Consider the following 114,854-nt stretch of genomic DNA (forward strand, 5'->3'; position numbering starts at 1 on the left):
AGTGGCAAGCTTAAGTGCTTAGCGGAGGCGTAGGGAAACCGAGTCTTAAATGGGCGACATAGTCGCTGGGAATAGACCCGAAACCGAGTGATCTATCCATGGCCAGGTTGAAGGTTGAGTAACATCAACTGGAGGACCGAACCCACTTATGTTGAAAAATGAGGGGATGAGCTGTGGATCGGAGTGAAAGGCTAATCAAACTCGGAGATAGCTGGTTCTCCTCGAAATCTATTTAGGTAGAGCCTCTTGTATCACTGTTGGGGGTAGAGCACTGTTATGGCTAGGGGGCCATCCCGGCTTACCAACCCATTGCAAACTCCGAATACCAACAAGTGCAATCAAGGGAGACACACAGCGGGTGCTAACGTCCGTTGTGAAGAGGGAAACAACCCAGACCGTCAGCTAAGGTCCCTAAATATTGCTCAGTGGGAAACGATGTGAGAAGGCATAGACAGCCAGGAGGTTGGCTTAGAAGCAGCCATCCTTTAAAGAAAGCGTAATAGCTCACTGGTCTAGTCGGCTTGCGCGGAAGATTTATCGGGGCTCAAGCAATATACCGAAGCTACGGGAGCTTGGAATTTATTCCAGGCTCGGTAGAGGAGCGTTCTGTAAGCCTGCGAAGGTGTGCTGTGAGGCATGCTGGAGGTATCAGAAGTGCGAATGCTGACATAAGTAACGACAATGGGAGTGAGAAACTCCCACGCCGAAAACCCAAGGTTTCCTGCTCAACGTTAATCGGAGCAGGGTTAGTCGGATCCTAAGGCGAGGCCGAAAGGCGTAGTCGATGGAAAACAGGTTAATATTCCTGTACCACTTATAACTGCGATGGGGAGACGGAGAAGGCTAGGCCAGCCGGCAGTTGGTGTCCGGTTTAAGCGAGTAGGGTGTGACCTTAGGCAAATCCGGGGTCGCTTTACCTGAGACGTGATGACGAGCTCTTTAGTGAGCGAAGTGGTTGATGCCATGCTTCCAAGAAAATCCTCTAAGCTTCAGGTTATGAGTGTCCGTACCCCAAACCGACACAGGTGGGTAAGTTGAGAATACTAAGGCGCTTGAGAGAACTCGGGTGAAGGAACTAGGCAAAATAGCACCGTAACTTCGGGAGAAGGTGCGCCCTTGTGAGTGAGTGGATTTACTCTACGAAGCTTATGAGGGCCGCAGTGACCAGGTGGCTGCGACTGTTTACTAAAAACATAGCACTCTGCAAACACGCAAGTGGACGTATAGGGTGTGACGCCTGCCCGGTGCCGGAAGGTTAATTGATGGGGTTATCTTCGGAGAAGCTCTTGATCGAAGCCCCGGTAAACGGCGGCCGTAACTATAACGGTCCTAAGGTAGCGAAATTCCTTGTCGGGTAAGTTCCGACCTGCACGAATGGCGTAACGATGGCCACACTGTCTCCACCCGAGACTCAGTGAAATTGAATTCGCGGTTAAGATGCCGTGTACCCGCGGCTAGACGGAAAGACCCCGTGAACCTTTACTACAGCTTTGCACTGAACTTTGAACCTACTTGTGTAGGATAGGTGGGAGGCGTTGAAACGTGATCGCTAGATTGCGTGGAGCCGACCTTGAAATACCACCCTGGTATGTTTGGAGTTCTAACTTAGACCCGTTATCCGGGTTGAGGACAGTGTATGGTGGGTAGTTTGACTGGGGCGGTCTCCTCCCAAAGAGTAACGGAGGAGCGCGAAGGTACCCTAAACACGGTCGGAAATCGTGTGGTTTGTGCAAAGGCATAAGGGTGCTTGACTGCGAGACAGACACGTCGAGCAGGTGCGAAAGCAGGTCTTAGTGATCCGGTGGTTCTGCATGGAAGGGCCATCGCTCAACGGATAAAAGGTACTCCGGGGATAACAGGCTGATTCCTCCCAAGAGTCCATATCGACGGAGGAGTTTGGCACCTCGATGTCGGCTCATCACATCCTGGGGCTGTAGCAGGTCCCAAGGGTATGGCTGTTCGCCATTTAAAGTGGTACGCGAGCTGGGTTTAGAACGTCGTGAGACAGTTCGGTCCCTATCTGCCGTGGGCGTTTGAGAATTGAGGGAAGCTGCTCCTAGTACGAGAGGACCGGAGTGGACGATCCCCTGGTGTTCCGGTTGTCACGCCAGTGGCATTGCCGGGTAGCTACGATCGGACAGGATAACCGCTGAAAGCATCTAAGCGGGAAGCCCCTCCCAAGATGAGTTCTCACTGAATCCTTGAGATTCCTGAAGGGCCCTTGAAGACCACAAGGTTGATAGGCAGGGTGTGGAAGCGCAGTAATGTGTGAAGCTAACCTGTACTAATTGCCCGTGAGGCTTGACCATATAACACCCAAGCAGTTGTGATACCCCTTGAGGGTACACTCGTTAATAGCGAAGCTGTTCTTGGACTGTTGTGTGCGACATAAATAGCACGACAACGATTAAACCAAGTACAATCGACTCTCCAAATTTGTTGTTTAGTAGCTAATCCAGCAATGGATGGATGCTCGACGGCACACCAGTTCTCCCGGCGACCACAGCGTTTGGGTACCACCTGATCCCATCTCGAACTCAGAAGTGAAACCATTCCGCGCCAATGATAGTGTGGGGCTTCCCCATGTGAAAGTAGGTCATCGCCGGGTTTTATTTACGTCCATCAAGGCCGTCTCTCAGGAGACGGCCTTTTTGCATTCCGGATTTGAGAAACTATCCCTTGTTTTTGTCATGAATCCGGTACAAAAACACTCACAGTAGGGTAATCGAGTGCCTGCTTACGCCTGCAGAGTTTCAACACTTGCAGCGTGTTTTTCATTTCTTGTCGAAACGCCTGGTCGACGACACTTGTCCAGATGTGCAATATGATACGGTGGCGCAGTTGATACTAATCACATCTACTAAAGAACACGCTACATGACTTCGGCTATCGTTGGAATGGATCTGGGCACTACCAATAGTGCTTGTGCTGTCTGGAAAGACGGCAAGGTGCAAATGATTCCGAACCGACTTGGAGAGATGCTGACACCCTCTGTTGTGCATATCGATAATACCGATACCGCAAGTATCGGCAAGACAGCTCGAGAAAAGCTGATCCTGCAGCCCGATGCAACTACAGCCTTGTTCAAGCGCTACATGGGTACCGATCGGGTAATCAAGCTTAACCGGAAAAAATTCACAGCTCCTGAGCTATCTGCCTTTGTTCTGCGCAGTCTCAAGGAGGATGCGGAAAACTTTCTGGGCGAGTCCGTTGAAGAAGCCGTGGTCAGTGTGCCCGCCTATTTCAGCGACGCACAGCGCAAGGCAACTGTGCAGGCAGCTGGCATGGTAGGGCTGAAAGTGGAACGTCTGATCAATGAGCCTACCGCTGCTGCGATGGCCTACGGGCTGCATAACAAACCTGAACATACACAGTTCATGGTGATTGATCTTGGCGGTGGCACCTTCGACATCTCCATCATGGAATACTTTGATGGTGTACTGGAAGTACACGCCTCGGCGGGTGATAACTTTCTTGGCGGCGAGGACTTTCTCGATATCCTTGTGCAGGAATATCTTGCTCGGTTGAATATCAGTAAGTCATCACTGAACAAGTCAGATCTGAACAAGGTCTACCAGCAGCTGGAATTGGCCAAACGTCGCTTCAATTCAGCCGATCAAGTCATTGTAGAGCCGTTCCTTAGTGATCAACATGCTCCTGTGAGCTTGAGTTCAGAGGAATTCGAGAGGCTAGTGCAGCCGCTGATGCAACGCATAAAGCGCCCGATTGAAACAGCCCTCAGAGATGCTGATCTGATGCCGACAGATCTGGATGACGTGTTGCTGGTAGGTGGGGCCACTCGGATGAAAGTTTTGCGCACAACCGTTGCCAGAATGTTCCGGCGCATGCCATCGGCCAACCTCGATCCTGATCTCGTCATTGTCATGGGAGCGGCTATTCAGGGCGGGCTGAAAGCGCGTGACGCGGCACTGGATGATGTGGTGCTGACAGACGTCTGTCCGTATTCCCTAGGTACCGGTGTGCAGAATCCAGAAGATACCAAGGGGAAGCAGGGTCTGCTGTTCGATCCGATTATAGAGCGAAACAGTGTCATACCCATTAGCCGTGAAAAGCGCTATGTCAGTGCGCGGGATAATCAACGATCTATCAATATCGACGTTTATCAAGGTGAAAGCCGCCTGGTACAGAACAATATCAAGCTAGGCGAGCTCAAGGTCAATATACCCAGGGACAAGGCAGGTAATCAGGCTGTCGATGTCAGGTTCAGCTATGACATCAACGGTTTGTTGGAAGTGGATATCGTGGTTGAATCCACTGGCAGTCGAATGAACTCAGTCATCGAGAATGCCCCCGGAACGCTAAGTGCTGAGGAGCTGGATAGCAGTTTGAAAAAACTGGCAACCATGAAATTTCATCCGCGTGACCAAGAAGAGAATCGCGCATTGATTGCCCGTGCCGAGCGACTCTACGAAGGACGTCTTGGTGACGATCGAAGAGATGTCATTACATTTCTATCGCAATTCGAATCAGCCATTGAGACGCAGGATGAAAAAATCATCGAAATTGTGCGCAGCCGATTTGTCTTGCAGATAGAAGAATACGAGGAATCGTACTTTTAATGAGTTGTTGGCAAACACTGGGCGTAAATTCAGACGCCGATAAAAAAACCATCAAACTCGCCTACGCCAAAAAGCTTAAAGCGACCCGGCCCGATGATGATCCGGAAGGCTTCATTGCTCTACATCAGGCTTATAAAGCGGCTTTGCAGGAAGCTGCTCGTGGCACTGATAACACGGCTGAAACTGTTCAGACAACAGGACCAACGCATCAGCAATCTTCGTCTGCCAGCTCATTTCGCGATGATGGTCGATTGGCAAAATACGCTGAAAAAGCAACAATAGAAGCGTCACCACCAACCGATAATGTCACCGAGAATTCGGATGAGATATTGGTAGTCAGCAGGGTTGAAGCACCTGACAATAACGATCAACCTGACTATAACGATCAAGCAAAAATCCCAGTAACCAGTGCACCGCCTGATGAAGTGCCTAGTTACGAACTACCTGAATATCAGATAAGGCTGGGTGCGGATAAGGAGAACGCTCTAGCCCACGCACATGAGTTGATTGGCGATCCGCAACGTGTGAATTTGGTTGAGGAATGGCAATATGTTGAGTCCATACCTTCCATGATCGATCTTGATTTTAGCGCCGATCTTGGCGATCTGTTATTCGAACTAGTGGTGTAACCGCTTGATAAATTCCAGTTATAGTCTAACTTCATAATAGTACTTTGCAACCTGTTGAAGTGATTGAGAATGCCTAAGCGTCATGTGGTTAAGTTGTCCGAAGAAGAGCGCCATGCTCTGGAGCAGATCTGTAAAACGGGACGCATAGCGGCGCAGAAGCGACGACATGCACAGATTTTGTTACTGGTTGATCAAGGAGAGCATGGTCCTTCGATGACCGATGCCGAGGTTGCTGAGCGAATGGAACTGACCACCCGTTGCATCGCAAAGACACGCCAGCGATGTGTGGAAGAAGGATTGGAACTGGCGCTGCAGCGTAAGAGACGCAGTCGAGAGCGAACGGCAAGATTGGATGGCGATGCGGAGGCCAGGCTAGTAAGCCTGGCTTGCAGTGATGCGCCAGAAGGCCAGGTGCGTTGGACGTTGAAGCTGTTGAGCGAGCGTCTGATTGAGCTGGAAATTGTCGAAAGCGTGGCTTATGAAACGGTGCGTCAAGTTTTAAAAAAACATCATAAAACCTTGGCAGAAACGCATGTGGTGCATAGCGCCTAAAGAGGACGCGGGGTTTGTCTGCCAGATGGAGGCTGTACTGGATGTGTATAAAAGACCTTTTGATGCAGAGTATCCTGTGGTTTGTATGGACGAGACAACCAAACAATGCACGCGTGAGGTACAAAAACCGATCCCGGCATCGCCTGGCCAAAGTGAGCGCTACGACGGAGAGTACGAGCGCAATGGAGTTGCCCACCTGATGGTGTTCTATACGCCATTGGAGAGTCGACGCACGGTGCGTATTGCCGACAATCATGCGTCGGGCGAATGGGCCGAAGGCGTCCGTGACCTGGTGGAGAATCAATACCCCCACGCGAAAAAGATCACGCTGGTTATGGACAACCTGAGCACTCATAGCGGAGCCTCCCTATACAGAACGTTCGAACCCGCCGTGGCACATGCGCTTATGCAGAAGCTTGAGTTTGTCTTTACACCCAAGCATGGCAGTTGGTTGAATATGGCTGAATGTGAGTTCAGCGTTCTGGCCAGGCAATGTTTGGATCGACGCATTGCCGACGTGCCTACGCTGACCAAGGAGATAGCCGCATGGCAGACCCATCGCAACGAGAACGCCAAGCCTGCCGACTGGCGCTTTACAACCGACGATGCTCGTATCAAACTCAAAAGGCTTTACCCGAAAGTATCATGCAGTTAACCTACTAGTATCCAGAGCGAATGTCAGCACTTTGAAAGACAACAAGCCTTTTATCAAGGAGCCTGTGTTGAACTACCTCAATGTCTATTTTCACTGGGACAAGAACTGGAAGCATTATGAAAAGCGGCATGGATACAAACAGTCAAACGCTGTGTTCATGTTTACCGGTGACAAATCCAACATTAGGTCGAAGAGGCGAGAGGTTCACGCTGCTCGACGTGCTATGGCATTCGGTATTGATATAGCGTTGCTGTTTATGCTGATGTTTGCTTTGATGGTTATGGGTATGCAGAATTCAATATCGAACATGACTTTCTCTTTCATCGCACTTTACTGGTTGGTTGGCATCCCTGTACTTGAGGCATCCAAGTGGCAGGCTTCAGTTGGCAAACGCTTGTTTGGGCTGATAGTTGTAAATGGGAATAATGAAAGAATCGGATTTGGTAGGTCCTTTGGACGCTGCTATCTGAGTTATCTAAGCCTTGTTATTATACAACTCAGCGTATTTGCCAATGCGTATGCCTGGTTCAGGTACAACGCGTTAATACATGACACTCTAAGTAAGTCATACGTATCCAGACATCGGCGTTGATGGCAGCAAGATTGAACGACGTTTTCACCTCAACTGTCAGTGGCATTCAGTCAAGCCTTATGACTCGTGCGGGCAACCAGCTGCAGCGCGCCAATCAATGTTCAGAGGCCATCTCGATGCTGATTTTTTAAAATGAGTTCATGCTCAACAATAGAGGTGGGTCGGTAACGGCCCAGCCGTAAGGGTGAAATTCGCTCATGGATGGGTGCACGATTGTCTGTGGTGGATTACTGATAGCACTAAATCACCGCTCGACCTTTCGCAGTCGCTAATAAAAGCTTACCGATAGGCTATTGACGTGCAAGACTCTGGACAAAAATGTCCAGAGTTGAGGTAGTCAGCTGAACGTCTGTTGGGAGGGGTAGCCTGATACAGCTACCCTTTGGGTCCCATGAGAAACCACACGATCAGGCCAACCACTGGCAGGAACAGGATAAAGAGTATCCAGAGAATTTTTTTCCCGGTTGTGGTTCCGCTGTTTATGATCTTCGCGATTGCCCAGATGGCGATCACCAGAAAAATGATACCTAATAGTCCTGATACTTCTAATCCCATGATGGGTCTCCAGATGGTCAATGACTACATTTTAAGGGGTTGGATCGATCTTGTCGGATGAACGGCTGTTCTGTGTAATTTCTTCATATATTTAAATATAAAAGCAAGATTTATATTTGCAATTATTTTTGTTGCTGGCATAATTAGTACTCACATGCAGATTGCTTTGTCAAAAGCCTGTCAGGAGATGCTGGGAATGAACGCCAACAATCAATTAGTGAAGGAAGCAAAGGCCAGCTCTGGTGACAAAGTTGAGCTAAAAGATGACTGGGTTCAACAATACGAGCGTGATGGTTATCTCTTTCCGCTGAAAGCGATGGACCCGGCACAAGCCTTGGAATATAGAAAGCAGATGGAATGCTTTGAAGCTTCTGTTGCGGATAAGCCCGATATGCGAAAAATGGCGCTGCTGAATGGAGCCTATCTATTGCCTTTTGTTGATGAGATAACTCGGCTGGAGTCAATTCTTGAGCCTGTCAAACAGTTATTAGGCCCGAATATCATGGTCTGGAATGCTGGCTTTTTCATCAAGGAGCCGCGCACTGAGGACTTCATTAGCTGGCATCAGGATCTGACTTATTGGGGTCTGAGTGATAGTCATGAGGTGACTGCCTGGGTTGCATTATCGCCTTCGACGATTGCAAGTGGTTGTGTGAAATTTGTAGCTGGAACACACAAACAGGACATTGTCGAACACAAGGATACTTTCGAGAAGAACAACCTGCTATCGCGTGGACAGGAGATAGCGGTAGAAGTCAAAGAGGAGGAGGCTGTCAATATCCAGCTGCAGCCCGGGGAGATGTCACTCCATCATGGGAAGGTCTTCCATGGTTCACACGCGAATACTTCCGATGATCGACGTATTGGTCTGGCTATTCGTTATATATCTACCGATATGCGCCAGACGATAGAAGAAAAAACAACGGCTAAACTGGTAGCAGGTGTCGATGAGTTTGACAATTTCAGGCAGGTTGGCAAACCACGTGGTGTATTGGATCCCGAGGATATTGCGTCATTGGAAGAGAACATGCGTATTCAACAGCAATTTCTGTATGCCGGGAGTAAAAAGTAGGAGGGCGTACTTGATCACTGAGTTGCTGATTTCAGGTGATGACTGAGTCCTGCAATAACCAGAACAACTTCGTCGCTTTGTGCTGCGAGACTCTGATGAAGTAATCCCACTTCATCACAATAACGTCGGGACAGCTCACCCATGGGAACTATGCCCATATTGGTTTCATTGGAGACTATTATCAATCGGTTTTCACAATTATCAAGGGTCTCCAGCAATGCGTTTTTTTCCTTTGCAAGGCGCTGCGTGTCTGGGTGAAGCAATAAATTGGTGATCCATAAGGTCAGGCAGTCAACGAGTATGCATTGCCCGGTGCCGATACTGGATATAGCCGAGGCGAGTGCAAGAGGCTCTTCAACCACTTGCCAGTGTGAGTTGCGATCAGCTTGATGCCGGGCTATGCGAATCTGCATTTCCGGGTCGTCTGCTGTTGCTGTAGCAATGACAGTTACCGGTGTTTCTGAGGTGCTTGCCAATTGCTCGGCGTATCGGGATTTGCCCGATTTGACGCCTCCTAGTATCAGGGTTTTCATGTGGTCAACAGGTATGCAGCAGGAATTGTGATCAATTCTACGCCAGCCTGTGTATTTCCACGTGGTTGCGTCGCTAGTCTGGAAAGCTGTTTCTAATATAATGAGTTACCATTGTAGTTTGCCAAAACCGGATCAGAATCAATGTCAAACGTAGCATTTTTGGGCCTGGGTGTGATGGGATACCCTATGGCGGGATTTCTGCAGAAAGCAGGGCACTCGGTTACCGTTTACAACCGGACTGCTGAAAAGGCGCAGCGTTGGGTTGCCGAGTTTGGCGGTTCAGCTGCAGTAACTCCCAGGGAAGCGGCAGAGGGTGCAGAGTTTGTGCTTACCTGTGTGGGTAATGATGACGATCTGCGTTCTGTGGTTCTTGGCGAAAACGGTGTATTCGCTGGCATGGCCAGCGGTAGTGTTTTCATTGACCACACAACGGCATCGGCGCAGGTTGCACGTGAGTTGGCGATTGCAGGAAGCGAGAAGGGAATTGGCTTTGTTGACGCGCCGGTCTCAGGCGGTCAGGCTGGCGCTGAAAGTGGGCAATTGGCCATTATGTGTGGCGGCTCTCAGGCAGATTTTGATCGAGCGCAGCCCGTCATGGATGTCTATGCAAAAGCCATAGAGCTTTTTGGAGAGGCGGGTGCAGGCCAGATAACCAAAATGTGTAATCAGATTTGCATTGCGGGTCTGGTGCAGGGAATGTCGGAAGCCATTAATTTTGCTGAGAAATCAGGCCTGGATGCCAAACAGATGGCAAACCTGGTAGCTAAGGGGGCCGGTGGTTCATGGCAGCTGACGAATCGTGCCGAGACCATGGTTGACGACAAGTTTGACTACGGTTTTGCGGTCGACTGGATGCGCAAGGATCTGGGTATTGCCCTGGCTGAGGCCAAGCAGATTGGTGCTTCATTGCCTGTCACTGCAGTGGTCGACCAGTTCTATGCCGATGTTCAGCAAATGGGTGGTGGGCGTTGGGATACTTCCAGCCTCATCAAGCGTCTGCGACACTTTCAGAAGGACTGATTTACAAACAAGACGTGTAAGGCAACGTCTGCATACAAGCGTTCAAATCAAGCAAGCGAGTCTCTGGACATGAGTAAACAAGCGGTCGAACTACTATATGGGCGTGGAACGCTGGCGCTCGCCTTGCCTGACAATGCCGAGGCCACTGTTATCAGTAAGCCACCTTTTCCAGAGGCAGCTTCTGCGGCAGAGGTGTTCGCTCAGGCCATGGCCAATCCCGTTGATTGTGCCTCACTTGAGCAGCTGAGCAAGGGCTGCAAAAGTGCCTGCATTCTCATTTGCGACATTACGCGGCCGGTGCCCAATCACGTCTTTTTGCAACCGATGATCAGAACGATGATGGATAACGGCATAGCGGCCGACAACATTACCGTGCTGATTGCAACGGGACTGCACCGTCCGAATGAAGGGGACGAGCTGGCTGAGCTGGTTGGTGATCCCTGGGTGCTGGATACCGTCAAGGTGGTCAATCATTTCGCTCTGAACGAAGATGATCATGTCAATCTGGGCAAGACAGCTACCCGTGGAACGCCGGTCGGTATCGACCGGCGTTTCGTGGATGCCGACCTTAAAATTGCCACGGGTCTGGTTGAACCTCACTTCATGGCCGGGTACTCCGGAGGTCGTAAAGTCATCGCTCCGGGAATTGCCCACCACGAAACCATACGTACTTTTCACAGTGCTCGCTTCATGGAGGATCCAGCAGCGACTCAGTGCAACCTTGAACATAATCCTCTGCATGAAGAGCAGCTGGAAATCGTTGAAATGCTGGGTGATGTCTACGCATTGAATACCATCATCGACGAGGATCGTCGACTGGTCTATGCAACCTTTGGCGAAGTCATTGCCAGCCATCTCAAGGCCGTAGAGTTTGTACGCGGTTTTACTGAGATTGCCGTAGGACGAAAGTTTCATACGGTAGTCACCTCTTCGGCCGGCTACCCGCTGGACCAGACCTACTACCAAACGGTCAAGGGCATGGTCACGCCTCTGGATATTCTGGAGCCAGGCGGTACTCTGATCATAGCTTCAGAGTGTGCCGAAGGAATCGGTTCACAGCATTACCGAGAAGCTCAGGGGCGTCTGGTCTCAATGGGCCCGGATGCCTTTCTGGAGACCTTGCTGGCCAAGCAGCTGGCGGATGTGGACGAATGGCAGACTGAGATGCAATTGAAGCCGATGCGTACCGGCTCTGTGTGTTTGTACACCACAGGTCTGTCGGATGAAGATCACGCGTTGACAGGCGTGGAAAGAATCAATGACCTGACAGCGGCAATCGCAAGAAGCATGGCTGAGCATGGGGATACGGCTGTTGCCATTATCCCGGAAGGTCCATACGTCGTTCCTGTCGTCAGTACGGCCCGGGCGTAATTTTCTCTGATGAGTTTTAGACCTCGAATAGCTGGAGACGACCGGGTATGAGTGCATATGCCGAAGATGCTCGATCCGGGCATATACATATGGAACCCGTTGGTGGCGTGGCCGGAGACATGTTCGTGGCCGCCATGATGGACCTGTTTCCCGAGCATGCCGATGCTTGCTGGCAGGACCTTGTCGATTGTGGCGTAATGCAACACGTCAGTGTCACTCTGGAGTCCGGTTTGAGTAACGGGCTGGCGGTCAAACGCTTGCAGGTCAAGCTGCAGCAGAAACCGGCCAAACGCACTGGCAATTTCAAGGATTTGCGAGCCTGGCTGGAGGCGAGTGCTTTGCAAGCATCGGTTAAATTGCGTGCCCAGGCCATCTTGCATCTGCTTGCCGAAGCCGAGGCATTTGTGCATGGTGTCGATATAGAACGAGTGCACTTCCATGAAGTGGCGGACTGGGATTCAATTGTCGATGTAGTGGCTGCGGCCAGCATGATTGAGCGATCAGGTGTTGCCAGCTGGAGCTGTGCGCCTCTGCCGCTGGGTTCAGGACTGGTGCAAACAGAACATGGGAAGCTCCCTATACCTGCGCCAGCAACGGCCTGGTTGCTGAGAGAGCTACCGGTCTGGGATGATGGCGAGCCAGGAGAGCGAGTGACGCCAACCGGCGCTGCCATTGTTCGTCACGTGTTGAGTACCGCTAATGATCAACAGCCATTGCAGTCGCAAGCCAGGCCTCCAATTGGTACGCTGGTATCGATAGGTTGTGGGGCAGGACAAAGGGATCTGCAACAACGGCCGAACGTGGTGCGTTGCCTGCTCATCAGTACCGAAAAAGCAAATGCACCATCGTTGTCTGTTCAGGATTTGCCGCTTGCCGAGCTTGGTGCCGGACAGCTTATCGATGAAATAATGCAGCTGTCCTTCGATATTGATGACATGACACCCGAAGAATTGTCAGTCTCTCTGGAGTATCTGCGCCAGGAATCGGGTGTTCTGGATGCCAGCTTTCAATTGGGAATGGGCAAAAAGGGACGGGCAATGTTTGCCGTTACCATCTTGTGCCGGATTGCCGATGAACCTGCGGTCAGCGATCGCTGTCTGGAGGAAACCACAACACTGGGTATGCGTGTCCAGAAATTACAGCGACGCACCTTGCAGCGGCAACATCACACAGTTTCAGGAACACAGAACAAGGCTGGAATCAAGACAGCGAGGCGACCAGACGGTGTCGTAACAGCCAAGGTTGAGAGTGATGATCTTGTGCCTACCCGTGGACTTCAGGCGCGGCGACGACTCGCGCAAGAGCTTCGGGCGCCGTTCGAATCGTGAGTATGGAGACAGCACAGCAAGGGGCTGGCGAGGCAGCCATGCTGGCGGCAATGGCGCGTTTAGAAGCACAGCTGATCGATTATCCGCGCTTGGCTGTGGCGCTGAGTGGTGGTGTCGATAGCATGACTCTGGCTGCCGTTGCCTACCGTGTTCTGGGTGACAAGCTCATGCTGGTACATGCGGTGTCGCCTGCAGTGCCACTGGAGGCCAGCGATCGAGTACGGGAGCACTCGCAGCGGCTGGGTTGGCCTCTTACCATCGTCGATGCAGGTGAATTTTCCGATGAGCGCTATCGTAACAACCCGGTTAATCGCTGCTATTACTGCAAGACCAATCTTTATACACGCCTGCGACAGGTCTGGGATGGGCCGGTTGCCAGTGGTGCGAACCTTGATGATCTTGGCGACTATCGGCCTGGTCTGCTGGCGGCCAGTGAAAAAGCGGTGGTGCATCCCCTGGTCGAGGCCGCTATCGACAAGCAGATGGTACGAGCCATTGCACGCCATCTCCAGCTTGATGATGTTGCCGAACTTCCCGCTCAACCTTGTCTGTCGAGTCGAGTGGAGACTGGCCTGGTAATCAATGCCACTGATTTGCTGTTCGTGCATCGTATCGAACGCTATCTGACAGAGATGCTCGGCCCTGGCGATGTGCGCTGTAGAATAACGGCTGCCGGTGTGCGTATCGAAGTCCCCGAAGATATCAGAGAGCTTCATTCAGATCAGTGGAGCGCTGTGTGCGTCGAGCTGGAGCAACGCATTGCCAATGATGGTCGCAGCTTTGCAGGCTATGACAGCTATCGCAGGGGTAGTGCCTTTGTGCACAAGCCGGGTGATCTGTGAAGCTGTTCCACGAACTGCAGGGAGTCGAATTAGAGTGTCTGGACAATTTTCATGAGCGATGATGTGCGGTTTGACTGGCAACGAAAAACCAGGACCGGTGTGCCGGAGGTGGTACTTGCTCAGAACAAGACAGTTGAACAGCTTGTAGGGATCGCGCAGCAATGTATCGAGCGCAAGCATCGCGTCTTCATGACCCGCGTGAGTCCAGACAAAGCGGCTGCAATGGCCGGCTTGATTCCGCAACACATACAGTTTCATGCAGAATCCGGCACTGTGTACATTGGTGAAATACCGATAGGTGTTGATTTGATCGACGTTGGTGATCCGAACAGTGAGCCAGATACGGATGCAGTGTCAGTAGTGCCACGAACTCGTATTGCCATCGTTGCTGCCGGCACCTCCGACGTCCCGGTGGTGGCTGAAATCGAGCAGACCTTGCTGTACCTGGGGGAGCGTTCTACGCGCTATGTAGATGTTGGGGTTGCAGGTTTGTGGCGCTTGTGTGATCTGGCTGACGAGTTGTCTTCGTATCCGCTACTGATCGCGGTTGCGGGGATGGAAGGTGCACTTTTCAGTGTACTGGCAGGCTTGGTTCCTTCGCCTGTCATCGCTGTTCCGGTGTCGGTCGGTTATGGTGTTGGTGAAGGTGGGCATGTTGCCCTCAACTCTGCATTGAGCAGCTGCGTGCCGGGTATTGCTGTTGTCAATATCGACAATGGTTTTGGTGCTGCTGCCCTGGCGGTCAAGATGCTGGGCAGTGCCAGATGATTTGGATCACTCTGATCCAATTGTGCGAATAGCAGGCGCATGAGCGTTTTTGATCTCTTGGCGGAGCGTCGCTACGAGGAATGGCTAAAGAAGGTGCCGGCCAGCGATTACCAAGCTAAGAAGCTGGGCTCACCCCCATTTTGTAGCTCAGGATTTTCGAGACGCAGGACTGGAACGCGCTATCAGCACGCCTAGCAGGGCCATGGCAAATCCGACTATCTGCATGCTAACCAGCGCTTCATCGTACAGCCACCATGAAATGATTGCAGCGAGTGGAGGAACCAGTAATAGCAGGCTGCTGGCCCGAGTTGCACTACCACTTCTGATCAACCAGGTCAGCAGTGTGAACCCACCGATTGACAGCACAAGTACGGCATAGCCCAGGTAGCCCAGGGCAGGGGCCGTCAGTGGGAATTGCCAATGACCCAGCATGCTGTTCATGATGAGCATGACCATGGCGGCACCTAGTGTCTGGAACGTGATGGCGCTAAGTAGTGGTACGGATACGATCGAGGATTTTTGCAGCAGAGATCCCGCGGTTATGGCGCTCACACTAAGCAATGACGCAGCGATCACCCAGATACTGATAGAGGAGGACGGCATGGTATTGCTCAGACCCGGTGATATCGCCAGTGCAACCCCGGTGACTCCGATCAGCAAGCCGGTAATGGTACGTCGGCTGATCTTCTCGTTGAGAAAGTACCAGGCAAGTACCGCGGTCAGTGGAGGTTGTAGAGCTCCGATCAGGGACATGATGCCCGCTTCCAGACCCTGAGAGACGGCCCAGAAACCCGGACCGAGATAAAACCCTTGCATCAGGGCTCCTATGCCGATCAATCGCCAGCGATCCTGCCAGGTGGGCAGGGGTGTGCGCAAGATCAGCATGGCCAGGGCGAATATCAGCAAAACGCTGATAAAGCGTGCCAGCAGAAACAGATAGGGGTCGATCAGACCGCTGATGCCACGCGCAACCACGAACCCGGTGGCCCAGATAAGGACGAACAACCAGGCAGCAATGCCTGCAATGATGGATTGTTGCGGCACTAATGTTGTCCTGAGGAAGGTTGATCCAAGGTCAGCTCACGATGGATGGTAGTCGAGCAGCGGGTGGGGTGTTCCGGCTGCGGGTAGAGGTGACTTTGCCATCAATGATGGTCATACCGATGCCAGGCAGATTTCCCTGATGGATGCTTTCGAGCATATCGGCACCCGGTGAGTGCTGAGCTTGATCCAGAATGATGAAATCCGCCGCCATGCCGATTTCGATGATGCCGGTGTCGAGTTCCCGCATTCGGGCTGTATTGCCGGTAGCAAAGCAGAAAGCAATTTCCGCCGGTACATTGCCCAGGCTGGAGAGCATGGCAATCATTCGCAAAATGCCCAGCGGTTGGACACCGGATCCGGCGGGAGAATCTGTGCCGAGTATGACGCGTTCGGATTGCTCGATTTCAAAGGCGGTGCGCATGGCGAGCAGTCCAGCTCGTTCATTGCCATTGTGGACGATTTCTATACCACGACGGCAGCCCTCACACAGACAGATTATCTGATCGTCCGGTAGGGCTGTATGGCCACCGTTGATATGACCGATGATGTCGGCATCGGCTTCGAGCACGATATCCTTGTCGATCAGGCCAGAGCCAGGTATGGAAGGCCCGCCGGTATGAATGGTGGATTGCATACCGTACTTTCTGGCCCATTTGACCATCTGGGCAGCTGTTTCTCCGGCCTTTACCGAGCCCAGCCCGACTTCGCCAAGCAATTTGACCCCGGCTTCAGACAGTTCCTTGAAGTCGTGTTCTTCCATACCTTCTTCCAGTATGGGAGCTCCTGCGTGCATCTTTACACCCGATGGGCGAAAGTTCTCATACCAGCGTTGCGAGGCAATAGCCATGGCTTTCAGGCCGACAATATCTTTTGGCCTGCCTGGCAGGTGAACCTCGCCTGCGGAAATCATGGTAGTGACGCCCCCGTGCAGACAGGAGTCAATCCAGTTGATCTGTTGCTGGCGTGGTGTGTAGTCGCCGATAACCGGATGTACGTGGCTGTCTATCAGTCCAGGGGCTAACCATGTATCGGCAGCATCCACGACGATAGTCGCCTGCTCGGTGTCCATGTCACGTTCATAACCGATTTCACTGATTCTGCCATCAATGGCGATCACGCAATCTCCGTCCAGTAGCGGAGCCTCAAGCTTGCCAGAGAGGATGCGTCCGATATGACGGATGACCAGTTTGTGCTGAGTGTCAGTCATGGTGCTTGCTCTTTTATTACTTCAAATAAGGGGTGGATGAATTGATTTCAAGTTCTAAACGGTTGATCTATGAGTTTGTGAAGAGCTTATATTTTCTGCATTTTTTTCAATAACTGTATCAACTGGACAGTCTCACTGGTATCCAGTTGGCACAGTGTCTGACGGGTAGTTTCCCTGGCAATGGGTATTGCGGCAGCGACGGCAGAACGACCTGAAGAGCTGAGTGAGATGCGCAGTCGACGTTTGTCTTTGATGTCCGTACGCGTTTGTATCAGCTTCTTTCTGGCAAGTCTGTCGATTACCCCATTTGTAGTGGCAGCATCAATTCCGACACGACGGCCTAATTCATTTTGCGAAATATCGTCTTCTCTTTCAAGTCGAATAAGAACAGCAAACTGAGTAGGGGTCAGGTCTGGCATATTGTCGTTGAATATTTCCAGGTGCCGTTGGTTTGCCAGGCGCAAGAGGTAGCCGACTTGTTCATCAAGTAGATATTCTTCCACAGCTTCACTTGCCAGTAGAGGGGGGCTGGCAGGAACATCTGTGCTCTGGACGACTCGCTCAGAAGTCTCAGTCTCTGCGACTTCGGGTAGTGGTATTGTCAACTCTGGATTCATAAACAGGCTTGACCTTCTCCAAGGATGCGGTATAACTGTTCGCACACGAACAACCTGCCACCGAGAATACCTGCTGTCGGGCTGTTACGCAAAGCACGTTTTTATAAGATTTTTGATCGATATGACCTGTGGAGTGTTGCTGTAATGCCAGACGTCGTCATTCGCAAGTTCGGTTTGAGCGTGGAAGAGGTATTTCACGAAGGTGGTGAGCCCTCGCCAACGCCACTGGTGCGCGCTGCTGCCATGGCCGTTATCCAGAATCCCTTTGCAGGTCGCTATGAGCCTGATATAGAAGGTTTTATGGATGATCTGAAGCCACTTGGAATACAGTTGGCAGAACGCCTTGTTGCAACGCTTGGCGGTGTTGAAAATGTGCAGGGTTACGGCAAAGGCGCTATTGTCGGCGGAGCTGGAGAGCTGGAACATGGGGCCTTGTGGCATGTGCCGGGTGGCTACGCCATGCGTGAAGTTCTGGGTAATGCCATGGCTATTGTGCCTTCAACCAAGAAGGTAGGAGCTCCGGGAACCCGTCTGGACGTGCCTGTCACGCATATCAATGCCTCTTACGTCAGAAGCCATTTTGATGCCATGGAAGTGGGCATGAATGACTCCCCCCGTGCCAATGAATTGCTATTGGTTCTGGTCATGACATCGGGTCCTCGTATCCACGCTCGAGTCGGTGGTTTGAAGGCCGATGCGATCCTGGGAAAGGATGGTTTGCGCTAATATGGTGCATTCAACCGGGCCGCAAGCCTGGTTGCTGCCAGCAGGCTTGCGATCACACGATATTTCGTTGAAAGGTCCGGCCAGAGTCAACTCTGGCACCCCCCGTCTGCATTTGCAACATGGGCCTATCGATGTGATTATTGAGGCCGTTGGCAGAGCGGACGAAGTCGAAAAATCTTATCAACAAGCGGGTCAGGCTTTTTCTTCGGTACTGGATGTGCTTGTTGCACAATTGGCTCTGCTCAGGCAGACAATATCCGATGAGTATGAAACAGATCGATTCAGCGGTGATATTGCCAGGCGAATGTTCCGTGCCGCCGAACCGTTTCGTGACTATTGGGTAACGCCCATGATAGCCGTGGCGGGTGCCGTTGCTGATCACCTGCTTGCAGCAATGAGGACAGGTCGTGAGCTTGATCGGATACAAGTTAACAATGGCGGTGACATCGCTCTGTACTTGTCACCGGATTCTACTTGTCGCATTGGTATTTGCACATCGACAAGTTCAACGCAACATGCAGATGTCATCAGCCTGCATGCAGACTCTGGCATTGGCGGTGTTGCGACCAGCGGCTGGCAAGGGCGTAGTTATTCACTTGGCATTGCAGATGCTGTCACCGTGCTGGCTGACGACGCTGCCAGTGCCGATGCGGCGGCAACCTTGATAGCCAACGCCATTGACCTTCCTGATTCGAGCAAAGTTCGCCGGGTTGCCGCAAACTGTCTATCGCCCGATTCTGATCTGGGAGAACGTCTGGTAACCATCGCTGTCGAGCGCTTGTGTGCCGCAGAAAAGCAGAGCGCGTTGCAGACTGGCTGTACCTGCGCTCGACAGTTGCTGGAACGGGGTCTGATAGCCGGTGCCTACCTGAATTTGCAGGGAAGCTCTCGGGTAGTTGGCGCAACGTTTGATGACATCAATCTGACACTAGCGAGTACAGGAATATGAGTACAGTACGAATCCGCAAACTGGTCACTTTTCTGGATGAAACCCATAGTGAAATGGGTAAAGCCATCAATCCGCCAACACGTCGTGCAGCGGCGGTAGCTGTTATAGAAAATCCGTTTGCATCGCGTTATGTCGAAGACCTTGAAGCGTTGATGGTCATCGGTGAAGAGTTGGGTGAATTACTGGGTAAGCGCTGTGTCGAATTGCTTGGCATTGAGCCTGCCCAGGCTCAGAGTTATGGCAAGGCTGCCATGGTTGGAGAGCATGGAGAATTGGAGCACGCTGCGGCCATACTGCATCCGCGGCTGGGCAAACCATTACGAGCTGCTGTAGAAAAAGGTGCGGCTCTGGTTGCCTCAAGCAAGAAAATGGGTTCCATGGGCCAAGTGCTGGATGTGCCGCTTGGACACAAGGAAGCGGCTTATGTGCGATCACATTTTGATGGGATGGAAGTGCGAATCAACGATGCCCCCAGAGCTGATGAAATCATGGTGGCGGTGGCAGTGACAGATTTAGGCAGACCGCTGCCAAGGGTGGGCGGCTTGAGGCATGAAGAGGCTGAAGGCAAGGACGGCTTGCGCTGAACGATATATTTTTGCAACAGAGCCCGACACATTAGTTGGGCTGCGGAGAGAAGATGATGAAAAAAGTGAACAGGCGAGTAGCTGTGGCAACTTTGGCGAGTCTCGCCGTTACTGCAATACTGGGTACCAGTGGTACAGCGATGGCGGCTGATGCCATAAAGATTGGCGAGATCAACCATTACAAGCGTATGGCGGCCTTTGCAGAGCCTTACAAAAATGGAATCGAACTGGCCTTGTCAGAAATCAATGAGTCTGGTGGCGTCATCGATCGACCTCTGGAATTTATTTATCGGGATGATCAGGGTAAGCCGGGGGAGGCCATCAAGATCGCCGAAGAGCTGGTGAATCGTGAAGGCGTGGCGATGATCACAGGTTCGATTCTGAGTAATGTCGGGCTGGCACTGTCCTCATTTGCCGCAGAGAAGAAGGTGCTCTATCTGGCTGCAGAGCCATTGGCTGACGGTCTGGTCTGGGAGAACGGTAATGACTACACGTTCAGGTTGCGAACTTCAACCTTCATGCAGGCATCCATGCTGGCGGAAGAAGCAGCCAAGACAGACGCCATCAAATACGCAACCATTGCACCGAACTACGCTTATGGCAAAGATGCCGTTGCCGCCTTCAAGAAGGCCCTGCTGGCTCTGAAACCAGAAGTGGAGTTCGTGACCGAGCAATGGCCAGCGTTGTTCAAGATTGATGCAGGTGCCGAGGCTCAGGCAATTGAACGTGCCAAACCCGATGCGATCTATAACGTCACCTTCGGTAGTGATGTTGCCAAGTTTGTACGCGAAGGTACGACGCGTGGACTTTTTGATGGCCGTCAGGTCTATGGATTGTTGACCGGCGAGCCTGAGTATCTGGAGCCTATGGGTGATGAGGCGCCGGAGGGTTGGGTCGTGACCGGTTACCCCTGGTATGACTTTGAAGAGGGTCGTAACAAAGACTTCGTTGATGCGTATCAGGAAGAATACGGTGAGAGCCCCAAGCTGGGTTCACTGGTCGGATATCTGACTGTCCAGTCCATAGCTGCCGCCATTGATCGGGCAGGGTCTACCGACACTGAAGCATTGCGCGAGGCATTTCTGGGTCTGGAAGTGGATACACCGGTCGGCAAGATTGTCTACCGTGAGCAGGATCATCAATCCACCATGGGTGCCTTTATCGGAAAAACCACTGTACGTGATGGTGAGGGAGTCATGGTGGAGTGGAGCTATAAGGATGGCGCCAACTACCTGCCGTCTGATGAAGAGGTCGCCAAGCTGCGACCGGCTAGTCAGTAATTATATCGATCTGAACGACTCGCCTTCATTCAACGCATATAGATAGCTATTTCATGGGATTGTTCATTGCTCAATTGCTGACAGGGCTTGCCAATGCAGCAACGCTTTTTCTGGTTGCCTCCGGGCTGTCGCTGATTTTTGGCGTCACCCGGATTGTCAATTTCGCACATGGTTCCTTTTATATGCTTGGTGCATATATGGGCTATACGTTGATGCAGGTGTTACCCGGGGCCATCGGGTTCTGGGCGTCGGTTCTACTCAGTGGGGTGATTGTCGGCTTGATTGGTGTTGTGGTCGAGATGCTGGTGTTGCGTCCTGTCTATAAAGCACCGGAACTGTTTCAACTCGTAGCAACTTTTGGCGTGATACTGGTCATCCAGGATCTGGCGTTGATGGTCTGGGGCGCTGAGGACTTGTTGGGTCCTCGCGCTCCAGGGCTCAAGGGGATCATACGAGTCATGGGTGAGCCGGTGCCACTATATGACCTTGCTCTGATAGCCATCACACCATTCGTACTTTTTGCACTCTGGTACCTCATTTCCAGAACACGTGTGGGAATACTGGTGCGAGCTGCAACGCAGGATCGGGAAATGGTAGCGGCTCTGGGTGTTAATCAATCCTGGTTGTTCACCGGTGTGTTTTTCCTGGGGGCTGGACTTGCAGGGTTGGGTGGTGCCATTCAGTTACCCAAGGGCGGCGCGGACTTGCTCATGGACTTCAATATTCTTGCCGCCATTTTTGTCGTGGTTGTTATTGGCGGCATGGGTTCGTTGCCGGGCGCCTATATCGCCGCCGTGCTGATTTCCGTACTGAACGTGTTTGGTGTGTCCTACCTTCCGCAAAGCACGTTGGTACTGATGTATGTGGTCATGGCTATTGTCCTGACCGTTCGGCCCTATGGTTTGCTGGGACGAGAAGAGGTGGTGGGTGAGCATGGACAGGTAGGCGAACCGGAAAGGCCGATCAAACCGGCTGGTAATGGCATGCGGCTCTTGGTTGTTGCGTTATTGCTGGGATTAATGGCGTTGCCAATGGCTGGTTCGCATTTTCTGCTTATCCTGAGCACCGATATCATTATATTTTGCCTGTTTGCTGCAAGCCTGCACTTTTTGCTGGGGTTGGGCGGGCTGGTATCGTTCGGGCATGCCGCCTATTTTGGTGGGGGCGCCTATGTTGCCGGCTTGCTGGTTTCGCAAGCCAATGCACCGATGGAGCTGGCGTTTCTACTAGCCCCCATCGGGGCTGCAATGGGCGCGTTCATTATCGGCTGGCTGTGTCTGCGACTGACCGGTGTGTACTTTGCGATGCTGACGCTGGCAATGGCCCAGCTGCTCTGGTCACTGGTCTTTCAGTGGGATGAATTTACCGGTGGTGATGACGGATTGGTGGATATCTGGCCAGCAGCCTGGTTGTCTGAAACGAATAGCTATTTCTATTTCACGGTGGTTGTTGGTGTTGGTGGAATCATCCTGCTTCGACATATTGCTCATACACCGTTCGGCTACGCATTGCGCGCTTCTCGGGATTCACAGCGCCAGGCAGAAGCAACGGGTATCGACACCAAACGCATACAGTGGATGGCATTCACGCTGGCCGGCGGTATGGCCGGACTTGCAGGTGCGTTGTTCATATTCTCTAAAGGTAGCGTATTTCCTAATGAACTGGAGATTGCAAAATCATTTGATGGCCTGATTGTCGTCTTTCTGGGAGGTGTCAAAACCTTGTCCGGGGGTGTGGTTGGTGCTGCATCGCTCGAACTGGTCAAGGACTATCTGACTCGTTTCGAATACTGGCGACTGGCATTGGGTCTGCTGATCATCTTTGTGGTCGTCCTCGCACCTAATGGCATCGTGGGATCGTTACGCAAGCTCTATGAAAGAGTGCGAGGAGAGTCTGGTGATAGCGCAATGCCGGGGACAGACAATCTGGCTGCTGAGTCTGTAAGCACCGTCAACAAGGCGAAAAATTCATGAACAAGCCTGCTGCGACTCTGGCGGTACAGGGCCTGAGTAAATCCTTTGGTGGCGTGCATGCGGTCACTGATGTCAGTTTCGAGGTCGACAAGGGGGAATTGCTGGCCTTGATTGGTCCCAATGGTGCGGGCAAGACCACTTGCTTCAATATGCTGATGGGACAGCTCAAGCCGACCAGCGGTCTTGTTTATCTGAACGGCGAAAAGATAACCGGTATGCGGCCACGCAAGATCTGGCGCAAGGGGGTGGGGCGCACATTTCAGATTACGGGAACCTACCAGTCCATGACCGTGATCGAAAATATTCAGATGGCCTTGATTTCCCATCACAAACGATTGCTGTCCATCAAACCTTATGCGACACGTCTTTATCGTGATGAAGCCATGAGCCTGTTAGAGCTTGTAGGCATGCCTGAGCAGGCTGAGCGGGCTTGCGCGATTCTGGCTTACGGTGATCTGAAGCGACTTGAACTGGCCATCGCACTGTGCCACAACCCGACACTGCTACTAATGGATGAACCTACAGCCGGCATGGCGCCCCGAGAGCGAATCCGTCTGATGCAATTGACTGCGGATATTGTCAGCGAGCGCGGTATCAGTGTGTTGTTTACCGAACACGATATGGACGTTGTCTTTGCCCATGCGCACCGGATAATGGTACTCAATCGTGGTGAGCTGATTGCCAACGGTACAGTTGAGCAGATTCGCAATGACCCCATGGTGCAGGAAGTCTACCTGGGGGGCGGTAGTGTTTTCGCCAAGGGGGAGGCACATGCTTGAATTGAATGGCGTAAACAGCTTCTATGGCAAGGCTCACATTCTGCGCGATCTGAGTTTTTCCATTGATGCTGGCGAAGTGGTCTCCTTGTTGGGGCGTAATGGTGCGGGCAAGACAACGACCGTGAAATCGATCATGCAGCTGGTGCGGCCAGCCAGTGGTTCGATCAGGTTTCAGGGGGATGAACTGACCCGTTTACCGACTCATCGCGTTGCCAAACTGGGCATCGGTTATGTGCCGGAAGAGCGTCGGATATTCACCGATCTGACCATCAGTGAAAACCTTGAAGTCGGTCGTCAGCCGACACGTGCTGGTGTCTTTGAATGGACAGAGGAAATCCTGTTCGAGCTTTTTCCCAACCTGGCAGAGCGTCGGTCCAATCGTGGCAAGGCACTCTCGGGGGGGAGCAGCAGATGTTGTCGATTGCGCGAACGCTGATGGGTAATCCAAGGCTGCTGTTGCTGGATGAACCCAGTGAGGGTATTGCACCTGTCATTGTCGAGCAGATGGCGCATATGATTCTGAAATTGAAGGCAGAAGGGCTACCGGTTCTGTTGTCCGAACAAAATCTGCACTTTGCCAGGCTGGTTTCTGACAGAGCTGTGATCATTGAAGGCGGGTTGAAGAAGTTTGATGGCACATTTGCCGAGCTTGAGGCCCAGCCTGAAATTCGCGATGCCTATCTATCAGTCTGAAGCCATTGAGCTGGCTTCGATGCGGATGCCGGGAACGATACTGGGACGGATGCAGTGACTGATGATGCCGGGAGTATGCGCAGGGTCGCGCTGGTGTTTCTTGAAATGGCGATAAATCGTGGTAGCCGTTGTGGAGGTAGTGGTAAATGAGTACAGGTGAGCATCAGGATCTGTCGGTGGCCTTGGGTGCTCTTGCCCGATCCTGCATGCCGATTATGGCCGGGGGGACGGATTTTTATCCGGCCTTGCGTGATGCTCCGGCGCCATTGCAAGTTATTGACGTGACCCGTATTCACGGGCTTCGCGGAGTTGAAAAAACAACGTCAGGGTGGCGCATCGGCGCTGCTACAACATGGACCGATATCATCAGGGCACCTCTGCCCCCTGTGTTTGACGCGCTCAAGGCTGCCGCAAGTGAAATCGGCTCCATACAGATTCAGAATAGCGCAACGGTGGCCGGTAATCTGTGCAATGCCTCGCCAGCCGCTGATGGTGTACCTCCGTTGTTGACACTTGATGCGAGTGTGGAGCTGGCTTCAGTGCGTGGTGTTCGCATATTGCCCCTCAGCGAATTCATTCTCGGGCCCAGGTCGACGGCAAGAGTTGCGGATGAGCTGATGGTGGCGATTAATATTCCTGACATTGCTCCAGAGGCGCGAAGCGCTTTTATCAAACTGGGATCCAGGCGCTACCTGGTCATCTCCATCGTCATGGCCAGTATCGTACTGCGCGCAGATGAGAACGGGTTTTTACAGCAGGTTTGCATTGCTGCTGGGGCGTGTTCAGCCGTCGCCCAACGCCTGCATGAGCTGGAAAATGTCTTGAATGGAAAATCAATACAGGATGATCTGGTCTCGCTTGTCACGCCAGCCATGCTGACCGCACTGAGTCCGATAGATGATGTGCGGGGGAGTCGTGAATATCGAATGGAGGCCGTTCAGCAGTTGGTTCGTCGCCTGCTTGCTGACTGTTTGCATGATTTGCCTGGCAATCAGGTTTGTCTATCGCCAGGTAGTGGTCACGGAGCCCTGTCATGACACCTTCCGAAACTACGATGGTTGAGCAGACTGACAGCATCGCGGTACCGCAAAGTCTGCAGTTCCAGTGCAATGGCGAAAGAGTGGAGCTCCAGGGGGCTTCGACACAGCGACTATCATCGGTATTGCGTGAGCAGCTTGGACAGTACGATGTAAAGATCGGCTGCAATGCCGGGGACTGCGGCGCGTGCACCGTATTGCTTGATGGTGAACCAGTTTGTGCCTGTCTGACGGCTATAGGGCAGGTCAATGGCAGGAAGGTGGAGACCGTTCAGGGCTTGGGAGCCAGCGATTCGGTGATGCGATTACTGCAGGAGTCGTTCCTGAGTAAAGGGGCTGCACAATGTGGAATCTGCACGCCTGGGATGCTGGTGTCAGCGGTGTCGTTGCTACGGGAAAAGCCTGTGCCCACAGAACAGGAAGTCAAGAATGCCTTGGGTGGCGTGCTCTGCCGTTGTACCGGCTATCGCAAGATCATCGATGCGGTTATGTGTGCAACTCAACCCATCGAGCATGTGGACAGTGTTCAAGAAGGAAGAGGCGGGCAGGCTCGCCAGGAAGCCTTGTATTCTGTCGGTGTTCCCTTGCTGAAACTGGATGGTCAGGCCAAGGTTGAGGGCACCGATCGGTTTGGAGATGATGTCGCACCACCGGATGCACGGGTTTGCAGGCTGATACGTTCACCATTTCATCACGCAAGCTTCACCCTCGGAGACTTGGGGCAATTCGTGAGTCAACATGACGGAATCGACTGTGTGTTGAGTGCCGCTGATATACCGGGCATCAATCTGTTTGGAGTCATTCCACCGTTCATTGACCAACCTGTCTTTGCTGAGCAGCGTACGCGGTTCAAGGGTGAAGCTATTGCTGCGGTTATTGGCGAGGTCAGTTGTATCGAGTCACTGGACTTGCAGGAATTTCCCGTTAGCTGGCACGAAGAGGCGGCAATGCTGGATCCCCTGGCTGCCATGCAGGAGGACGCTCCGCAGTTACATTCGCAGACCACACGCAATGTGTTGTGTGAAGGGCTCGTACAATGCGGTGATGCCAACGCTGCTCTGGAGCGCTCCTACAAACGCGTCAAAGGCACTTTCACCACAGGCTTCATTGAGCACGCTTATATAGAGCCGGAAGCCGGCTTTGCTCGTAGAGTAGGGGATTCCATTGAGATTCACGGCTGCACCCAGGCGCCGTATATGAACAGGGACAGCCTTGCGCAGATCATGGCGCTGGATGAGGGCTGTATTCGGATTGTTCCAACGTCTGTGGGTGGCGGCTTCGGCTCCAAGCTGGATCTGTCTTACCAGCCTTATGTGGCACTGGCTGCCTGGAAGCTTGGTCAGCCGGTTCGTATGACATTCTCACGCCAGGAATCAATGCAGGCCAGCACCAAGAGACATCCTTCCCGATTGGAGGTTGAAATCGGTGTCGATAATCAGGGGCGTCTGTGTGGTTTCAGATTTGATGGCATTTTCAACACGGGAGCTTATGCTTCCTGGGGGCCAACGGTTGCCAATCGAGTACCGGTGCATGCGTCAGGGCCTTATTACATAGCTGATTATCGGGCACATACCTACGGTGTCTACACGCATTGTGCGCCTGCCGGTGCCTTTCGCGGATTTGGTGTGCCGCAGGCAGCCATTGCTCAGGAGTCGCTGTTCGATGAACTGGCATTGGCAATGGGCATGGACCGGTTGAAGTTTCGTGTGCTCAATGCGCTCGATAACAAGCAGCGCACTGTCACTGGGCAGGAGTTCAGTTCATCAGTGGGTATTGGTGAATGTTTGCAGGCACTGGATACGCCTTGGCGTGAGGGTCTGGCCGATGCAGAGGCATTCAACAAGCATGCAGTGGGGCAGGGTTCGCCATTGCGACGCGGTGTCGGCATTGCCAGCGGCTGGTATGGTTGTGGCAATACATCCTTGCCCAATCCCTCCACTATCAAGGCTGGGATCAGAGCCGATGGCAAGATCTGTCTGCATCAGGGGGCGGTGGATCTCGGGCAGGGATCCAACACGGTCATTGCACAGATATTTGCAGAGACACTGGGTATACCGATCGAGACGATCGAGCTGGTTGGTGCCGATTCCTATCTTACGCCGGACGCTGGCAAGACATCCGCATCGCGTCAGACTTTCGTATCGGGTAATGCCGCCAGGCTGACGGCATTGGCATTGCGTAAACAGATAGCTCGACAGGTCAATTGCCCGGTATTTCAACAGCTGCACATTCAGGGCGACACCTTGAGCGTTAACTCTGATGAAAAAGATGCTGCCTCCATTTCATTATCAGAACTGCCGGTGAATGATCAGGGCTATGTTCTCATGGCGGTGGAATCTTATGATCCACCTACCCAGCCCATGGATGAAAACGGGCAGGGTATACCGTACGCACAGTATGGCTATGCTGCCCAGATGGTCTCGCTGGATGTCGACATCCGCCTTGGGACTATCCGCTTGCATCGAATCAGTGCTGCGCATGATGTGGGTAGAGCCATTAACCCTTTGCTGGTAGAAGGGCAGATACATGGAGGGGTAGCTCAAGGTGTTGGACTTGCATTGATGGAAGAATTCATTCCGGGTCGTACCGAAAATCTGCACGATTATCTGGTGCCCACGATAGGCGATATTCCGGCGATTGACACCTTTATCGTGGAAGTAGAGGATGAGCATGGTCCTTACGGTGCCAAAGGGCTTGGTGAGCATGTGCTGATTCCAACAGCGCCAGCCATACTCAACGCGATCGCACATGCCTCTGGCGCTCGCATACGTGACTTACCTGCCACGCCGGAGAAAGTCTTGAACGCCATCAATGCAAATGGAGGCTCCGACTGACATGGTGAGATTTGCGGTAGACCAGGAAGAAAATGGCAAGATCCGTTGTGATGCCTGTCCAGTGCTCTGTTATATAAAGGATGGTCGGACGGGCGCTTGTGACCGGTATGCCAATGAGGGCGGTGAGCTGGTGCGAGTTGATGCCTTTACTATATTGCAGCGTGCAGACAAGTCTGAGGTCATGGCCGTGCCTTTCTTGTTGAGGCCGGAGACTGCGGGGGTGGTGGACGATGGTGAGGAGGCAGGAGGGATGGCAGCGCCTGTAGAGGTAGAGAGCCTCTCGGACGAAGAAACTGCTGAAAAGGGTTTGCCTGCCTGGAACGGTGATATTTTCGGTGAAAACCGGACATTTGTAACCGCGATTGGTGCCGGGACCACCTACCCGGATTATAAGCCAGCGCCTTTTATCGTCAGTCAACAATATGATGATGTAGATATGGTGACCGTGGTCACCGAAGGCATCTTCAGTTATTGCGGGGTCAAGGTCAAAATTGATACTGACCGTCATATTGGGCCAGAGCAGGCGACCGTCAGAGTGCAGGGTGAGGCGGTCGGGCATGTCATGACAGGCGAATATGGCTCACAGATGCTCTCTCTGGGTGGTGTCAATCACCTCACTGGAGGGTCAAAGAAAGAGGGGCGAATAACGTGTAACGCGCTTCTGCAGCTGTGTAACTGTGAAGCTGTCGATATGAGCATTGATGGTGGTGCGGAACTGACTGTGCAGGCAGGTGCTGCACCGATTGTCAACGGTGTGCGCGAAGCGTTGATGCGAGTAGGCTGTGGTTCCGCCACCATCGGTATGTTTGCGCGGCAATGGGAGCCTCATGTGGATGAGGTGGTGGTGGTGGACGATCATATAACCGGTGTACTGTCCGAGCATCAGGCAGGAAAACTATTGGGCATGAAACCCACGGGCCTGCGTATCAGAGGAAGGCGTTCGACACCTGGACGTTACTTCCAGGTCGCCGAACCGGGCTCGGGGTGGGGAGGTACGGATATTCAGGATCCGTTGAGTATCCTTGATGATTTCAAACCAGCCATTGCGTGGCCCGGAATGCGATTACTGATGGTCTCAACAACCGGTGAGCAATGGGCTTATTTTACCCTTGATGAAATGCTGCATCCGGTTGCGGCAGATTTGCCTGAACCATTGCGTCTGTCGGTTGAGCGTATCGCCGAGAATTGTGAGCCTTCATTGTGTTCCGTGCTATTCATGGGAGGGGCCGGTGGTTCATTGCGTGCTGGCGTCACGGAGAATCCGGTCGGATTAACACGCTCGGTGCGTGAGTCGCTGACCTATGTCTCCTGCGCGGGTGCACCAGCTTACGTCTGGCCCGGCGGCGGAATAACCATCATGGCGGATGTCACGCAGATGCCGCGCAATGCGTTCGGCTATGTGCCGACACCTGCGCTGGTTGCACCGATTGAATTTACAATGCGTCGAAGCGACTATGAGCGTTTGGGCGGGCATATGGAGCAGATACGTACACTGCAAGATATAGCACAGCAGGTAGAACGACGAGTCGTTGTGGGTGATTCACCTGGCTGGCCAGGCAATACACGACATTTTTCCTGGCGGTAGTAGATGATTCAGAAGCGTCTATACTGATTAACAGGAGTGGGATCATGAAGATCTGCACAACCGGTCAAACTACCTTGACTCTTGCAGGCGGTGTCCAGTAAATAGAAGATAACTACCTGAAAATCAGGCCTGAAAGGCCAACGTGTCCAAACATGGCAAAAAAACTTTCCATTCGCACTGGTATCCTGTGCGTACCCGCGGTACTGGCTCTGACGCTCGGTGCCTGTTCCTCAGATTCGAACTCCGGCACAGACGATGGTGGCACTACCACCACGATTGATGACGATCAAGATGGCAATACAACCGGGTCCGGGACCGGGTCCGGGACCGATTCCGGCGATGCGGGAGGGACCGGGGCTGGAACCGATACCGGAGCTGGCACTGATACCGGCACTGATGCCGGAACCGATACTGGAGGTACACCAGAGGACCTACCGCCGCCGAGTGTTCCGGTATTATCGGATCCTACCGCTGCACCGATTGCTTCACCTGACGCTGATGATCCGTTTGGATCAACTCTGGAGGTGGATGAGGAGCAACCTAGCGCGGGTGGTCCGCCGACTCAGCCGAAGAATCTACGATTGGATCTGGTGTCGAATAACTGGGCAGAGTTCAGTTGGGCTCCGGCCAACGATGATAGCGAAGTCGTTCAGTACAATATCTATCGTAGCGATGGTGTGGTCTATAACGTAAGAGGGGACCAGACTGATACTGCTGGAGGGACTCAGGAGGAGATCGACAAGATCTGGAATACAACGTCGTTTATCGATTGTAATTTCACCCGCTTTGCTGATCGTCTGCATAACTGTTCGATCAATCAGCCTGAGCCTGGCCGAACCTATATTTACGAAGTGACGGCCATCGATGATGAAGATAATGAATCAGCCGCCTCTGAGCCTCTGAGTATTACTTATCTGGCAGAAAGTAACGCTCCTGTGCCGCGCTATGCCGATTTGTACAAAGGTGAAAACGATACGTTCGCGCAAGACAACGATTTGTCGGCAGTGGGCTATTGGTTAGATGATTTCGATCTGGTATTTTCTGATGAATTCAACGGTGATGAAATCGATGGGGATAAATGGCAAACGGGGCTGACTTGGGGCGACAACCGTATTATCAACGGCGAGCAACAATACTTCGTTAACACTCAGACCAATCCGGATTTTGGCTACGATCCGTTCAGTTTTACCGGCGAGTCAATGATCATCAGCGCAATTCCCATTCCTGATGGGTTGCGTGAAAACCTGCCGCCGGTGTGTGATGAAGAAGATGCGTTGGGGCTGGATCGTTGTGAGTTTCTTTCCGGTGCTCTTTCATCGCATGACAAATTTCAGCACATCTATGGTTACACGGAGGGTCGGTTCAGGGTGAGTGGAGTGCCAGGTGCTCTTTCCAGCTTCTACCTCTATCATCGCTATCCGGGTGAGGGTGTCTATTATCATGCCCCTGAAATCGATATTATCGAATACCTGGGTGAAAATCCCTTTGGCGACGCAGATGCCTTTCAGACGTATCATTATGGTGATCCGAATACGAAAATTACTCGATCAGCACCGACGATGTCTTACAAGAAGCCGGGTGGTGGTTCCTATGCTGATGGCAATGAATGGCATACCTTCGGTGTCTTATGGGAACCGCAACTGGTCATCTGGTATATCGATGGTTTGGAAGTGAAGCGCATGTTCGGCCCGCAGGTTTCTCGCCAACCGATGAATATCGTCAACTACCTGGTTGCAGGCAGTGGCTGGGCGCCGACACCGGATGCCTCTGATGAAACCTTGTTTCCAATACAGTTCGAAGCTGATTACATTCGGGTCTATCAACGAGATGCATTCAAGAGCACGGCTCAGTTCGGAAATTAGAGACTGAGCAATACACGCCTACCAATAGCAGAAAGGCGTAACGCACGGAAGGGGCTGCAGCTTGCAGCCCTTTCCGTATTTGAATAAACCTCTGTTGGCAAGAAGTCCCGATAAACGGTATAACTGAACATTCTTAAACGATGGGACGTTCCACCGTATGCTGATTGCAGACATTCTTCGTGAAAAGGGATCTCAGGTTCAGACGACAACGGCTGCAACACCACTGCGTGATGCTATCGCCGTACTTGCTTCCATGCGTATCGGAGTACTGGTTGTCAGTGGTGATGGGCGCAAGATAGACGGTATTCTCAGCGAACGCGATATCGTGCGCGGTCTGGCTAATGAGTCCACTGACTTTTCCATGCAAACGGTCGGCGATCTGATGACTCGTAATGTCTTTACGTGTGCACCGGATGCCACTGTTATCAGTGTTATGGAATTGATGGATGAAAAGCGCATACGACACGTCCCCGTTACGGTGAAAGATGAACTGACGGGTGTGGTGAGTATTCGCGATATCGTCAATGCCCGGCTCAAGGAGACGGACGCCGAACGCAAGGAGCTGGCAGGATATATTGCGGGATCGCCATCCGCCTGATTCAATGTTTGGTAACCCTGTCAATCGACGGGCTTTCAAAAAGGTGCCCGGCAAGCTCGCCAGGGCAGACAACGGTGCGGCAACTCAGTCATGGCAGAAAAAAAGGTGTTTCGTATTGCAGTAATCGGAGCTGGCCGGATAGGCAAGGTCCATGCAATGAACATCCATCAGCACCCTGAAACGGTTGTGCATTATGTGGTTGACCCGTTTGCAGAGGAGGCGGCTAATTCACTGGCAGACAGGGTGGGTGCTCAGGTGGTGGAACCTGAAAGAGTATTTGCCGATGAGTCTATTGATGCTGTAGTTATCTGCTCGGCCACGCCGACTCACAGTGATCTGATCGAGAAGAGTCTGTTAGCTGGCAAGGCAGTTTTTTGCGAGAAACCGATTGATTTGTCTATTGAAAGAGTTAATGCAGTTCTGGAAAAAACACGGAATTGCACTGCGCCATTTCTTTTGGGATTCAACCGGCGGTTTGATCCGGCAGCGGCAGAAATGCAGGCGCGTGTGCGAGCTGGCGACATTGGTGATGTGGAACTGGTCACGGTGATATCCAAGGATCCTGAGGCACCGCCGATCGAATATGTGCGAGAGTCAGGTGGCCTTTTCAGAGACATGACCATCCACGATTTCGACATGGCCAGATTCCTGTTGGGTGAGGAACCTGATAGCGTTGTTGCCACAGCTGCAGCACTGACCAGTGAGGGTATTGCTGCAGAAAAGGATATCGATACCGCCTGTGTCACTCTGCAATGCCCGAGTGGACGAATGGCTGTCATCACCAATTCACGACGTGCCTCCTTTGGTTATGATCAACGTATAGAGGTCCATGGATCCCTGGGTTCACTGCGTACTGAAAACGTTCCAACCAGCACACTGGTATTGGAGAGGGCTGAGGGTGTACGCCGAGAGACACCCATGCATTTTTTCATCGAACGGTATCGGGATGCCTACCGACTGGAGTGGGAGCATTTTGTAGATGTACTCAATGGCAAAGCTGAACCTTGTGCAACGGGCATCGACGGGCAACGTGCCTTGTTAATTGCCAATGCGGCCTATCGTTCTTTGGAAACGGGCAAGCGCGAGCTTATCTGAATGAAGGTTTGACCCCGCTGCTATTATCGTTTAGCGGGGTGTTCTGATCTGGCAGGCAGCGGACCTGCGGAGCTGACCCCTGCCAGTTTTGCCAGTCGAGCCAGCTCCTGTTCAATTTTCGCGCGGCGAGCTGTTGTTTCTTGAATGCCAGGCTCAAGCCACCAGGCGCGAGTTTCAAGCTGATCGTTTGATCGGTTTGCTCTGACATCGATGCGACCCGTCATGCGATTACCTTCCAGCATGGGATAGACGTAATAACCATAGCGGCGTTTAGCCGCAGGCACATAGATTTCTATACGGTAGTCGAAGCCGAATAAATTTTGCAGCCGCACGCGATCGCGGACAACCGGGTCGAACGGGCTCAGTATGCGAACACGGGGTACCGGTTTTGCATCGTCGAGGATCTGCTGTTCCAGCTCGGCCGGTGCGTAGGCATTGATGCGGTTTCCCTGTGTATCCAGGTAGGCGATTTTCATCACTGGAATACTGGGTTGTAGTAACCAGGCATGGACTTCGCTTAATTCGCAGGCGTCCCAGAATCGCTGTATTTCAATGGCACTGGCAAATCCGAGCCGAGTCAATGCCTGTTCGCATAGCCAGTTGATCTGGGTCTGTTCATCCAGTTGTTGAATGCGAAAACGATCCGGAATAATGCGCTCGGTAAGATCATAATACTTGGTGAAGTTCTTGCGATGAGAGACGCTGAGTGTGCCGCGCAACCAGAGATAATCCAGAGTCAGCTTGTGGGCAGGCCGCATCCATGCATGGTTCGATTTGTCGACAGCTCCTTGTTGATATTCTGCAAGATCACGAGAGCAGACAGGCCCGTGTTTCTCAATATGATTGATTAGGGTACTTTGTAAACGCCGATCTCGCATTGCTTGTCCCCAGGCACCGCCGCTGTAGCGTGAGGCTCGTCTTTGTTGTTGTCGTTGCCAGTACGGATAGGTGCTCATGGGCAGAATGACTGCATCGTGGCTGAAGTGTTCAAACACGGAGCGTTCGCCTTGCATCAGCTTGTCGTAGGAGGTCTGCCGATAGGCAGACTGACGACTCCAGAGTATGTGATGGTGAGCGCGAGACAGAACGCCAATGGAGTCCAGCTGGACCATGCCTAGTCGTGCAACCCGGTCGGCAAAGGCTGTCACCTGTGGTTTTCCACAAGGCGAGCTGGCAAGGCTTTGGCGATTCAGCCAAACCTCACGAGCCTGTTTATTGGTCAATACAAATGAACTGTCAGACATCGTGTCATCTATCAGAAGCCTTGAGTGATTGGGGTACACTGCATGGTACGCGCTGTAGGTACAGTGAAGTACACAGTTTAAGAGGAGTGTCATAGTATGAGCCTGGTAAAAACTCTGGGAAAAATTGCGATTGGAATCGCAATGGCCAAAGGTGTTGGCAAGATGGTTAATGGTGGCGGCGCCGCAGGAACAAGCGGTGGTGCTGGTGGTTTGGGTGGCTTGCTAGGCAGTGTTCTTGGAGGGCAGCAAGGCGGCCAAAGTGGCGGCCTGGGCGGCATGCTGGGTAGTGTCCTTGGTGGCGGTCAGCAAGGCGGCCAAAGTGGCGGCGGTCTGGGTGGCATACTGGGTAGCGTCCTTGGTGGCGGTCAGCAAGGCGGTCAAAGTAGCGGCGGCCTGGGTGACATGCTGGGCAGTGTCCTTGGCGGCGGTGCTGGTGGCGGAATGGCAGGGGGATTGGGTGGTTTGCTGGAGAGCATTTCTGGCGGCGCTTCTGGTGCCTCAGCCAGTGCGACCAATGTGCCGGCACCGGCAGGTGGCAGCCTTGGAAATCTTCTCAATTCCGCACTTCAGGGCGAGACCATTCCGGAGCCTGAGCCGGCTCAGGAAGATCTGGCTCGCATATTGATTCAAGCCATGGTCAATGCTGCAAAATCCGATGGCAACATCGATCAGGCAGAGCAACAGAAAATCGTTGCTAACCTGGGCGACGAAGTCAGTGATGATGAGCGCCAGTTCGTCCTTAGTGAAATGAAGGCACCTCTGGATCTGGAAGGTTTTATCAAGACCATTCCCCGTGGTGCGGAAATGCAGGTCTATATGATGTCTCTGCTGGCTATTGACCTGGATTCCCGTGAGGAAGCACAGTATCTGGACACGCTGCGCAAAGGTGTGAGCATGAGTGAAGAGCAAGCCAATGCCATCCATGAAAAACTGGGTGTGCCAACGCTGTACAGCTAGATCCGAAGCTGAGACTCGATGTGCCCGACTGTTGTGGCACTGAGAGTGGCAAAAGAATGCTGCTGATACTGGCTTTGGTATCAGCAGCATCGCAATTATTTCAGAGATACATCAATATCAGTCTCTTTGCCCCGTCCCTTGATTCCGATTTTCGGCGCTAAGGGGTAGTTAGTATTTCACGAGCCTCAAGATTCGTTGCTGGCTGAGTGATTCGATCAGCGACTCCATGCCGCAGCGCAAAACTGCAGGCAGAGCGCTCATCCTCCCTCCCTTGGTGAAACCGCCTGTGGATCCGGCCGTTACCTGTAAGGAGTGCTTCAAGCTGTATCGTTTCAGCGGTGTTAACCCGTCTTTGGGTGCGCAGGCGCTATTTCAGCATTGAATCTGGCACAGTAGACGCAACCTTATCTCTTCGATCATCAATAATTCTGCGGCTGATGCTGACGAGCTTGTCAATGTCATGGCTATTGCCATCATGGCGACAAGGCCGGTTCGTTGCATGATTTCACTGGTGCCGTTGCAGAGTAACCCCGAGCTTGTATAAAGTCTCACGTACAATGCGCTCCTGCGTTGTATTCACTGAAACCTGTACCGTATTGACATGACATCCGTACCCGGCAGTTCTGACCCACAGGCGCCCGTTGACGATCTGGTTGCTTGTCCGGGTTGCGACTTGTTGCATCACCGACGACACTTGCTGATCGGTGAGCTGGCCCGGTGTGAGCGTTGTGGCGATATTCTGCAGTCGAACAAGTTTGACTCCGTAGACCGGACACTGGCGGCGGTACTGGCCTCGATCGTCTTGTTACTGGTGAGCTTGTGCCTGCCGTTTCTGTCGCTGTCCAGGGCAGGGATCAACAGCACCATTTCTGTACTGGATGCTGTCTCGTCTTTGTGGTTCAGTGACATGCTGTGGTTGGGTACACTGACACTGGCCTTCATCGTTTTACTGCCACTTACTCGCCTGCTCTTGCTGGCATGGGTGCTGGGCCGAATTCGATTTCAGCGAAAAATTCGCCGTGGTATGCGGATGGCATTCCGTTGGTCCATCCGCATGGAGCCCTGGGCCATGGCGGATATATTCATGGTGGGTGTCGTCGTCTCACTGGTCAAGGTGAGTACATTGGCGAATCTGCATACGGGATTGGCTTTCTGGTCGCTACTTTTGCTGGTAGGGCTTTCGATCTTCATCAATCTGACGCTGTGCAAGGATACGATATGGGCAGTACTCACATACAAGGACTGAGTGCGCGTGATGCCGGGCTCAAGGCCTGTACCTCATGTGGCGCGTTGCAGGCAATAATCGATGACACCCTGTGTCGACGATGTGGTGCGAGTGTGCATTCCAGGCGCAGCAACAGCCTTCAGCGCGTATGGGCTTTTCTGCTGGTGGGTGTGATGGCCTATATCCCTGCCAATATCTACCCGATCATGCTGACACGTTCATTTACCGGTAATACCTCTGATACCATTCTCAGCGGCGTCATGGTACTGATCGACGATGACAGTTATGGTGTTGCGTTGATCATTTTCATTGCGAGTATCTGCATTCCCGTCATCAAGTTCGTGGTCATTGCAGGCCTGGCGCTGAATCTGCACTACGATTGGGATATTTCCAAGCATACGCAGCATCGACTGCATACGCTTACCGAATTCATTGGCCGGTGGTCGATGATTGATGTATTCGTCGTAGCGGTGCTGGCTGCATTGATTCAGTTGGGCGCTATCATTTCCATCGTTCCGGGTGTCGGTATCAATGCCTTCGCCTTGTCTGTCGTCTTTACCATGCTGGCGGCAAGCTCGCTGGATCCTCGCCTGCTTTGGGATCATTCGGAAAAATGAGTAACGATATAAAAGAACCTGCCAACTCCAACGTCGAGCAAGCAAGTCGACATTCGAAACGCTTGTCACTGACGTGGCTCTTGCCCCTGTTTGCCATTCTGTTCGCAGCCTGGGTGTTGTGGGACTCTTATACCGATCGAGGCCCTCTGGTTGAAATATCCTTTGAAAATGCAGGCGGTGTTGTCGCCGGTGAAACGCGTGTCCGGCGTAACGATGTCGATGTGGGTAAGGTTGAGTCAGTACGCCTGGCAGATGATCTGACTTCAGTTATCGTCAGTGTGCGCATGCGACCTCAGGTATCTCCTTATCTGGATAATGATACGAGTTTCTGGATCGTCAACGCACGCATAAATACCACGGAAATTTCTGGTCTGGGCACATTACTGTCAGGCTCATACATCGAGGTGGATTGGGATGACGTTCCAGGCGAGCGCCGTTCGGAATACGTCGGGCTGACAGAACCACCACTAACCACCCCTGGTACGCCTGGGTTGCGTCTGACGCTGAATGCTGCTGAAGCCGGTTATATCTATGTAGGTTCGCCTGTTTTTCTGCGCCAGATTGAAGTTGGCAGAGTCGAGCGTCGAAGATTGTCTGAAGATGCAACGAAAGTGCTTTTCGATATCTTCATCGAGGCGCCATACCACAAGAATGTTTATCCTGGAACGCGATTTTTTGCCGTATCCGGCATCGAAGGATCAGCAGGGGCCGATGGCGTCTCGATCAGAGTCGAATCCATTTCGACGTTTTTCACGGGGGGGATCGCATTTGAGAACCCACCGGAGATAACGGGCGACGTACCAATAGCCAGTGCCGGCAAACACTACAAGCTATTCGGTTCCAGATCCGAAGCGCGAGACAGCCTGTTCGATGGCGAAGATGACGAGCGTTACCGTTTTCTCGCCCAGTTTCCGGGTTCCGTCAAGGGTCTTCGAGCCGGTGCCCCCATTGAATATAATGGCATGCGAGTAGGCAGTGTTGGTAGTGTCTCTGCAAACCTGCCTAGCGATCTGGGCGATGAGGGCAGCGCCACGGCTGTCTTGCAGTTCCAGCCCTCAATGCTGGGCCTGGCCGATGTGTCAGAAGTGGACTGGCAACAGGCTATCAGCAAGCTGGTGGCAGGCGGACTGCGAGTGCAGCTCTCCAGCGGTAATCTGCTGACAGGCACGCTGATTGTCAAACTGGTCACGCGACCAGGATTGTCCGATGAGCCCCTTGATCTGTCCACCAAGCCTTATCCGACCTTGCCGGTTATGGCAACTAATGTTGATGCGGTCACTGCGGATATCGAAACACTAATCAAGAACCTCTCACAACTACCGCTGGATTCTCTGGTCAGTGAAGCGGCGGGTGTGCTGCAAGACGCCAGAAAATTGTTGGGCAGTCCTGATATGGCAACCTTGCCGAGCGATCTTTCAGCATCCATGTCGTCCATTGCCAAGGCGGCAGGGCAGGTGGAAAAAGCAACCGCTGATCTGCCGGGGCTGATCAACTCGCTTGGCAGTGTGTCGCGCAATGCGAACGATGTGCTTGAAGGCTTGTCACCGGACTCTGAAATCTATTATGAACTTTCCTCTGCAGTGAGAGAATTGGGCCTGGCGGCCAAGTCAATCGCCGCATTTGCCGAATTGCTGGAAGAGAACCCTAATGCCATTCTTACTGGTCGCTAATATCATGAATGCGAAATTCTGTCGTTCTGGCCGAGTTGTTACCTTGCTGCTGGCAGTCAGTTTTCTGAGTGCTTGCGGCAGTGTTCCGCAACCACGGTTGTATCTGCTTGAATCACCGGCAGGGCAAGAAGGTGAGGGCGTGACCCCGCCTGCTCCTGAGCTGCGCGAGCTGGGGGTCGTCATGGTGAGCTTGCCGGGTTACGCCGTTAATGCACAGATTGCCAGCCTGGCTACCAATGGCTCGGTGACTCAAGACAACGATCACCGTTGGGCCGAGGACCCCGCCATGGCTATCAACCGCTTGTTGGTTGATCGTTTACGCAAGCATGCCGATACCACAGTGCTCACGGAACCCTGGCCGCGCGATTACCGGCCAACCGCACGCGTAAAAGTGGTGTTTGATCGTCTGTTGCGTGAGCCAAGTGGTGGTGCAGACATGTCCGGACAGGTTCAACTGCTTTCGGGTGATGGTCGAAAACTGCTGAAAATCATGCCTTTCGAATTTGTGCTCAATGGACAAGATACTGCAAGGCAGGCATTCTTCGTTGCTGTTTCTCAAGGCGTGGATGATATCGCTCGAATGGCGATTGAGGCCTTGCAGCAGCTTGAGCTCAAATCATGACTATCAGAGCATTGGTATGGGGTGAGAATGTCCATGAGCAGACTAACGCCGATGTGCGCTCCTTGTACCCTGATGGCATGCATACGCTGATAGCGCAGGCGCTAGGCAAGGACAGTGCTATCGAGGCCAGTACGGCAACGTTGCAGGATCCTGAGCACGGTCTGAGTGTGGAGGTCCTGGAGAAGACCGATGTACTGCTGTGGTGGGGGCATGCAGCACATGGTGACGTCAGTGATGCGATCGTTGATCGTGTGCAACAGCGTGTTTGGGAGGGAATGGGTTTGCTGGTGTTGCATTCCGCTCATTTCTCAAAAATATTCAAACGCTTGATGGGTACCCCGTGTTCATTGACTTGGCGCGAAGCTGGGGAGAAAGAACGTGTCTGGGTCATTAATCGCTCGCATCCCATCGCAGCGGGTCTGGATCCATGGTTCGAGTTACCACAATCGGAAATGTATGGTGAACCCTTTGCCGTTCCGGAACCCATGGAAACTGTTTTTACATCCTGGTTTCAGGGGGGAGAAGTATTTCGTTCTGGCTTGACCTGGCAGCGGGGGGCAGGGCGAATCTTCTATTTTGGACCCGGCCATGAAACTTACCCGATCTATCATGACCGCAACGTGCAACAGGTCTTGCGCAATGCTGTGAGCTGGGCTGCCAATGCAGCGCCGGACTGGAAGGGTATCGAACAGGCACCCAATCGACCGATCTCTGAGGCTCTGGAACCGATAGAGCAACGCGGTCTCAGTTTGCATCAAAACGGTGATGAAGGCTTCAAGTAGGGCTACTCACTTATCATTTTGACGCTACCACTTGTACTGGACAGATAGACATGAGCTCACTGAATGTTCTGCTGGTTGGAACGGGCCGCATGGCGGAAACCCATGCTCAGCGGTTTGCTGAAATTCCGGGTGTCAGCGTCCTGGCAGCTGTTGATGTCAATGCTGATCGTGTACAACGCTTTTCTGCCATGCACGGCATTGCTCACTCCCATACGCAACTGGATGAAGCTTTGGCGGCGCATAGGCTGGATGCCGTGAGTGTGGTTACACCGGATGCCTTGCATGCTCCGGTGACTCTGCAATGTCTGGCCGCCGGACTGCCTGTACTGTGTGAAAAACCATTATCAGATTCCATGCAGACCAGTCAGGATATGGTGGCGGCCGCAAATCGTGCAGATGTTCTGAACATGGTCAATCTGAGCTACCGGGTTTCAGGAGCTTTGCATCTGGCCCGCGAATGGGTTGACCAGGGACGAATAGGTGAAATCAGGCATGTGGAAGCCTCCTATCGGCAAAGCTGGTTATGCAGTCCATACTGGGGTGAATGGTCAACTGAGGAAGCCTGGTTGTGGCGTCTTTCAACGGCACACGGTTCCAGTGGTGTATTAGGTGATATTGGTATTCATATCCTGGATTTTGTAACGGCAGGGGTAGGTATGGATATCACTGGCCTGCAGTGTCGGTTGCATACCTTTGACAAAGCACCGGAGAATCGTATTGGCGAATACGTGCTGGATGCGAACGACTCTTGCGTTCTCAACATGCAGATGGAGAATGGCGCCTTGGGCGTGGTGCATATGTCACGCTTCCAGACAGGCTATTTCAATGATTTATCATTGACCTTGCACGGTACGCAAGGCGCATTGCAGCTCAGTACCGGCCAATGCGGAGACAAGCTGCGAGCTTGTCTGGGAGAGGATCGGCATATACCTCAGTGGCAGGACGTCGAAGTTGTTGCCCAGCCGGATACCTTCGAGCGTTTCGTTGGCGCTTTGAAGAAAGGTGAGACCGGTTCTCCCGATTTTGCACATGCAGCCTTGTTGCAGCATTACTTGCAGCGCTGCCTGGATAGTCATGAGCAGGGACGTTGGCTGGACTGCGACCCCTTGCGCTAACGTGTGTAGCCGGTCATCTGGTTGATGACCATGCGGTCCAGCTCGATCTCGCGCCTGACTTCCAGAGCCTGTTCAAGAGAACCGTCTGAATCCAGTTCTGAAAGCTGTGTATTCAGAAGCTCTGTTTCAGCATCCAGGGACTCGGCATGGCGCATGATTCGCTGCAGAATCTGCGTTTCATCACCATCGCTGTAACGCTCTATTATCTGCACACGTAGCGGGTCGGCAAAGCGCTCCTGTCGAAGCTCATTTTGTAATTGCCGTAATTGCTGCTGCAAGGCCTTGATCAGATCATCATGATCGCTGGGCGACAGATCATCGGGTAAATCACCGATATGCTCACAATAGAGCGTCAGCAGGGTATTGATGTCCTTGTTCTGACGAGCCTGCAGGCACTGACTCATCAACTCATGCTTTTCTGCCTTCAGAGTATCATCTTGCTCAAGGTCGGGATGTAGCACGCGCGCCAGTTGACGAAAAAGTCGATCGATCGAGAGACGTTGTTCCAGTTCGGAGACTTTTGCATCGACATCCAGTGCATCGTTATCAGCCTGGCCGTCGTTGCCAGATAAGTCCTCGTCAGAGAGTGGTGGCTGATCGCCTGAGGGGGCCTTGTCAGTGTGATGGTCTGTCTTGGCATTGCCAAGCGAATCGTCCCGATCCTGATCGTCTCTGGCTGGAGCCGTTTTGTGCCAGCCGAAATCGAAAACGACATCATCGTCATCAAGTTCATCATCTTCATCGTACTCTGTGTAGGAAGAGCCGCTCGTTCGGCTGCTCTTGCTCTGCAGATCTGCACCCGTGCGAGAGGACTCTTCCACCTGGACATGTTGCCAACGCTGAACGAGTGCTTCACGTTGTTCTGGCGCCAGGAAGGGATGCGCACTTAATGCACGCAAGTTGTCGGTAATCCAGAGTGCCAGCAAAGCTTGCTGTGCGCCTGACAAGCGAGCTTGTTCATAGTGGTCCATCAGGCGGTTACTCAGCGCCGAGTAGACGCCAGTAAAGCGTGTTTCGCGAGGCAGAATATGCAGCCTGAACAAGCTATCGACTTGCTCCGCCTGTTGCCGCCACTGGCTTAGCTCATCGCGGGTCAAGCGGATGGCTTCCCAGAGTCGCAAGTGTTGCGGTGGCCTGTGAGGCTGGCGTTTGCCCGCAGGTGTCTTGGCGACGCCCTTGCGATGATTTCTCGGTGTGAGTGGACTAAATGACATGGTGTTTGATGATACCCTCCTCGCCCATGAAACGTTGGCAAGCAAATCTGATTCTGCTGATCGCAGGAGCTACTTGGGGGATGGGGTTCGTTGCCCAGGCAACGGCGATGGACAGCATTGGTCCATTTTTGTTCATTGCTTTGAGGTTCATTGTAGCCTCCGCGGTTGTACTGCCGTTTGCGATGCTCGAATCGCGCCGTCAGCGTAGCTCGCAAGCTGCCCCACTGGTTACGGGTGACTGGCTCAAGTTCTCTTTGATTGGTTTGAGTCTGTTCGCTGGCATGGCGACGCAGCAAGTTGGCTTGTTAAGCACCAGTGTGACCAACTCGGGGTTCCTGACAGGCTTGTACGTTGTCTTCACGCCGATCCTGGGGATTCTTCTGTTCCGGGACTTCCCGCATCGCATTACCTGGGTCGCAGCCATTCTGGCTCTGGCAGGCATCTATCTATTGTCTGGCGGTAATCTTGGCGAACTGGTCATCGGCGATATGCTGACTATCGGTAGTGCCGTTTTCTGGTCATTGCAAGTAGTCATGATTGCCCGGTTTGTTGGTCAGTCTGGTAGGCCGCTGGCACTCTCCCTGACGCAGTTTTCAGTCACCGGCTTTATGGCTCTTGTCATTGCTCTGGTGTGGGAGCCAATTGTCTGGGCTGACATCCTTCAGGTCGCACCGCAAATCCTCTACTCGGGAATCGTTGCCAGTGGCTTTGCTTTCACGTTACAGGTGGTCGGGCAGCGGTATACGACCGCGCCTCAGGCAGCCATCTTTCTTTCCTCAGAAGCACCGTTTGCCGCGTTTTTTGCGTTCCTGTGGCTGGATGAGAGAATCGGGCTGATAGGGTTGGCAGGTTGTGGCCTGATTTTCATTGCCATGCTGGCTGTCGAGCTGGTCCCACCGTGGCGAGCTTCTGCCGCCAACAGGGCTAAGGCTGCCTCTGAAAAACTGGTCTCACATACCATTGTCGATAATGCCTGATTGTCCTGTTCGGACTTTGTGAACGCAGGTTCAATCAATTACTGATTAACGTGATCCAGGTCTCGGCAGTAGTTTCCACGGCCCTGGTTATGCAGAAGAGATTCGGGGTTACACTATGTGAATTATCGTGTGACCTCGGACCCGCACCGACGACACTATTTTTGCTGTGAAGCGGGGGCAAAAATGACGACTGGGTTGTGATTGTTCCCATAAGTCATTGATTCTCTATAGGCACAGAGGCTTGTCATATTATTCACGGCTGTTGGTCAGAGCCGACCAATCCGTCCAATGTGGCCGATTTGTCAGCTTCATTAGTGACATTGTCATCAAAATTCCATACGCCTTTTGGGTGTGTCTTCTATCATTGATAGGCTTCTTAACCGGATTTACGACAGCGGTATGTCGGAGTTGGTTCCACAAATACAGTTAGACACACGCGAACGTATCGCCATGGCACGCATGCTCTGCGTGCTATGCATGATATTCGTGCATGTGCCCGATGGCCAATCCATCGCTCAGGTCTATTCCTTGACGACTGGCGGGTTCGCAATTTTCCTGGAAGGGTTTCTCGTGGAGGGGCCAGGGCGTGCCAGTGCCGCCTTGCTCAGTGTGGTGTCAGGCTACCTGGCGGCGACCACGCTACTCAAACCTGGAAGCTCTGTCTGGTCTCTGTATCGTCGTAGATTCGTGTCCATCATTTTGCCTATGATTTTCTGGGCATGTGTCACCTATGTGGTGTACCTGGTTGTCTCACAGTCGCGTCCCACGTTTCTGGAAGATGCCAAGACGGTATTGGACAAGCTCAACATCATCTTCTTCATTACCGAGATGCCTCTGGGGGCCACCATGCACCTGGGTTTCCTGCGAGATCTTTTTGTCTGTGTGCTGTTGTCGCCATTGCTGCTGCTGGGTATACGACGCATGGCGTGGTTTGTCTTGCCGATGTTGGGAATGCTCTACGTTTTCGAGCACAATCAGTCGTTCGTTCTGATTCTGAGGCCGTTGGTGTTGTTTGCTTTCTCCATCGGTATCTATCTGGCGGTTCGAGGCGCCCGTCTGGATGCGCTGGACCGGCTGTGGCCGGTCTTTGTCATGCTGTCTATCATTGCTACCATGATCATACTGCTGGCCAATAGTGGTGTGGGCGATACAGCGGTGCAAGCTTTTGCCAAGCGAGGATTGGAATTCGACGAAACTGTTCTTTACCCTTTTGGCAGGCTGTTCGGCTCGTTGGCAATCTGGACGCTCTTGCCGTGGTTTTTGGGTGGCAAACTGCAAATCTGGGTTAAACGGTTTACGCCTTACCTGTTTGCAGCGTTCTGTAGCCATTATTTGATGTTGACGCTACTGTTCTATGGCGGCTGGTCACCGTTATTTGGCGGGCGACAATCCGATTCTTTCATTATCTGGTTTCTGTCGGCACCGCTGGTCTCCATGGCCGTTGCTGTTATGGTGGTGACGGTCGCTCAATGGGTCGCGCCACCATTGGCAACGCTCATCACCGGAGGGCGTTTGAAAACTGCCAAAGCCGGTGCCAGCGTGGATGCACTGGGAGAGCGTCGCAAGCAGGGTGTTGCAGTGGGTGGCTGGTTGATACTGGCGAGTGCCTACGAAGCTGTCAGCGGTTTCATCAGTTCGCTGGTCAGAGGGTGGTTTGAGGCAAGTAGACGGTTGCTTCTGGGCCGTGCAGGTAGAGAGGAATAGCGGCGACAGTGTTCTGGCTTTGTGAGCTACCGACAAGGTAGTTCGACCAGTACGCGAGTGCCTGAGGATATCGAAGGATCGCTGTCGATACTCAAAGTGCCATCATGAGCCTCGGCAACGAGTCGTGCAAGGGTGAGACCCAGGCCAAAACCACCAGTTTCCCGACTGCGTGAAGGGTCCGGTCGATAGAATGGGGTGACCACATCGTCCAGGTGCTCGCGGCTGATCCCCGGTCCCTGGTCACTCACTGTCAGTCTGATTCGATCGGCAGATGCCTCTAGCGACACTGACAAGCTGACTGTGCCATCATCATTCTTACCGTGTTGAAGTGCATTCAAGACCAGGTTGCGTAGCAGTATTCTCAGCCGTGCAGCGTCGCCTATCATGAGAAGAGATGTTGCCTCTTTCGCTACCTGCAGTTCAATTCCCGGGGCTATATGTTCCAACTCGTTGCGAAACAATTGGTTCAGATCCAGTGACTCGGTGTTGAGCACTGAGTGGTTATTCTGCAATTGCTCGGATTCCATGATGTCCCTGATCATGCGTTCCATATCCGCCAGATCGTCCTGAAGCCTGTCGCGGATCCGTGAGTCGGGGAGCAATTCGGTATTGATGCGCGCTCTTGTGATGGGGGATCGTAATTCGTGGCTTACCGAGATCAATAGTTGGCGCTTGGCATCAAGTATCGCCTGCAGACGAGCGGCCATTGCATCGATGCTATTGGCCAGGTTGTCCAGGTCGCTTCGTCCCCGGCGAGCAATGCGATGATTCAGATTACCATCACTCATCAGACCGACACTTTTCTTAATTTGCCGGATTGGCGACAATTGTCGGCGAATAAGCAGATAGCTGCTTGTCAGAACGATAGCCAGAGCGGCCAGGGCAAGCAGAAGCTCGTCGTTGAATCGGCCGTGTCTGGGGCTGGGTGTGCGTAAGTCGAAATAGATCGTGTATTCGCCGTCTCTGATTCTCAACACTTGTTGTGGGCCGCCACGAGGTGAGATCGTGATTCTCGACAGATCACTGCCGAACTTGGCTTCCAAGTGTTTTTTGCGATTTTTACCAACCGGTTCGAATTCAAGGTCATCAACGTCCAGAGGACTTTCGGTGGTGGCGTGAAGCAGTATGTCCTGGCGATAGATATGGATATCGACAGGTAGTCGGCCGGCAATGGCATCCGCCTTGTCTGGCTCGGGTGGGCTGCCCAGGTCCTGCTCCACATATTGTATGTACTGGACCAGGTGAGGACGTATGGAACGTACCCACTGACCACTCAGTCCTCGACTGAAAAGAGTGACAAGGATCATGATGACCAGTGCCGATGTAACAATGAATATGCCGAGCAGCCTCAATGAGAGCGATGATGACAAAGCCTTGATCATGTGGCTGGCGGGCCCGGGGGTTCAGCTACAGGCAACACAAAGGCATAGCCGGCACCGTGCAAGGTGCGAATAGGTAGCAATGGCTTGAGCTTAGCGCGCAATCGACTGACCAGAATATCAACCGAGCGGGAGAATAGTTCGTTCTCAGTGCCTTTGAGAACGCTGAGAATCTGATCGCGGGAAAAAGCGGTGCCGGGGGACTCGCTCAGAAGTTGCAGTAGCGAAAACTCCATGGTCGTCAGTTCTACCGCTGAGCCACCGACGACAACTTCACGTTTCAGCAGGTTCAGGGACAGGCCGTCAAAATACAACTCTGTGTCTGCCGGCACAATGGTGGATTTTGCCAGACGTGCATGTCGGTTGATATTGACTTGTAGCCGTGCAACCAGTTCTCTGGGGTCAAAGGGTTTTGGCAGGTAGTCGTCAGCACCAATTTCAAGCCCGACTATGCGGTCAGTGACATCACCACGTGCCGTCAGCATGATGATGGGAATATCACTTTCTTGTCGTATACGTTTGCAAACCTCAAAGCCGTTCATCTCAGGCAGCATCACATCGAGGATGACGGCGTCGTATTGGTCTCTGGATAGTTTGTTCAGGCCAGAACTGGGGGTGAGTGCCGGTTCGATTTGTATATCAAAGCGAACGCAGTACTCTCCCAGTGCCTCGGCCAGTTTGCCATCATCGTCTATGAGAAGTACTTTTTGCATATAGGGCAGCTTAATGCAATTATTGTTTAAACTTGCAGATGTCCGTCTAGTTCTCGTCTTTTTCCTTACGGCCCCGGTGCCCGCGCTTTTCTGCCATTTTCTGGATCTGTTCTTTCTGTTCGGCAGACAGGCCGTCGAAGAAGCCTGCGGCGGCTGCGACTAGTTCCGGTGCATTTGCCTGGATGGCGGCTGCGCGGTCATTGATCATGGTCAGGGCCTGGCCTTGGTCAAAAGTATCAGCTGTGATCAGATCGCTCATCTGCGAACGCAGAGAGCTGCCATCGCCTTGCATGAGTTCACGGGTCTCGGTCAGCTCATCAGCAAAAATCTGCAGAGCTGCACTCTGAGTGTCATTCAATTCCAGTTTGCTGCTGATGCGCTCTACCATTTTCTGGCTGCGGTCACCGTCACCCCGAGAGGCGTAGGCAGAGGCTCCGATTGCAACAATCGACAGGGTTGCAACGGCTATGATGGTTTTTCGGAAATGTGTCATGGCTGTTTTCTCTTTTCAGGTGTGAGGTGGCGTTTTTAATGGCCTGTATGCGATACAGGGCGTAATGAGAGTATCGGCTCGATAATCGCTGGATAGATTTCAGTAGCGCATCAGCATGTAACACCGTGTAACGAGTAAATCAGTAAGGAGTTATTCTGCAGTAATGAAAATCGATAAATTGAGTTCCAAGACCACCCCTGCAGAGTTTGATCCTCGCGCAAGGAGCACTTCTGAGCGTATTCGAGTGCATTCGCGGGAAGTCTTATCCGATCAGTGGGCGACCCTGGAGAAGGTTACGTTTGACTATCAGCGTGGTGACGGTCGTTGGCAGCAACAACAGCGTGAAATCTATCATCGTGGCCATGGTGCTGCCGTGCTGTTATATAACCTGGAAAAACGCACCATAGTGCTGATACGTCAGTTTCGATTTCCCGCCTGGACCTTAGGTGGTGACGGCTTTCTGCTGGAAGTCCCTGCTGGCATGATAGAAGCTGAGAATCCCGCTGAAACCGTTCGTGCTGAGTCAGAGCAGGAGACAGGCTTCATTATTGAAGAGCCGCGTTTTTTGTTTCGAGCCTACGCAACCCCCGGTTCTGTTACGGAGCAGCTGTATTTCTACGCGGCGGCCTATGACAGCGAGCAGCGCTCGGGAGCCGGTGGTGGGCTGGAGGAGGAAGGAGAGGATATCGAAGTGCTGGAAGTAACCATAGAGCAGGCTGTGGAATGGGTGGCGTCGGGGCTGATCATGGATACCAAAACCATCATTATGGTGCAGCACGCTCAATTACAGCTCTTTGGTGTTTAAACCATTGAGTAAAATGACAAAATTAGACAATTGTCAGGGGCAGGGACGGCCTTGTCAGTTAAAATGGAACTAATACAATTCGGCTTGAAAGTCAATAATGTGACGGTTCGTATTTCTGCTGAATGGATTTGACTCTACTAGACTCGCTTTAGCGTATGACAGTGCGGAGCGTATTGATTTTGATACTCGCACGCTATTGATCTTGCTATTAGCGCTTATAAAACAAATTGTCCGGAGCAACCATGACGAATAGCGTAAGACCGAAACAAGCCAGGTGCACAAATGTTGCGCGGGCGAAAATCAAAGAAAGCAGCCCACTACCTGGCATGATTGCCGGAGTTCTAGTCGGCATGGTGACTGTATCTGGAGCACAGGCTGATGGCCAGGTCAGCAGTATCACGACAGAGTTGAAGCCGGCTACCGCGTTTAGCTATACCGCTGAAGGTATCGAGTATCAGTGGGGCATGGGATCGAATCAGATCATGCAGGGTTTTGTCGCTGACGGTCGTAGCTTTGGTTATGCGATGTCTGCTGACCGGGTGGAGATTCAACGACACGATATTCCCGGAGTTACGACAGGTGAGCCTTGTGGCCTGTTTGTCGAACGACTGTCCGATGGTGATGCATCACGACAATTTGCAGCCGACTATCCCAGTGATGGTTCCGGCACCGGAAATTGCGATATCGCGAAGATGCTGTCCAGCCGAACATTGAATCGAGGTGTTGTCGATGTGTTTTCCAATCAGTTACCTGATGCCAAGAATATCGAACGACTCGATTATCTATTTGACTACGGTGTTCTGGCCCCATTTTCTGCCAGTCAGATGAACCTTGCTGGTCATGTTGCCGCAGAAAAAGGCAGCAATAACCCAGTGAAGATGGCAGCTATCCTTTCGTTGGACATACTTGGACAGCCTGCTTCTTATGGTTCGATGATGCTGGTCGAAGCAAATGGATGCAGCGAGCCTGCAACTTGTTATGGCGTAACCGATCTGCAGCATCAGTATTCTTTTCTGCAGAATGACTTCAATGAGCCGCAGGGTTTTCCTGTCGAAACCGAGCGCTCGCATGAAACGGTGGGCATGGTATTTGTCTCTGCTGACAAGCTAGGGCTTCAGCCGGGGCAGCGCTACTACGGTTTTTCTTTTTTCGCCGATGATGTCAATGCCGAAGAGCACAACCTGCTGGATCCTTCCAGCTTCCCGACAGATACCGCCGACAACTACGTTGTCTCTGGCGATGATGCAGATATCTATGGTGGTTTGTCCGGATACTTTGTCGCTGACGACATAAGCGTAACCACTGGAGCGATCTTCAACGATATCGATGGAGATGGCATACGAGACGATGATGAAGCCGGTTTCAGCGATATCGAAATTACGCTCTATGAAGATGTCAATGGCAATGGAGTTGTAGATTCGGGCATCGACACGCCGCTGGGTGATTCGATTGACTCTGACATGAGTGGAAATTTTGTATTGCCGGGTCTTCCTGATGGTAATTACATTGTTGAGATGAACGAGCAGGATCCTGAGTTGCCACCAGGACTGATCAATGCACCGGGCACCAATCCTCATCCGTTGACGATTGCTGGTGGAGATTCGGATCCAGTCAACTTCCCATTTATCAATCCGAATGGCAACGGTGGCGGGTCTGGCGATGGCGCAACTGATGCTGGAGCTGGTGACGGTGGTGCCGATGGCGCAACTGATGCTGGAGCTGGTGACGGTGGTGCCGATGGCGCAACTGATGCTGGAGCGGGTGACGGTGGTGCCGATGGCGCAACTGATGCTGGAGCGGGTGACGGTGGTGCCGATGGCGCAACTGATGCTGGAGCGGGTGACGGTGGTGCCGATGGTGCAACTGATGCTGGAGCCGGTGACGGTGGTGCCGATGGTGCAACTGATGCTGGAGCCGGTGACGGTGGTGCCGATGGCGCAACTGATGCTGGAGCGGGTGACGGTGGTGCCGATGGTGCAACTGATGCTGGGGCAGGTGACGGCGGTGCCGATGGCGCAACTGATGCTGGAGCAGGTGACGGCGGTGCGACTGACGGCGGTGCCGATGGTGGGACCGACTCTGGAGAAAATGATGGTGGCTTGAACGATGGTGTTGCTACCGTCGCAGTCGACGATGAGTTTGAGGTCAATCAGGGGCGTTCAGACACATTCGATGTCCTGGCGAATGATTCCGGAGATGGCCTGACACTGATTAGTGTCAGTGATTCATCCAATGCGACCATCACCATTATCGACAACGAGGTTAACTACCGTCCAGATTATGGCTTCTACGGAAGAGATACCTTTGTCTATGTGCTGCAGGATTCCAGTGGCGAACAGTTCACGGGCAATGTCGTGGTCGATGTGATTCGATTCAGCGATCTCAATCAGAATGATGTCAATGACTATGCCGAGTGCGATTGCACTGATCTGACCTTGCAAACCGGCGTCAACGGATCTGGCGTAGGCAGTCTGTCCTTGTTTGGCACATGGGTGCTGTTGATGGGAGTAGGTGTACGTAGATTGCGTCGGCGAAAAGCGAACATCTCTGAACAGGGAGTATCCTGATGAAAAGCGAACTATCCACAACGGCAAGTAATGATCAAACTGTCAGAATAGTTGCCGCATCGGCTCTGCTGCTGGGTGGCTTGTTGTTGTCCGTTCCCCAACAGTCCTATGCAGAGGACTTCACGCAGCGCGTATACGTCACTGGCGGTGTGGGTGTGACGCGATTAGAGCCTGAATCTCCCACTCCTGCATTGAGCATCAGTGATAAAAGTGATGCTGGTGCTCATCTGGGTCTGGGTTACGATCTGAGTCGTATATTCAGTGTCGAAGCCTATGTGGCGGACTTGGGCGAGGCTGAGGTCGAGTTTCTGGGTGTTTCTGCTGGCTCGATCGATTATCAGGTGTATGGCATAAGCCTGTTGGGCTATCTGTTCAATTCACGTAGCGGCTCTGCATTGATTGATTCGGATACCAACGGTCTGTTTCGACGTGAAGGATTGTCAGTGTACGGCCGCGCAGGAATCGGACATATGCTCAATGATTCCAATGGGGTTGCTTATAAGCGAGATTATCCGACACATGCGGCTTTCGGTCTGGGGCTCGAGTACGGTTTTCGCAACGGAGTTGCATTGCGTACAGAGCTCATGGGGATGGACACTGATGCCAGGTATCTGAATGTTGGCATACTAAAACGCTTCGGAGGTGTGCCTGTCGCACCGGTGGCTCCGGTTGAGCCCGAAGTCGTGGCGAAAGCGTTGCCTGAGCCTGAACTGCCGACACCAGAACCGATGGCTGCACCGTTGGTTCCACCGTTGGTCTATTTCGAAGTTGACCACGCTGAGCTTAATGTCGAAGACCGCCAGAAACTGGATGATTTCGCTACGGCCATGCTGGAGAACGATATGACTATCCAGATTGATGGGCATACGGATTGGATTGCAAAAGAGCAATACAATATGAGCCTGTCAGTGCGTCGTGCGGAAACCGTGTTCAATTATCTGGCTAGCAAAGGGTTGCCAGAAGAGCGGATGACGACGATGGGTTACGGGGAAACGCGTCCAATCAGTAATAATAATACTGCCAATGGTCGCGCCCTGAACCGTCGTGCGGAGCTTCAGATAAAGTAATAGCAGACGTTGTAATACAGGGTTTGCGTCATGATCACTACATGGATGTGGGTGCTGTTTCTGATTGCAACTTTGACAGGGTGTGGTGGCTCCAGCGGTGAGCCACCTGCCGGTACCCAGCCTCTCATCCCGGATGATGACTCTGACGTAGTGGTCAGAAGTGATATCCGGGATGTTGATAAACTCTTTGTTTACCGTAGTGATAGCCCCTACGCGCCGGTGCTGAAAGAATGTGCATTGATTGATGAAATCAATGATGGCTGTACTTTGGAAGTACTGCCTTTCATTACACAGGCAAGCCCTGTTTTCACGAAAGAAGACATCCTGGATCGACTCCTGGTCACGCATGATTGGATGGGAGAGCGTTTCGAGGCACTGTTGAATGAAGCGCCGGAATACATGATCCCGCTGTTTGGTTCTCTGACCTCAATTGTCATTGGCAGCACCGTGCGGCCCTCTAATTACTGGATCGGTACTGGTGGCATCCAGCTAGACCCTGCCAACCTTTGGCTTAGCATTGAAGAGAAGGCAAACGTCTCAATCGTCGATGACTTCCGGAGTGATTTTGGCAAGGAGCTGCAGTTCTGGGATATGGCTTCGCTTCGCATTGATGGACGTCCTGCTATTCAGTTCTTTAGTCTGAGCAGTCGGCAGGAGCGCACTTTCAAAGATATCCTGATCCCGGTATACAGGCTGCTGTACCATGAGTTGGCGCATGCCATGGATTACCTGCCAGTCGCAAGCATAGCTAGCCTGGATTCAAGTCTGGTGCCGGCAGAGGCATTGTCTGCCAATAGCCATTACTTTTTGTCACCACAGCTGTATCTGGATTTGCCCCTGTATTCGCAGGTGCTTTACGATCTGGCGCAAGTGAGCTTCCAGGGTGGGAAGGTAACTGATGTGCAGAAGAATCTGACACCCTTGCTTGTAGGTTCAGAAATGGCGATTGATGGTGCACTCGAATACTACGGGTACAATACCTGGCGCGAAGATCTGGCAACGCTGTTTACAGCCGTCATGATGAAAAAAGATTTCGAAGTCGACTATTTTCTGGCATTTGTAGATAAGCCAAAGGACGAATCAGAATATAGCTGCAGTGAGTTAACGGTAGGTTGGGGGGTGAAGAATCGACTTGCGGACCCATTGGTCGCACCTCGTGCAAAATGGGTTGTAGATAGTATCTATGGTTCCTCTGCTCAGTTTGACGATTTCTTCGCCAATCAGCTTGGAGAAGCCGTGGCGATGACAGAAGGGCTGGACTGGTGTGCCAATCGAGATGTTGATCTGCAATTTACAACGACGCACAAATCAAACTTGTCATTGGACAATGCAGTTGATCGACAACTTCAATTGAATGGCGAACGACAAATCCATACTCACTGACACTATGATTACTAAATGGTTTGACAAGATCGCTGCGGCGCTTGATCCCAATGCATCGGCCGAAGTATCGGCATTGGATATCGAGCGTGTCAGCGCCATTTTGCTGGTAGAGATTGCGCGTGCCGATCATGTTATCGAGCAGTCAGAACTGGAGGCAATCAAGAAAGCTCTGGGGCAGTCCGGAAATCTGACGCAGGAGGAGTTGACGACAGTGGTGGAGGAGGCCACTAGCGACGTGGATGGCGCGGTTTCACTATATGAGCATGTACGCTTGATCAATGATCAGTTTGACCAGCAAAGCAAGATCGCTCTGGTCGAACAGATGTGGCGCGTCGCGCTCGCCGACGGTAATATCGACGGCTATGAGGAATATACCATTCGCAAACTGTGCGATCTGCTCTACATCAAGCATCGTGATTTCATGCAGACAAAACTCAAAGTCATCGAAGAATAATGCGCATGCCGGGCGAGGCGTGAGTGGACGCATTTGTGTTCTTCAGTGACTGACAGCAGACTTGATACCAATATGACACTTCTCTGGGAGCACAAAACCCCTGACACACACTACAGTGTGCGCCAATCGGGTGCCTCCATCAGGCTGTATAGCAACCGCGTCTTTCATAGTCAGTGGAATCCTGACAAGCCGTTTGCCGGCGGTGTCTGGGATTGCCTGAGCCTGCCGGTTCTGTATCGACCGGTGACAGAGACACGACGAATACTATTGCTGGGTGTGGGGGGAGGGGCTGTCATACGACAGCTGCAGAGCATCTGTGAGTTTGCCGAATTATCGGCTGTCGAGATCGATGCCCAGCATCTGGACATTGCGACACGCTGGTTTGGCGTTACGGATGATCGTGTGGAGCTGATTCATGCCGATGCCATCGAATGGCTGGCAAATTACTCCGGTGAGCCTTACGACCTGATCATTGACGATCTGTTCGGACATAGTGAGGGCGAGCCCTTGCGAGCCTGCCCACTAACATCAAACTGGGTCGAACAGCTGCGCAGCAATCTGACAGCCAAGGGCTTGCTGATAGTCAATTGCGTCACTGCGCACGAGCTGAAGCAGGCGTTACCGGTGTTCAGCGACTCAGGCTTGCGTCATGGGTTTCGATGGACCTTGCCAGCCTACGAAAATGCAATTGGCGTATTGAGCCAGGAGAGCCTCCAGGCACGACAATGGTCAAGGCAGTTGGAAGATACCGGGTTGGACAATGCAACCCAGCGTCAGGCGAGAGCAACGATCAGGCGCCCGTTGAGATATTAGGAGCCTGATCGCAGTAGATCAGTCTATTTTCGGACAGGTCCCTAGAAGCTGTAGGCAAGCTGGAAACCGGCTTCCAGAGACTCCAGACCATTCAGACGTGCACCGATTTGCAGTGGACCAAGGCCGACACCCAGACTCAGAGAGGTTGCGTCAGTGTCTCGTGAGTTATCGATACTGACGCCACCGCGTATTGCCAGCTTGGCCGTGCCGAACTCCAGCCCTAAACCCATTTTCTGAGTTTCGAAGTTGTCGACCTTGGCTTCATTAAGAGCCAGGTCGCCGCTGACACTGAGCATGCCATATTGATACAGGGCACCAACAATCAGTTGTGGCGTTGTTTCAAATTCGAAGTCGTTGGCTGTCTTGATGGATTCAGGAATGATGTTACGCAGCACAGCTGCGAGGCGCACAGGATAGGAGTGCAGTGCCATTGACGCACCAGCGTCGAGCGTAAATGAGTTCTCGGTGGCTTCGCTGTCATCGAGCCGATCTTCGATGGACGGATTTGAATCGTCAAATTCGTCCTGCGCTCGAATGAGAACATCATAAGCACGCAGGGCGGAAATTTTCGGTGTTATGCCGGCATCAATGTCGTATTTTCCGACTTTGAATGAACTGGCAATACTGATACCGAGTTGGGTTCGTATCAGAACGGAGCCGTGTGCCTCTGAGGTCAGTACATCTTCAGGTTGCTGGACTTGCAGTGTAGCGCCCAGTGCATCGGCTTCAAGATAGGGTGAGTCTTCTGCCTCACCCAGAGTGAGGACGTCATCTCCCAGAACTTCCTGAAAATCTGTTATGTAAGTCCGGTCACCTTCTGCGATATCCGGAGTGCCTGATGCGGTGCCACTGACTCGCAGATTGACAGCGATGGGGTATTGGTTGCTTGTGAATGCGACTCCCATATCCAGCGTTGCCTGAGCGTCGATAGTTTCATCATCGACCGTGTCCAGAATATCCAGCAATTGAGTGGAAAGGTTGGCCACCCCGGTGGTGCCGTCCACGCAGGTCTGATCTCTTCTGTCCGGGCTAGGCGAGAAGGGATCGCACTGTACCTCTCTGGTACCCAGGGCTGCCACCTCGTCGTCTATATCATCGAACAGGTTTTCATTGTCATCATCAGTCAATGTGTCAATGGCCTCGCCAGAGTCCCGAACTTCAGCCGCCATGCCAATACTGAAGTGGAAGGTCTCCTTGCGTTGCTGCATCGCCATGAGTGAAGCAGGATTATCCACAGCACCGTGTACACCCTGGCCGTTGGCAATGACAGAGCCACCCAGAGCGATGGAACGTGCATCAGCAGACCATGCGGGAGCGGCCAGCGTCATCGTCAGTAATGCGGTGGCAACCATGGCCGCCACTTTGCTGCTTGTCAGTGTGTTTGCTGAAGTGTCATCGCCCGGGCTGCGTGGGTCTTTGAGGCAGACGGAAGATGCATCCGTGAACGAATTGCTGCAAATTGGACGGGACATTGAAACCTCAGGGTCAGGTCAGGAGCGTTTACGGGGATGATTACCCGGGGCTGCCTGAATAAAATGATGAGAGACCTGAACTGCACTTACTGTACCGAAGCTGCGGGTTTGCAGATTACTGAATGTTACCGGCTGCCAATGCGGCATTGATGATAGCGTGCCGGGTTTGCTCACTAAGCAGGGTATGTGCCTTGCCCTCCACCTCGAGCATTGATTTCTCGGGTGTCAGTCTATCGTCATGAACGGCCACGTAACCTTGCTGGATCATGCGCTCCACAAAAGCCCGGTGCAGATGTTTGTCGTATAACTCAGCTGCATCAACACCGCTTGTATTGGCAAGACGCTCGGCACTCATCTGGTTACGCAGCGCCAGCTCATCTCTGGTAATACCGCCTTCGTGCGCCCTGGCCAGTAAAGAGGCGCACAGATAGTTACGTTCAAGTCCGGGCATGACGACTTGTGCCAATCGCATCAGGGAGAGCGCCTGAATGGTGCCTGCTGAGGCGCGATGCCACTTGCCATCGACCTGCTCCAGCAGGCCTGATTGCATTAACGCTTGCAATGAGCTGTCGATTGTCGACTCGTCTGGCTCTGTTGGAAGGAAGAGCTCTCCTTGCAGAAAGGGGAATGTCAGTTTGATCAGCTCCTTCAAATATGTCTCGCTTCGGGTGCGGCTGTTACTGAAGGCGGCGGCGATGAGTGCTGGTAGTGTCAGCAAATGCAGGATGTTGTTTCTGAAATAGGTCAGTGCTGCCAGTTGGCCAGGCTTTGGCTGAATGAGAGGCCCGATACTATCCGAGTAGGTCTCGATGAAGCCGAGTCGAGTGCCATGCTCAATCAAATCGTCAGCATTGATGGCAGGCACAACCACCGGTGTGTGCGCATGTGCCTGACTTAGAAGTTGGTGGTATATGTCGATCTGCAACATCAGTTCATCGCGACTGATGCGCCCCCGTGGCGTTGCCAGCAGGGTGATGGCTAGCAAACTGATAGGCGTGACGCAGGCCGCTTCATTGATATTTTGCATGATGCTGGAACCCAGAGTCTCGACAACCGGATGCAGCCAGTCGGGGCGTTCAAGGGGCGCAGGTAATTGACGCCAGTTGCTCTGATGACTATCAAGGATCGTATCCAGCGCTATCGGTTCGCCGAAATTGACATGCACCCGACCATAGTCTTCCTTGAGTGTGCGCAGTGCCTTGACCAGTGCAAATATTGTCTCCTTTTGCTTCTTGCCACCTGCCAGTTCGCTGGTGAATGAACGCCCTTCGAGTAATCGCTCGTAGCCAAAGTAGACCGGAATGAACATCACCGGTGTCTTGGGCTCACGAAGATAGGCGTGCACGGTCATGGCCAGCATTCCACCTTTGGGGGGCAGGAGTCGGCCAGTACGGCTGCGTCCACCTTCCACGAAATATTCAAGCGCATGTCCGCGTTGCAGAATTTCCTTCAGGTAGGCGTTGAAAACGGCTGCGTATAACGGATTTCCGGTAAAGGTTCGTCGCAGGAAGAAGGCGCCTCCACGGCGTAGCAAGCCGCCGACAACAGGCAGATTCAGGTTGATTCCGGCAGCGATATGCGGCAGTGAATATCCTTGCATATAAAGGATATAGGAGAGTAGTAGATAGTCTATATGGCTGCGATGACATGGCACATAGATCAACTCATGGCCATCTGCAACAGCCTTCAGTCGGTTGATTCCGGACAGCTCGACGCCGTCGTAGAGCTCGTTCCATAGCCGGGTAAGCAGATTGTGCAGAATGCGAACGGTTGGATAGGACACATCAGCCGCGATCTCGAAAGCGTATTTTTGTGCCTGGCGACGTGCCCGCTCTACAGGTTTGCCGTCTGATTCCTTAACGATAGCCTGACGCACAGCATCATCTGCCAGCACATGATCGATCAATATGCGTCGGTGTGACTGGTCAGGACCAAGGGTGGCGATGCGTCTTTGCCGGAAGTGGACTCGCAATACACGGGAAAGTTTACGCTCAAGTATCCGGGGGGCCTCACCGGTATTCTTTAACGTATTGAATGACAGCGGTTCACTGAAGCTGAGCAGTGTATGTCGCCCATGAATCAGTGTTGTGATGAGCTTGCGGGTACGCCCTGCAAACTGCCAGTTCTCTGTGAACCACAAACGCCAGATAGAGGACTCCTTGTCCGGCGCCCGGCCCCAGTAGACGCCGACGGGGACGATTTGCAGCTCGCCGGCATCGGCATCGATGTCCAGACCAGCGCTGACCAGTCTGTTCAGGCGTGCTGAGATAGTGGGGCGCAGCTTGCGAAAAATGCTGCCCTGGCGTGATTTAAGCACATCCACGGATGAGCTTTCTGTGTTGGTGCCGTAAAGCAGTTTGTCAGTAGGGTCGGGCAGGCCATGTTGTGCGCAGGCCAGTTGCAGCGCACAGCGATCGGCCACGCCACCCACCTCCAGCACGTACAGAACGGGCAAGTCAGGATCGATCAATGCACTTGGACTGTCAGGCAATACCTGAGGTTTCACCCATATCGACAGAATGCGTAACGGTAGATTTGTGATAATACGGTAGGTAGTGTTACGCATGAAGGCAATCAGCAAGCTCGCTCATCGGTCAGGTTTCCAGTCCGCTCCATGGTGACGCATTACCAGTAACTTGCACAAGCACAGAAGAGTGATGGGGCATAATGTAATCAACATTCCTGCAGACGAGCATACCGTGTCCAGATTATCAACCCCTGAAGAAGCCAGCCTCCAGCAAGAGACTCTGGAGGCACTTGAGTCGGTTCGCATGAACGGCAAGCTGGCTGAGGTCTATCTGCAATTTGCCAATAGTGAACATGCATTGCGTGCCTATCTTCATATGGAACAGGCTCTGGCCGGTGGCTCTTTGTCGAAAACCGAAACAGAGGCCATCAAGCTTTGGGTCAGTCAACAGACCGGTTGTGACTATTGTCTGTCCGTACACACATTCAAGAGCAAGCAGGCAGGGCTCAATGCCGAGCAGCAACGCGCTCTTCGCAAGGGCGAGCCAACGGGGGATTCTCGAATCGACTGCATGCTGAAAGTGGCGCAGGCGCTGATGCAGGTGCGGGGTAAATTGCCCGAAGCCTTACTGGCAGAGGCTCGAGAAACGGGCTTGAGTGATGAAAATCTGGTGGACCTGACTATGGCTATATCCACGATCTATTTCACCAACCTGACCAATCACATCAACGACTCTATCTCGTCGCTGCCGCCGGCACCGGATCTTTCCTAATCAGGCTTGTCCGCTGAGCTGCTGACGGCTGCGCGACCCAGAACCTGGCCCAGGCGCTTGACCTGTGACCAACGCTCGCGCCAGCTGAAGGACTGTTCACCACGCTCTACCCGTCGTCTATTCAACTGTGTCAAGGTTGCATTGTCTTGTAGCATCATGAGTTGCGCTGCCACTGCATCGACGTTGTAACGCCCTTTGTCTACGGACAGGCAAACCGGAATTGCCGGTGTCTCAGCTGGCAGGCCAATCTGGCTTGTCGCACTGAGCAGGGCATCTCGAATGTTGCTCGCTTTTCGATCATCACTGTCCAGAGCATAGGGAGGTTCCCAGAGCGCCTTGGGTGTCAGCTGGTCGACATGAGTCATTACCAGCATGATGGGGGGCATCCTTCTTCTGGGCAAAGCCGCAAAACCTTGCTGTAAAGCCTGCCAGACCTGCTGGTCGGGGGCGCGTGCAGGTTGATTGGCACGCACGACCAGAAGCAACATGTCCGCTTGCATGGCAAGTTGCATCAACGAGGCAGGTTCGTCGATTGTGTGATTCAGGCCGACAGTATCAATGATGTGCATGGGGGCAGCCCCATCCAGTTGCAGGCGGTGTGTCACGGTTCTGTCAGTGGTTGGCAGAATATCGACTTCCGCTTCCAGTGTGTCCGCTAGTGCATTGACGAGTGAGGATTTTCCTGCACTGGTCTGTCCTGCAATGACAATACGCAGTGGCTCGGAGGCGGGTGCCGGTTGCTGGATATCCTGTTGGTAGGCACTGCTGCGAAATTCCTGCAGCTCGTTCGCCGATGTCTTCAGCTTGCCACTGTACAGATCGATTCCCACCTGTACCACTTCCTGAAGCAGCAGGCGTTTGAGATCTTTCTGTACATTGACACTCAGATGATCGAACACTCGATTGGTGAACTGATCTTTCAGCTCACCAATCGCAGCCGCTACAGGGTTTGCCAGGCGCAGAGTGCGACGGGCAGTGTTGAACCACATGTAGCCAGTCTTGATATTCTGTTGTTTGCTGTACAGGGTAACCAGCGATGCAACCGTAACCTTTTCTGCGAAGGGAATGTGTTGCAGGATGACGTGGCGGTAGCGCTCACTGGCTACCGAGAGAACTAGCAGAGCTTCCGGTAAAGTGAAGCGATATTCGAGTCGGTTTGAACGCTCAGCACCACCGGGGCTTCGCTTGATATCGGGGTGGTAGTGGGATGAGACTGCCGAGAGTAGCTGCAGTGATTCATCAGGAAGACTCTGCCAGGCAAGTTCTTCTGCGAGTCGTGACTCGATAATCAGACTGACCTGTCGCCACACGGCGCGATCCTGCTCTGTCCAGTCTTGCCTTTCATCCAGGCTGTCGGGAAGTTGTTCGACAGCTTCGTCCGTTTTCGTCTGCTTGGGCAAATCAGTCGAGTGATTGGCCTCACGGTGTCTGGACCACAAAATAAAGGCGGTATAGCCAATCAGGGTCGCCCCCAGCCAGATTGCCAGCACCTGCAACAGCCGGTCGTTTTGCCACAGCCAGGCAACGCCAAGAAGGCTCAGGCTGAAAACCGGCAGTAGTACGACAAGCGCGATATACCAGGCTGCACTATGAGTACTGCCTCTGAACAAAGAGCGCAAGTTCATCCGTTTTTCTGTTCCTTGAAGGCGTTGACAAAGGCGTCGCGCAGTTGCTCGGGGTCAAGAGACTGGTTGTGCTTGCGACGATACAGATACAAGCAAGCGGCGCGTCCGAGTGCATAGGTACTGGCGAAACTGATGCTGGCCGCAGCGGCAGCTCCGGCGCTCTGGCCATAGACAGGTATGAATTTGGCTAATTGCCTGCCGCCCAGCGATAGCGCGTAGCGGTATAGAAACCCGCTCCCCATCGCTGCGATAAATTCTGTGGCGATACGCCGGTCCCAGTCGATATCGTAACGACCCGCCAGCGCATGCAGCATTTTTCCCTGCAAGCTGGGAACCGCTATCAGGCCCACAGCTGGCATCAGATCAACCGCTGCAGCAGCGCTGGCATAGCCAGTAATTTCACGACGCTGAGCCAGAAACAGCGTTTCCTCCTGATCTCGACTATCACGTCGCATCAGAACGCGGGCAAGCTCCGGCACCAGATTGGTAATGGCGTCGCGCAGTTGGTTCAAACCGACATCAGGGTCTTCAAAACCATCGTCCGGATCAGTGAAGTCAATGCGCACTGTCGTCGGGGAGCCCTGCAGGGCAGTGGCAATCTGCTGCGTATTGAATGTGATAGAGCGTTCCAGATCATCTGCTGCCAAGGTGTGCAGCGCGGTGTGAATGTGTAAAACGGCAAGATCATCGGCTGCCAGTGCCAGGGAATGCAGTGCCTGGACAATATCTGACTGTGTCGGATCGTCGACTCGGGTTAACACAAGCAATGCATGACTACCGCCCTTGGCGGCGGCCAGGTCGACTGTCGGGTCATAGTGGGCTTCGCCCAGCCCGCGTGTATCCAGAAATCGCATGACCGGTGCGTCTTTTGGGTGATCATAGTGCTGGGAGCTTTGCGTGCAGGGCTCAAAACCGTTACCTATCTCGGCTCGCGAGTCTCCCGTCAGACGCTGGATGATCGAGGTCTTGCCGGCACCTGTTTTGCCCAGTAGCCACAGTACCGGCAGAGTATCCCGATGACGCGACAGTGCCGCTTCCAGTGCAGGGCTCGGTTCGGGTTGAACCAGCGCTTGAAACCAGCGTCGCCAACCTGGCAAGGTACTCATCTGCCGTATACTCCGTGCACGCAATCGGTCACGTCTGAGGCTGTTCTCATGAATGAACTACTAGAACTACAGACTGGCCAGGTGGCTTTCATTACCGGTCTCATGTCAGGTTTTTCCCTGTCGATTGCTGCGCATGTCCTACGTTACGGCATTCGTAGCAGAATGGCGCAATTGGTTTTTCTCCTGTGGGCTGGTTGGCAACCCGGCTTGTCGGAGTGTTGAGTTCTCTGATTGCAATGGGAACTCTGGTTACACTCTGGTTCGTTTGGCAGGATATCAATGCCATCAGCGTCGCTTTGGAAAATTTATAATGAGCTTTGTGGACCGATTTCTGGGTTTTTTCGAGAAACGAATTTCTCCATTTCCCGAAGAGCCACCCAGTAGACCACCGGGAAAGCTGGTGCCGTTTCTATGGCACTACACGCGTGATTCCTGGGTATGGTTGCTGCTCATGGGGTTGCTTTCAGCCCTGATTTCGGTACTCGAAATCAGCCTGTTCAGCTTTTTGGGCAACCTTGTGGATTGGCTGGGTAATCGTGACCCTGCAACCTTGCTATCTGAAGAATCTGGCAGGCTGGCCTGGATGGCACTGGTCATACTGGTGCTGCTACCTCTGGCCAGCTTTACACATAGCTTGTTACTGCACCAGACGATCATAGGCAATTTCGTCATGTCCGTGCGCTGGAAAGCGCATCGGTGGATGTTGGGCCAGAGCTACTCCTTCTATCAGGATGAGTTTGCAGGCAGAGTTGCCACCAAGGTGATGCAGACCTCATTGGCCATACGTGATGCGGTCCTGAAAATACTGGATGTACTTGTCTATGTCGGTGTGTACTTCATCGGCGCCATGGTGCTGGTGTCCTCCTTCAGTGTCTGGATGATGTTGCCATTCATCATCTGGCTGGTCTTGTATGTGCTCATGTTGCGCAATTTCATGCCGCGCTTGAAACAGATTTCGCGCAGTCAGGCCGACGCTCGTTCTGAGATGACCGGGCGAGTGGTGGATAGTTATACCAATATCATGACGGTCAAACTGTTTGCGCATGCCGGTCACGAAGCTTCTTATGCGCGTAGCAGCATGCAGACATTTCTGGGTACCGTGCACCCGCAGTTCCGGATGGTAACCGGGCTGGACATCTGCCTGAACACTCTGAATGCACTGCTTCTGTTTTCAGTGGGTTCGGCCGGTTTGCTGTTATGGGTAAATGGTCAGACAGGCGTTGGTGCACTGGCCGTGGGTGTTGGGCTGGTTTTACGCCTGCAGGGTATGTCCAACTGGATCATGTGGGAGTTGTCAGGCCTGTTCGAGAGTGTGGGCATCATCTACGATGGCATGCAGATGCTGTCGACTCGACAGGAGATCGTTGACAAGCCGGAAGCCGACGATCTGGACGTGCCTGCCGGACGTATTCAGTTCGAGGCGGTCGGTTTTCACTACGGACGCGATGCCGGCATCATCGAAGCTTTGAACCTGGACATTCGCGGCGGAGAGAAAATCGGTTTGGTGGGACGCTCAGGTGCGGGCAAGACCACTTTGACCAATCTGTTGTTGCGACTCTACGAAGTGGAGAGTGGTCGCATTCTCATAGATGGTATGGACATCACGAGTGTCCGGCAGGAGAGTCTGCGCCAGCATATCGGCGTTGTGACCCAGGATACCTCGCTGTTGCATCGTTCCGTCTACGAAAATATTGCCTATGGCCGACGTGATGCAAGCCGGGATGAAGTAGAGGCTGCTGCCCGGCGTGCCAATGCCCATGACTTCATCCTGGATCTGGAAGATACCTCAGGCAGAAAGGGCTATGAGGCACAGGTGGGGGAGCGAGGTGTCAAGCTCTCCGGAGGTCAGCGACAGCGTCTGGCGATTGCCCGCATGTTTCTGAAAGATGCACCAATTCTGGTTCTGGATGAGGCGACCTCAGCGCTGGATAGCGAAGTGGAGGCCGTTATTCAGGAGAATCTGAGTGCTCTGATGGACGGCAAGACGGTGATTGCAATCGCTCATCGTTTGTCCACCATTGCTGCAATGGACCGATTGATCGTCATGGATGCAGGCGCCGTCGTTCAGGAAGGTTCCCATACCGAACTTTCTACGGGGGAGGGCTTGTATGCACAACTGTGGGCACGTCAATCCGGAGGCTTTCTGGATTTGCCCGAGGTGTCTGCTGAGGGTGACAATATTTCATAACGTGACACGTTTACGAGTAACTCTGCTGTCAATTTGCTGCAGAATCTTTACACTGCGCAGGAACAAATATCATGACTGGATATAACTATATGAAAATCAGGCATCTGTCCGCTATCGCTCTGACTTGTGCTGTGGCCTCGTCTACCGTTTCTGCAGAAGATCTGCGACTGGGTACCGAAGGTGCTTATCCTCCGTTCAACTTCATTGACGCCAGTGGCGAAATCAAAGGCTTTGACGTGGATATCGGTCTGGCCTTGTGCGAAAAAATTGAAGCCAATTGCAGCGTTGTCGCTCAGGACTGGGATGGCATCATTCCGGGTCTGCTGGCTAACAAATATGATTTCATCATTGCCTCCATGTTCATCACCGATGAACGCAAGAAACAGGTTGATTTCTCTGATCCCTACTATCTGGCGGCAATGACGCATGTCGTGGCCAAGGATTCTGACATCACTGAGATCTCCAACGAAGCATTGGCAGACATGGTCATTGGCGCGCAGTCCGGTACGACTCAGGCGGACTACGCTGAGGCGACTTACCCGGATGCTGATGTCCGTTTATACCCCACGCAGGACGAAGTGAATCTGGATATGGCCAGCGGTCGAATCGACATGGTCGTAGGTGATATGTTGCCGATGCTTGACTGGGTCAACAAGGCCGATGACGGTGCCTGTTGTGAGCTGATAGGCGAGCCTATTACCGATCCGGCTTTCGTGGGTGACGGTGTTGGCATCGCACTGCGTCAGGACGATGATGAACTGCGTGAGAGACTGAACGGTGCTTTACTTGAGATTCGTGCTGATGGTACTTACCAGGCCATTAACAAGAAATATTTCGATATCGATGTCTACACCATGAAGTAGATCGGACTCGAGCTGCCAGCCGTGCTAGAGCTGTTCGCATTCGGTGATACCGGCTGGGGTGATGAAATCCTGGCCGGGCTTGCTGTCACCCTGCAACTGGGTTTTGCCGCATTGCTGTTAGGGCTTTGCATCGGCTTTCTGGTTGCCTGGGCCTCCTTGTCGGCAAAGCCTGCGCTGCGTGCACTGGGTTTTGCCTACTCAACCGTCATGCGCGGTTTGCCCGAGCTGCTGACTCTGTTCGTTGTCTACAACGGCGTGGGTTTGCTGCTCAACAACGTATCGGCTCATTTTTTTCCCGATGCGAATCCCATTGATTTCAGTCCATTTGCTGCGGGTGTCGTGGCACTGGGCATGGTTTTCGGAGCCTTTTCGGCTGAAGTGCTGAGAGGCGCATTCAATGCACTGGATGGTGGGCAAAGTGAGGCGGGATTTGCTGTGGGCATGTCCACTCGTCAAGTGTTTCTGCGTATCAAATTACCGCAGGCATGGCGTTTTGCCCTGCCGGGCCTGGGCAATCTGTGGATCAACTTGCTCAAGGACACCGCTCTGGTGTCCATCATTGCTCTGGATGATCTGATGCGAATGACCAAGGTGGCAGTGGGTGTGACTAAACTTCCATTCACGTTCTATCTTGCGGCGGCCCTGATCTACTGGGCCTTGTGCATGATGTCCGAAGTCGGGCTTGCCAGCCTTGAAAAGCGGGCTAATCGAGGCGTCAGGAAAAGCTGATGGATCCTGTTTCCATTATTACCAGCTATGGGCCGCGATTTCTGGACGGCACACTGATGACACTGCAACTGACGGGGTTGGGCGCCTTGATGGCAGCCTTCATCTCTCCGTTTTTTGCATTGCTGCGAGTCTCGACGCCAACCGCTGCTCAACTGCCCCTACGGCTCTATATCTCGTTCATACGGGGTACTCCGTTGCTGGTGCAACTGTTTCTTGTGTACTACGGCTCTGGCCAGTTTCGACCTGTGCTGCAGGAATGGGGGCTGTGGGGCTTCTTTCGCGATCCCTTCAACTGTGCGCTCTTTACCTTCGTAGTCAATTCAACGGCCTATCAGACGGAAATTCTGCGTGGTGCCTTGATGGGTGTTGATTTACGGGAAGTGGAGGCGGGCAAGGCCATTGGCATGTCGCGATGGCGTATCTTGCAACGTATCTATTTTCCACATGCCTACCGGATCGCCTGGCCAGCTCTGGGAAATGAGATCATTCTGTTGATGAAGGCAAGCGCTCTGGCGAGTGTGGTTACCGTCTTTGATCTGATGGGGCGAACCCGTCAGGTGTTTTCCCGGACATTCGATTTTTCCAGCTATCTGTGGGCCGCCCTTATCTATCTGGGTATCACGATTATCTTTGTTTATGTGTGGCGACAAATGGAGCTACGCATGACCAGGCATATGCAGACCAAGAGCTCAGGAGCTGAAGGCAAACAACGACATGGCTGACGACGACATTGTTCTCAAGGCAGAACAGATCTGCAAGTCCTTTGGTGCTCTGGAAGTGCTCAAGGGAGTTGATATAACCGCTCGCAAGCAGGATGTGATCTCCATTCTGGGCTCCTCGGGCTCAGGCAAGAGCACCCTGTTGCGTTGTCTCAATTTTCTTGAACCGCCGACCTCCGGCAAGGTGTATCTGCACGGCGAGGAGATCAGCGTTAGCAAGCAGGGAAAGCTGAATCAGAAGCAGGTAGAGCGATTGCGCAGTCGTCTCGGTATGGTGTTCCAGCAGTTCAACCTGTGGTCACACCGGACCGTTCTGGAAAACGTCATGGAAGGCCCGGTGATCGTCAAGGGTGAGTCCAGGGCAGTTGCCAGGCAGCGCGCAGAAATGCTGCTGGACAAGGTGGGGTTGGCAGAGCGCAAGTCCATGTATCCCTCGCAGCTCTCTGGAGGTCAGCAACAACGTGTCGCCATTGCACGTGCACTAGCCATGGAGCCTGATGCCATCCTGTTTGATGAGCCGACGTCGGCGCTGGACCCTGAGCTGGTGGCAGAGGTGCTCAAGAGCATGAAAGCATTGGCGGAGGAGGGGCGTACCATGATTGTTGTGACCCATGAAATGACTTTCGCCAGGGACGTGTCGACGCATGTGATCTTCATGCATGAAGGCAGAATTCTGGAGCAGGGCACCCCAGAGGAAATGTTTGGTAATCCGAAAACCGAACCGTTCAGGCGGTTTATTGCCGACGTTAGCTGAAACAGAGATGCTCTTCGGCTCAGCTTTTCTGCCGAGCTACCCATGCCACATGTCTGGCAACCATCGGATCTTCACGCAGGGTAGCTTCGGTATTGAGCCGGCTACCCAGCTCCATCTCGCTGTAGAGCTTGTGGATGCCGCGATGACATCGCCGGCATAGCATCAGCCCCTGATTGAGCTCTTCACGTGAGTACTTCTTTGCAAAGCGACTGCGCTTGTGTAGTTTTCTGGGGATCAGGTGGTGGAAGGTCAGCGCAGTTTCACGCTGACACAAGGTGCAGTGATCCTGTTTCTGGTTGCGCTTCACTCGGCGACTACCTCCGACACTGACCGATTGGAAATAGTCGCCGCGCTGGCAAGCTGCGGGTAGGAATAAAAAAAGACTTGCCCGTAATCAAAGGCACTGCATGTCTGCTTGCATCAGCAGCGCCACCAGACCGGTCCAACCTGTTTGATGACTGGCTCCCAGACCTTCGCCTGTATCGCCATGAAAATACTCGAAGAACTGGTGCATGCCCTCGTCACTGGCTGTTTGCAGATCCTGGTTTTCGCCACACCAGGGACGCTTCCCGGATTCGTCAGCGGTAAACAGCGAAATCAGGCGTTCGGAGAGTAGGTCGGCAACTTCACTCAGGGTCATCATTTGTCCTGAGCCGGTCGGGCATTCAACCGTGAATGATTGTCCGTGGAAGGCATGATAACGCCTCAATGATTCGATCAGCAGGTAGTTGATGGGGAACCAGACAGGACCGCGCCAGTTCGAATTACCGCCAAACAGATCAGTCTCGCCTTCACCGGGTTCATAGCCGACACTGAGTTCGTGACCTGTGTCAGTTGTGTAGCTGAACGGGTGCTCGGCATGAAAACGCGACAGAGAGCGAATGCCATGCGGTGAGAGAAATTCTTCCTCGTCCAGTAGATAGCGCAATACACGTCGTAACCGGGTTTCATCCAGAAAGGAGAGCAGGTGGCGGTTCTTCTCTCCTGTGGTATCGACGTCTGCCATGGTGCCGGCCAGTTCAGGGCGGTGTTTTACCAGCCAGTTCATGCGACGCACAAAATCCGGGAACTCGCGATAGACATCATCTTCGAGTATGGAGGTGGCGATCATCGGCATCAGGCCAACCAGTGAGCGAACCTTCAGAGGCGCTGAACGGCCATCAGGCAGGTCCAGTCGATCGTAGAAGAAACCATCGGTTTCATCCCACAGTCCCGGGATCTGCTCGGTGCCGTTCATGGCGTGGGAGATGCGCAGATAATGTTCGAAGAACTTAGTGGCAATATCCTGATAGACGGGATTGTTGCGTGCCAGTTCGAGCGCCATGCGCAGCATGCAGGCTGCGAAAAATCCCATCCAGGCAGTGCCATCGGACTGGTTCAGAACGCCGCCGGTAGGCGGCTCCTCACTGCGGTCGAAGAGGCTGATATTATCGAGGCCCAGAAAGCCGCCTTCGAAGATCGAGTTGCCCTGACTGTCTTTCTGGTTGACCCACCAGGTGAAGTTGAGCAAGAGTTTCTGGAAGACACTTTCGAGAAACTGCAGATCGCCCTGGCCCGTCGTCTTCTTTTCCATGCTGTAGACGCGCATGGTTGCCCAGGCGTGGACCGGTGGGTTCACATCGCCATAGGCCCATTCATAAGCCGGTAATTGACCGTTCGAGTGCATATACCACTCACGTGTGATCAGCAGGAGCTGGCGTTTGGCATAGGCGGTGTCGACAACGGCCAGTGGCAGCGTGTGAAACGCGGTGTCCCAGACTGCATACCAGGGATATTCCCATTTGTCGGGCATCGACATGACATCAAAGTTGTCCATATGCTGCCAGTGTGAGTTGCGACCGTCTTCGCGATGCAGGGGCTTGCCCGGGTCACCGTGGATCCACTGATGCACATTGTAGTAATACAGTTGCTTGGACCACAGCATGCCGGCAAAGGCCTGGCGCTGAATGAGGCGTCGCTCATCGTCAAGATCATCTGACTGCAGCTGTTTGTAGAAGACGTCGGCTTCCGCCTTGCGGCGCATCATGGCTGGTTTGAAGCCTGCGAATGGTTTGGAGTTGCTCTTGCCGCAAAGTCGTAGTTGTATGGTTTTGGACGAATGTGCGTCGATCTGCAATGGGTAGTGCAAGCCTGCTTTGGTGCCTGTCAATGCCGGGTTCACAGCGTCCTGTTCACCATCGACAATGTGGCGATGAAATGCATCCTTGACCCAAGGCGTCTCATTGGGTACGCCAAAGAGTCTGTCAGTGTTGGTGTCGTTATTGGTCATCAGCAGCTCAGGACTGCCCTGCCAGTGCAGGTTGTAACGGCCCAGTAAAGGATGATCGGCCTGCAGAGAATTGCCTTGTGTATGACTGATTACTGGCTGAGTGGTGATATTGCCCTGCGGGCCCTGGGGGTAGCCCCAGCTCCAGGTATTGCGAAACCACAGTTGTGGGACCAGTGAAAGCTTGGCCTTTTCATCACCTCGATTATGGGCGGTGATGGTGATCAGCAGATCATCTTCATTGGCTTTGGCATAGTCGACGGTAATATCAAAGAATTTATTGTCAGCAAAAACCTGAGTATCGGTTATCTCGAATTCGCGGTCCTGATAACCCCTTTGTGCATTTTCATGCAGCAGTTGCTCATAAGGAAAAGCCTGCTGAGGGTAGCGATAACGCATGCTGGCATAGCTGTGGGTTGGCGTGCTGTCCAGATACCAATAGAGTTCCTTGACGTCCTCGCCGTGATTGCCTTCCGGGCTGGACAGGCCATACAGTCGTTCTTTCAGGAACGGATCTTGTCCATTCCATAGTCCCAATCCGAAACACAGAAACTGGTTGCGATCACAAAATCCTGCCAGTGCATCCTCATTCCAGCGGTAGGCGCGACTTCGTGCATGATCATGGGGAAAGAAGTCCCACGCTTTGCCGTCGGTGCTGTAGTCCTCGCGAACCGTGCCCCAGGCACGTTCGGAAAGGTAGGGGCCCCATTCTTTCCAATTGGCCTTGCGTTTCGCATGAGCCTTCAGTCGACGAGTTTCAGCGTTCATTGGACGGTTTATGATAGGCATGCTGGGTGAGTCTGTAGAGTAAGGGCAGTGTATCAAGTGAATCCAATGACCTGCCGCAACCCTCCGACCTTACAGTGAGGGTGTTAGAGAATAACGGAATCCCCTTCCCATGACCGATGTAGAAACGTCATTGACGCGTAATACGCTGGCAATTGCCGTGCAGGCGCTGACACGTGAAGACCCACTCATCTGTGGCTTGGTCAGACAATACGGCATGCCGCCGTTGTGGCAGCGTTCCCAGAGCTTTGCAACGCTGGTCCACATTATTCTGGAGCAGAAAGTATCGCTGGCCAGCGCCAAAGCCGTGATGTTACGAGTTCAGAAATTATGCCCTCAGATGAACCACAAACAGTTTCTGGGTGTTTCAGAGCAACGGCTGCGCCAGGTGGGTATCAGCGAACGCAAGCTGTCCTACTGTCGTTCGATTGCAGAAGCGATTGATACTGGCGAGCTTGACCTGTCACATCTAAGGCGCTGCACGGATGCACAAGTGATGGATGCGCTGACATCGATTCGGGGAATCGGGCCCTGGAGCGCCGGCGTCTATTTACTCATGGCTCTGCGGCGACCGGATGCCTGGGCCAGCGGTGATCGGGCGCTGGTTGTCAGTCTGGCTGAGTGTGCAGATCTGCCGGCGGTACCCGGTTATGCGGAGTTGGATCAGTGGGCCGAGCGTTGGCGGCCCTATCGAGCCGCCGCAGCCCGGGTGTTATGGCATGCCTATCTGAGTCGCCGCAGCCCGGGGGCCCGGCAAAAGAGATCCTCCTGAGTGCAAGCTGCTTGATGCTGGTATCAGATACCCGTGTCGCCCAGAACACGCTGCACATGATCGCCGAATTTCTCCGCATTCATGAAGCCGATGACACGTGCTGCCGGTAGTTCGCGTCCTGTGGCATCGTAAAAAATGATTCCAGGCGGACCAAACAAGTCAAATTGCTTAAGCAGGGCTTGATCGAGTGCATCGTTAGCTGTCACATCTGTCTGCACCAGCACCGCGTTGGCCAACAGATCCTGGACACGTTGATCGGTGAACGTGAACGCTTCCATTTCCTTGCAGCTGATGCACCAGTCAGCGTAAAAATCGAGCATCACCGGGCGGCCTTGCTGTGTGGCTTGCAGAACCGCTTGCTGTAAACCATCAACGCCTTTGACGGTTACAAACTTCAGACCTTCGTGTGGCTGTGACGAATTTCCAGCCTGGTCAGAAGAGACGCTGCCGAGACTCTTCAATGGTGTTCGGTAGCTGTTGTTGCCAGACAGTGCGCCCAGTAGCAGGGCCAGTCCGTAGATGCCGATGATGATGCCAGAACCTTTGCCGAAGCGTTGCCAGCCGCTACTGTCGCGATTGGTCGAGTCGGTGGCGCCAAAGTAGATACCGCTCATGATGGCCAGTATGCCGTACAGCGCCATGGTGATCTGGACGGGCAGAAATCGTGAAATCATGTAGACCGCCATACCCAGAAGCAGAATGCCGAATACGTGTTTGGTGGCATTCATCCAGTTGCCCGTGCGGGGCAGCAGCCTGCCGGCTGAGGTACCAATCAATAACAGTGGTGCCCCCATGCCCAGGCCCAAGGCGAACAGGGCGGCACCGCCGATTACCGCATCACCCGTTTTGGCAATATAGATGAGCGCGCCCGCCAGTGGGGCCGTTACGCAGGGGCCGACAATAAGGGTGGAGATAAATCCCATGGCTGCCACACCGGTCACTTGTCCGCCACCTTGCTTGTTGGACCATTGGGTCAGTTTGGCTTGAATGCTGGCCGGCATTTGTAGTTCGAAGAATCCGAACATGGAAAGCGAGAGCGCCACGAACAATACGGCAATCAGCGATAGCACCCAGGGGTTCTGCAGGAAAATCTGCACGTTGTAGCCGGATAGGCCGACGATTACACCGACAATGGCGTATGTGCTTGCCATGACCAGTACGTAAACGAGTGACAGAGAGAACGCGCGCCGAGTGCTCATGGATCCGCCTTGACCAACAATGAGGCTGGAGAGAATCGGGATCATGGGTAATACGCAGGGGGTGAAAGCCAGCAATAGACCGAGACCAAAAAAAGTAGCCACGTTCAGCCACAGAGAGTTGGCGCTCAGCATCGAGAACAGACGATCCTGTTCAGACTGGGGCAGCTCGTCAGCCGGAGTCGGGGCTGCGATTTTCGGGGCTGTCTTTGCCGGTGATGTACTGACTGGGCTTGAGGATGAGTCGCTGCTTGCTGCCAGCTTTGCTCTTAATGTCTCCTCATCCATGCCCGAAGGTGTGCTGTCGAAGCTGACAGGCAGGGTGGCGGTGCTGGGCGGGAAGCAGACTCCAATATCGGCACAACCCTGATAGTTCAGCTGCAGGCTGGCTTTTGCTGAGAGTGCAAGCTGTGCCGGTGGGTCAAGGATCAGCCGTGCTTCTGCGACATCACGCAGAATGCGGACATTGCCGAAAAATTCATCGTACTGCTCGACACCCGGATCTATGTCAGCGCTGACGACCTGTGCGCCACCGGCATCTGTGAGCGAGAAAGAGAGTTTGTCGCGATACAGGTAATAACCGGGTTCGATCTGCCAGCGGATGATCAGCTCCCGATCATTGGCTGTCATGACCTGTGGCAGGTAGGCCAGATCGGGTGGCAGGAGTTCTTCCTGGACAGGGCTGTCGCCGAAGAGTCCTGCGACCGGCTTGGCATTGATCAGCGGTGAGGCAAGGCTACTGCTTTCCTTGCTGCTGCCTAATGTGCTTTCCTTGTTGCTACCTGATGTGCTTTGCTGCGGCAGCTCGACATCCAGCTCGACGCTGGTGGGTGGATAACACAGTCCAATATCTGCGCATCCCTGGAACTTTACCGACAGTCTGACCGATTGCAGTGGTTCGCTCGTCGTGTAGTCCAGCCCCATGCTCGCCGTGTCGCGAAAGGTTGCCTGTTCGCCGAAGAAATCATCGGAAACCACAATGGCTTCTGAAAATTCAGGCGCGCCCAGCGTGATACTTGCGGTGCTGGCCAGTCCGGAGGGCGACAGGGAGCTGACCTCTTCTACCTGAAAGCTGGTTTTGTCACGGTACAGGTAGTATCCGTCGGCAATGGCGAACTCAAGGCTGATCTTGTCTGCAGACACTTGCGTCACGGAGGGGACAAACGCCTCCAGAGGCGACATTGGGTCACTGCCACCGAGCAAATTGGTTGCGGCCATAGTGCCCAGGGGGAGCAATGCCAGTGTAGCAAGCAGGTACAAGCCTGCGGCCGATTGACGAGCGGCTGCAAAGCGTAGGCGAATGGATGAAAGCATGGCAGGAATCAAGCTGAGAGAATGCGAAGTCACTGATATTTCCGGGCAGACTGAGCCACCTTGTTAAAGCGTCATGCGAAGATGGGTTATTCGAGGTTCACTATTGTACGGCTTGCTTCTGACGTGAACCTGACAACGGCCAGCTTGTCATACGGGTTCCTGCTGTAAAATCTGCTGCCGTGTCCTGCCGGCAGGCGGTCTGACCTGTAGACAGTTATCGTCACTACAGACAAAAGTCGTATCGTCGTAATCAGCCAACGCTTGTTTGAGCGGTAATACGTCGATAGGTTCCATTTTGAAAATCCGGAGTTTGTGATGCCTTACGCACTACTGTTGTTCATATCATTGCCAATCATCGAGATCGCAGTAATGCTCAGGGTTGGAGACGCCATCGGCTGGCTCCCCACGTTGGCTATCGTCATTCTGACCGCCTTTATCGGCACCACATTATTACGACAGCAGGGTCTGGCCACGCTTAACACCGCTCGTCAGCGGCTGGATGCGGGTGAAATGCCAGCTCAGCAAATGCTGGAAGGCATGCTGTTGCTGCTGGGTGGTGTCCTGTTGTTGACACCTGGTTTCGTGACCGATGCCTTCGGGTTTGCTTGCGTGCTGCCTGTCACTCGCCAATGGCTGGCGAACAAGATCGCTTCACGCTCCATTGTCAGTGTCGGTGGTGTTGTGGGATTTGGAAGTGGGGCGGGGCGGCAGCGAGGCGGCCCGTCAGCCAAGGGCGGAACCACGATTGGATCTGGATCGACCGCTGGTGCTCGTCATAGCGATGCCCACTCTGCAGAATCCAGCGCCAGTGGTGGTCGACCTCAGCCCTCGACTCCTAGTCCAGAGTCGTCCGGAGAGGTCATTGATGCCGATTTCAAGCGAATTGATAAATAGAATTATATTGCCTGAAATGGCCGTCTGTAGCGCTTTATTGACTGAGTAGGTGTTTTTTGCCACCTGGTTCTGCAAGTTACAGGCAAATTTGTTGGTCCCGAGACTTGATATTGTGGCTGTCGACATTAGAATTAGCACTCCTTAGGGGAGAGTGCTAACAATGGTGCTCAACGCTCCTTTTGGACCTTATTTTTCACAGTTGATTTTTTCGGAGTCGTATTGGTATGAACATTCGTCCGTTGCATGACCGCGTGGTCGTCAAGCGCATGGAAGAAGAGCGCACGAGTGCCGGTGGCATTGTAATTCCTGATTCAGCTACTGAGAAGCCAGTTCGTGGTGAAGTGCTGTCAGTTGGTAAAGGCAAAATCGCTGAAAATGGCGATGTACGCCCTCTGGACCTGAAAGTAGGTGACCAGGTTCTGTTCGGCAAGTATTCCGGCACCGAAATCAAGATTGACGGTGAAGAAGTACTGGTTATGCGTGAAGACGACATCATGGGTGTTTTCGAGTAAAACCCCGCAGTCGTGTCCCAACTGGCTGGCGGTTGCAGCTAGAGCTCCCATCCAGTCATTTCCTGAACTCTTTTTGAGGATAGAATTTTAATGAGTGCCAAAGAAGTCCGTTTTTCCGATTCAGCCCGTCAGCGTATGCTCAAGGGTGTTGACATCCTGGCTAACGCCGTAAAAGTTACTCTCGGTCCTAAAGGCCGAAACGTTGTACTGGACAAGTCGTTCGGTGCCCCTACTGTCACTAAAGATGGTGTTTCTGTAGCCAAAGAAATCGAACTGGAAGACAAGTTCGAAAACATGGGTGCACAGATGGTGAAGGAAGTTGCTTCACAAACTTCTGACATCGCTGGTGACGGTACTACGACAGCAACAGTTCTGGCTCAAAGCATCGTTCGCGAAGGCCTGAAGTCAGTTGCTGCCGGCATGAACCCGATGGATCTCAAGCGTGGTATCGACAAGGCCGTAATTGCAGCAACTGCTGAACTGGCTGCCATGTCCAAGCCATGTAATGACGAGAAGTCAGTTGCTCAGGTTGGTACTATTTCTGCCAACAGCGACGAGTCAATCGGCAAAATCATTGCTGAAGCAATGAACAAGGTTGGTAAGGAAGGCGTTATCACTGTAGAAGAAGGCAAGTCTCTGGACAACGAACTTGACGTTGTTGAAGGCATGCAGTTTGACCGTGGTTACCTGTCTCCTTATTTCATCAACAACCAGGATGCAATGTCTGCAGAACTGGAAGATCCATATGTACTGCTTTTCGACAAGAAAATCAGCAACATCCGTGATCTGCTCCCCGCTCTGGAAGCCGTTGCCAAGTCTGGCAAGCCTCTCCTGATCATCGCTGAAGATATCGAAGGCGAAGCTCTGGCAACTCTGGTTGTCAACAGCATGCGCGGTATCATCAAGACATGTGCTGTTAAGGCGCCTGGTTTTGGTGACCGTCGTAAAGCCATGCTGCAGGATATCGCTATCCTGACTGGTGGCCAGGTAATCTCTGAAGAAGTCGGCCTGTCTCTGGACAAGATCACTTTGGAAGACCTGGGTACAGCCAAGCGTGTCACTGTTGACAAAGACAACACTACTATTGTTGATGGTGCTGGTTCTTCTGATGAGATCAACGCTCGCGTTGAACAGATTCGCACTCAGATTGAACAAGCTACTTCTGACTACGACAAGGAAAAGCTGCAAGAACGTGTTGCCAAGCTTGCCGGTGGTGTTGCAGTTATCAAAGTCGGTGCTGCTACCGAAGTTGAAATGAAAGAGAAGAAGGACCGTGTTGACGATGCACTGCACGCAACTCGTGCTGCTGTTGAAGAAGGTATCGTTCCTGGTGGTGGTGTTGCACTGGTTCGCGCCATTGCTGCTGTTGACAAAGTCAAGGGCGACAACCACGAGCAGGACATCGGTATCAGCATTGCCAAGCGTGCAATGGAAGAGCCTCTGCGTCAGATCGTTGCCAATGCTGGTGGTGAGCCTTCAGTAGTGGTTGCACGAGTCAAAGAAGGCACAGGTAACTTCGGTTACAACGCTGCTAACGGCGAATACGGCGACATGGTCGAAATGGGTATCCTGGATCCAACCAAGGTAACTCGTTACGCTCTGCAAAATGCTGCTTCTGTTGCTGGTCTGATGATCACCACAGAATGCATGATTGCTGACTTGCCGAAGGATGAAGCGGCCGGTGGTGGCATGCCTGATATGGGCGGAATGGGTGGAATGGGCGGCATGATGTAAGGCATTCGCCTTTATCATGTGAGTTAACGCTCATCAAGTAGTATCAAAACCCCCGCTCAATGCGGGGGTTTTGCGTTGTGGATGTGACAAAGTGTGGCGAGTTCGATTCGTGCTTAAGCGTCTGGGGATGGTGCCGATACCAGTTTTATCGGGATGCTAATACCTGCATTTCACTCCCATGTACCCAACAGGACGGGATTTTTTGAATTTTCGCGCATTCACAAGCACGGTCTATCGCTCGCGGGCAATACAAGCATTGTCCGGATCGGTTGCACTCACGCTATTGATCGTGCAGCTGACGTTGTTCTACCCGTCGATCTACGAACAATACGAGTCTCAGATCATCGAGCAATCGAGAGTAGAGCTGGCGTTGGTACGTGCCGCTTTTTTCAACGCGGACCCTGAGCAGATAAGCGTCCCGGACACGCTGTTGAGTGATTCTCTGGTGGGCCTGGTACTTGTGGATGCCTCGGGCAGGCTTCTGCTCAACAAGGGCAACACCTTCGACTATGTGCATGACAGCGGTGCCAGCGTAACTGAGTCCGGTACTGTGCATTCAGAAAACTGGACCATCCCGGCGAAGACGAGTTCTCTGTCAGGTATCGGCTTTATTGAGCGTGAGCAAATTGTGAACGCTGCACTGTTCAAGGCATTGGGGCTCAGTGCATTTGCCTTGCTAACCAGTTTGACAGGCGCTCTTGTGGCCATGTTTGGCGCACACCGATGGTATGTCGGCCCTATAGAGCAGCTGATCGGTGCGCTCAGGGACAGCCGTGAGAATAGTGAGGGACAGTTGCCGGAGTCTATCGAGGTTACTGATGGAAACGATTTGCGTCCTCTGGCTGAAGAGTTCAACGGTCTGATCGAGGCTCAGCGCAAGGCTGCCAGGCAGGTGAAGGTCAAGCAGCAGTATCTGGAATTCGCCGCTCACCATGATCCGCTGACTCATTTGCCCAACCGGCTCATGTTCGAGGATACCTTGAAGCGTACGGTGACTGAGACCATTGCTTCAGGCCTCAAGTTTGCTGTTTTTCTTGTTGATCTGGACAATTTCAAATTCTTCAACGATCAGTACGGGCATCTGGTTGGTGACAAGATGGTGGCGGAGGTGGGCAATCGTTTGCGCACCATGATGCGAGATATTGATCTGGTTGCACGGCTTGACGGTGATGAGTTTGTGGTTATCCAGAGAGATGTGGAAGATACGGATTCGGCTGAAGAGGTTGCCAGGCGCATCATGAACGTTGCGACAGCTCCTTATGAATACCGGGGCTTTACGCTCAAGACGGCGGTGTCCGTCGGAATTTCATCGTTTCCTGATGATGTGCATGTGCAGCAGGACGAGCATATGCTGGGCGAGGAAATCGTCAACAATGCCGCCGTGGCGCTTCAGGAAGCGAAGAGTAACGGCAAGAATCAGTATCAGCTGTTCAACGAAAAAATGCGGCTCAGGCTGACAGCCAGAATCAGGCTGGAGCAAGACCTTAAAATTGCTTTGCAGGATGAGCAGTTTGAGGTGTATTACCAGCCCAAGATCAACATCCATACTCGCCAATGCACGGGGGCTGAAGCATTGGTTCGTTGGCGTCATCCAGTCAATGGTTTTGTCTCCCCCGATGCGTTTGTGCCGGTTTGTGAAGAGACGGGTCTCATTATTGAGTTGGGGGCCTGGATTTTAAGGACTGCCTGTATCAAGACGCGTGAGTTGCAGGAGCAGGGTTATCCGGGACTGAATGTCGCTGTCAATATATCGGCTGTCCAGTTCACCGATGGTGGGCTCTTGCCTATGGTTGTTCGGGCACTGGAAGAGTCTGGTCTCGCTTCCGAATTACTGGAATTGGAGATCACCGAAAGTGCTGTGATGCACGATCCTGAAGAAGTTATCCTGTCTTTGCACGAGCTGAGTGAACACGGCATGAAGCTGGCAATTGACGACTTCGGTACAGGATATTCTTCGTTGGCGTATCTCAAACGCTTCCCTGTCAACACCTTGAAGATCGATCGGGCATTCATTACTGATATATCCAGTGATAATGATGATGTAGCGATTGTCGAAGCGGTGCTGGGGTTGGGCAAGCACTTCAATATGAAAGTTGTTGCGGAAGGCGTCGAAGACGAGGAGCAGCTGAATTTTCTGAAAGCCCAGGGCTGTGATATCGCTCAGGGGTATTTCATCAGCAAACCGTTAAGCTCGGAGCAATACAATCATTGGCTTGAACGCTGGCCATATGGCGTGCAGTCCGGCAGCGTAATCAGAATGCCTGAGTTACCTGCACCAGACAGAACCGGAACAGACGATTGAGGCTGGGAATTGTCGGGTAGGTGTACGATGCCAGTGACTGGCATTATATCCAGTTGCCGTGTAAGCTTTTGCTTTCCATGGCGATGACTGACTGACGATGGCCGACTCTCTTGATTTGCGCTGCAGCTGGTGTCAGGGTAGTGATTTATATCGCCACTACCACGACACTGAATGGGGCGTGCCCTGCAGGGATTCAATGCAGCTGTTCGAGTTGCTTAATCTGGAAGGTCAGCAGGCCGGGCTCAGCTGGATCACCATTCTCAACAAGCGCGAAGGCTATCGGCAGTTGTTTGCAGGCTTTGATCCGGTCAAGATTGCCCGCTTCACGGATGCCAAACTTGACAAGATTGCGAGCAATCCGCTCATCGTGCGGCATCGGCAAAAGGTGGAATCCATTCGCAGTAATGCGCACGCCTGGCTGGCGATGAGGGAGGCAGGTCAGGATTTTTCAGAGTTTGTCTGGTCCTACGTCAACCACGAAGCTATCGACAATGCGCGTACTTGCATGAGTGAGGTGCCGGCTAAAACAGATGCTTCAACGGCTATGAGTAAGCAGCTGAAGAAGCTGGGCTTTGCCTTTGTCGGACCGACAACCTGTTACGCCTTCATGCAAGCGGGCGGAATGGTGAACGATCACCTGACAAGCTGCCCTAGACATCCTGAAGTTGCCTGATTAGCTGAAATCTTGGGAGCCTGTCCGAGAATCGCACCCGCAGTCGACCTGTCTATTCCCGGATTGGCTTCTGGGCCCGCTATTGACCGAAACGCTTGTTGCTTTGCGCCATCCAGTCCAGTTCTTCGCTTGTGCTGGTGCGACCCAGTGCCTTGTTTCGATAAGGGTAGCGGCCAAATTGGTCGACAATTCGCTTGTGTTCATGCGCGGATGACAAGGTGCTGGTAGCAAATTTGTGCAGCTCCGGAGTGCCCTGCTCGCGTGTCAGGGCTTCGAACAGTGCAACGGATCTGAGCTGAGATTCTGGCGATTCGTCATGTTCCAGGGGCAAGTAGCAAAATACTTTCTGAGTCAGCGAGAATGACTCCACGTAGCGCATGGAAATAGCATGTTGACAGGCTGCCAGTGCCTGATCGTCAGCAGCAAAGGCATCGGCTGTGCCACGATGAATATTGCGATTGAACTGATCAAGAAGGACAATCAGTGCCAGTGTGCTGTCCGCCGATTGCAGCCAGTGGTCCAGTTGGCCGCTCCGGGCGAGCTCGAGCAGGTCGCCAAAGCGGGTTTGTAGTTCCAGGTCCAGTTTTTTTCCACCGCTGAACCAGCGTTTGGACTGGGGCAGGTCCATCCGTCCACTGGCCTCATCTTTGAACCAGAACCGGAGTACGGATTCAGGAGTTTGCTCAACAGAGGGCTGATTGTCGGTGATTGCATTCATGGGGAGGGCAGAAGTGTTGTCTGGTATGGGTGTATTGCTTGAATAGCGAGTTTGTGGCATTGCGATGACACTGCCCTTGCTGTTGATACTGGGCAATGTGCCGTTATTGTTATTGACATTCGTCATTGTGCCGTGTAATTGGCGATGAGCTTTGCACTGTATCCATACTCGGTCTATGGTCAGTGCTTTGATATACTCCGTGTCATGCGCAGCTGGCAGACCTTTACAGGCCGCTGAAAGCACCTGCGGTACTACCTACAATTGTGGAAAATCTTCATATGAGTGTACGCGTTACGAGTCTTATCCTCTGCGGTGCCCTGTTAGGCGGCTGTGCAAGTAATAACCCTCAGCTAGCAGACCTTAAAGCCGCTGCGGAATCAGCGCTGAGTGGTGAGTCGTCCAGTGGTCCTCTGAGTATTGACGAGATCACACGCGGCCTCAAGGAGGCATTGACAACTGGCTCCAATGCGGTTGTGGCGCAACTGGGCAAGCCAAACGGTTTCAGTGATGACCCCATTATTCATATCCCACTGCCTAGTTCTCTGGCCAAGGCGCGTGATTTTGCCAGCAAAGTGGGTCTGGAAGGCTCATTTGACGATCTGGAGCTGAAACTCAACCAAGCTGCAGAGCAGGCTACGCCAAAGGCGCAGGCCTTGTTCGTTGATGCTATCAGCGAGATGAGTGTCGATGATGCCAAAGGCATTCTGTCGGGCCCTGACGATGCGGCTACCAGCTATTTTCGTGACAAGACCGGGTCCCAGTTGCAGTCGCAAATGCGGCCTATCATCGATCAGGCGCTGGCCAGTGTAGGGGCGGTTGGTACATTCAACGATCTTTTGTCCAAGTACAATAATATTCCCCTGGCACCGAAACTCGATGCCGATCTGACCGGTTATGTGACCGAAGAAGGATCAGAAGGCATTTTTCATTATCTGGCAGAGGAAGAAAAAGCGATTCGCGAGAACCCGCTTAAACGCACCTCTGAAATCCTGCGCCGCGTATTCGGAAGCTGAAACCAACATGAACCCCCCAGAACTGACTGACCGACATTCATTCGACCGTGAAGAACTTATCGCCTGTGGACGCGGCGAATTGTTCGGTGAGGGCAATGCCCGACTGCCTTTACCGAATATGCTCATGTTCGATCGCATCACCAGTATTACAGCCGATGGAGGAGCTGCAGGCAAAGGGCAGGTCATCGCTGAACTGGACATCAACCCTGAGCTGTGGTTCTTCGGATGCCATTTTGAGAGCGATCCGGTCATGCCGGGTTGTCTGGGACTGGATGCCATGTGGCAGCTGGTTGGCTTCTTTCTTGGCTGGAAGGGCAATCCGGGCAGGGGACGAGCGCTGGGTTCTGGTGAAGTGAAATTCTTCGGTCAGGTCCTGCCAACCGCCAAGGTGGTACGCTATGAACTTACTATCAACCGACTTATCGAAAGAAAGCTGGTCATGGGCATCGCCGATGGCCGCATGCTGGTCGACGACCGTGAAATCTACACGGCTCGTGACCTGCGAGTTGGTCTATTCACATCCACTGAAGATTTCTAAAGAGATCGCATCATGCGCAGAGCGGTAATAACCGGCATTGGTATCATTTCCTGTCTGGGAAATGACAAGGAGTCGGTAACAGAATCATTGCGACTGGCCAAATCGGGCATCACGAAACGCGAGATCTATAAGGAAATGGGCATGCGCAGCCACGTGGCTGCGGCGCCGGACATCGACCTTAAAGAATCCATCGATCGCAAGCAATTTCGTTTTATGGGCGGGGCTGCTGCCTATGCCTATCTGGCCATGCAGGCGGCGATTGCGGATGCAGGCCTGAGTGATGACGAGGTGTCGAATGTTCGAACGGGCATTATTGCAGGCTCGGGTGGCGGTTCTTCAGCCAGTCAGGTTGATTCTGCCGATATTCTGCGTGATCGTGGCATTCGGCGAGTAGGGCCCTATCGAGTTACTCAGACCATGGGTAGTACGGTATCTGCCTGTCTGGCAACGCCTTTCAAGATCAAGGGCATCAACTACTCCATATCATCAGCCTGTTCCACCAGTGCACATTGCATTGGTAATGCGCTGGAGCTCATCCAGCTGGGCAAGCAGGATCGCGTGTTTGCCGGTGGTGGCGAAGAGGAGCATTGGACACTAAGCAGTCTGTTCGATGCCATGGGCGCGCTGTCGACCAAATACAATGACACGCCAGAGCTGGCCTCACGCGCCTACGATGCGAACCGGGATGGTTTTGTCATTGCCGGTGGCGGTGGCATGGTGGTGGTAGAAGAACTGGAAACTGCCAAGGCACGTGGGGCAACCATCTATGCTGAGGTCGTCGGTTATGGTGCCACTTCAGATGGTTACGACATGGTTGCACCGTCCGGTGAAGGGGCAATGCGTTGCATGCAAATGGCCAAGGCAACGGTTGATACGCCTATCGATTACATCAATGCCCACGGCACCAGCACGCCGGTTGGTGATGTGGCCGAGCTGCGTGCGGTAAAAATGGCTTTCGAAGAAGGCCAGGTTCCCCATATTGGTTCTACCAAGTCTCTGTCGGGACATTCGCTGGGAGCCGCAGGTGTACAGGAGGCTATCTATACGCTTCTGATGCAGCAAGCCGGTTTTATTGCCGAATCTGCCAACATCACAGATCTTGATGAAGCTGCAAGCGATTTGCCGATTGTTCGCAGTCGTATCGATAACGCAAAGATCGATACGGTGATGTCCAACAGTTTTGGTTTTGGCGGCACAAACGCCTCGCTCGTCTTTCGACGCGTTTAGTCGATCGGCTCTGAATCACCAGGCGCAGATCATCTGGTCTGTGTCTGGTGAGAGCCTTTACTCGTCCTGCCGTCCCCGGACGAGTTAATTGTCAATTGTGCGACGCACGATGGCAAAATTGACGGTTACTTTGCCCTGATACAGCCTACAAAGTTCGGTGTTTTGGTCGTTACTTCTCATGTCCATTTGAATTGGTTTGAGATACATGAAAGTAATGATTGTCGACGATTCAAAGTCCATGCGGATGATCGTAAAGCGCACTCTTAAACAGGCTGGCTTCGATACTATGGAGTTTGAAGAGGCCGAAGACGGCACAGATGCGCTTGCCAAAATTGATGATTACATGCCGCAACTGGTACTTTGCGACTGGAATATGCCCGAGATGAATGGCATTGATTTCCTGAAAGCGATCAGAGCCGCAGGGAATACAGTCAAATTCGGATTCGTGACGACCGAATCCACTGCTGAGATGCGAGCGGAGGCAAAAGCGGCTGGAGCCCAGTTTCTTATTGCCAAGCCGTTTACGGCAGAAACGTTCGAGAAAACGTTGCAGCCGGTTCTCCGACAGCCATGAACTATCAGGCTCCGGAGGCACGCGCGCTCAGCGATATGCTCTCGATGATAATCGGTGGTGAAGCCAAGGCCAAAGTAGCGCCTGCGCTGGAAGGTGACTCCCCCGATTTTGTGGCGATTTACATCAACAGGGATGATGAAGTGGTGGCAACCTGCTGTAGTAAGTTGCACACGGCAGCCTCTCTGGGGAGCGCTCTGTCCATGATTCCTGCAGGTGGCGTCAAGAGCATGGAGGAGGAGAATCAAATCTCGAAAATGGCATTAGATAATTTTTATGAGGTGATGAATATCTTTTCCAGCCTGTTGATGAACGACAAGACAGAGCATCTACGGTTGTCAGAAGTAGTTCGAGATGCTGGCAAACGTTTGAAGGTGGACAATAGTGAAGAGGTGATTTTCACGTTGGAACTCGGTAACTATGGGGCGGGTGAGCTGGTGTTCAATTTCACCTGAATCCAGTATTCAGTAGATGAGGCTGGGTTCCTCAAGAGCTGCACGTTGTTCTCGTAGCGACTGGATATGTTCGTCCCAGAATCTGCCGCTGGCGAAGAACGGAAAAGCCTGTGTAAAAGCCGGATCTTCCCAGCGTCTGGCAATCCACGCAGCGTAATGGATGATTCGCAAGGTTCGCAAAGGCTCTATGAGGGCCAGCTCGCGTTCGTCAAATTCGCGAAACTCATGGTAACCATCGAGAAGATCGCCCAGCCGTGCTTGAGCATACTGACGATCGCCAGAGATGAACATCCAGAGGTCCTGAATGGCAGGACCCAGGGCGCAGTCGTCAAAATCCAGCAGGTGCGGTGTGCCATCACTACCCCATAGAATATTGCCCGGGTGGAAATCACCATGCAGGCAGATCTCACGATAAGGGACTGCATCGATGCGCTCATGCACTTCGGGCATCAGATCGTCAATGACAGACTCATAGACCTGCGCCAGATGGTCGGGCAGGATATCGGAATCCAGTAGATAGTCGGCGCATTCATCACCCAGTCTGCTGGCATCGATGAATGGGCGGTGTTGGAAGTCCAGTGTGTCAGCTACCAGGTGCAAACGACCCAGTGTTCGGCCGATAACAGCTAGCTGTTCGGGGTTGTCCAGCTCGGGAGGACGACCACCTGCACGGGGGAACAGACAGAATCGAAATGGCCCATGGTTATGCAGACTCTGACCTTCAGCATCACTTAATGGTGCGATAACCGGAATGTCATGTTCAAGTAGTGCGTTGCAGAACGCATGTTCCTCCAGAATGGTTTCATCGCTCCAGCGACCTGGCCGATAGAACTTGGCAATCACGGTTGTGCCATCGTCCAGGCCAACGGAATAAACGCGATTTTCGTAGCTGTTGAGCGCACTGACACGACCATCGGTGTGCCAGCCAACGCTGTCAATTGCATCGAGTATCTGGTTCGGGTCCAGTGACCGAAAGGCCAGAGATGCATCAGTATCCTGGATGATCATTAACTCCTTATTGTCGGTATAGGTCGCCAACTGTCTGTAAATAAGCCCTATTTGATGCTATCTTTCACAGTTACCGTCACGATTGACCTTTTGGTCGATTACGTGCATCAAATTTCATAACTGGAGCGTTGGAGTATGTCACAGGTGTTGGTTCTCAATGGGCCTAACCTCAACCTGCTAGGTACTCGTGAGCCTGAACGATATGGTTCGGTACGATTGGCGGACATCGAAGCACAACTGGCTGAACAAGCTGAGCAATCGGGAGTCAGTATTGACTTCTTTCAGAGTAACAGCGAGGGGGCATTGATTGACCGAGTACAGGCGGCTCCGGCAGAAGGGTGTCAGATCGCGATCATCAACCCGGGTGGCTATAGCCATACGAGCGTTGCTCTGCGCGATGCCTTTCTCGGTGTGGCACTACCTCTGATTGAAATACACGTTAGCAACATCTATCAACGTGAACCATTCAGACATCATTCGTATTTTTCCGATATCTCTGTCGGCACATTACTGGGTTTTGGCCCTGCCGGGTACAGCATGGCGCTGACGGCAGCCATCGCCCGAATCAAACAATCTTAATACCACCGAACCGGAATACAGATCAGGACTGCCCATGGATATTCGCAAGATCAAGAAGTTGATCGAGTTACTGGAAGATTCGGATGTTTCCGAAATCGAGATCGTCGAGGGCGAGGAGTCCGTACGGATCGCACGTTCATCTGGTGTGACCTACGCACCCGTGCAACCTCAAGCAACTCAAGTCGCGCAGCCCGTCGCGGCAGCACCAGCGGCCGTGGGCGCCAGCGCACCAGCGCCGGAGAACCTACTGCCACCAGGTACCATCATGGAATCTCCCATGGTCGGCACCTTTTACCGTTCCTCGTCTCCTACTGCCAAGGCTTTTGCCGACGTTGGGCAGGTTGTCAATAAGGGTGACACGATCTGCATCATTGAAGCGATGAAGATCATGAACCAGATTGAAGCCGAAGTCAGCGGTACCGTACGCGCCATTCTTGTCGAAGATGGCCAGCCGGTTGAGTACGGCGAGCCATTGATCGTCATCGACTGAGTATCTGACTCATGGTTACTCCAATCAAGAAACTGCTGATCGCCAATCGTGGCGAGATTGCCCTGCGTATCATGCGCTGCTGCCGTGATCTGGGTATCCAGACCGTTGCTGTCTATTCGACGGCTGACCGGGATCTCAAGCATGTCAGGCTGGCCGATGAAGCGGTATGTATCGGGCCGCCACCTTCCGCTAAAAGCTATCTCAATGTGCCTGCCATTATCAGTGCGGCCGAGATAACTCGCTCCGAGGCTATTCACCCGGGTTACGGGTTTCTGGCTGAGAACGCCGATTTTGCCGAACGGGTTGAATCAAGCGGGTTCAAGTTCATTGGTCCAACCTCGGACACTATCCGTTTGATGGGTGACAAGGTCAGTGCCATTGCCGAAATGAAAGCCGCAGGCGTTCCCTGTGTGCCTGGCAGTGATGGGCCTCTGGGTAACGATATTGCCAAAAATATCAAGATTGCCAACAAGATCGGTTATCCGATCATCATCAAGGCGGCCGGCGGCGGCGGCGGGCGTGGCATGCGTGTCGTTCGTTCGGATGATGATCTGGAAGAATCCATTGCCATGACACAGAACGAAGCCGGTACTGCCTTCGGCAATCCGGTTGTGTACATGGAAAAGTATCTGGAAACCCCTCGACATATCGAGTTTCAGGTCATCTGCGATGAATTGGGCAATGCCATTCATCTGGGGGAGCGTGACTGCTCCATGCAGCGTCGCCACCAGAAGGTTGTGGAGGAGGCGCCAGCACCGGGCATCGATGCAGCCACTCGTGCCGATATGGGCGCCCGCTGCGTCGAGGCGTGCAAACGCATGGGGTACCATGGTGCAGGTACGTTCGAGTTCTTGTATGAAAACGGTAATTTCTACTTCATAGAAATGAACACCCGTGTGCAGGTCGAACACCCTGTGACCGAAATGATTACGGGAATCGATATCATCAAGGAGCAGATTTTTGCTGCTGAAGGTCGCGAGCTGCGCTGGAAGCAGGAAGACATCAAGATCAAGGGACATGCATTCGAGTGCCGCATCAATGCCGAAGACCCGGTCACTTTCATGCCTTCCCCTGGCACCATCCGGCAATATCATCCAGCCGGCGGACTTGGTGTGCGTGTGGAGACCCATATCTATAACGGGTATACAGTACCGCCACATTATGACTCCATGATTGCCAAACTGATCGTGTCTGCCAATACTCGAGAGTCAGCCCTGGCACGCATGCGTGGTGCCCTCAGTGAAGTATTCATCGACGGCATCAAGACAAACATTCCCCTGCACATCGATATCTTCAATGATCCTGCCTTTCAGGAAGGGGGCACCAATATTCATTACCTGGAAAAGAAACTGGGACTGAACTGACGGCATGCTGGTGGATCGGACGCCAGCGACCGGCATAACGGAACCTGCGCTCTGATTCACCACCTGGACGTTAGAAAGATCAACATGACTGCAGCTCCTGAATGGCTTGAAATCACGCTTAAGACATCGCGTGATGAGGTTGAAACACTCGAAAACTGGCTTTTCAAATCCGGTGCCTTATCCGTGACGTTGCTGGACAGCGTGGACGATGAAGAGTTGTCGCACGCTGTTCTGGAGCCCGTGCCGGGAGAGGTGCGGCTTTGGGACGACATCACGCTAGTGGGTCTGTACGCTCGAGAAACCTTGCTGGATGAGCTGCACGATGCTTTGCATCTGGCAGCGGCCATGCTCGAGATTGCAGTGCCCGCGTTCACCGCCTCTCGATTACAGGAGCGAGAGTGGGAGCGAACCTGGATGGATACCTTCAAACCCATGCAGTTTGGCGAACACTTCTGGATATGCCCAACCGAGCAGGAAGCCCCAGATCCGAGTGCTATCAACCTGCGGCTGGATCCGGGCATGGCTTTTGGTACTGGCACACATGCAACCACTGCGCAATGTCTGGCGTGGATGGGCGCTGAAACGGCACGTACATTGCGTCCTCTGGAGGGTTGCCGTGTCATCGACTATGGTTGCGGTTCAGGTGTTCTGGCTATTGCCGCTTTGTTGCTGGGAGCGGAACGGGCCTGGGCGGTGGATATCGATCCACAGGCGTTGAGCGCTACACGAGACAATGCTCGGCAAAATGGTGTACTGGACAAGCTTGAGGTGGGTATGCCCGAGTTGGTGAATGATCTTTCCGTGGAGCTGGTGTTGGCCAATATTCTTTTCAAACCTCTGATGGATCTGGCGGATACGCTGACAGCGTCCGTGAAACCGGGTGGGCGTCTGGTGGTGTCCGGCATTCTGCGAGAGCAGATGGAACCGCTGCGTGAGCGATACAGCGAGCATTTCGAATTTGAACCCGGTCAGGATCAAGATGGCTGGGCGCTGATGACTGCAATACGTCGTTGATACGGCATGGGCAGACGCAGCCAGAAATCTCGAACAGGCCAGCAAGCCCGAGAACGGTTCAAGCACTCGGTCAAGGAGACGGAAGGCTCGGATGACAATGGGGCTAAATCTGTCGACATCTCAGCAGCTGGCGGCAATGACTCTGGCAAGCGAAAAAAGGCCAGAGCACTGAAGAGCGAATCAGAAGGTGACTTTGATGGTGATGAGGCAGATGCGATAGCAGCTGGCTATGCCAGTATCGAGGTGGATCAGAATCCGCAAACTTGCTGCTCCAACTGCAAGACCATCTTTGAAGTATCGAAAGAGTTGCTTTCGTCCAGTGATACGCGAGTCAGGTGTGGGGAATGCCTTAGCATTTTCGATGCACTGGCTAATCTGCGGCAGCCATCCGACGAGGAGGCCGAAGAGTCTGATTCAGAATCGTCCGACGAAAATGCACAAAATGTTGGCGAAGAGTCAACCGGGGACGGGCATTCCGTTGCTTCCAGTTTGCCTGATGCCAGTGCCGCGGCATTGGCTGGACTGGCTAATAATGCCTCTCCACTGGATGTGACCTACGCAGATTTCAGTCTGTTTTCCGCCGATGCGGCACTACAGAATGTTGACTATCTGGATGAAACCGTTGAAGTACAGTCTTTCGACTTCGATGATCCGGCTGGCGACGACGAACTGGATGATACCTATAGCGAAACCCTGTTTGCCCAAGGTCCCGAGGTGGACGCCCGCTCTGCCATCAATGAGACCGATAGCGGCTCTGTCAGAGACGCAACGCTGGTAATTCCAGCCCATGCCAGTGCCGGCATCTTGGTGGCTGACACAGGCGCGGAGGAGGAGGGCGCTCTTGAGCACCACGACGATCCGCTGTCAGACACCATTGCTGGCGATGGAGTGGATGAATTACTGGAGTCTCTCGAACGGGCGCAGGCCCAGAAGCCTCCGGTAGAGGTGCGAAAGACCGGATCGTGGCGGTTCAAAGGTGCACTCTTGTTACTGGCGGTGTCGTTGGCGGTGGCTCTGTACGGATATCGTGAACGACAGTCGTTGCAAAATAGCCGGTATGTACGACCTTTGCTGGAAGTCGTGTGTTCTGTGACGGGGTGCACGCTTGAGGAGCAAGTGGATCTTGATTCATTACAAGTTCTGAAGCGATCGGTTTTTTCTCACCCTACGATTGAAGATGCTTTACTCATCAATATCGGTTTCATCAACAAGGCCTCTTTTGGGCAACGTTACCCTGTGCTTGAAATTCGATTGACCGATCGAAACGGTCGCCTGGTGGTGAAGAACAGCTTCGAACCCTCGGATTATCTTGATAATTGGCAGCAAGGCGATGTATTTGCAGCCGGCAAGCAGCTTGACGTTACATTGAATCTCGATGACCCCGGCAATGAGGCCATGTCCTTCGAGCTGGACTTCAGATAGAGGTGATTTGAGCCCTATGTCGCTGTAAATTGCCAACTGCTGTTCCCTCATACGGTATTTTTAAGCGCTGATCTGTATTAGGATATACGGCCCGCTCAAGCCCACCTCACCCATGATCGAGATAGGAACACACGTCGTAGAAAATCCTGTGTTTCTGGCACCGATGGCGGGCGTAACCGACCGGCCCTTTCGTGATGCCTGTGCCCGCGAAGGCGTAGGCTATGCGGCATCGGAGATGATCTCAAGCGATACTCTGTTGTACGCAACGGCCAAAACCCGCCATCGTATCGTGCGTGCTGAAAACGATTTGCCGCATGCTGTGCAGATCGCAGGGGCAGACCCTGTTGCGATGGCTGATGCCGCTGCACTGAATGTTGCTCATGGTGCCCAGATTATTGACATCAATATGGGCTGTCCTGCCAAGAAGGTCTGCAATCGCCTGGCAGGCTCTGCATTGCTGGAACATCCTGATCTGGTCCGGGATATTCTGCGTTTGGTGGTGGCTCGTGTGGATGTGCCCGTCACTCTGAAGATTCGTACCGGGCCTACTCCTGACAATCGCAACGGCGTGGCTATCGCACGTCTGGCGCAAAGTGAGGGTATCGCCTGTCTGGCGGTGCACGGTCGAACTCGTAGCGATCGCTTCAAGGGGCAGGCAGAGTACGACACCATTGCTGCCATCGTCGATGCCGTTTCCATTCCAGTGATTGCCAATGGCGACATCTGTAATGGCGAACAGGCACTTCAGGTGCTGCGTACAACAGGGGCCGCAGGTATCATGGTAGGACGTGCGGCGCAGGGGAATCCCTGGATATTCAGAGAAATCAACGCCGCCTTGCAGGGCCTGCCTGCGCCATTACCTCCGTCTCTGGACGAGGTTGGTGCAACGTTGATGACGCATCTGCTCGGTTGCCACAAGCTCTATGGCGAATATCGAGGGGTGCGTATTGCCCGTAAGCATATTGCCTGGTATTGCAAGGGTTTGAGACACGCGGCCGCATTTAGGGAGGCGGTCAACAAGGTAGAAGATTCCAACGATCAACTTCGGCTGGTAGAGAGCTTTTTCTCCCAGCCTGCACTGTTTGAAGCCGCCGCTTGATATGACTATTTCTTATACTCCGATTCACAAATCTGGAAATACGACCTTTGCCAACTCTATTCCCAGTAGTGTCACGCACATGAGTGCTCCTGCATCCCGTAGTGCCAAAGGTGGCAATGTCGACAAGACGGAAGAGGGCAGTGTCGCCAAGGCCGTTGCCGAGGGTCTGGCAAAGGTCAAGTCGGGCAAGCCTTCAATGAGCAAAACGGTCGATGCCGGAGGGACTGCCATCGCCAGCTGTGTGCGGGACGAACTGGGTCGCTATTTCGACATGCTCGATGGTGAGAAACCATCAGGTCTGTACCGCATGGTGATTCGTCAGGCAGAGCACGCTCTGTTGAGTGCTGTCATGCGTGAGTGTGGTGGTAATCAGAGTAAGGCGGCAGAATGGCTGGGAATCAGTCGTGGCAATCTGCGCAACAAGCTGGCAGAAATGGAATAAGGCAAGCTTCCCCAGGCAGCTTTCCCACGAACAAAACAAACACATCGAATAACCGGATATATTATTAAGTGGCTGAAAAACTCGCAGGCTCTTGCGCATTGCTGAGCGTCTCTGACAAGCAGGGAATCGAACAACTGGCTCAGGCATTCGTGAGCAAGGGCATCAAGCTGCTGTCCACGGGAGGGACCGCCGAGGCCTTGCGCAAGGCAGGTCTACCGGTAACCGATGTCTCGGAACATACCGGGGCCGCAGAAATGATGGCTGGACGAGTCAAGACGCTTCACCCGACTGTGCATGGTGGAATTCTGGGGCGACGTGGCATTGATGACGAGGTCATGGTCGCACGTGGTATCGCACCTATCGACTATGTTGTTGTCAATTTATATCCGTTCGCCGCGACAGTTGCGCGCGAGGGTGTGAGTTTCGAGGATGCCATTGAGAATATTGATATCGGTGGACCTGCAATGGTCCGCTCTGCAGCCAAGAATCATGCATCTGTAGCCATCGTTACCGATCCTGCTGATTACTCGCGCATCATTGAATCTCTGGATGCATCAACAGAGCAGCAAGGCGCTCTGCGTTTCGACCTGGCGGTGAAAGCTTTCGAGCATACGGCAGCTTACGATGGCATGATCGCTGACTATTTCGGACGTCGCACGGGTGAGGCATCACATGCCGAGCCAGCTGATTTCCCACGTACGCTCAACACGCAGTTTGTGCTGAACGAAACGCTGCGCTACGGGGAAAACCCACATCAGCGCGCAGCGTTCTATCGTTCGGCAGATGCCGGTCCCGGCACTATCGCAGCAGCCCATCTGCTGCAGGGCAAGGCCATGTCATATAACAACGTGATGGATGCCGATGCGGCTCTAGCGTGTGTACGACAGTTTACCGAGGCTGCCTGTGTCATCGTCAAGCATGCCAATCCATGTGGTGTTGCTGTAGGAGCCAATCAACTAGAGGCTTACGATCTGGCTTATCGCACAGATCCGACTTCCGCATTTGGAGGCATCATCGCTTTCAATCGTCCACTGAGTGAGCAAGTGGTCAAGGAAATCATTGCCCGCCAATTTGTCGAAGTCATCGTGGCTCCCGGTGTCGAACCGGCAGCGCTGGCATTGCTTGAAGGCAAACCGAATGTACGGGTCCTTGATTGCGAGAGTTTGTCATTGGGAGGCACGGCAGAGAGTAGCTGGCTGTATCGTCCGGTTGCCGGCGGCCTGCTGGTACAGGATGATGATGTGCTCAATGTCGAGCTGGATTCTTTGAAAGTCGTCAGCAAGCGACAGCCAAGCGAGGCGGAGCTCACTGATCTTCTGTTCACCTGGCGTGTTGCCAAGTTCGTCAAATCCAACGCTATTGTCTATGGCCGGAATTCCAGCACAGTAGGCGTCGGCGCCGGTCAGATGAGCCGTGTCTATTCAGCCAGAATCGCAGGTATCAAGGCTGCCGACGAAGGCTTGCAAGTCGCAGGTGCCGTTATGGCCTCCGATGCTTTTTTCCCATTCCGGGATGGTATCGACAATGCTGCTGAAGCTGGCATCGTGGCTGTCATACAGCCTGGTGGTTCCAGGAATGATGCGGAAGTCATTGCGGCGGCGGATGAGCACAACATGGCAATGGTCTTCACGGGAGTTCGACACTTTCGTCATTAGTCCTTCAGGAGCGGCTAAACGGATTTAACCGAATAGCCAGATGAAGCCTGCGTTGTACAGTATGTGCAGTGCAATGGGAGATAGCAGGGTCTGGTGACGTTCCCAGGCCCAGCCGAATACCAGTGAAGGCAGAATAACCAGCGCCGCCCATAGGGGCGGCTGGTTCAGCAGATGCATTGCGGCAAATACCGATGAGGCCAGCACATTGGCCAGGCTGATCTGGAGCCAGGTGTGACGCATCGAAATACGTGTCAGCAGCCAGGCTTGCAAGCCGCCACGAAACACGATTTCTTCCAGTACCGGGCTGACGATGACGATCTGCAAGAGCGTCATGAGGGGCAGTGCTGTCTGGCGCAGAGGCACATCCAGCTGGGTAAGAAGTAGCCAGCAAAGCGGTGCAGCCACCGCTGCCAGCCAGAAATACCTGTCAAGCCAGAAGCGGTGTTTGCGTGTCATCGTTGAGGCATGGGTTATTACGGGTTCTCGAGTACCTCGATGCGATTATTGCGGCGACGTCCATCCGTTGTCGTATTGTCGAAATTGGGTCTTGATCCGCCGTATGAGCGCAGCAACAGCCTGTCCTGGCTGACACCGTGGCGCACAAGGTAGACGCCTATGCTGCGCAGGCGTTGTCGTGTCAACTCGGATTGTTGCGCTTCTGTACCGGTGTTGTCTGTATGGGCGACCAGTTCGATGTAGGTATCCGGAAAGTCGAGCAGCTGCTGGACTAGTGTGTCCAGTACGGCGTAGCTCGTGGAGCTCAGATCGGCGGTTTGTTCATTGAACGTCAGCTCTGGCAGCATTCCACCAAAGACAGGGCAGCCTCGGGCAGTAACCGGGTAGCCTGGCGTAGAGTCAGGGCATTTATCCAGTTCGTCCGTAATACCATCAGCATCGGTGTCCGTTGGTGGTACCACGACTTCCGGCTTTGTCTGGGTTTCCGTGGCAGTTCCCATGATTTCGACATCCGGAACCGTATCGGTTGCGATATCGATCTCGGCAAGCTCTGGAGTCTCAACGGCGGGCAGTGTGTTTTTCGTGGAGTCACCCATCAGTTTGACTTCGGGGAAGCCGGAGTCGCCGATCGGTGTGGTTTCAGGGGGTTCAATCGCCGGGGTAGCTATGGGGGCGGGTATTGATTCAGGAAGCTGTTCTGGAATCTGAGAAATCGCGGTGTCCGAGTCATTCAGATCAGGCAGTGGTGTCAGTTCGATAGGGGCTTCCGCACTGCCAGGTACCGCATTCATACCCGGTTGTGCAGCCAGATCGATCGGCGCTCCGGCACTGTCCGGAACATCATAATCTATGGTTTCAGGTAATGTTGCCGCCGTGTCTGTCGTGGACAACTCTGTGTCGATGGCCGGCTGGCCGGCAGGAGGCGGAATATAGGTTTCCGGCAGTTCGGCCGATATGGCGACGGCATCCTTCTGCGTTGTATTGCTTGTCACCGCCGTTTCGAGCTCGGTTTCGGCTTCAGTAACTGGGCTGATTATGGGTTTGACAGCCGTTGAGGGCAGCGCTGATGGACGGCGTCCGCCAAAGCGATTGACCAGTGTCAGTGTTGCTGAGGTTACATCTGTGTCGTGATAGAGCGCTTCGAGCCGCACGGCCAGGTTGAACGTCAGAAATGTCTCTATACCGGCACCGGCGCCAAAGTAGACAGGTGTATCAGTGTCCAGTAACAGGTCTGAATCGCGCTGCATGAAGCCGAAGCCAAATCGACCATACAAGGCAGCGCCAAACAGTGTTCCTCTGGGTTTGCTATCTCTGGAATCGTAAAAACGATATAACAAGGAGGCATCACCGCCCGTGTAACCGGCACTGCTCTGCTCGTCGCCGTACTGTGCATCACCCAGTGAATAAAGTTGCAATTGCCCGCTACTGCGATTGTCAAAATCCCTGCCAATGAAAAGAGTACCTACCTGACCATTTTCGTCACTGACATCTATTGATGTGTCGACAATGTCAGGCTTCAAGGTCGAGATTCCGCCCCCGATTCCCAGATACCACTGATCACCCAGAGCTGACGCTGTGCCTGAGAGGCTGGCCAAGAGGCCAGCCAGAGCTATTTTGTACGCAATTTTGTTTAGCACGGCTGTTTGCAGTCTTGTGTTACATGGATAACACAATGATAGTTGGCTTAGGCTTGTTCAGCAGGACTTGAGCCAGTTTGCGACATCATGAGCATAGTAAGTTAATACTCCGTCACATCCTGCTCGTCTGAAAGCCATCATCGTTTCCAGTACAACCGCCTTTTCATCGATCCAGCCTTGTGCTGCAGCTGCCTTGATCATGGCGTATTCGCCACTGACATGATAGGCGTAGGTGGGTACGGCAAAGGTATCCCGTGCACGTCGGACGATGTCCAGATAGGGAAGTCCGGGTTTGACCATGATCATGTCCGCGCCTTCTTGCAGATCGGCTGCAATTTCATGCATGGCTTCATCGCTGTTGGACGGGTCGATCTGGTAGGAGTTCTTGTTGGATTTGCCCAGCGCTGCGGATGCACCAACCGCGTCGCGGAAGGGGCCGTAGAAACTGGAAGCGAATTTGGCTGCGTAGCTGAGAATACGGGTATTGCGATGATCTGCCGCTTCCAGGGCTTCACGGATAGCGCCGATACGTCCGTCCATCATGTCTGAAGGGGCTACGATATCTGCCCCTGCCTCTGCATGTGACAGGGCCTGCCGTACCAGAGCGTCAACCGTTTCATCATTGATGATGTAGCCTTCCTCGTTCATAAGGCCGTCGTGACCATGCGGCGAATAGGGATCCAGTGCCACATCGGTAATGATGCCCAGCTCCGGTAACGCTGTCTTGAGTGTTCTGACGGCGCGTTGTAACAAGCCTTCCGGGTTCCAGGCTCCACTGCAGTCATCCGTCTTGGCATCATCTTCGGTCACCGGAAACAGGGCAATGGCCGGTACACCCAGCGCATGCAGAGCGGTGGCTGACTCCACTAACAAGTCTATGCTGAGTCTGTCAACGCCGGGCATTGATGGGACTGCTTGTCTCTGATTGGTGCCTTCGACGATAAAGTAGGGCTGAATCAGCATGTCAACCGTCAAATGATGCTCTTGCATCATGCGACGACTGAAAGAGTCCAGTCGCATGCGACGAGGTCTGTTGCCGGGATAGGGTGCTCTGATCCCGAACATTGGGTTATTGCTCACTGTATCGATTGTCCCGAGTTGTTGGGTTTACGGATTGATATGAGGCGCTGAGCACAAGTCAATTGATACTCATTGGTGGCGAACTGATGAGTGTCGAGTTACCATTTGCACCAAAGTCGGTAACTTAGCCTGAATCTGACTGTTTGTCTCGTTTTGGCCATGCCTCCAAGGCACAAATATGCTCGCACACCGGCTTACCCTATCTCACAGGCATTCCTTGTAAATCATGAACCCCATCGTCAAGGTATTGATTGCAGCTGCATTGTTTTGTCTCGCTCTGTACTACGGAATCGCCTTTTTACTGGGTTCGACGAACGAGCTGGAAGAGTCTCTGGATGTTAAGTCTCTGTCCTATATTCGCGAAGATGACGACACCTCCAGAGTAAAGCCCGAGATCGTAGTCGCCCCGGATGAGGCGTTGGCCGGAAAATCCGACGCTGACCCTGGCGATGTTCCAGCGCTTGAGACAGCTCAGGCTCCGGAAAGGGTGGTTCCAGCTGATAGCTTGCAGGCTGATAGAGTGCACGCGGCAACGGCCGAGACTGAGATCGAATCTCTGGAAGAAAGTGCCAGGCAGACTGATTCGTCTGCAAAGCGCCTGAAAGAGACGCTGAATGTCGTCGAACCTCCACCTCCGGTCAGAGCGGTGGATGTGGCTTTCGAGATTCCCGCAAACTGTGACGCCAGCGACGTAGTCCTTGCGCCATTGTCGGTAAAGTACCGCTATGAATCTCCCAGCATCAAAGGTGAAAGCATCGGCGAATTGCAATCATTCGCTGCCGAGTATCACCGGTGTGAAGGCGGCATCTTCCGTCTTTCACATAACCCGCTGGGAAGAGAGGACTCCACGCCCATGCTGATGCAACGTCGACTTGACGAAATCAAATATTTTTTCCTTCAACACAGAGTGCCGAAATCGGCATTGAAATATCCAGACAATTCATGATTAATCGGTACACGGTGATCGGACAACCGATCGCGCACAGTCTTTCGCCAGTCGTGCATCAGCTGTTCGGCGAGCTGACCCAGCGCAAGATTCACTACACGCGCACCGAGGCCAGCCCTGAAACGTTTGCCGATACGGTCATTGACTGGCAAAAGTCGGGCGCACGCGGCTGCAATGTGACAGCGCCTTTCAAGGAGCTGGCCGTTGAGGTCAGTGATCGACTAAGCCCCAATGCCCTGCGAGCAGGCTCTGTTAATACCATTCACATGCACCGTGATGGTTCTCGTGTGGGTCACAACACGGATGGGCTTGGCCTGGTGGCAGATATTCAAAGTAATCTTCGACGACCGCTGGAAGGGCAACGTATTCTGCTTCTGGGAGCGGGTGGTGCAGCCAGAGGTGTCATGGCACCTTTGCTGGCAACAAAGCCAGCCTTGTTGCATGTGGCGAACCGAACTGCCTCAAAAGCTGAGCTACTGAGTTCCTTGTTCGAGGATCTGGGAGCGGTCAGTGGTAGTGGCTTCGAAGAGTTGGAAGGCTGGGATAAATTCGATATTGTTATCAATGCAACAACGGTCAGCATGAACGGAGGCCTGCCGCCGTTGCCCGAAGACATTATTTCTCATCAGAGTCTTGCCTACGACATGACGTACAGTACTCGTGACACCTTGTTCATGGGGTGGTGCAAGGCGCGTGGCGCCAGTGCCAGCAATGGACTGGGCATGTTGGTCGAACAAGCGGCAGAGGCTTTTCTGATCTGGGAGGGTGTTCGCCCTAAAACGCGTATGGCCTTTCCTCGATTACGCGAACTGATATCCTGAAATCACTGTCGGTCTGAGACATGACCGACTCTCTATTCTGATCGTTCCACAATCAGGGAGTTGTGCATGAACTACGGCGATTATTCAAATCGACGCTACCCGATAATCAAGGTGGGTGCTCATCGGCCGCAGTTCCGTGCTGCCCATCCTGTCTGGCGAGTGACTACGGTTCTTTTCGGTTTGGTAGTTACGCTCTGCGTGCTGTTTGCTGGCAATGTGCCGGCACAGGAAACAGAGGCACAACCGATATTGCCTGGTGTGACTCTGATGATCGATGGCAAGCCGCTAAAGACTGAGATTGCCGCCACCAGCCAGCAGCGCTACATGGGACTGAGCTTTCGCCCATCCATGGCCGATGATGCGGGCATGCTGTTTGTGTATGACGCCGAGCGTCCGCTGACCTTCACCATGCGCAATACGCTCATCCCCTTGTCCATTGCCTTTATTTCTGCGGATCTTGTCATCAACGAGATTCACGATATGGATGTCGGCCCCAATCAACTGTTTGATTCCAGAAACATTGCCATGTTTGCACTGGAGGTCAATCAGGGATGGTTCGAGCAAAATGGTATCAAAGCAGGTGCTCAGATCGTCATGCAGTGAGCCGATGCGGTAGCATGTCTGTCTTATGCTTACATCGCAGGAACTTGCAAAGTGTCTACCGACAATCCAATCTTAACTTTTCATGATGGGCAGTGGCAGCAAGGGAGCGTGCCCGTCATGCGATCAGCTGATCATGGTACGTGGCTAGGTACTCTTGTATTCGATGGCGCACGCCAGTTTGAAGGCGTCACCCCGGATCTGGAGCCTCATTGCGAAAGAGTCAATCGTTCTGCATTGAGCCTGGGCATGAATCCGACTTTGAGCACCGATGAGATCGTGGCGCGAGTCGACGAAGGTCTGGCACAATTCCATAAAGACGCAGCTGTCTATATTCGTCCGATGTACTGGTCAACGGGCTATGGCGATGGTTTCATCAGTGCCGATCCTGACTCCACCGATTTCTGCCTGTGTCTGCAGGAAATTCCCATGCCTCCTGCGGCAACTGCCGCACGTCTGACCACCACGCAATTCCATCGGCCCTCGCTGGACGTTGCCACGGTGAACGCCAAGGCTGCCTGCTTGTATCCCAATAACGCGCGCATGATGCGTGAAGCGGTCAGCAAGGGTTTTACCAATGCCCTGGTTTGCGACAGTCTTGGAAATGTGGCCGAGTCGGCGACCAGCAACATCTTCATGGTTCTTGATGGTGAAGTGTTTACCCCGGTTCCCAACGGTACTTTTCTGGACGGCATCACGCGGCGACGTATCATGGGGCTGTTGAGCGATGCAGGCATCACTGTTCACGAGAGCGTTCTCAGACCTGAGGATTTTCATGCAGCGGATGAAGTCTTCCTGACGGGCAACCTTGCCAAGGTAACTCCCGTTATCGCTTTTGATGAAACTCAGTACGAGATCGGACCGATCACCAAGCGTGCTCGTGAAACCTATATGGATTGGGCGCATACCTGAACGCCTGACAGGAAACGACTATGAAAATGCGTTCGCTGGGAAGAACAGAGACTCAGGTTAGTCAGCTATGTCTGGGTAGCATGACTTGGGGTACTCAGAATACCTACGCTGAGGCGGCAGAACAGATTGCCTGTGCGCTGGAGCATGGCGTCAATTTCATTGATACGGCCGAGATGTATCCCACCACGCCTCTGACTGAGGCGACTCTGGGGGATACGGAAACCATTATTGGTCAGTGGGTGGCACAATCCGGTCGTCGTAATGATGTGGTACTGGCGACCAAGGTTACGGGCAATGGGCGCGAATGGATATATGGTGGTAAGGATATTACTGCCGAGAAGATTCGTATCTCAGTCGAGCGCAGTCTCAAACGACTGCAAACCGACCGCATCGATCTGTACCAGCTGCACTGGCCCAACCGAGGTAGCTATGCCTTTCGACAGGCCCTGACGTTTGATCCGTCAGGGCAGGAGACGGACAAGGTACGTGACAACATTCACGAGGTGTTGCGCGAGCTGGACGCACAAGTCAAGGCAGGTAGAATTCTGCATATCGGTCTGTCCAATGAAAGTTGCTGGGGAACGAGTCAGTATCTGAGTATTGCCAGGCAGGAAAATCTGCCTCAAGTGGTCAGTGTGCAGAATGAATACAATCTGCTGAATCGCCTGTACGATCTTGATATGGCGGAAATGTCCCACCATGAAGGTGTAGGCCTTCTGGCATTTTCACCTCTGGCTGCTGGCATGCTGACCGGTAAATATGACAATGAGGCTCTGCCTGAGGGTTCGCGACGTACCTTGAACGCGAATCTGGGTGGTCGCTATATGGAACGTAGCAAGCCTGTTTGCGAAAAATATGTCGCGCTGGCTCGGGAGCATGATCTGGATCCGGCACAAATGGCGCTGGCTTTTTGCCTGACACGTCCATTCATGACTTCCGCCATTATTGGTGCTACCACCATGGAGCAGCTAAAGGTCAATCTGGCCGCCGCAGCTCTTGAACTCTCGGATGAGGTCAAGGCTGGCATTCAGAATATCTACGAACATTTTCCAGTACCCATGTAGTCCTCATCAATGAGGCGGGTACTTCCTACCCTTGAAACTTGAAAGGTATTAATGAGCTTCCAAACAAACCCCACCATCGAGATGCTCCGTGCACATCGCTCCATTCGCAAGTTTGAAGATCGTCCGGTGGAAGATGAGACCGTACAGCAGATAGTCGCCTGTGGTCAGGCGGCGGCAACATCCAGTAATGTTCAGGCGGTCAGCGTCATCCAGGTCAAGTCGCCTGAGCGTCGCCAACGGTTAGCAGAACTGGCAGGTGGACAGGGCTATGTTGCCAGTGCCGGTGCTTTTCTAGTGTATTGCGCCGACCTGAAGCGATCTGCTGCTGCCTGCGCGTCGCAGGGTGGAGAGTTCGAGCCGGGCATGACAGAACATTTCATCATCGCAACGGTTGATGTCGGGCTATCTGCACAGACAGCAGTTATCGCTGCTGAATCCATGGGCTTGGGAATCTGCTACATCGGTGGCTTGCGAAATCATCCAGCCGAAGTCAGTGAATTGTTGCAACTGCCTGAGCAGGTGTATCCGGTTTTCGGCTTGTGCCTCGGCTATCCGGCTCAGGATCCGGAGGTAAAGCCGCGACTTGCCGTTGAATCTGTACTGATGCAAGAGGTTTATGACACAGAGAGTCAGGCTGGACATATTGCCGACTACGACAAGCAGCTGTCTGCCTACTATCAATCGCGTACAGGTGGTACCAAGGACAGCAACTGGAGTCAGGAAATGAAGGCGCTGGTGGGCAAGGAATCAAGGCCTCATATGAGTGGTTTTCTGAAAGATCGTGGTTTTACAATGCGTTGATAGCATCAGGCCGTGGATGTCCGGAGCCTTGCTGATTGAGTTACCCATTGTTGTAAAACGCCCGGATTCTGCAAATTCTGCGGAATCCGGGCAGTAGTCACGGGTGTAAGGCTGATCCGTGTCTCTATCTTTGATTAAGGTGTGCTGACAGTGACGCTGGCTGAAGCTGCTGATTCGTTTGCTTCGTTATCAATGGCCACCACGTAGTATTCGTAGCTGGTGCCACTCATCAGGTTGTCGTCGAAAAAGCTGTTGCCGTCAGCATTGCCATAAGCTTGTCCGTCACGGTAGACATCGTAGCTGCTGACGACACCATTATCGGTGGAGCGATCCCAGAAGAGTTCCAGAGCTGAGCTTGAGTAAACCTGTGCTGTCAGGTTCATCGGGACCGTGGGTGCATCGCCAGACATCATGTCACCATCATCGTCGTCATGTGTGTGCTCATGAATCTGATTGGCCAGTTGGCCACGAATGGCACCGTCCGGAAAGTCCGGATTATGCACATTGATGTAGAACTGCTCGGGATTGTTCAGGATACGTTGCACGATTCCCGCCTCGCCGGTGGGGAATTTACCCGTTTCGCCTTCGGTCAGACAATCTGCCGCGTTGCCATCTTCGGGGCCTGCAAGCGCTGCGACCACGGGGCCGTTTGAGTCACGCAAGCCTTCGTGGATGTGTGCGGCCATACCTTCACCAACGGGTACCAAATCGATCTTTTCGACTGTCAAAACGTAGCAAAGAGTTGTCGGATCACCATCTATTCCGGAGACATAGGCCTCACCCTTGCCATCAGGATCACCCGCAAGGCGAGTGGTAGGGTCGGAGCCGACCTCTTCACGTCCATCAAGCGTCGCCTCCAGTAATTCATTGGTGTGTCCTGCCATGGCGCCGAAGCTGGCTGAGGCGCACAGGGCGCTGAGAGCGCAGGTTCTTAAAGTCATTCTCTTCACGTATTTCTCCTTAGGGTTAAAGGGATACGCTTTTTGATTTACGTATCGCCTGTTAACCGATACGCAGACTGACGCCAGAAAGTTGCACCTGGCGTCAGTTAATTTTCGAGTGCTGGTCAGTAAGGCGATTGAAGCTATCTGGAGCTGCTCGAAAAACGGTTATTCAAATATGTTATCGCAGCCTGCAAGGTCGTCTGTAGATACACCGCTTACCGCTGTCCAATCCTGCAGTGGTTGCTCTGCGAATGTAATACTGAGAATGCTGCCGTCTGTGCTGCTGGTCGCGTTGAAAGTACGATCGTCCGGCAGGCTATAGGCATTATTTGCGGGGTCCTCGGGCGTCAGCGTCAAAGGCGCGCTGCGCAGATAGCAGTTGCCATCATCTGCCAGGTCATCCTGACGGAAGTCGTATTCTAGATACACACCATCAGTGGATATTTCTACATAACGCTCATCAACGCTACCGGCTTCACCGTTGCGGGCATCCCATAGTCCGGCGATGGCGCTGGTATCACCACCGGGCGCGCTGGGCAGTGGGTTTTCAGGTACGTCGCTGTCCGGGGCTGGATTGGAGGTCTGGTCAGGCTGGTTATCATCGCTACTACAGCCTGCGAGCAATATCAGGAACAGACAGGTGCACAGGTGTTTTCCTGGATTCATTGTCAGTATTCTCAAATCAGGTGTGGAGGGAGGTCACCACCTCGGTTGGTGGTGATTCATGAGTAGTGCAATTGGGATTAAATGCCTAAATATTGCTTTCGTCAATCAAATTTGTGAAAACCGAAGGTAATAAGCCAGAGGCGTTGGGAAGTTCAGCTTTCACGACATGCGCTGTAAAAATTGCTGTCATTGCCAGCCTGGCATTGAGCGCCAATCTGTCGAGTTAGCATTGATCCCATGCATATCGGAATGTCTGTTTTTCAACGTTCCTCGCGCTTGCTTTTCAACATCATCGACTACATAGACCCTGCATTCAGTTGCACTGAGTTCCGGGCGCCTTGGCGCCTGGTTTCGTATAAAAAGAGAAAATCATGAGTCACGCTTTATTTTCCCCGATCACTGTTGGTGATCTGCATCTGGCGAATCGTCTCGTCATGGCGCCGTTAACCCGGAATCGTGCCGATGTTGATGGCGATGTTCCGCACAAGCTGCACGAGACCTATTACGCACAGCGCGCCAGCGCTGGCCTGATCATCACAGAAGCTACCCAAATATCCCCCGAAGGCAAAGGCTATTACCGGACTCCCGGCATTTACAGCGAAGCACAGGTTGCTGGCTGGAAGCGCGTCACTGATGCTGTGCATGCCAAGGGTGGGAAGATATTTGCCCAGCTATGGCATGTCGGCCGCGTGTCCCATACATCACTGCAGATAGACGGCCAGGCGCCGGTTGCCCCGTCCGCGTTACGTGCTGAGGCGAAGACCTTTATCGAATCAGGATTTGTAGATACATCAACTCCACGTGCTCTTGAAACTGATGAAATTCCCAGACTGATTGAGGATTTTGCGCACGCTGCACGCCAGGCGAAGGTGGCAGGGTTTGATGGCGTAGAATTGCACGCCGCCAATGGTTATCTGCTGGATCAGTTCATGCGTACATCATCTAATCATCGCGACGATGCCTACGGTGGTTCGGTGGAGAATCGTACGCGGTTGCTCGGAGAGGTTATCGATGCGTTGTTGACTGTATGGTCACCCGGTTGTGTCGGTGTTCGTTTCAGCCCTTTTTCACACGCCGGTGGTGTGGAGATTGATGATCAGATGGAAATTTTTCTTGCAGCCATTGCTCATGCTGAGCGTGCCGGACTTGCATATATGCACATTGTGGAGGGTGAAACCGGCGGAGAGAGGACGGCAACTACTGCACAACTTGCGACACTTCGTTCAGCGTTCAGTGGCAAATACATGGGTAACAACGGTTATGATCGTTCGATGGCCATGCGTGCGATTGAAGATCGAGACGTCGATCTGGTTTGTATTGGTCGCCCCTTCATTTCGAACCCTGATCTGGTAGAGCGCTTTGAAATCGATGCCCCTCTGAATTCACTGGATCCGGATACTCTATATGGCGGTGCTGCGGAAGGCTATACCGATTACCCTTTTATGAGTGAGGTAACGGCCTGAGCATCAGGTCCTGCAAAGTCACGGTCGTTGCCACAACCATGACTTTTTGCAGTACAGTCCAACTGTAAAGGGCAAACCTTCAGCCAATGTGCTGAACGCCACAATTAACCCCAAATACCCTGACCTGGGCTTGCCAGTATCAGTGCATCCTAACGTTTTAATGTCGAGATTCGCATGAACCCCGCTATTGTCATTTCTACCCTTGATGTTGATCGATTGGAAAGTCTGATGCGCAAGCTGCCTGCGTCCGAATTCCCTGGTCGCGAATCCTTACAGGCGGAGCTTGATCGAGCGCAGGTGGTGGATCCGCAGGAGATACCTGCAACAGTCGTCACGATGAATTCCACCGTACGATTTGCCATTGTCGAGACATCGGAGGTCTTCAGTCTGACACTGGTGTATCCGAATGACATGGGGGATGGTGAAGGCCGGATATCCATTCTTGCACCTGTTGGTAGTGCATTGCTCGGGCTGAAGGAGGGCGATATCATCGAATGGCCCAAGCCCGGTGGCAGTGTGCAGAATGTGCGAATTGAAGAGGTTATGTATCAGCCGGAAAGAGAAGGGCAGTTTCATCGCTGAGAAAAGCCCAGCGCAGTCTTTCGTTGTACAAACTCAGTGAAGCATGTCAGGAATGACAAGCTTCACTGAGGTGCCCTTGCCCAGCTCGGATTCAAGCGTCACGGTGCCGCCCAGCTCACGCATGGCTTCAGCCACCAGGTACAAACCCAATCCTTCACCACTGACCGAATGCGTATCGTCCAGATGAGCATGGGCACGGACACGCATTCCCAGCACCTGTGATAATTGCTCTTCCGGGATCCCCAGGCCATTGTCTCTGACGTTCAGCTCCAGCGAGCCGTCAGCATGATCCTTGCGCGTAATCCACACATCTCGGCTCTGTTTCTGAGGGTCACTGTATTTGATGGCATTGGATAACAGGTTGCTCAGGAACAGTTTCAGTCGACTGGTCTCCAGGTAGATTTCCCCCAGATCGTCGGGGACATGTATCGAGACATCCCGTGTCTGCAGTGCCCCTGATAATTGTCGGCAGAGATCGGTAATCAGGGGTGTCAGAGGCAAATTCTGTCTAAGCGGGCTATCGACGGGATCGGACTGGTCGATGGCGACCAGACGTTCCACATTATCAATGACCGAGGCCGCCTCTAGAAGAGACTGGCGAATGTGTTCAAGATCCGTACGCTGTTGTTCTGTCAGTTCGTCAGATTCGTTCAATAGTTCGACGCCGAGCAAGGCGCCGTTCAGCGGCGTGCGGATTTCATGGCTCACAAAGCGATTGAAGGAGGCCAGTTTGTCTGTCTGTTTTTCGATAGTTGCCATATAGCTTTCGGTAAAGGCATCCATGGTGTATTGCTGGATCAGACGAATGATTGAGTTGATGATATCGCTGACTTGCAGAACTTCACGCAAGGGGGCATTGCCTTCAAATTCGTCAATCGAGCGAAGCTGGTAATCAGCCAGAACACATGCAAGCAGATCGTATTCACGCAGCAACTGACTGATGGTGGCTTTTTGTGTGTGTCGCAGACGTCCCAGTTCAAGTGCCTTGTGGCTGATGACCGAGTTGACCATGCTCAGTTCGCTGTTTTCACTCTCCAGGATGATACCGAGCTGTTCGATCATTGCAGGAATGTGGTCAAGGTATTGGTCCGTGGGAAAGATGTCCACGGTCTTCTCATTGACGACGACTTCCAGGCGGTTCAGCCAGTCACTGGCAAGCGCACGGCTGACTGATTTGATGTTCTGCGATACGAATAGTCGATAAGTTGTAGCACTAGCCTGCATCGATGAGGTGCGATTCAGCTTGTGTGTGTCCTCAGTGTGCGTGCAGGCATTCGGATGGGTGTCGTCGCTACGATCATCGGTATGCATTTTTACACGCTCACCTGAGCTTGGGCTGAAAGTACCACTGTACCGTACACCACCGATGCTCGCTAAACCTGACCCGCGAAATTGATAAAAACAGCAAGGTTTTTCCCAGTTAAGCATCGCACTTGATGATGAATGAGGCCATCCGTACTCGCATCGTTGCGAAGCTTGCAAAGTTTCAAGTACAGTGAGAAGTTACAGCGGCGGCAGCTTGGGCTGAAATGGATCATGGATCAACTCGGTTTAGCCTCAAAAACCGGAATGATCGTCGAGTGACTGGTTGCCTGGAATGAACATATAGCATCGATTGCGAGGCAATGCATTTGCAGGATTCATGTCACCCTATCACCTACCGAGTCGGCACACACCGTATTTGCGATCCTGAAGAGACGCTTACGCTCGTCAGGCCCTATATGCCAGCCATGGGCATTACTCGTATAGCCGATGTTACCGGGCTGGATACCATCGGCATACCGGTGGTCATGGTCTGCCGCCCCAACTCTCGTTCTGTTTCTGTCTCGCAAGGCAAAGGCAGCACACTGGCAGCTGCCAGCGCATCGGGATTGATGGAGAGCGTCGAAGGGTTTCATGCCGAACACATTACGCTGCCGCTTAGAATTGCCTCGGTTGTGGACATGCAGAACTCGGGGTGTCGGGTGAGCATCGAAGGCTTGCCAACGGTCGAAAATTCACCGTTTCATCGACATTTTCCTATCGCCTGGATCGAAGCGGTAGACCTGTTGCGGCAACAATCCTCATGGGTGCCCTATGAAATGGTGCATACCAACTACACCTGGCCACGACCCTCTGGCAGTGGTTGTTTTCCTGCCAGCAGTAATGGTCTGGCTTCCGGGAATTGTCTTGCAGAAGCAACCATTCATGCCATTTGTGAGGTTATCGAGCGTGATGCGATTACGCTCTGGCATCAACTCGGGGCTCAGGCTATCGATCGTACTTCCATCAATCCGGATACCATTGATGATCCGCTTTGCCTTGAGACTCTGGGTAAGCTTGAAGAGGCCGGGCAGGATACGTATCTATGGGATATCACATCAGATTCAGGTATTCCAAGCTACTTTGCAGTCATCATGGATCGACAATCGCACACGCGGCATATCGGTGTTGGGTCGGGCACCCATTTGTCCCGCCATGTTGCGTTGTTACGAGCCCTGCACGAGGCCGTACAGGTCAGAACCACTTATATAGTCGGCGCTCGTGATGATCTGACTCCCCGTGAGTACACTTCGGAAGGTATTGATGAAAAACAGCGCTTTTTCAGCAATATCATACGACGCTCATCATTTTTGACCGACTATTCAGACAGGACAGACATACATTCGGCATCGGTGGAAGAGGATCTGGATACGCTGCTGCAGTGCTTGCAGAGAATCGCGATTTCCCAAATGCTGCTCGTGGATTTAAGCAAGCCCGAATATGACATTGCGGTCGTTAGGGTGATCATCCCTGGGCTGGAATCTCCCCATGATGATGATGGCTATATACCCGGAGCACGCGCACTGGGTGTACGCAATGAGGCGGATAATGGTTTTCAGCAGCAGCGCGAGTCACTGGGCGAATGAATGTCGTATTCGCAGGTCCCACGATCAGTCATGAAGAAATACGACGTCACCATGACTGCGTCTGTCTGCCTCCCGTGAGCCACGGTGACATTCTTCGGGTGTTGCAGGACAAACCGGCGGCGATCGGCATTATCGATGGCTATTTTGAAGGAGCGCCATCCGTCTGGCACAAGGAGATTCTGTACGCCCTGGATCAGGGTGTGCGGGTGTATGGCAGCTCCAGCATGGGTGCTCTGCGTGCTGTCGAGTTATATCCATTCGGTATGAAGGGGGTCGGGCAGGTATTTCAGTGGTACCGGGACGGTGTCATTACCGATGATGATGAGGTTGCCGTTTTGCATGGCCCTGAGCAAGTCGGGTTCGTGATGGCCTCCGAACCCATGGTCAATATTCGTGCAACGCTGGCTTTGGCCTGTCAGCAACAAGTCATAAACGATGTACAGAAGTCGAGCTTGCTGGATATTGCCAAGAATACGTTTTACAAGAAACGCCGTTGGTCAGATCTGCTTGAAGCGGCGATTGGTTTGTTTGAAAACAAGGCGCAGGCTCGTTTGATAGCTGAGTGGTTGCAGCAAAACCGTGTTGATCTGAAAAAGCAGGACGCACGATGCCTGCTGGCAGAGATGCATCAGGATGCTGTCGAAGATCTGGATGTTCCACCAACAGATTTTCATTTTGAATGGACCGTTGTCTGGGATGTTGCATTCAAAGAAAATGAGCGAATGCTGGCATCAGCGATAACGCTGACAAATGACGACAGGAAGGTGCTTGATCAGTTGCGTCTCTATCCAGAGCAATATGAGCGCTACCAGGACAAATCCCTGCTGAACTGGATGAGTTTTGATCATGCAGAAACTATCATTTCGGATAGTGCCTTGAAGACTGCACTGAATCAGTTCAGGGCTCACAACCGACTTGCCTCACGCAGTATGCTGATGAGCTATCTGGAGAGGGCAGATCTGGACGAGTCGAAGCTGACAGCGTTGATGCACGGGGTTTCTCGCCTGGAATCGCATCGTCGATCAGCCGGTGATCTGCAGCCTGGAATCATCGATCAACTCAAACTTGATGGTCAGTATTTCAGGTTTCTTGACCTTGCCAATCTGAAGATTGCGACACTTGCGAGCGCTGAGATTGATTCTGCGCAGTCAGGTTTGCTACCACCACAGCTGATTGCATGGTATTTTGAGAAAAAGCTGGGTGGCGCGATTCCACCGCGACTCGATATTCATCTGGCTAAAAACGGTTTTGAAGGTACTGATCATTTTCATCAATTGATTGGGAAAGAATATCTGTACTGGAAAGAGTGCAGGTGATGGTGTCTTGCAAAATCAGGTAATCAGGCAGGAGCGCTCTGAGGGATATTGATCACGTGGGCACGTTGTTCAGACTATTTCCACAAACGCAGACAGGTGAGAACAGCCTGCCTGCGGAGATAATCGAAATCTCGTCACCAGCGGGCAGCATTGGTCCTGGGCCGAGTGACGATCGAATGTATGTCATCTTTCCGGTCGACAAGGCTCAGGAATATGGCTTGCATGAAGATGAAAATGGCTACCCCTATGTTTATCTACCGCCATGGGATGGGCCGGTTTACGCGCCAGCCATGCCCGATGACAATGGTCATTTTCTGCATTACGATAATCCGGATGACCCTGCTTTCCATGCCGCTCATACCTATGCATCAATACGGTTTACCCTGGATATCTGGGAGAGATATTTCGGTCAACCTATAGAGTGGTATTTTCACAAGTTCTATCAGCAAGCAGAAGTTGTAATACTTCCGAAGTTTGAGAACGCGCAAATCGGACGGGGCTTTATCGAAATCGGTACCGATGTAAACAAGCAGGATGGCTCTCTCTCTCCGTTCACTTTGAATTTTGATGTCATTGCCCATGAAGTGGGGCATGGTGTTTTGCTGACCCTGGTGGGAGAGCCTGAGCAGGGTCGTGAAACGGCTGAGTTTCTAGGCTTTCAGGAGTCCAGCGGCGATGTAGTCTCAATGATTTCAGCACTTCATTTTGATTCCGTTGTTGACCAGGTGCTTGAATCTACTTCAGGTAATCTGTATCGCGCTAATCATCTGAGTCGATTCGCTGAAACCTCGTCGATCGATCAGATTCGGATGGCCAATAATAATTCCAGACTGTCAGATTTTACTGCTGGATGGAAGGACTCTCATTTACTGGCACAACCACTGACGGGTGCCATTTACGATATTCTGGTCGATGTGTTTCACGAAGAGCTGGTCCGTGTGGGGGCCATCTCAAGCACACTCGAAGAGCTATCCGACAGCCTGGAAGGATCGCCCGAGTACGAGCAGTATTTGCAGGCTGATTTTGAAGCAGCCTACGCAGCGGCACCTGAACTGTTTCGCGAGTCGTTGCTATATGCCCGAGACGCGGTGGCGACTCTGCTGATCGATACATGGGCCCGCTTATCACCCAATGATCTGCATTACACGGATTTTCATCATGCGATGCTGAAAGCCGAGAAGGCTTTGTTTGATGGGCAATATCGCAATATCATCAATGTGAATTTTATCTGGCGCGACATCGGTTCAGCCACGGTTGGGCCGAGACTGCCGAAGGACAAGGATGAAAAACACAGCGCCGCTGGGCACAGTCACAAGAGCGAGTACGATCACGCCGAGCACGATCACGCCAAGCAAGATCATGAGGCTTCGGAGGCTGAGCAAACGAGTGGTCTGGTAGCGAATGCTGCTGGACGCAGAGGACGAGTCAGACCGTCTTTTGCCGAACGTTACTGGCAGGCCAGAGCTGGCTGAACATGCACAAGACAGACGCTCTGATCGATAAGCAGATTTTTAAAAAATCCAATACCCGGAGACAGTAAAACAATGGCTGAAACACTACTGAGTATATCTGAGGTCCTGCTCTACGGAGAAACAGTGACTGATATGAAGTACAAGGATAAGGATGGAGACCCGGCACGGTATTTCGTACGTGTCTATGGGTTTTCTCATGAAGGCGGCTATTACGGAATGGTTGCCCCCGTCATCATGTTGCTGGAAGGCAAGGGGGCCTCCCTGGCGGCATCCACCCCTGAGGATGTCAGAAATTCCTACTCAAGCGATATCAGACAGTGGCAGTGTGACAAATCCGATCATTCGGCCAGGCTGGATGAGCTGACTGGCAGTATCGAGGATATTCTGCTCGATATCGAGATAGGTGATGATGGGCAGGGTGGACGCGTCAGTGGTGGCCGGGTTAGCGGCGGTCGCGTCAGTGGAGGCAGGGTGAGTGGCGGTCGCGTCAGTGGTGGTAGAGTGAGCGGCGGCCGTGTCAGTGGTGGCAAGAGTGACTGAGTGATTCAGTATCGGTGGGGCCGGGCGGTGCGAAAGTTCTACGCCAGTCCCGCCAATCTCAGTCCATGCACGAAGTGCTCAGTGTCCTTGGGGTTTACATCTGGCTGAACGTTTTCCCAATGAGTCAGACTGAAGTTCGGATAGGCTTCCATGACCTTGGTGGCATGGAATTTTGCTTCCTCTTTTTTACCCAGGTAGGCATAACAGGCCGCCAGTAGTCTTCTGCTTTCAGTCGGACTGTTCATTCTTTTCAGCGTCTTGACGGCATCATCATATTGCTTGAGATTGAAATAGGCACCGCCCAGATACCACAGATATTGGTCGGGGTAGAACGGATTGAGCAGCAGCGAGCGTTTAAGCAGAATAATGGCTTCTTCTGATCGGCCACAATGCGCTAGAGCATCCGCCATATTCGACATGATGTCGGTGTCATTGGGATTGAGTTGCAAGGCTGTTTCGAATGCAGCCAGACTGGCGTCGTGGTCCTTGCGATACAGATTGACGAACCCCAGCTCTCCATAGCCTCTGGCATCGCTGGGGTCGACCACAACCGACTCCTGAGCCAGCTCATGGGCTTTTTCCAGTGCAAATTCCGGATGTTCTGTCCAGGAGTAACGCCAGTCAAGGTTATAGGTACGCGATAGTGCCGCCATGGCCCGACTATAATCAGATTCGTTTTCAAGAGCGGCTTCGTACATTTGCCTGGCCTGAAAGTTCTGTTCTCGGTTGTACTTGAATATCTTCTGCTGTCCCTGCAGTACCAGAGTGTAGGATTCGATCAGTGCAGGAACCTGAATTCTGCCCATTGATTTGTCTGCAGACTGCGCCTGGACAGCCACGGCAGAAGAGATGACATCAGTAATTTCATCCTGTAAGTCAAAGATGTCGTTCACTTCGCGGTTATAGCGTTCACGCCAGACCGAGACACCTGCTCGGCAATCAAAGAGCTCGACTGTGAGCCTGAGGCGATTGGCAGATTTTCTGATTGAACCGGTGACGACATACTGAATGCCCAGTTCTTTGCCAACTTGCTTCAATGGCATTTCTCTATTCTTGTAGACAAACGTCGAGCTACGCGAGATGACCGCCAGAGCATGAAAACGGGACAGATTGGTAATGAGATCCTCAGTTACGCCGTCGGCAAAGAATCCGTCGTGATCATTGCTGTCAAGGTTGGTGAACGGCAACACGGCAATCGAAGGTTTGCCGGCAACAGGGCTCTCCTGTGGCTCTGTGCTGTGCTGTGTGTCTCGCGCGCGCGGGCTGGCTGAAAGCAGTACCGTCTGGGTGTCATTGGATATCTGGTAGATATCGACCGGATCGGGAATGTTCTTCAGGCTGATACGACCAATATACTCAAAGCCCAGATTGAGTTTGTGTTTGACCTGTTCATAGACGGCCCCGGAAATACAGACACTGCCGACACGGGCATTGGATTCGATTCGAGACGCTATGTTGACGCTGTCACCCACATACTGATTCGTAACGCGCATGACATCACCCATGTGTATGCCGATGCGCATCTGAATTTTCTTGTCATCAGGCAGAATGTCACTTTCGAGTGCTATGAGTTTCTGCACCTTCACGGCAAGGTTGACGGCATCTTCGACACTATCAAACAGAAAAAACAGACCATCCCCTCGAGTCTGCGCTAATTCTCCATTGAAGCTCACTCCAAGGGCTTCACATCTCTCGAACAAGCTGGCAATTCGGGTCGAAGTATCGTTCTCATCCACCGCCATCAGACGCGAATATCCGACTACATCGCCGAACAGGATGGCTCGCAGGCGGCGCGGGTGTTTCTGATGGTTATCGGTGGAGAGTTCTTTCATGAGTCGCAGGCAAATGGGTTGCCTTTGTCTGGCAAATATGAAGATGGCTCTGGTTTTGTTTTTCTTGCGATCATCAACGGGTTCCAGGCCAGCGCCACTCGGTTGATGATCGTGGCCCCAGCTCTACGATCACTTTGTTACTGAGCATCGTTCGTAACGCGGGTCTGGCCTGTTCCCATTCATCCAGAAGCAGGCCCACATTCATTAAATCAAAATACTGCCCATGGCTGAACCATGATTGCCTGGCAACGCCTTCCTGTTTGAACCCCAGTCGATCCAATAAGGCTGCAGAGGGACCATTATCGGCTCGATAGATGGTTGAAACTCGATGCAATCGTAGCTGTTTGAACGCAAGGTCGATCATCATGCATGCCATACGGATACCTATACCTGATCGTCGACAGGGTTCCGTGATAAATAACGGCAATATAGCATGACCATGCAGCAGGTTAATGCCTTCAAGACCCGTCATGCCAATCGCAGTCCCATCAGTGGACTCAGCAATAAACCAGCGGCATTTCTGCTTTTTCTGATCGGAGACCAAGGATTTTATCAGTGATAAAACATCGGTATGGTTGATGGGCAGAGGCAGCTGCCGGTCGAATATCGAGACATCTTCGAGATGCTGAAACCAGTCTGCAACGATATCTGCATCTGATATTTCTATCGGGCGCATTCTGACTAGTTGCTGATTTTCAGAGACATTCTGTTCGGGCTGAAGTGTAACGTCACTCATTCAAAAATACCTCGGTATCCGCGCCCCTTGGAATGCACCTTATCACGGAAAAATAGGGCCTCCTAGCGAATGCTGACGTGGATAGCTGAGTGTTACGCCGATCATGGTATTGTCTCGCGCTCCTGTGTTTATCAGTAGGTTATTCAGTCATGCCGTGGTTAGCGATAGGTCTTACGATAACTCTGGGTGTCGTGTTCG

General features: G+C 52.9%; 105 protein-coding genes, 2 rRNA genes and 1 pseudogene (2 of these 108 cut by a window edge). 80 read left to right on the forward strand and 28 right to left on the reverse strand.

Annotated elements, in window-relative coordinates; translation table 11 throughout:
• The 7 genes from IMCC3135_RS06090 to IMCC3135_RS35405 all read left to right on the forward strand — a co-directional run.
• Positions 1-2,309: ribosomal RNA gene (locus IMCC3135_RS06090) — 23S ribosomal RNA — on the forward strand; it begins 584 nt to the left of the window's first position.
• 183 nt (positions 2,310-2,492) lie between these two features.
• A 5S ribosomal RNA gene (rrf, locus tag IMCC3135_RS06095) occupies positions 2,493-2,608 on the forward strand.
• Positions 2,609-2,876: 268 nt separating this feature from the next.
• Complete coding sequence (locus tag IMCC3135_RS06100) at positions 2,877-4,580, forward strand: molecular chaperone HscC (protein ID WP_088916795.1); 1,704 nt, start codon at positions 2,877-2,879, stop codon at positions 4,578-4,580.
• Entirely contained in the window at positions 4,580-5,209 is a 630-nt protein-coding gene (locus IMCC3135_RS06105) for a J domain-containing protein (protein ID WP_088916796.1), read from the forward strand. The genes IMCC3135_RS06100 and IMCC3135_RS06105 overlap by 1 nt, the downstream gene beginning before the upstream one ends.
• A 69-nt stretch (positions 5,210-5,278) precedes the next feature.
• The gene (locus IMCC3135_RS06110) at positions 5,279-5,761 is read left to right on the forward strand and encodes a helix-turn-helix domain-containing protein (RefSeq protein ID WP_088916797.1); all 483 of its coding nucleotides are present in this window, start codon (positions 5,279-5,281) and stop codon (positions 5,759-5,761) included.
• Entirely contained in the window at positions 5,742-6,416 is a 675-nt protein-coding gene (locus tag IMCC3135_RS06115; protein ID WP_088916798.1) for an IS630 family transposase, read from the forward strand. Before IMCC3135_RS06110 ends, IMCC3135_RS06115 begins: the two co-directional genes overlap by 20 nt.
• A gap of 157 nt (positions 6,417-6,573) precedes the next feature.
• Positions 6,574-7,008, forward strand: coding sequence for an RDD family protein (locus tag IMCC3135_RS35405; RefSeq protein WP_418251433.1), 435 nt, complete (start codon positions 6,574-6,576; stop codon positions 7,006-7,008).
• A 375-nt stretch (positions 7,009-7,383) separates the two neighbouring features.
• Here the strand turns inward: IMCC3135_RS35405 and IMCC3135_RS06125 are convergent, their stop codons facing one another.
• Complete coding sequence (locus IMCC3135_RS06125) at positions 7,384-7,563, reverse strand: PLDc N-terminal domain-containing protein (RefSeq protein ID WP_088916800.1); 180 nt, start codon at positions 7,561-7,563, stop codon at positions 7,384-7,386.
• Between the two features lie 196 nt (positions 7,564-7,759).
• Here IMCC3135_RS06125 and IMCC3135_RS06130 point away from each other — a divergent pair, with 196 nt between their 5' ends.
• Positions 7,760-8,635, forward strand: coding sequence for a phytanoyl-CoA dioxygenase family protein (locus tag IMCC3135_RS06130; RefSeq protein WP_157735796.1), 876 nt, complete (start codon positions 7,760-7,762; stop codon positions 8,633-8,635).
• A 14-nt stretch (positions 8,636-8,649) separates the two neighbouring features.
• Here IMCC3135_RS06130 and cobU read toward each other — a convergent pair whose 3' ends face one another.
• On the reverse strand, positions 8,650-9,168 hold the full coding sequence (cobU, locus tag IMCC3135_RS06135) for a bifunctional adenosylcobinamide kinase/adenosylcobinamide-phosphate guanylyltransferase (protein WP_088916802.1): 519 nt from the start codon (positions 9,166-9,168) through the stop codon (positions 8,650-8,652).
• Positions 9,169-9,309: 141 nt separating this feature from the next.
• On the opposite strand from cobU, the gene IMCC3135_RS06140 reads away from it, so the two are divergent.
• The 5 genes from IMCC3135_RS06140 (at position 9,310) to larB (ending at position 14,497) form a co-directional block, all read left to right on the forward strand.
• Positions 9,310-10,188 (forward strand): NAD(P)-dependent oxidoreductase, encoded by an 879-nt coding sequence (locus IMCC3135_RS06140; RefSeq protein ID WP_088916803.1) that lies wholly within the window; start codon positions 9,310-9,312, stop codon positions 10,186-10,188.
• 69 nt (positions 10,189-10,257) lie between these two features.
• On the forward strand, positions 10,258-11,559 hold the full coding sequence (locus IMCC3135_RS06145) for a nickel-dependent lactate racemase family protein (RefSeq protein WP_088916804.1): 1,302 nt from the start codon (positions 10,258-10,260) through the stop codon (positions 11,557-11,559).
• 47 nt (positions 11,560-11,606) lie between these two features.
• Positions 11,607-12,887 (forward strand): nickel pincer cofactor biosynthesis protein LarC, encoded by a 1,281-nt coding sequence (gene larC, locus IMCC3135_RS06150; protein WP_088916805.1) that lies wholly within the window; start codon positions 11,607-11,609, stop codon positions 12,885-12,887.
• A 2-nt stretch (positions 12,888-12,889) separates the two neighbouring features.
• Complete coding sequence (larE, locus tag IMCC3135_RS06155; RefSeq protein ID WP_472343591.1) at positions 12,890-13,729, forward strand: ATP-dependent sacrificial sulfur transferase LarE; 840 nt, start codon at positions 12,890-12,892, stop codon at positions 13,727-13,729.
• Positions 13,730-13,780: 51 nt separating this feature from the next.
• Positions 13,781-14,497 carry a nickel pincer cofactor biosynthesis protein LarB gene (larB, locus tag IMCC3135_RS06160; protein WP_088916806.1) on the forward strand — a complete coding sequence of 239 codons (717 nt, stop codon included), beginning with the start codon at positions 13,781-13,783 and terminating at the stop codon, positions 14,495-14,497.
• Between the two features lie 147 nt (positions 14,498-14,644).
• On the opposite strand, the gene IMCC3135_RS06165 is transcribed toward larB, so the two are convergent.
• From IMCC3135_RS06165 to IMCC3135_RS06175, 3 genes are all read right to left on the reverse strand, one after another.
• A complete protein-coding gene (locus IMCC3135_RS06165; RefSeq protein ID WP_088916807.1) occupies positions 14,645-15,541 on the reverse strand; it encodes a DMT family transporter in 897 nt (298 codons plus the stop codon).
• Positions 15,542-15,572: 31 nt separating this feature from the next.
• On the reverse strand, positions 15,573-16,748 hold the full coding sequence (locus IMCC3135_RS06170; RefSeq protein WP_088916808.1) for an amidohydrolase family protein: 1,176 nt from the start codon (positions 16,746-16,748) through the stop codon (positions 15,573-15,575).
• Between the two features lie 86 nt (positions 16,749-16,834).
• Entirely contained in the window at positions 16,835-17,365 is a 531-nt protein-coding gene (locus tag IMCC3135_RS06175) for a MarR family winged helix-turn-helix transcriptional regulator (protein ID WP_088916809.1), read from the reverse strand.
• Between the two features lie 144 nt (positions 17,366-17,509).
• Here IMCC3135_RS06175 and IMCC3135_RS06180 point away from each other — a divergent pair, with 144 nt between their 5' ends.
• The 13 genes and pseudogenes from IMCC3135_RS06180 (at position 17,510) to iolG (ending at position 33,360) form a co-directional block, all read left to right on the forward strand.
• Complete coding sequence (locus IMCC3135_RS06180; protein ID WP_088921704.1) at positions 17,510-18,091, forward strand: amino acid synthesis family protein; 582 nt, start codon at positions 17,510-17,512, stop codon at positions 18,089-18,091.
• A 1-nt stretch (position 18,092) separates the two neighbouring features.
• Positions 18,093-19,040, forward strand: a complete 948-nt coding sequence (locus tag IMCC3135_RS06185) for a UPF0280 family protein (protein ID WP_088916810.1) — start codon at positions 18,093-18,095, stop codon at positions 19,038-19,040.
• Entirely contained in the window at positions 19,037-19,624 is a 588-nt protein-coding gene (locus tag IMCC3135_RS06190) for an amino acid synthesis family protein (RefSeq protein WP_088916811.1), read from the forward strand. The genes IMCC3135_RS06185 and IMCC3135_RS06190 overlap by 4 nt, the downstream gene beginning before the upstream one ends.
• A gap of 53 nt (positions 19,625-19,677) precedes the next feature.
• Positions 19,678-20,904: an ABC transporter substrate-binding protein gene (locus tag IMCC3135_RS06195; RefSeq protein WP_205737929.1), complete on the forward strand. Its 1,227-nt coding sequence runs from the start codon at positions 19,678-19,680 to the stop codon at positions 20,902-20,904.
• Between the two features lie 53 nt (positions 20,905-20,957).
• The gene (locus IMCC3135_RS06200) at positions 20,958-22,877 is read left to right on the forward strand and encodes an ABC transporter permease (RefSeq protein WP_088916812.1); all 1,920 of its coding nucleotides are present in this window, start codon (positions 20,958-20,960) and stop codon (positions 22,875-22,877) included.
• Entirely contained in the window at positions 22,874-23,656 is a 783-nt protein-coding gene (locus IMCC3135_RS06205) for an ABC transporter ATP-binding protein (RefSeq protein ID WP_088916813.1), read from the forward strand. The genes IMCC3135_RS06200 and IMCC3135_RS06205 overlap by 4 nt, the downstream gene beginning before the upstream one ends.
• Positions 23,649-24,349 (forward strand): annotated as a pseudogene (locus tag IMCC3135_RS34945) (ABC transporter ATP-binding protein). The gene IMCC3135_RS06205 and the pseudogene IMCC3135_RS34945 overlap by 8 nt, the downstream one beginning before the upstream one ends.
• 146 nt (positions 24,350-24,495) lie before the next feature.
• Complete coding sequence (locus IMCC3135_RS06215) at positions 24,496-25,386, forward strand: FAD binding domain-containing protein (RefSeq protein ID WP_088916814.1); 891 nt, start codon at positions 24,496-24,498, stop codon at positions 25,384-25,386.
• A complete protein-coding gene (locus IMCC3135_RS06220) occupies positions 25,383-28,220 on the forward strand; it encodes a molybdopterin-dependent oxidoreductase (RefSeq protein WP_088916815.1) in 2,838 nt (945 codons plus the stop codon). Before IMCC3135_RS06215 ends, IMCC3135_RS06220 begins: the two co-directional genes overlap by 4 nt.
• A 1-nt stretch (position 28,221) precedes the next feature.
• Positions 28,222-29,805, forward strand: a complete 1,584-nt coding sequence (locus tag IMCC3135_RS06225; RefSeq protein WP_088921706.1) for a 6-hydroxynicotinate reductase — start codon at positions 28,222-28,224, stop codon at positions 29,803-29,805.
• A gap of 152 nt (positions 29,806-29,957) precedes the next feature.
• A complete protein-coding gene (locus IMCC3135_RS06230; RefSeq protein ID WP_088916816.1) occupies positions 29,958-31,667 on the forward strand; it encodes a family 16 glycosylhydrolase in 1,710 nt (569 codons plus the stop codon).
• Positions 31,668-31,824: 157 nt separating this feature from the next.
• Positions 31,825-32,265: a CBS domain-containing protein gene (locus IMCC3135_RS06235; protein WP_088916817.1), complete on the forward strand. Its 441-nt coding sequence runs from the start codon at positions 31,825-31,827 to the stop codon at positions 32,263-32,265.
• A gap of 90 nt (positions 32,266-32,355) precedes the next feature.
• A complete protein-coding gene (gene iolG / locus IMCC3135_RS06240; RefSeq protein ID WP_205737932.1) occupies positions 32,356-33,360 on the forward strand; it encodes an inositol 2-dehydrogenase in 1,005 nt (334 codons plus the stop codon).
• 23 nt (positions 33,361-33,383) lie between these two features.
• On the opposite strand, the gene IMCC3135_RS06245 is transcribed toward iolG, so the two are convergent.
• Positions 33,384-34,604, reverse strand: a complete 1,221-nt coding sequence (locus IMCC3135_RS06245) for a winged helix-turn-helix domain-containing protein (RefSeq protein ID WP_157735797.1) — start codon at positions 34,602-34,604, stop codon at positions 33,384-33,386.
• A gap of 96 nt (positions 34,605-34,700) precedes the next feature.
• Between IMCC3135_RS06245 and IMCC3135_RS06250 the strand changes: the two genes are divergently transcribed.
• Positions 34,701-35,561 (forward strand): DUF533 domain-containing protein, encoded by an 861-nt coding sequence (locus IMCC3135_RS06250; protein ID WP_088916819.1) that lies wholly within the window; start codon positions 34,701-34,703, stop codon positions 35,559-35,561.
• A 372-nt stretch (positions 35,562-35,933) separates the two neighbouring features.
• Here IMCC3135_RS06250 and IMCC3135_RS33935 read toward each other — a convergent pair whose 3' ends face one another.
• Complete coding sequence (locus tag IMCC3135_RS33935; protein WP_157735798.1) at positions 35,934-36,113, reverse strand: hypothetical protein; 180 nt, start codon at positions 36,111-36,113, stop codon at positions 35,934-35,936.
• A gap of 49 nt (positions 36,114-36,162) precedes the next feature.
• Here IMCC3135_RS33935 and IMCC3135_RS06255 point away from each other — a divergent pair, with 49 nt between their 5' ends.
• Genes IMCC3135_RS06255 through IMCC3135_RS06280 form a run of 6 tightly spaced genes read left to right on the forward strand, consistent with a single transcriptional unit; the run spans position 36,163 to position 41,592 of the window.
• Positions 36,163-36,807, forward strand: coding sequence for a paraquat-inducible protein A (locus IMCC3135_RS06255; protein WP_088916820.1), 645 nt, complete (start codon positions 36,163-36,165; stop codon positions 36,805-36,807).
• Positions 36,780-37,403, forward strand: a complete 624-nt coding sequence (locus IMCC3135_RS06260) for a paraquat-inducible protein A (protein WP_088916821.1) — start codon at positions 36,780-36,782, stop codon at positions 37,401-37,403. Before IMCC3135_RS06255 ends, IMCC3135_RS06260 begins: the two co-directional genes overlap by 28 nt.
• Positions 37,400-39,073, forward strand: coding sequence for a PqiB family protein (locus IMCC3135_RS06265; RefSeq protein ID WP_088916822.1), 1,674 nt, complete (start codon positions 37,400-37,402; stop codon positions 39,071-39,073). The genes IMCC3135_RS06260 and IMCC3135_RS06265 overlap by 4 nt, the downstream gene beginning before the upstream one ends.
• The gene (locus IMCC3135_RS06270) at positions 39,051-39,695 is read left to right on the forward strand and encodes a PqiC family protein (RefSeq protein WP_088916823.1); all 645 of its coding nucleotides are present in this window, start codon (positions 39,051-39,053) and stop codon (positions 39,693-39,695) included. The genes IMCC3135_RS06265 and IMCC3135_RS06270 overlap by 23 nt, the downstream gene beginning before the upstream one ends.
• Positions 39,692-40,477, forward strand: coding sequence for a ThuA domain-containing protein (locus IMCC3135_RS06275; protein ID WP_088916824.1), 786 nt, complete (start codon positions 39,692-39,694; stop codon positions 40,475-40,477). Before IMCC3135_RS06270 ends, IMCC3135_RS06275 begins: the two co-directional genes overlap by 4 nt.
• Before the next feature lie 50 nt (positions 40,478-40,527).
• Positions 40,528-41,592, forward strand: coding sequence for a Gfo/Idh/MocA family protein (locus IMCC3135_RS06280; RefSeq protein WP_088916825.1), 1,065 nt, complete (start codon positions 40,528-40,530; stop codon positions 41,590-41,592).
• Here IMCC3135_RS06280 and IMCC3135_RS06285 read toward each other — a convergent pair.
• Entirely contained in the window at positions 41,589-42,806 is a 1,218-nt protein-coding gene (locus IMCC3135_RS06285; RefSeq protein ID WP_088916826.1) for a hypothetical protein, read from the reverse strand. The two genes, IMCC3135_RS06280 and IMCC3135_RS06285, sit on opposite strands and share 4 nt — an antisense overlap.
• Positions 42,807-42,832: 26 nt before the next feature.
• Here IMCC3135_RS06285 and IMCC3135_RS06290 point away from each other — a divergent pair, with 26 nt between their 5' ends.
• Positions 42,833-43,783 (forward strand): DMT family transporter, encoded by a 951-nt coding sequence (locus tag IMCC3135_RS06290; protein WP_088916827.1) that lies wholly within the window; start codon positions 42,833-42,835, stop codon positions 43,781-43,783.
• Positions 43,784-44,182: 399 nt separating this feature from the next.
• On the forward strand, positions 44,183-45,487 hold the full coding sequence (locus IMCC3135_RS06295) for an acyltransferase family protein (RefSeq protein WP_088916828.1): 1,305 nt from the start codon (positions 44,183-44,185) through the stop codon (positions 45,485-45,487).
• 26 nt (positions 45,488-45,513) lie between these two features.
• On the opposite strand, the gene IMCC3135_RS06300 is transcribed toward IMCC3135_RS06295, so the two are convergent.
• From IMCC3135_RS06300 to IMCC3135_RS06310, 3 genes are read right to left on the reverse strand one after another with little or no spacing between them, the layout of a single operon-like run.
• Positions 45,514-46,869: a sensor histidine kinase gene (locus IMCC3135_RS06300; RefSeq protein WP_088916829.1), complete on the reverse strand. Its 1,356-nt coding sequence runs from the start codon at positions 46,867-46,869 to the stop codon at positions 45,514-45,516.
• On the reverse strand, positions 46,866-47,579 hold the full coding sequence (locus IMCC3135_RS06305) for a response regulator transcription factor (RefSeq protein ID WP_088916830.1): 714 nt from the start codon (positions 47,577-47,579) through the stop codon (positions 46,866-46,868). Before IMCC3135_RS06305 ends, IMCC3135_RS06300 begins: the two co-directional genes overlap by 4 nt.
• Positions 47,580-47,625: 46 nt before the next feature.
• Positions 47,626-48,072 carry a Spy/CpxP family protein refolding chaperone gene (locus IMCC3135_RS06310; RefSeq protein WP_088916831.1) on the reverse strand — a complete coding sequence of 149 codons (447 nt, stop codon included), beginning with the start codon at positions 48,070-48,072 and terminating at the stop codon, positions 47,626-47,628.
• A gap of 163 nt (positions 48,073-48,235) precedes the next feature.
• Between IMCC3135_RS06310 and IMCC3135_RS06315 the strand changes: the two genes are divergently transcribed.
• From IMCC3135_RS06315 to IMCC3135_RS06340, 6 genes are all read left to right on the forward strand, one after another.
• The gene (locus tag IMCC3135_RS06315; protein WP_088916832.1) at positions 48,236-48,877 is read left to right on the forward strand and encodes an NUDIX domain-containing protein; all 642 of its coding nucleotides are present in this window, start codon (positions 48,236-48,238) and stop codon (positions 48,875-48,877) included.
• A 350-nt stretch (positions 48,878-49,227) separates the two neighbouring features.
• The gene (locus IMCC3135_RS34500) at positions 49,228-51,444 is read left to right on the forward strand and encodes an Ig-like domain-containing protein (RefSeq protein ID WP_169727416.1); all 2,217 of its coding nucleotides are present in this window, start codon (positions 49,228-49,230) and stop codon (positions 51,442-51,444) included.
• Positions 51,444-52,511 (forward strand): OmpA family protein, encoded by a 1,068-nt coding sequence (locus IMCC3135_RS06325; protein WP_088916833.1) that lies wholly within the window; start codon positions 51,444-51,446, stop codon positions 52,509-52,511. Before IMCC3135_RS34500 ends, IMCC3135_RS06325 begins: the two co-directional genes overlap by 1 nt.
• A gap of 30 nt (positions 52,512-52,541) precedes the next feature.
• On the forward strand, positions 52,542-53,894 hold the full coding sequence (locus IMCC3135_RS06330; protein WP_157735799.1) for a hypothetical protein: 1,353 nt from the start codon (positions 52,542-52,544) through the stop codon (positions 53,892-53,894).
• Positions 53,895-53,898: 4 nt separating this feature from the next.
• Positions 53,899-54,348 carry a tellurite resistance TerB family protein gene (locus IMCC3135_RS06335; protein WP_157735800.1) on the forward strand — a complete coding sequence of 150 codons (450 nt, stop codon included), beginning with the start codon at positions 53,899-53,901 and terminating at the stop codon, positions 54,346-54,348.
• A gap of 45 nt (positions 54,349-54,393) precedes the next feature.
• Positions 54,394-55,161, forward strand: coding sequence for a spermidine synthase (locus IMCC3135_RS06340; protein ID WP_169727417.1), 768 nt, complete (start codon positions 54,394-54,396; stop codon positions 55,159-55,161).
• Positions 55,162-55,202: 41 nt separating this feature from the next.
• Here the strand turns inward: IMCC3135_RS06340 and traF are convergent, their stop codons facing one another.
• Both traF and plsB read right to left on the reverse strand, forming a co-directional pair.
• Complete coding sequence (gene traF / locus IMCC3135_RS06345; protein ID WP_088916837.1) at positions 55,203-56,633, reverse strand: conjugal transfer protein TraF; 1,431 nt, start codon at positions 56,631-56,633, stop codon at positions 55,203-55,205.
• A 115-nt stretch (positions 56,634-56,748) separates the two neighbouring features.
• Positions 56,749-59,199 carry a glycerol-3-phosphate 1-O-acyltransferase PlsB gene (gene plsB, locus IMCC3135_RS06350; RefSeq protein ID WP_157735801.1) on the reverse strand — a complete coding sequence of 817 codons (2,451 nt, stop codon included), beginning with the start codon at positions 59,197-59,199 and terminating at the stop codon, positions 56,749-56,751.
• Positions 59,200-59,332: 133 nt separating this feature from the next.
• Here plsB and IMCC3135_RS06355 point away from each other — a divergent pair, with 133 nt between their 5' ends.
• A complete protein-coding gene (locus IMCC3135_RS06355) occupies positions 59,333-59,872 on the forward strand; it encodes a carboxymuconolactone decarboxylase family protein (RefSeq protein ID WP_157735802.1) in 540 nt (179 codons plus the stop codon).
• Here the strand turns inward: IMCC3135_RS06355 and IMCC3135_RS06360 are convergent.
• Both IMCC3135_RS06360 and IMCC3135_RS06365 read right to left on the reverse strand, forming a co-directional pair.
• On the reverse strand, positions 59,869-61,497 hold the full coding sequence (locus IMCC3135_RS06360) for a GTPase family protein (protein ID WP_088916840.1): 1,629 nt from the start codon (positions 61,495-61,497) through the stop codon (positions 59,869-59,871). The genes IMCC3135_RS06355 and IMCC3135_RS06360 overlap by 4 nt on opposite strands.
• On the reverse strand, positions 61,494-62,603 hold the full coding sequence (locus IMCC3135_RS06365; RefSeq protein ID WP_088916841.1) for a YcjF family protein: 1,110 nt from the start codon (positions 62,601-62,603) through the stop codon (positions 61,494-61,496). The genes IMCC3135_RS06360 and IMCC3135_RS06365 overlap by 4 nt, the downstream gene beginning before the upstream one ends.
• 48 nt (positions 62,604-62,651) lie before the next feature.
• Here IMCC3135_RS06365 and IMCC3135_RS34675 point away from each other — a divergent pair, with 48 nt between their 5' ends.
• From IMCC3135_RS34675 to IMCC3135_RS06395, 6 genes are all read left to right on the forward strand, one after another.
• On the forward strand, positions 62,652-62,825 hold the full coding sequence (locus IMCC3135_RS34675; RefSeq protein ID WP_205737933.1) for a hypothetical protein: 174 nt from the start codon (positions 62,652-62,654) through the stop codon (positions 62,823-62,825).
• 88 nt (positions 62,826-62,913) lie between these two features.
• Positions 62,914-64,791: an ABC transporter ATP-binding protein gene (locus tag IMCC3135_RS06375; protein WP_088916842.1), complete on the forward strand. Its 1,878-nt coding sequence runs from the start codon at positions 62,914-62,916 to the stop codon at positions 64,789-64,791.
• A 71-nt stretch (positions 64,792-64,862) separates the two neighbouring features.
• Entirely contained in the window at positions 64,863-65,654 is a 792-nt protein-coding gene (locus tag IMCC3135_RS06380; protein ID WP_205737934.1) for an ABC transporter substrate-binding protein, read from the forward strand.
• A gap of 21 nt (positions 65,655-65,675) precedes the next feature.
• Positions 65,676-66,383, forward strand: coding sequence for an ABC transporter permease (locus IMCC3135_RS06385; RefSeq protein ID WP_205737935.1), 708 nt, complete (start codon positions 65,676-65,678; stop codon positions 66,381-66,383).
• Entirely contained in the window at positions 66,383-67,105 is a 723-nt protein-coding gene (locus IMCC3135_RS06390; RefSeq protein ID WP_088916845.1) for an ABC transporter permease, read from the forward strand. Before IMCC3135_RS06385 ends, IMCC3135_RS06390 begins: the two co-directional genes overlap by 1 nt.
• Positions 67,098-67,856: an ABC transporter ATP-binding protein gene (locus IMCC3135_RS06395; RefSeq protein WP_088916846.1), complete on the forward strand. Its 759-nt coding sequence runs from the start codon at positions 67,098-67,100 to the stop codon at positions 67,854-67,856. Before IMCC3135_RS06390 ends, IMCC3135_RS06395 begins: the two co-directional genes overlap by 8 nt.
• 19 nt (positions 67,857-67,875) lie before the next feature.
• On the opposite strand, the gene IMCC3135_RS06400 is transcribed toward IMCC3135_RS06395, so the two are convergent.
• Positions 67,876-68,163, reverse strand: coding sequence for an HNH endonuclease (locus tag IMCC3135_RS06400; protein ID WP_088916847.1), 288 nt, complete (start codon positions 68,161-68,163; stop codon positions 67,876-67,878).
• An 87-nt stretch (positions 68,164-68,250) separates the two neighbouring features.
• A complete protein-coding gene (locus tag IMCC3135_RS06405) occupies positions 68,251-70,890 on the reverse strand; it encodes an MGH1-like glycoside hydrolase domain-containing protein (RefSeq protein WP_088916848.1) in 2,640 nt (879 codons plus the stop codon).
• A gap of 130 nt (positions 70,891-71,020) precedes the next feature.
• Here IMCC3135_RS06405 and IMCC3135_RS06410 point away from each other — a divergent pair, with 130 nt between their 5' ends.
• Positions 71,021-71,680, forward strand: a complete 660-nt coding sequence (locus tag IMCC3135_RS06410; protein ID WP_088916849.1) for a DNA-3-methyladenine glycosylase family protein — start codon at positions 71,021-71,023, stop codon at positions 71,678-71,680.
• 23 nt (positions 71,681-71,703) lie between these two features.
• On the opposite strand, the gene IMCC3135_RS06415 is transcribed toward IMCC3135_RS06410, so the two are convergent.
• Positions 71,704-74,223, reverse strand: coding sequence for a protein-disulfide reductase DsbD (locus IMCC3135_RS06415; RefSeq protein WP_157735803.1), 2,520 nt, complete (start codon positions 74,221-74,223; stop codon positions 71,704-71,706).
• Between the two features lie 282 nt (positions 74,224-74,505).
• Between IMCC3135_RS06415 and IMCC3135_RS06420 the strand changes: the two genes are divergently transcribed.
• The 5 genes from IMCC3135_RS06420 (at position 74,506) to IMCC3135_RS06440 (ending at position 80,305) form a co-directional block, all read left to right on the forward strand.
• A complete protein-coding gene (locus IMCC3135_RS06420) occupies positions 74,506-75,084 on the forward strand; it encodes an FxsA family protein (RefSeq protein ID WP_088916851.1) in 579 nt (192 codons plus the stop codon).
• A gap of 224 nt (positions 75,085-75,308) precedes the next feature.
• Positions 75,309-75,596: a co-chaperone GroES gene (locus tag IMCC3135_RS06425; protein ID WP_088916852.1), complete on the forward strand. Its 288-nt coding sequence runs from the start codon at positions 75,309-75,311 to the stop codon at positions 75,594-75,596.
• Between the two features lie 90 nt (positions 75,597-75,686).
• On the forward strand, positions 75,687-77,330 hold the full coding sequence (gene groL / locus IMCC3135_RS06430) for a chaperonin GroEL (protein WP_088916853.1): 1,644 nt from the start codon (positions 75,687-75,689) through the stop codon (positions 77,328-77,330).
• A 202-nt stretch (positions 77,331-77,532) separates the two neighbouring features.
• A complete protein-coding gene (locus tag IMCC3135_RS06435; protein ID WP_169727418.1) occupies positions 77,533-79,632 on the forward strand; it encodes a putative bifunctional diguanylate cyclase/phosphodiesterase in 2,100 nt (699 codons plus the stop codon).
• Between the two features lie 97 nt (positions 79,633-79,729).
• Positions 79,730-80,305 (forward strand): DNA-3-methyladenine glycosylase I, encoded by a 576-nt coding sequence (locus IMCC3135_RS06440; protein ID WP_088916855.1) that lies wholly within the window; start codon positions 79,730-79,732, stop codon positions 80,303-80,305.
• 79 nt (positions 80,306-80,384) lie between these two features.
• Here IMCC3135_RS06440 and IMCC3135_RS06445 read toward each other — a convergent pair whose 3' ends face one another.
• On the reverse strand, positions 80,385-81,149 hold the full coding sequence (locus IMCC3135_RS06445) for a DUF924 family protein (protein ID WP_157735804.1): 765 nt from the start codon (positions 81,147-81,149) through the stop codon (positions 80,385-80,387).
• A 152-nt stretch (positions 81,150-81,301) separates the two neighbouring features.
• Here IMCC3135_RS06445 and IMCC3135_RS06450 point away from each other — a divergent pair, with 152 nt between their 5' ends.
• From IMCC3135_RS06450 to IMCC3135_RS06470, 5 genes are all read left to right on the forward strand, one after another.
• Entirely contained in the window at positions 81,302-82,036 is a 735-nt protein-coding gene (locus IMCC3135_RS06450) for a DUF4197 domain-containing protein (RefSeq protein WP_088916857.1), read from the forward strand.
• A 7-nt stretch (positions 82,037-82,043) separates the two neighbouring features.
• A complete protein-coding gene (fabA, locus tag IMCC3135_RS06455) occupies positions 82,044-82,574 on the forward strand; it encodes a bifunctional 3-hydroxydecanoyl-ACP dehydratase/trans-2-decenoyl-ACP isomerase (RefSeq protein WP_241389405.1) in 531 nt (176 codons plus the stop codon).
• Positions 82,575-82,586: 12 nt separating this feature from the next.
• Positions 82,587-83,801: a beta-ketoacyl-ACP synthase I gene (gene fabB / locus IMCC3135_RS06460; protein WP_088916858.1), complete on the forward strand. Its 1,215-nt coding sequence runs from the start codon at positions 82,587-82,589 to the stop codon at positions 83,799-83,801.
• A gap of 205 nt (positions 83,802-84,006) precedes the next feature.
• The gene (locus IMCC3135_RS06465) at positions 84,007-84,375 is read left to right on the forward strand and encodes a response regulator (protein ID WP_088916859.1); all 369 of its coding nucleotides are present in this window, start codon (positions 84,007-84,009) and stop codon (positions 84,373-84,375) included.
• Complete coding sequence (locus tag IMCC3135_RS06470) at positions 84,372-84,827, forward strand: hypothetical protein (protein ID WP_088916860.1); 456 nt, start codon at positions 84,372-84,374, stop codon at positions 84,825-84,827. The genes IMCC3135_RS06465 and IMCC3135_RS06470 overlap by 4 nt, the downstream gene beginning before the upstream one ends.
• Before the next feature lie 9 nt (positions 84,828-84,836).
• Here the strand turns inward: IMCC3135_RS06470 and IMCC3135_RS06475 are convergent, their stop codons facing one another.
• The gene (locus tag IMCC3135_RS06475; RefSeq protein WP_088916861.1) at positions 84,837-85,835 is read right to left on the reverse strand and encodes a serine/threonine protein kinase; all 999 of its coding nucleotides are present in this window, start codon (positions 85,833-85,835) and stop codon (positions 84,837-84,839) included.
• Between the two features lie 135 nt (positions 85,836-85,970).
• On the opposite strand from IMCC3135_RS06475, the gene aroQ reads away from it, so the two are divergent.
• The 8 genes from aroQ to purH all read left to right on the forward strand — a co-directional run bounded on the left by aroQ (position 85,971) and on the right by purH (position 93,900).
• Positions 85,971-86,414, forward strand: a complete 444-nt coding sequence (gene aroQ / locus IMCC3135_RS06480) for a type II 3-dehydroquinate dehydratase (RefSeq protein WP_088916862.1) — start codon at positions 85,971-85,973, stop codon at positions 86,412-86,414.
• Between the two features lie 34 nt (positions 86,415-86,448).
• Positions 86,449-86,904: an acetyl-CoA carboxylase biotin carboxyl carrier protein gene (accB, locus tag IMCC3135_RS06485; RefSeq protein ID WP_088916863.1), complete on the forward strand. Its 456-nt coding sequence runs from the start codon at positions 86,449-86,451 to the stop codon at positions 86,902-86,904.
• 11 nt (positions 86,905-86,915) lie between these two features.
• Positions 86,916-88,268: an acetyl-CoA carboxylase biotin carboxylase subunit gene (accC, locus tag IMCC3135_RS06490; RefSeq protein ID WP_088916864.1), complete on the forward strand. Its 1,353-nt coding sequence runs from the start codon at positions 86,916-86,918 to the stop codon at positions 88,266-88,268.
• 84 nt (positions 88,269-88,352) lie between these two features.
• Positions 88,353-89,282, forward strand: a complete 930-nt coding sequence (gene prmA / locus IMCC3135_RS06495; RefSeq protein ID WP_088916865.1) for a 50S ribosomal protein L11 methyltransferase — start codon at positions 88,353-88,355, stop codon at positions 89,280-89,282.
• A gap of 6 nt (positions 89,283-89,288) precedes the next feature.
• Complete coding sequence (locus IMCC3135_RS06500) at positions 89,289-90,704, forward strand: zinc-ribbon and DUF3426 domain-containing protein (protein ID WP_088916866.1); 1,416 nt, start codon at positions 89,289-89,291, stop codon at positions 90,702-90,704.
• A gap of 112 nt (positions 90,705-90,816) precedes the next feature.
• Positions 90,817-91,803 (forward strand): tRNA dihydrouridine synthase DusB, encoded by a 987-nt coding sequence (dusB, locus tag IMCC3135_RS06505; protein ID WP_088916867.1) that lies wholly within the window; start codon positions 90,817-90,819, stop codon positions 91,801-91,803.
• A 79-nt stretch (positions 91,804-91,882) separates the two neighbouring features.
• Positions 91,883-92,245: a helix-turn-helix domain-containing protein gene (locus tag IMCC3135_RS06510; protein ID WP_236994752.1), complete on the forward strand. Its 363-nt coding sequence runs from the start codon at positions 91,883-91,885 to the stop codon at positions 92,243-92,245.
• Between the two features lie 68 nt (positions 92,246-92,313).
• Positions 92,314-93,900, forward strand: coding sequence for a bifunctional phosphoribosylaminoimidazolecarboxamide formyltransferase/IMP cyclohydrolase (gene purH, locus IMCC3135_RS06515; RefSeq protein WP_088916868.1), 1,587 nt, complete (start codon positions 92,314-92,316; stop codon positions 93,898-93,900).
• Between the two features lie 24 nt (positions 93,901-93,924).
• On the opposite strand, the gene mrtJ is transcribed toward purH, so the two are convergent.
• The 3 genes from mrtJ to hemB are packed head-to-tail and all read right to left on the reverse strand — an operon-like array spanning position 93,925 to position 97,058.
• Positions 93,925-94,356 (reverse strand): JDVT-CTERM system glutamic-type intramembrane protease MrtJ, encoded by a 432-nt coding sequence (gene mrtJ, locus IMCC3135_RS06520; RefSeq protein WP_088916869.1) that lies wholly within the window; start codon positions 94,354-94,356, stop codon positions 93,925-93,927.
• Between the two features lie 17 nt (positions 94,357-94,373).
• A complete protein-coding gene (locus IMCC3135_RS06525; protein ID WP_169727419.1) occupies positions 94,374-95,993 on the reverse strand; it encodes an OmpA family protein in 1,620 nt (539 codons plus the stop codon).
• Positions 95,994-96,050: 57 nt separating this feature from the next.
• Complete coding sequence (hemB, locus tag IMCC3135_RS06530; protein ID WP_088916871.1) at positions 96,051-97,058, reverse strand: porphobilinogen synthase; 1,008 nt, start codon at positions 97,056-97,058, stop codon at positions 96,051-96,053.
• A gap of 241 nt (positions 97,059-97,299) precedes the next feature.
• On the opposite strand from hemB, the gene IMCC3135_RS06535 reads away from it, so the two are divergent.
• The 6 genes from IMCC3135_RS06535 (at position 97,300) to nfsA (ending at position 102,217) form a co-directional block, all read left to right on the forward strand.
• Entirely contained in the window at positions 97,300-98,019 is a 720-nt protein-coding gene (locus IMCC3135_RS06535) for a hypothetical protein (RefSeq protein WP_088916872.1), read from the forward strand.
• Entirely contained in the window at positions 98,016-98,840 is an 825-nt protein-coding gene (gene aroE, locus IMCC3135_RS06540; RefSeq protein WP_088916873.1) for a shikimate dehydrogenase, read from the forward strand. The genes IMCC3135_RS06535 and aroE overlap by 4 nt, the downstream gene beginning before the upstream one ends.
• A 66-nt stretch (positions 98,841-98,906) precedes the next feature.
• Positions 98,907-99,443, forward strand: a complete 537-nt coding sequence (locus IMCC3135_RS06545; RefSeq protein ID WP_088916874.1) for a DUF192 domain-containing protein — start codon at positions 98,907-98,909, stop codon at positions 99,441-99,443.
• 51 nt (positions 99,444-99,494) lie between these two features.
• On the forward strand, positions 99,495-100,352 hold the full coding sequence (locus tag IMCC3135_RS06550) for a branched-chain amino acid aminotransferase (protein WP_088916875.1): 858 nt from the start codon (positions 99,495-99,497) through the stop codon (positions 100,350-100,352).
• A gap of 20 nt (positions 100,353-100,372) precedes the next feature.
• Complete coding sequence (locus IMCC3135_RS06555) at positions 100,373-101,416, forward strand: aldo/keto reductase (protein ID WP_088916876.1); 1,044 nt, start codon at positions 100,373-100,375, stop codon at positions 101,414-101,416.
• Positions 101,417-101,467: 51 nt separating this feature from the next.
• Positions 101,468-102,217 (forward strand): oxygen-insensitive NADPH nitroreductase, encoded by a 750-nt coding sequence (gene nfsA, locus IMCC3135_RS06560; RefSeq protein ID WP_088916877.1) that lies wholly within the window; start codon positions 101,468-101,470, stop codon positions 102,215-102,217.
• A 134-nt stretch (positions 102,218-102,351) separates the two neighbouring features.
• On the opposite strand, the gene IMCC3135_RS06565 is transcribed toward nfsA, so the two are convergent.
• Complete coding sequence (locus IMCC3135_RS06565) at positions 102,352-103,158, reverse strand: CHRD domain-containing protein (protein ID WP_088916878.1); 807 nt, start codon at positions 103,156-103,158, stop codon at positions 102,352-102,354.
• A gap of 168 nt (positions 103,159-103,326) precedes the next feature.
• Entirely contained in the window at positions 103,327-103,827 is a 501-nt protein-coding gene (locus IMCC3135_RS06570) for a YajG family lipoprotein (RefSeq protein WP_088916879.1), read from the reverse strand.
• Positions 103,828-104,198: 371 nt separating this feature from the next.
• Between IMCC3135_RS06570 and IMCC3135_RS06575 the strand changes: the two genes are divergently transcribed.
• Both IMCC3135_RS06575 and rnk read left to right on the forward strand, forming a co-directional pair.
• Positions 104,199-105,290: an alkene reductase gene (locus IMCC3135_RS06575; RefSeq protein WP_088916880.1), complete on the forward strand. Its 1,092-nt coding sequence runs from the start codon at positions 104,199-104,201 to the stop codon at positions 105,288-105,290.
• 174 nt (positions 105,291-105,464) lie between these two features.
• Positions 105,465-105,872, forward strand: a complete 408-nt coding sequence (rnk, locus tag IMCC3135_RS06580; protein WP_088916881.1) for a nucleoside diphosphate kinase regulator — start codon at positions 105,465-105,467, stop codon at positions 105,870-105,872.
• 33 nt (positions 105,873-105,905) lie between these two features.
• Here the strand turns inward: rnk and IMCC3135_RS06585 are convergent, their stop codons facing one another.
• The gene (locus IMCC3135_RS06585; protein WP_169727420.1) at positions 105,906-107,183 is read right to left on the reverse strand and encodes a sensor histidine kinase; all 1,278 of its coding nucleotides are present in this window, start codon (positions 107,181-107,183) and stop codon (positions 105,906-105,908) included.
• Between the two features lie 320 nt (positions 107,184-107,503).
• Between IMCC3135_RS06585 and IMCC3135_RS06590 the strand changes: the two genes are divergently transcribed.
• From IMCC3135_RS06590 to IMCC3135_RS06605, 4 genes are all read left to right on the forward strand, one after another.
• Complete coding sequence (locus tag IMCC3135_RS06590) at positions 107,504-108,760, forward strand: YcaO-like family protein (RefSeq protein WP_205737937.1); 1,257 nt, start codon at positions 107,504-107,506, stop codon at positions 108,758-108,760.
• The gene (locus IMCC3135_RS06595; RefSeq protein WP_088916884.1) at positions 108,757-110,076 is read left to right on the forward strand and encodes a TfuA-like protein; all 1,320 of its coding nucleotides are present in this window, start codon (positions 108,757-108,759) and stop codon (positions 110,074-110,076) included. The genes IMCC3135_RS06590 and IMCC3135_RS06595 overlap by 4 nt, the downstream gene beginning before the upstream one ends.
• A 56-nt stretch (positions 110,077-110,132) precedes the next feature.
• The gene (locus tag IMCC3135_RS06600) at positions 110,133-111,548 is read left to right on the forward strand and encodes a gluzincin family metallopeptidase (protein ID WP_088916885.1); all 1,416 of its coding nucleotides are present in this window, start codon (positions 110,133-110,135) and stop codon (positions 111,546-111,548) included.
• Positions 111,549-111,620: 72 nt separating this feature from the next.
• A complete protein-coding gene (locus IMCC3135_RS06605; protein ID WP_088916886.1) occupies positions 111,621-112,088 on the forward strand; it encodes a hypothetical protein in 468 nt (155 codons plus the stop codon).
• A gap of 38 nt (positions 112,089-112,126) precedes the next feature.
• Here the strand turns inward: IMCC3135_RS06605 and IMCC3135_RS06610 are convergent, their stop codons facing one another.
• Both IMCC3135_RS06610 and IMCC3135_RS06615 read right to left on the reverse strand, forming a co-directional pair.
• Complete coding sequence (locus tag IMCC3135_RS06610) at positions 112,127-113,920, reverse strand: adenylate/guanylate cyclase domain-containing protein (protein ID WP_088916887.1); 1,794 nt, start codon at positions 113,918-113,920, stop codon at positions 112,127-112,129.
• Between the two features lie 73 nt (positions 113,921-113,993).
• Positions 113,994-114,656 carry a GNAT family N-acetyltransferase gene (locus IMCC3135_RS06615; RefSeq protein ID WP_088916888.1) on the reverse strand — a complete coding sequence of 221 codons (663 nt, stop codon included), beginning with the start codon at positions 114,654-114,656 and terminating at the stop codon, positions 113,994-113,996.
• A gap of 149 nt (positions 114,657-114,805) precedes the next feature.
• Between IMCC3135_RS06615 and IMCC3135_RS06620 the strand changes: the two genes are divergently transcribed.
• Positions 114,806-114,854: the start of a DMT family transporter gene (locus IMCC3135_RS06620; RefSeq protein ID WP_088916889.1), read on the forward strand. The gene runs 392 nt beyond the window's last position; the window shows 49 of its 441 coding nt (coding positions 1-49); it begins with the start codon at positions 114,806-114,808; its stop codon lies beyond the right edge, outside the window.

This window comes from Granulosicoccus antarcticus IMCC3135, from assembly GCF_002215215.1.
GTDB classification, from domain to species: Bacteria; Pseudomonadota; Gammaproteobacteria; order Granulosicoccales; family Granulosicoccaceae; genus Granulosicoccus; species Granulosicoccus antarcticus.

What these genes read in the sequence shown, in the direction of transcription:
- IMCC3135_RS06100 (WP_088916795.1), top strand. Translation starts at nt 2,877, where the DNA reads ATGACTTCGGCTATCGTTGGAATGGATCTGGGCACTACCAATAGTGCT.
- IMCC3135_RS06105 (WP_088916796.1), top strand. Translation starts at nt 4,580, where the DNA reads ATGAGTTGTTGGCAAACACTGGGCGTAAATTCAGACGCCGATAAAAAA.
- IMCC3135_RS06110 (WP_088916797.1), top strand. Translation starts at nt 5,279, where the DNA reads ATGCCTAAGCGTCATGTGGTTAAGTTGTCCGAAGAAGAGCGCCATGCT.
- IMCC3135_RS06115 (WP_088916798.1), top strand. Translation starts at nt 5,742, where the DNA reads ATGTGGTGCATAGCGCCTAAAGAGGACGCGGGGTTTGTCTGCCAGATG.
- IMCC3135_RS35405 (WP_418251433.1), top strand. Translation starts at nt 6,574, where the DNA reads ATGTTTACCGGTGACAAATCCAACATTAGGTCGAAGAGGCGAGAGGTT.
- IMCC3135_RS06125 (WP_088916800.1), bottom strand. Translation starts at nt 7,563, where the DNA reads ATGGGATTAGAAGTATCAGGACTATTAGGTATCATTTTTCTGGTGATC.
- IMCC3135_RS06130 (WP_157735796.1), top strand. Translation starts at nt 7,760, where the DNA reads ATGAACGCCAACAATCAATTAGTGAAGGAAGCAAAGGCCAGCTCTGGT.
- cobU (WP_088916802.1), bottom strand. Translation starts at nt 9,168, where the DNA reads ATGAAAACCCTGATACTAGGAGGCGTCAAATCGGGCAAATCCCGATAC.
- IMCC3135_RS06140 (WP_088916803.1), top strand. Translation starts at nt 9,310, where the DNA reads ATGTCAAACGTAGCATTTTTGGGCCTGGGTGTGATGGGATACCCTATG.
- IMCC3135_RS06145 (WP_088916804.1), top strand. Translation starts at nt 10,258, where the DNA reads ATGAGTAAACAAGCGGTCGAACTACTATATGGGCGTGGAACGCTGGCG.
- larC (WP_088916805.1), top strand. Translation starts at nt 11,607, where the DNA reads ATGAGTGCATATGCCGAAGATGCTCGATCCGGGCATATACATATGGAA.
- larE (WP_472343591.1), top strand. Translation starts at nt 12,890, where the DNA reads ATGGAGACAGCACAGCAAGGGGCTGGCGAGGCAGCCATGCTGGCGGCA.
- larB (WP_088916806.1), top strand. Translation starts at nt 13,781, where the DNA reads ATGAGCGATGATGTGCGGTTTGACTGGCAACGAAAAACCAGGACCGGT.
- IMCC3135_RS06170 (WP_088916808.1), bottom strand. Translation starts at nt 16,748, where the DNA reads ATGACTGACACTCAGCACAAACTGGTCATCCGTCATATCGGACGCATC.
- IMCC3135_RS06175 (WP_088916809.1), bottom strand. Translation starts at nt 17,365, where the DNA reads ATGAATCCAGAGTTGACAATACCACTACCCGAAGTCGCAGAGACTGAG.
- IMCC3135_RS06180 (WP_088921704.1), top strand. Translation starts at nt 17,510, where the DNA reads ATGCCAGACGTCGTCATTCGCAAGTTCGGTTTGAGCGTGGAAGAGGTA.
- IMCC3135_RS06185 (WP_088916810.1), top strand. Translation starts at nt 18,093, where the DNA reads ATGGTGCATTCAACCGGGCCGCAAGCCTGGTTGCTGCCAGCAGGCTTG.
- IMCC3135_RS06190 (WP_088916811.1), top strand. Translation starts at nt 19,037, where the DNA reads ATGAGTACAGTACGAATCCGCAAACTGGTCACTTTTCTGGATGAAACC.
- IMCC3135_RS06195 (WP_205737929.1), top strand. Translation starts at nt 19,678, where the DNA reads ATGATGAAAAAAGTGAACAGGCGAGTAGCTGTGGCAACTTTGGCGAGT.
- IMCC3135_RS06200 (WP_088916812.1), top strand. Translation starts at nt 20,958, where the DNA reads ATGGGATTGTTCATTGCTCAATTGCTGACAGGGCTTGCCAATGCAGCA.
- IMCC3135_RS06205 (WP_088916813.1), top strand. Translation starts at nt 22,874, where the DNA reads ATGAACAAGCCTGCTGCGACTCTGGCGGTACAGGGCCTGAGTAAATCC.
- IMCC3135_RS06215 (WP_088916814.1), top strand. Translation starts at nt 24,496, where the DNA reads ATGAGTACAGGTGAGCATCAGGATCTGTCGGTGGCCTTGGGTGCTCTT.
- IMCC3135_RS06220 (WP_088916815.1), top strand. Translation starts at nt 25,383, where the DNA reads ATGACACCTTCCGAAACTACGATGGTTGAGCAGACTGACAGCATCGCG.
- IMCC3135_RS06225 (WP_088921706.1), top strand. Translation starts at nt 28,222, where the DNA reads ATGGTGAGATTTGCGGTAGACCAGGAAGAAAATGGCAAGATCCGTTGT.
- IMCC3135_RS06230 (WP_088916816.1), top strand. Translation starts at nt 29,958, where the DNA reads ATGGCAAAAAAACTTTCCATTCGCACTGGTATCCTGTGCGTACCCGCG.
- IMCC3135_RS06235 (WP_088916817.1), top strand. Translation starts at nt 31,825, where the DNA reads ATGCTGATTGCAGACATTCTTCGTGAAAAGGGATCTCAGGTTCAGACG.
- iolG (WP_205737932.1), top strand. Translation starts at nt 32,356, where the DNA reads ATGGCAGAAAAAAAGGTGTTTCGTATTGCAGTAATCGGAGCTGGCCGG.
- IMCC3135_RS06245 (WP_157735797.1), bottom strand. Translation starts at nt 34,604, where the DNA reads ATGTCTGACAGTTCATTTGTATTGACCAATAAACAGGCTCGTGAGGTT.
- IMCC3135_RS06250 (WP_088916819.1), top strand. Translation starts at nt 34,701, where the DNA reads ATGAGCCTGGTAAAAACTCTGGGAAAAATTGCGATTGGAATCGCAATG.
- IMCC3135_RS06255 (WP_088916820.1), top strand. Translation starts at nt 36,163, where the DNA reads ATGACATCCGTACCCGGCAGTTCTGACCCACAGGCGCCCGTTGACGAT.
- IMCC3135_RS06260 (WP_088916821.1), top strand. Translation starts at nt 36,780, where the DNA reads ATGGGCAGTACTCACATACAAGGACTGAGTGCGCGTGATGCCGGGCTC.
- IMCC3135_RS06265 (WP_088916822.1), top strand. Translation starts at nt 37,400, where the DNA reads ATGAGTAACGATATAAAAGAACCTGCCAACTCCAACGTCGAGCAAGCA.
- IMCC3135_RS06270 (WP_088916823.1), top strand. Translation starts at nt 39,051, where the DNA reads ATGCCATTCTTACTGGTCGCTAATATCATGAATGCGAAATTCTGTCGT.
- IMCC3135_RS06275 (WP_088916824.1), top strand. Translation starts at nt 39,692, where the DNA reads ATGACTATCAGAGCATTGGTATGGGGTGAGAATGTCCATGAGCAGACT.
- IMCC3135_RS06280 (WP_088916825.1), top strand. Translation starts at nt 40,528, where the DNA reads ATGAGCTCACTGAATGTTCTGCTGGTTGGAACGGGCCGCATGGCGGAA.
- IMCC3135_RS06285 (WP_088916826.1), bottom strand. Translation starts at nt 42,806, where the DNA reads ATGTCATTTAGTCCACTCACACCGAGAAATCATCGCAAGGGCGTCGCC.
- IMCC3135_RS06290 (WP_088916827.1), top strand. Translation starts at nt 42,833, where the DNA reads ATGAAACGTTGGCAAGCAAATCTGATTCTGCTGATCGCAGGAGCTACT.
- IMCC3135_RS06295 (WP_088916828.1), top strand. Translation starts at nt 44,183, where the DNA reads ATGTCGGAGTTGGTTCCACAAATACAGTTAGACACACGCGAACGTATC.
- IMCC3135_RS06300 (WP_088916829.1), bottom strand. Translation starts at nt 46,869, where the DNA reads ATGATCAAGGCTTTGTCATCATCGCTCTCATTGAGGCTGCTCGGCATA.
- IMCC3135_RS06305 (WP_088916830.1), bottom strand. Translation starts at nt 47,579, where the DNA reads ATGCAAAAAGTACTTCTCATAGACGATGATGGCAAACTGGCCGAGGCA.
- IMCC3135_RS06310 (WP_088916831.1), bottom strand. Translation starts at nt 48,072, where the DNA reads ATGACACATTTCCGAAAAACCATCATAGCCGTTGCAACCCTGTCGATT.
- IMCC3135_RS06315 (WP_088916832.1), top strand. Translation starts at nt 48,236, where the DNA reads ATGAAAATCGATAAATTGAGTTCCAAGACCACCCCTGCAGAGTTTGAT.
- IMCC3135_RS34500 (WP_169727416.1), top strand. Translation starts at nt 49,228, where the DNA reads ATGGTGACTGTATCTGGAGCACAGGCTGATGGCCAGGTCAGCAGTATC.
- IMCC3135_RS06325 (WP_088916833.1), top strand. Translation starts at nt 51,444, where the DNA reads ATGAAAAGCGAACTATCCACAACGGCAAGTAATGATCAAACTGTCAGA.
- IMCC3135_RS06330 (WP_157735799.1), top strand. Translation starts at nt 52,542, where the DNA reads ATGATCACTACATGGATGTGGGTGCTGTTTCTGATTGCAACTTTGACA.
- IMCC3135_RS06335 (WP_157735800.1), top strand. Translation starts at nt 53,899, where the DNA reads ATGATTACTAAATGGTTTGACAAGATCGCTGCGGCGCTTGATCCCAAT.
- traF (WP_088916837.1), bottom strand. Translation starts at nt 56,633, where the DNA reads ATGTCCCGTCCAATTTGCAGCAATTCGTTCACGGATGCATCTTCCGTC.
- plsB (WP_157735801.1), bottom strand. Translation starts at nt 59,199, where the DNA reads ATGCGTAACACTACCTACCGTATTATCACAAATCTACCGTTACGCATT.
- IMCC3135_RS06360 (WP_088916840.1), bottom strand. Translation starts at nt 61,497, where the DNA reads ATGAACTTGCGCTCTTTGTTCAGAGGCAGTACTCATAGTGCAGCCTGG.
- IMCC3135_RS06365 (WP_088916841.1), bottom strand. Translation starts at nt 62,603, where the DNA reads ATGAGTACCTTGCCAGGTTGGCGACGCTGGTTTCAAGCGCTGGTTCAA.
- IMCC3135_RS34675 (WP_205737933.1), top strand. Translation starts at nt 62,652, where the DNA reads ATGAATGAACTACTAGAACTACAGACTGGCCAGGTGGCTTTCATTACC.
- IMCC3135_RS06375 (WP_088916842.1), top strand. Translation starts at nt 62,914, where the DNA reads ATGAGCTTTGTGGACCGATTTCTGGGTTTTTTCGAGAAACGAATTTCT.
- IMCC3135_RS06380 (WP_205737934.1), top strand. Translation starts at nt 64,863, where the DNA reads ATGACTGGATATAACTATATGAAAATCAGGCATCTGTCCGCTATCGCT.
- IMCC3135_RS06390 (WP_088916845.1), top strand. Translation starts at nt 66,383, where the DNA reads ATGGATCCTGTTTCCATTATTACCAGCTATGGGCCGCGATTTCTGGAC.
- IMCC3135_RS06395 (WP_088916846.1), top strand. Translation starts at nt 67,098, where the DNA reads ATGGCTGACGACGACATTGTTCTCAAGGCAGAACAGATCTGCAAGTCC.
- IMCC3135_RS06405 (WP_088916848.1), bottom strand. Translation starts at nt 70,890, where the DNA reads ATGAACGCTGAAACTCGTCGACTGAAGGCTCATGCGAAACGCAAGGCC.
- IMCC3135_RS06410 (WP_088916849.1), top strand. Translation starts at nt 71,021, where the DNA reads ATGACCGATGTAGAAACGTCATTGACGCGTAATACGCTGGCAATTGCC.
- IMCC3135_RS06420 (WP_088916851.1), top strand. Translation starts at nt 74,506, where the DNA reads ATGCCTTACGCACTACTGTTGTTCATATCATTGCCAATCATCGAGATC.
- IMCC3135_RS06425 (WP_088916852.1), top strand. Translation starts at nt 75,309, where the DNA reads ATGAACATTCGTCCGTTGCATGACCGCGTGGTCGTCAAGCGCATGGAA.
- groL (WP_088916853.1), top strand. Translation starts at nt 75,687, where the DNA reads ATGAGTGCCAAAGAAGTCCGTTTTTCCGATTCAGCCCGTCAGCGTATG.
- IMCC3135_RS06440 (WP_088916855.1), top strand. Translation starts at nt 79,730, where the DNA reads ATGGCCGACTCTCTTGATTTGCGCTGCAGCTGGTGTCAGGGTAGTGAT.
- IMCC3135_RS06445 (WP_157735804.1), bottom strand. Translation starts at nt 81,149, where the DNA reads ATGACGAATGTCAATAACAATAACGGCACATTGCCCAGTATCAACAGC.
- IMCC3135_RS06450 (WP_088916857.1), top strand. Translation starts at nt 81,302, where the DNA reads ATGAGTGTACGCGTTACGAGTCTTATCCTCTGCGGTGCCCTGTTAGGC.
- fabA (WP_241389405.1), top strand. Translation starts at nt 82,044, where the DNA reads ATGAACCCCCCAGAACTGACTGACCGACATTCATTCGACCGTGAAGAA.
- fabB (WP_088916858.1), top strand. Translation starts at nt 82,587, where the DNA reads ATGCGCAGAGCGGTAATAACCGGCATTGGTATCATTTCCTGTCTGGGA.
- IMCC3135_RS06465 (WP_088916859.1), top strand. Translation starts at nt 84,007, where the DNA reads ATGAAAGTAATGATTGTCGACGATTCAAAGTCCATGCGGATGATCGTA.
- IMCC3135_RS06470 (WP_088916860.1), top strand. Translation starts at nt 84,372, where the DNA reads ATGAACTATCAGGCTCCGGAGGCACGCGCGCTCAGCGATATGCTCTCG.
- IMCC3135_RS06475 (WP_088916861.1), bottom strand. Translation starts at nt 85,835, where the DNA reads ATGATCATCCAGGATACTGATGCATCTCTGGCCTTTCGGTCACTGGAC.
- aroQ (WP_088916862.1), top strand. Translation starts at nt 85,971, where the DNA reads ATGTCACAGGTGTTGGTTCTCAATGGGCCTAACCTCAACCTGCTAGGT.
- accB (WP_088916863.1), top strand. Translation starts at nt 86,449, where the DNA reads ATGGATATTCGCAAGATCAAGAAGTTGATCGAGTTACTGGAAGATTCG.
- accC (WP_088916864.1), top strand. Translation starts at nt 86,916, where the DNA reads ATGGTTACTCCAATCAAGAAACTGCTGATCGCCAATCGTGGCGAGATT.
- prmA (WP_088916865.1), top strand. Translation starts at nt 88,353, where the DNA reads ATGACTGCAGCTCCTGAATGGCTTGAAATCACGCTTAAGACATCGCGT.
- IMCC3135_RS06500 (WP_088916866.1), top strand. Translation starts at nt 89,289, where the DNA reads ATGGGCAGACGCAGCCAGAAATCTCGAACAGGCCAGCAAGCCCGAGAA.
- dusB (WP_088916867.1), top strand. Translation starts at nt 90,817, where the DNA reads ATGATCGAGATAGGAACACACGTCGTAGAAAATCCTGTGTTTCTGGCA.
- IMCC3135_RS06510 (WP_236994752.1), top strand. Translation starts at nt 91,883, where the DNA reads ATGAGTGCTCCTGCATCCCGTAGTGCCAAAGGTGGCAATGTCGACAAG.
- mrtJ (WP_088916869.1), bottom strand. Translation starts at nt 94,356, where the DNA reads ATGACACGCAAACACCGCTTCTGGCTTGACAGGTATTTCTGGCTGGCA.
- hemB (WP_088916871.1), bottom strand. Translation starts at nt 97,058, where the DNA reads ATGTTCGGGATCAGAGCACCCTATCCCGGCAACAGACCTCGTCGCATG.
- IMCC3135_RS06535 (WP_088916872.1), top strand. Translation starts at nt 97,300, where the DNA reads ATGAACCCCATCGTCAAGGTATTGATTGCAGCTGCATTGTTTTGTCTC.
- aroE (WP_088916873.1), top strand. Translation starts at nt 98,016, where the DNA reads ATGATTAATCGGTACACGGTGATCGGACAACCGATCGCGCACAGTCTT.
- IMCC3135_RS06545 (WP_088916874.1), top strand. Translation starts at nt 98,907, where the DNA reads ATGAACTACGGCGATTATTCAAATCGACGCTACCCGATAATCAAGGTG.
- IMCC3135_RS06555 (WP_088916876.1), top strand. Translation starts at nt 100,373, where the DNA reads ATGAAAATGCGTTCGCTGGGAAGAACAGAGACTCAGGTTAGTCAGCTA.
- nfsA (WP_088916877.1), top strand. Translation starts at nt 101,468, where the DNA reads ATGAGCTTCCAAACAAACCCCACCATCGAGATGCTCCGTGCACATCGC.
- IMCC3135_RS06565 (WP_088916878.1), bottom strand. Translation starts at nt 103,158, where the DNA reads ATGACTTTAAGAACCTGCGCTCTCAGCGCCCTGTGCGCCTCAGCCAGC.
- IMCC3135_RS06570 (WP_088916879.1), bottom strand. Translation starts at nt 103,827, where the DNA reads ATGAATCCAGGAAAACACCTGTGCACCTGTCTGTTCCTGATATTGCTC.
- IMCC3135_RS06575 (WP_088916880.1), top strand. Translation starts at nt 104,199, where the DNA reads ATGAGTCACGCTTTATTTTCCCCGATCACTGTTGGTGATCTGCATCTG.
- rnk (WP_088916881.1), top strand. Translation starts at nt 105,465, where the DNA reads ATGAACCCCGCTATTGTCATTTCTACCCTTGATGTTGATCGATTGGAA.
- IMCC3135_RS06585 (WP_169727420.1), bottom strand. Translation starts at nt 107,183, where the DNA reads ATGCATACCGATGATCGTAGCGACGACACCCATCCGAATGCCTGCACG.
- IMCC3135_RS06595 (WP_088916884.1), top strand. Translation starts at nt 108,757, where the DNA reads ATGAATGTCGTATTCGCAGGTCCCACGATCAGTCATGAAGAAATACGA.
- IMCC3135_RS06605 (WP_088916886.1), top strand. Translation starts at nt 111,621, where the DNA reads ATGGCTGAAACACTACTGAGTATATCTGAGGTCCTGCTCTACGGAGAA.
- IMCC3135_RS06610 (WP_088916887.1), bottom strand. Translation starts at nt 113,920, where the DNA reads ATGAAAGAACTCTCCACCGATAACCATCAGAAACACCCGCGCCGCCTG.
- IMCC3135_RS06615 (WP_088916888.1), bottom strand. Translation starts at nt 114,656, where the DNA reads ATGAGTGACGTTACACTTCAGCCCGAACAGAATGTCTCTGAAAATCAG.